Annotated in this window: 102 protein-coding genes (2 of these 102 only partly in view); 37 read left to right on the top strand and 65 right to left on the bottom strand. The window is 59.9% G+C overall.

From position 1 onward, the window contains the following. From rseP to rpsB, 8 genes are all read right to left on the bottom strand, one after another. Positions 1–202: the beginning of a sigma E protease regulator RseP gene (gene rseP, locus J7E41_RS17550; protein ID WP_214994661.1), read on the bottom strand. 1,151 nt of this gene lie to the left of the window's left edge; 202 of the gene's 1,353 nt are visible here — the first part of the coding sequence; its start codon is at positions 200–202; its stop codon lies beyond the left edge, outside the window. A gap of 54 nt (positions 203–256) precedes the next feature. Further along, complete coding sequence (ispC, locus tag J7E41_RS17545) at positions 257–1,447, bottom strand: 1-deoxy-D-xylulose-5-phosphate reductoisomerase (RefSeq protein ID WP_214994659.1); 1,191 nt, start codon at positions 1,445–1,447, stop codon at positions 257–259. Next, positions 1,444–2,250, bottom strand: coding sequence for a phosphatidate cytidylyltransferase (locus tag J7E41_RS17540; protein ID WP_214994657.1), 807 nt, complete (start codon positions 2,248–2,250; stop codon positions 1,444–1,446). The genes ispC and J7E41_RS17540 overlap by 4 nt, the downstream gene beginning before the upstream one ends. Beyond that, positions 2,250–3,005, bottom strand: coding sequence for a polyprenyl diphosphate synthase (uppS, locus tag J7E41_RS17535; RefSeq protein WP_214994655.1), 756 nt, complete (start codon positions 3,003–3,005; stop codon positions 2,250–2,252). Before uppS ends, J7E41_RS17540 begins: the two co-directional genes overlap by 1 nt. Before the next feature lie 17 nt (positions 3,006–3,022). Then, positions 3,023–3,580, bottom strand: coding sequence for a ribosome recycling factor (gene frr / locus J7E41_RS17530; protein WP_010176756.1), 558 nt, complete (start codon positions 3,578–3,580; stop codon positions 3,023–3,025). After that, positions 3,577–4,320: a UMP kinase gene (pyrH, locus tag J7E41_RS17525; RefSeq protein WP_214994654.1), complete on the bottom strand. Its 744-nt coding sequence runs from the start codon at positions 4,318–4,320 to the stop codon at positions 3,577–3,579. Before pyrH ends, frr begins: the two co-directional genes overlap by 4 nt. A gap of 210 nt (positions 4,321–4,530) precedes the next feature. Next, the gene (gene tsf, locus J7E41_RS17520) at positions 4,531–5,394 is read right to left on the bottom strand and encodes a translation elongation factor Ts (RefSeq protein WP_155581618.1); all 864 of its coding nucleotides are present in this window, start codon (positions 5,392–5,394) and stop codon (positions 4,531–4,533) included. Between the two features lie 203 nt (positions 5,395–5,597). After that, complete coding sequence (gene rpsB / locus J7E41_RS17515; RefSeq protein ID WP_201195514.1) at positions 5,598–6,335, bottom strand: 30S ribosomal protein S2; 738 nt, start codon at positions 6,333–6,335, stop codon at positions 5,598–5,600. A 386-nt stretch (positions 6,336–6,721) separates the two neighbouring features. On the opposite strand from rpsB, the gene map reads away from it, so the two are divergent. The 3 genes from map (at position 6,722) to dapC (ending at position 11,530) form a co-directional block, all read left to right on the top strand. Continuing rightward, complete coding sequence (map, locus tag J7E41_RS17510) at positions 6,722–7,504, top strand: type I methionyl aminopeptidase (protein ID WP_214994652.1); 783 nt, start codon at positions 6,722–6,724, stop codon at positions 7,502–7,504. Positions 7,505–7,563: 59 nt separating this feature from the next. Continuing rightward, the gene (locus J7E41_RS17505; RefSeq protein WP_214994650.1) at positions 7,564–10,266 is read left to right on the top strand and encodes a [protein-PII] uridylyltransferase; all 2,703 of its coding nucleotides are present in this window, start codon (positions 7,564–7,566) and stop codon (positions 10,264–10,266) included. 64 nt (positions 10,267–10,330) lie between these two features. Beyond that, positions 10,331–11,530, top strand: a complete 1,200-nt coding sequence (gene dapC / locus J7E41_RS17500; protein WP_214994649.1) for a succinyldiaminopimelate transaminase — start codon at positions 10,331–10,333, stop codon at positions 11,528–11,530. A gap of 12 nt (positions 11,531–11,542) precedes the next feature. Here the strand turns inward: dapC and J7E41_RS17495 are convergent, their stop codons facing one another. Further along, on the bottom strand, positions 11,543–13,186 hold the full coding sequence (locus J7E41_RS17495) for a Na+/H+ antiporter (protein WP_214994648.1): 1,644 nt from the start codon (positions 13,184–13,186) through the stop codon (positions 11,543–11,545). 265 nt (positions 13,187–13,451) lie between these two features. On the opposite strand from J7E41_RS17495, the gene J7E41_RS17490 reads away from it, so the two are divergent. The 4 genes from J7E41_RS17490 to J7E41_RS17475 all read left to right on the top strand — a co-directional run bounded on the left by J7E41_RS17490 (position 13,452) and on the right by J7E41_RS17475 (position 16,513). After that, positions 13,452–13,760, top strand: a complete 309-nt coding sequence (locus J7E41_RS17490; RefSeq protein ID WP_251029555.1) for an arsenate reductase — start codon at positions 13,452–13,454, stop codon at positions 13,758–13,760. 33 nt (positions 13,761–13,793) lie between these two features. Further along, positions 13,794–14,828, top strand: coding sequence for a 2,3,4,5-tetrahydropyridine-2,6-dicarboxylate N-succinyltransferase (gene dapD, locus J7E41_RS17485; protein ID WP_214994646.1), 1,035 nt, complete (start codon positions 13,794–13,796; stop codon positions 14,826–14,828). Positions 14,829–14,897: 69 nt separating this feature from the next. Further along, positions 14,898–16,103 (top strand): aminotransferase class V-fold PLP-dependent enzyme, encoded by a 1,206-nt coding sequence (locus J7E41_RS17480; protein ID WP_214994645.1) that lies wholly within the window; start codon positions 14,898–14,900, stop codon positions 16,101–16,103. Next, the gene (locus tag J7E41_RS17475) at positions 16,100–16,513 is read left to right on the top strand and encodes a SufE family protein (protein WP_214994644.1); all 414 of its coding nucleotides are present in this window, start codon (positions 16,100–16,102) and stop codon (positions 16,511–16,513) included. The genes J7E41_RS17480 and J7E41_RS17475 overlap by 4 nt, the downstream gene beginning before the upstream one ends. A 132-nt stretch (positions 16,514–16,645) precedes the next feature. On the opposite strand, the gene tcdA is transcribed toward J7E41_RS17475, so the two are convergent. Beyond that, on the bottom strand, positions 16,646–17,455 hold the full coding sequence (tcdA, locus tag J7E41_RS17470) for a tRNA cyclic N6-threonylcarbamoyladenosine(37) synthase TcdA (RefSeq protein ID WP_435304128.1): 810 nt from the start codon (positions 17,453–17,455) through the stop codon (positions 16,646–16,648). A 219-nt stretch (positions 17,456–17,674) separates the two neighbouring features. Between tcdA and J7E41_RS17465 the strand changes: the two genes are divergently transcribed. The 4 genes from J7E41_RS17465 (at position 17,675) to J7E41_RS17450 (ending at position 22,942) form a co-directional block, all read left to right on the top strand. Continuing rightward, positions 17,675–20,269 carry a glycosyltransferase gene (locus J7E41_RS17465; RefSeq protein WP_214994640.1) on the top strand — a complete coding sequence of 865 codons (2,595 nt, stop codon included), beginning with the start codon at positions 17,675–17,677 and terminating at the stop codon, positions 20,267–20,269. A gap of 258 nt (positions 20,270–20,527) precedes the next feature. After that, a complete protein-coding gene (gene dapE / locus J7E41_RS17460) occupies positions 20,528–21,679 on the top strand; it encodes a succinyl-diaminopimelate desuccinylase (protein ID WP_214994639.1) in 1,152 nt (383 codons plus the stop codon). Continuing rightward, positions 21,679–22,488, top strand: coding sequence for a putative RNA methyltransferase (locus J7E41_RS17455; RefSeq protein WP_214994638.1), 810 nt, complete (start codon positions 21,679–21,681; stop codon positions 22,486–22,488). The genes dapE and J7E41_RS17455 overlap by 1 nt, the downstream gene beginning before the upstream one ends. Before the next feature lie 76 nt (positions 22,489–22,564). Next, the gene (locus tag J7E41_RS17450; protein WP_214994637.1) at positions 22,565–22,942 is read left to right on the top strand and encodes a hypothetical protein; all 378 of its coding nucleotides are present in this window, start codon (positions 22,565–22,567) and stop codon (positions 22,940–22,942) included. A gap of 158 nt (positions 22,943–23,100) precedes the next feature. Here J7E41_RS17450 and J7E41_RS17445 read toward each other — a convergent pair whose 3' ends face one another. Beyond that, the gene (locus J7E41_RS17445; protein WP_017844724.1) at positions 23,101–23,310 is read right to left on the bottom strand and encodes a cold-shock protein; all 210 of its coding nucleotides are present in this window, start codon (positions 23,308–23,310) and stop codon (positions 23,101–23,103) included. A 180-nt stretch (positions 23,311–23,490) separates the two neighbouring features. Between J7E41_RS17445 and plsB the strand changes: the two genes are divergently transcribed. The 3 genes from plsB to J7E41_RS17430 are packed head-to-tail and all read left to right on the top strand — an operon-like array spanning position 23,491 to position 27,160. After that, entirely contained in the window at positions 23,491–25,995 is a 2,505-nt protein-coding gene (gene plsB / locus J7E41_RS17440) for a glycerol-3-phosphate 1-O-acyltransferase PlsB (RefSeq protein WP_214994636.1), read from the top strand. Positions 25,996–26,046: 51 nt separating this feature from the next. Then, positions 26,047–26,448: a YbaY family lipoprotein gene (locus J7E41_RS17435; RefSeq protein WP_214994635.1), complete on the top strand. Its 402-nt coding sequence runs from the start codon at positions 26,047–26,049 to the stop codon at positions 26,446–26,448. Positions 26,449–26,473: 25 nt separating this feature from the next. Continuing rightward, positions 26,474–27,160 (top strand): DUF4197 domain-containing protein, encoded by a 687-nt coding sequence (locus tag J7E41_RS17430; RefSeq protein WP_214994633.1) that lies wholly within the window; start codon positions 26,474–26,476, stop codon positions 27,158–27,160. Positions 27,161–27,354: 194 nt separating this feature from the next. Here the strand turns inward: J7E41_RS17430 and J7E41_RS28345 are convergent, their stop codons facing one another. The 3 genes from J7E41_RS28345 to J7E41_RS17420 form a co-directional block, all read right to left on the bottom strand. Beyond that, positions 27,355–27,477, bottom strand: coding sequence for a hypothetical protein (locus J7E41_RS28345; protein WP_285229508.1), 123 nt, complete (start codon positions 27,475–27,477; stop codon positions 27,355–27,357). Positions 27,478–27,868: 391 nt separating this feature from the next. Then, positions 27,869–28,462: a LysE family translocator gene (locus J7E41_RS17425; RefSeq protein ID WP_214994631.1), complete on the bottom strand. Its 594-nt coding sequence runs from the start codon at positions 28,460–28,462 to the stop codon at positions 27,869–27,871. A 49-nt stretch (positions 28,463–28,511) separates the two neighbouring features. Further along, complete coding sequence (locus J7E41_RS17420) at positions 28,512–29,129, bottom strand: LysE family translocator (RefSeq protein WP_353049409.1); 618 nt, start codon at positions 29,127–29,129, stop codon at positions 28,512–28,514. Positions 29,130–29,311: 182 nt separating this feature from the next. Here J7E41_RS17420 and J7E41_RS17415 point away from each other — a divergent pair, with 182 nt between their 5' ends. Next, entirely contained in the window at positions 29,312–29,767 is a 456-nt protein-coding gene (locus J7E41_RS17415) for an Lrp/AsnC family transcriptional regulator (RefSeq protein WP_214994630.1), read from the top strand. A 135-nt stretch (positions 29,768–29,902) separates the two neighbouring features. Here the strand turns inward: J7E41_RS17415 and J7E41_RS17410 are convergent, their stop codons facing one another. Further along, positions 29,903–32,968, bottom strand: a complete 3,066-nt coding sequence (locus J7E41_RS17410) for an efflux RND transporter permease subunit (RefSeq protein ID WP_214994626.1) — start codon at positions 32,966–32,968, stop codon at positions 29,903–29,905. A 6-nt stretch (positions 32,969–32,974) separates the two neighbouring features. Beyond that, positions 32,975–34,075, bottom strand: a complete 1,101-nt coding sequence (locus tag J7E41_RS17405; protein WP_214994624.1) for an efflux RND transporter periplasmic adaptor subunit — start codon at positions 34,073–34,075, stop codon at positions 32,975–32,977. 92 nt (positions 34,076–34,167) lie between these two features. Here J7E41_RS17405 and J7E41_RS17400 point away from each other — a divergent pair, with 92 nt between their 5' ends. Further along, positions 34,168–34,803 (top strand): TetR/AcrR family transcriptional regulator, encoded by a 636-nt coding sequence (locus J7E41_RS17400; RefSeq protein ID WP_214994623.1) that lies wholly within the window; start codon positions 34,168–34,170, stop codon positions 34,801–34,803. A gap of 220 nt (positions 34,804–35,023) precedes the next feature. Here J7E41_RS17400 and J7E41_RS17395 read toward each other — a convergent pair whose 3' ends face one another. Further along, the gene (locus J7E41_RS17395; protein WP_214994622.1) at positions 35,024–35,806 is read right to left on the bottom strand and encodes a class I SAM-dependent methyltransferase; all 783 of its coding nucleotides are present in this window, start codon (positions 35,804–35,806) and stop codon (positions 35,024–35,026) included. A 94-nt stretch (positions 35,807–35,900) separates the two neighbouring features. Between J7E41_RS17395 and J7E41_RS17390 the strand changes: the two genes are divergently transcribed. Further along, positions 35,901–36,521 (top strand): energy transducer TonB, encoded by a 621-nt coding sequence (locus tag J7E41_RS17390; protein WP_214994621.1) that lies wholly within the window; start codon positions 35,901–35,903, stop codon positions 36,519–36,521. 6 nt (positions 36,522–36,527) lie between these two features. On the opposite strand, the gene J7E41_RS17385 is transcribed toward J7E41_RS17390, so the two are convergent. From J7E41_RS17385 to ppc, 6 genes are all read right to left on the bottom strand, one after another. After that, positions 36,528–37,352: an isocitrate lyase/PEP mutase family protein gene (locus J7E41_RS17385; RefSeq protein ID WP_214994620.1), complete on the bottom strand. Its 825-nt coding sequence runs from the start codon at positions 37,350–37,352 to the stop codon at positions 36,528–36,530. Positions 37,353–37,377: 25 nt separating this feature from the next. Further along, complete coding sequence (locus tag J7E41_RS17380; RefSeq protein WP_214994619.1) at positions 37,378–38,238, bottom strand: DUF72 domain-containing protein; 861 nt, start codon at positions 38,236–38,238, stop codon at positions 37,378–37,380. Further along, complete coding sequence (locus tag J7E41_RS17375; RefSeq protein ID WP_214994617.1) at positions 38,238–38,558, bottom strand: hypothetical protein; 321 nt, start codon at positions 38,556–38,558, stop codon at positions 38,238–38,240. Before J7E41_RS17375 ends, J7E41_RS17380 begins: the two co-directional genes overlap by 1 nt. A gap of 168 nt (positions 38,559–38,726) precedes the next feature. After that, positions 38,727–39,410, bottom strand: coding sequence for a tRNA (adenosine(37)-N6)-threonylcarbamoyltransferase complex dimerization subunit type 1 TsaB (tsaB, locus tag J7E41_RS17370; protein ID WP_214994615.1), 684 nt, complete (start codon positions 39,408–39,410; stop codon positions 38,727–38,729). A 99-nt stretch (positions 39,411–39,509) separates the two neighbouring features. After that, complete coding sequence (adk, locus tag J7E41_RS17365; protein ID WP_214994614.1) at positions 39,510–40,157, bottom strand: adenylate kinase; 648 nt, start codon at positions 40,155–40,157, stop codon at positions 39,510–39,512. Positions 40,158–40,435: 278 nt separating this feature from the next. Further along, positions 40,436–43,081 carry a phosphoenolpyruvate carboxylase gene (gene ppc / locus J7E41_RS17360; protein ID WP_214994613.1) on the bottom strand — a complete coding sequence of 882 codons (2,646 nt, stop codon included), beginning with the start codon at positions 43,079–43,081 and terminating at the stop codon, positions 40,436–40,438. A gap of 196 nt (positions 43,082–43,277) precedes the next feature. On the opposite strand from ppc, the gene J7E41_RS17355 reads away from it, so the two are divergent. From J7E41_RS17355 to J7E41_RS17345, 3 genes are all read left to right on the top strand, one after another. Then, complete coding sequence (locus tag J7E41_RS17355; RefSeq protein ID WP_214994612.1) at positions 43,278–43,622, top strand: pilin assembly protein; 345 nt, start codon at positions 43,278–43,280, stop codon at positions 43,620–43,622. Between the two features lie 284 nt (positions 43,623–43,906). Then, a complete protein-coding gene (locus J7E41_RS17350) occupies positions 43,907–44,329 on the top strand; it encodes a DUF4398 domain-containing protein (protein ID WP_214994611.1) in 423 nt (140 codons plus the stop codon). A gap of 56 nt (positions 44,330–44,385) precedes the next feature. Then, on the top strand, positions 44,386–45,171 hold the full coding sequence (locus tag J7E41_RS17345) for an OmpA family protein (RefSeq protein WP_214994610.1): 786 nt from the start codon (positions 44,386–44,388) through the stop codon (positions 45,169–45,171). Positions 45,172–45,269: 98 nt separating this feature from the next. Here J7E41_RS17345 and J7E41_RS17340 read toward each other — a convergent pair whose 3' ends face one another. The 15 genes from J7E41_RS17340 to J7E41_RS17270 all read right to left on the bottom strand — a co-directional run bounded on the left by J7E41_RS17340 (position 45,270) and on the right by J7E41_RS17270 (position 62,286). Then, a complete protein-coding gene (locus J7E41_RS17340) occupies positions 45,270–45,611 on the bottom strand; it encodes a hypothetical protein (protein WP_214994609.1) in 342 nt (113 codons plus the stop codon). Between the two features lie 186 nt (positions 45,612–45,797). Further along, positions 45,798–46,124, bottom strand: coding sequence for a hypothetical protein (locus tag J7E41_RS17335; protein WP_214994607.1), 327 nt, complete (start codon positions 46,122–46,124; stop codon positions 45,798–45,800). Further along, positions 46,121–47,035: an alpha/beta hydrolase gene (locus J7E41_RS17330; protein WP_214994605.1), complete on the bottom strand. Its 915-nt coding sequence runs from the start codon at positions 47,033–47,035 to the stop codon at positions 46,121–46,123. Before J7E41_RS17330 ends, J7E41_RS17335 begins: the two co-directional genes overlap by 4 nt. 136 nt (positions 47,036–47,171) lie before the next feature. Beyond that, a complete protein-coding gene (locus J7E41_RS17325) occupies positions 47,172–48,449 on the bottom strand; it encodes a flavohemoglobin expression-modulating QEGLA motif protein (RefSeq protein WP_169353161.1) in 1,278 nt (425 codons plus the stop codon). Positions 48,450–48,527: 78 nt separating this feature from the next. Continuing rightward, a complete protein-coding gene (locus J7E41_RS17320) occupies positions 48,528–49,244 on the bottom strand; it encodes a TetR/AcrR family transcriptional regulator (protein WP_214994603.1) in 717 nt (238 codons plus the stop codon). A gap of 107 nt (positions 49,245–49,351) precedes the next feature. Further along, a complete protein-coding gene (gene lysS, locus J7E41_RS17315; RefSeq protein ID WP_214994602.1) occupies positions 49,352–50,854 on the bottom strand; it encodes a lysine--tRNA ligase in 1,503 nt (500 codons plus the stop codon). Between the two features lie 70 nt (positions 50,855–50,924). Further along, positions 50,925–52,020 (bottom strand): peptide chain release factor 2 gene (gene prfB / locus J7E41_RS17310; RefSeq protein WP_155581655.1). Its coding sequence is split into 2 segments (ribosomal slippage): positions 50,925–51,947 and positions 51,949–52,020, totalling 1,095 coding nucleotides; the frame shifts between segments, so codons are not numbered across the junction. Between the two features lie 275 nt (positions 52,021–52,295). Continuing rightward, positions 52,296–53,297 carry a response regulator gene (locus tag J7E41_RS17305; RefSeq protein WP_214994601.1) on the bottom strand — a complete coding sequence of 334 codons (1,002 nt, stop codon included), beginning with the start codon at positions 53,295–53,297 and terminating at the stop codon, positions 52,296–52,298. A 51-nt stretch (positions 53,298–53,348) separates the two neighbouring features. Further along, the gene (locus J7E41_RS17300) at positions 53,349–54,359 is read right to left on the bottom strand and encodes a chemotaxis response regulator protein-glutamate methylesterase (RefSeq protein WP_214994600.1); all 1,011 of its coding nucleotides are present in this window, start codon (positions 54,357–54,359) and stop codon (positions 53,349–53,351) included. Then, positions 54,356–56,638: a hybrid sensor histidine kinase/response regulator gene (locus J7E41_RS17295; RefSeq protein WP_214994599.1), complete on the bottom strand. Its 2,283-nt coding sequence runs from the start codon at positions 56,636–56,638 to the stop codon at positions 54,356–54,358. The genes J7E41_RS17300 and J7E41_RS17295 overlap by 4 nt, the downstream gene beginning before the upstream one ends. Further along, on the bottom strand, positions 56,635–57,333 hold the full coding sequence (locus J7E41_RS17290) for a chemotaxis protein CheW (RefSeq protein WP_214994598.1): 699 nt from the start codon (positions 57,331–57,333) through the stop codon (positions 56,635–56,637). The genes J7E41_RS17295 and J7E41_RS17290 overlap by 4 nt, the downstream gene beginning before the upstream one ends. Continuing rightward, the gene (locus J7E41_RS17285; protein ID WP_214994597.1) at positions 57,330–58,592 is read right to left on the bottom strand and encodes a CheR family methyltransferase; all 1,263 of its coding nucleotides are present in this window, start codon (positions 58,590–58,592) and stop codon (positions 57,330–57,332) included. Before J7E41_RS17285 ends, J7E41_RS17290 begins: the two co-directional genes overlap by 4 nt. Next, positions 58,592–59,113 (bottom strand): chemotaxis protein CheW, encoded by a 522-nt coding sequence (locus J7E41_RS17280; protein WP_214994595.1) that lies wholly within the window; start codon positions 59,111–59,113, stop codon positions 58,592–58,594. The genes J7E41_RS17285 and J7E41_RS17280 overlap by 1 nt, the downstream gene beginning before the upstream one ends. Then, entirely contained in the window at positions 59,113–60,735 is a 1,623-nt protein-coding gene (locus J7E41_RS17275; RefSeq protein WP_214994593.1) for a methyl-accepting chemotaxis protein, read from the bottom strand. Before J7E41_RS17275 ends, J7E41_RS17280 begins: the two co-directional genes overlap by 1 nt. A gap of 840 nt (positions 60,736–61,575) precedes the next feature. Next, positions 61,576–62,286, bottom strand: a complete 711-nt coding sequence (locus J7E41_RS17270; RefSeq protein WP_214994591.1) for a tellurite resistance TerB family protein — start codon at positions 62,284–62,286, stop codon at positions 61,576–61,578. Positions 62,287–62,600: 314 nt separating this feature from the next. Between J7E41_RS17270 and J7E41_RS17265 the strand changes: the two genes are divergently transcribed. Beyond that, positions 62,601–64,226, top strand: a complete 1,626-nt coding sequence (locus tag J7E41_RS17265) for a glucan biosynthesis protein D (protein ID WP_214994589.1) — start codon at positions 62,601–62,603, stop codon at positions 64,224–64,226. Positions 64,227–64,272: 46 nt separating this feature from the next. Here J7E41_RS17265 and J7E41_RS17260 read toward each other — a convergent pair whose 3' ends face one another. The 4 genes from J7E41_RS17260 to J7E41_RS17245 all read right to left on the bottom strand — a co-directional run bounded on the left by J7E41_RS17260 (position 64,273) and on the right by J7E41_RS17245 (position 68,569). After that, positions 64,273–64,458: a hypothetical protein gene (locus J7E41_RS17260; protein ID WP_214994587.1), complete on the bottom strand. Its 186-nt coding sequence runs from the start codon at positions 64,456–64,458 to the stop codon at positions 64,273–64,275. Between the two features lie 392 nt (positions 64,459–64,850). Further along, on the bottom strand, positions 64,851–65,957 hold the full coding sequence (locus J7E41_RS17255; RefSeq protein WP_214994585.1) for an NADH:flavin oxidoreductase/NADH oxidase: 1,107 nt from the start codon (positions 65,955–65,957) through the stop codon (positions 64,851–64,853). Between the two features lie 155 nt (positions 65,958–66,112). Then, positions 66,113–67,822 carry a single-stranded-DNA-specific exonuclease RecJ gene (gene recJ / locus J7E41_RS17250; RefSeq protein ID WP_214994583.1) on the bottom strand — a complete coding sequence of 570 codons (1,710 nt, stop codon included), beginning with the start codon at positions 67,820–67,822 and terminating at the stop codon, positions 66,113–66,115. Positions 67,823–68,026: 204 nt separating this feature from the next. Then, positions 68,027–68,569, bottom strand: coding sequence for a YaeQ family protein (locus J7E41_RS17245; protein WP_214994581.1), 543 nt, complete (start codon positions 68,567–68,569; stop codon positions 68,027–68,029). A 148-nt stretch (positions 68,570–68,717) separates the two neighbouring features. On the opposite strand from J7E41_RS17245, the gene J7E41_RS17240 reads away from it, so the two are divergent. Together J7E41_RS17240 and J7E41_RS17235 are read left to right on the top strand one after the other, a co-directional pair. After that, positions 68,718–69,917, top strand: a complete 1,200-nt coding sequence (locus J7E41_RS17240; RefSeq protein WP_214994579.1) for a CaiB/BaiF CoA transferase family protein — start codon at positions 68,718–68,720, stop codon at positions 69,915–69,917. A gap of 71 nt (positions 69,918–69,988) precedes the next feature. After that, positions 69,989–70,831, top strand: a complete 843-nt coding sequence (locus tag J7E41_RS17235; RefSeq protein ID WP_251029539.1) for a TIGR02285 family protein — start codon at positions 69,989–69,991, stop codon at positions 70,829–70,831. Positions 70,832–71,002: 171 nt separating this feature from the next. Here the strand turns inward: J7E41_RS17235 and J7E41_RS17230 are convergent, their stop codons facing one another. Next, positions 71,003–71,287 carry a DUF3509 domain-containing protein gene (locus J7E41_RS17230; protein WP_214994575.1) on the bottom strand — a complete coding sequence of 95 codons (285 nt, stop codon included), beginning with the start codon at positions 71,285–71,287 and terminating at the stop codon, positions 71,003–71,005. 310 nt (positions 71,288–71,597) lie between these two features. Between J7E41_RS17230 and J7E41_RS17225 the strand changes: the two genes are divergently transcribed. Continuing rightward, entirely contained in the window at positions 71,598–71,798 is a 201-nt protein-coding gene (locus J7E41_RS17225) for a hypothetical protein (RefSeq protein WP_169353141.1), read from the top strand. A 167-nt stretch (positions 71,799–71,965) separates the two neighbouring features. Next, positions 71,966–72,628 carry a response regulator transcription factor gene (locus J7E41_RS17220; protein WP_214994573.1) on the top strand — a complete coding sequence of 221 codons (663 nt, stop codon included), beginning with the start codon at positions 71,966–71,968 and terminating at the stop codon, positions 72,626–72,628. On the opposite strand, the gene J7E41_RS17215 is transcribed toward J7E41_RS17220, so the two are convergent. The 6 genes from J7E41_RS17215 to xerD form a co-directional block, all read right to left on the bottom strand. Next, positions 72,625–73,854 (bottom strand): EAL domain-containing response regulator, encoded by a 1,230-nt coding sequence (locus J7E41_RS17215; RefSeq protein WP_214994572.1) that lies wholly within the window; start codon positions 73,852–73,854, stop codon positions 72,625–72,627. The genes J7E41_RS17220 and J7E41_RS17215 overlap by 4 nt on opposite strands. A gap of 171 nt (positions 73,855–74,025) precedes the next feature. After that, positions 74,026–77,589: a transporter substrate-binding domain-containing protein gene (locus J7E41_RS17210; RefSeq protein WP_214994571.1), complete on the bottom strand. Its 3,564-nt coding sequence runs from the start codon at positions 77,587–77,589 to the stop codon at positions 74,026–74,028. Between the two features lie 130 nt (positions 77,590–77,719). Further along, on the bottom strand, positions 77,720–79,129 hold the full coding sequence (thrC, locus tag J7E41_RS17205; RefSeq protein ID WP_169353137.1) for a threonine synthase: 1,410 nt from the start codon (positions 79,127–79,129) through the stop codon (positions 77,720–77,722). Between the two features lie 66 nt (positions 79,130–79,195). Continuing rightward, positions 79,196–80,500 carry a homoserine dehydrogenase gene (locus tag J7E41_RS17200; protein WP_214994570.1) on the bottom strand — a complete coding sequence of 435 codons (1,305 nt, stop codon included), beginning with the start codon at positions 80,498–80,500 and terminating at the stop codon, positions 79,196–79,198. Positions 80,501–80,630: 130 nt separating this feature from the next. After that, positions 80,631–81,362, bottom strand: coding sequence for a thioredoxin fold domain-containing protein (locus J7E41_RS17195; protein WP_214994569.1), 732 nt, complete (start codon positions 81,360–81,362; stop codon positions 80,631–80,633). Positions 81,363–81,503: 141 nt separating this feature from the next. Further along, on the bottom strand, positions 81,504–82,400 hold the full coding sequence (gene xerD / locus J7E41_RS17190) for a site-specific tyrosine recombinase XerD (protein WP_214994568.1): 897 nt from the start codon (positions 82,398–82,400) through the stop codon (positions 81,504–81,506). A gap of 107 nt (positions 82,401–82,507) precedes the next feature. On the opposite strand from xerD, the gene J7E41_RS17185 reads away from it, so the two are divergent. Then, positions 82,508–84,304 (top strand): cation:proton antiporter, encoded by a 1,797-nt coding sequence (locus tag J7E41_RS17185; RefSeq protein ID WP_214994566.1) that lies wholly within the window; start codon positions 82,508–82,510, stop codon positions 84,302–84,304. Positions 84,305–84,366: 62 nt separating this feature from the next. On the opposite strand, the gene rplS is transcribed toward J7E41_RS17185, so the two are convergent. From rplS to ffh, 5 genes are all read right to left on the bottom strand, one after another. Further along, positions 84,367–84,717 carry a 50S ribosomal protein L19 gene (gene rplS, locus J7E41_RS17180; protein ID WP_003175895.1) on the bottom strand — a complete coding sequence of 117 codons (351 nt, stop codon included), beginning with the start codon at positions 84,715–84,717 and terminating at the stop codon, positions 84,367–84,369. A 45-nt stretch (positions 84,718–84,762) separates the two neighbouring features. Next, on the bottom strand, positions 84,763–85,536 hold the full coding sequence (gene trmD, locus J7E41_RS17175) for a tRNA (guanosine(37)-N1)-methyltransferase TrmD (protein WP_178128826.1): 774 nt from the start codon (positions 85,534–85,536) through the stop codon (positions 84,763–84,765). Then, a complete protein-coding gene (gene rimM, locus J7E41_RS17170; protein WP_214994564.1) occupies positions 85,518–86,054 on the bottom strand; it encodes a ribosome maturation factor RimM in 537 nt (178 codons plus the stop codon). Before rimM ends, trmD begins: the two co-directional genes overlap by 19 nt. 5 nt (positions 86,055–86,059) lie before the next feature. Beyond that, positions 86,060–86,311, bottom strand: a complete 252-nt coding sequence (gene rpsP, locus J7E41_RS17165) for a 30S ribosomal protein S16 (protein WP_007944872.1) — start codon at positions 86,309–86,311, stop codon at positions 86,060–86,062. Between the two features lie 410 nt (positions 86,312–86,721). After that, positions 86,722–88,098 carry a signal recognition particle protein gene (gene ffh, locus J7E41_RS17160; RefSeq protein ID WP_214994562.1) on the bottom strand — a complete coding sequence of 459 codons (1,377 nt, stop codon included), beginning with the start codon at positions 88,096–88,098 and terminating at the stop codon, positions 86,722–86,724. Positions 88,099–88,332: 234 nt separating this feature from the next. On the opposite strand from ffh, the gene J7E41_RS17155 reads away from it, so the two are divergent. The 3 genes from J7E41_RS17155 to J7E41_RS17145 all read left to right on the top strand — a co-directional run bounded on the left by J7E41_RS17155 (position 88,333) and on the right by J7E41_RS17145 (position 92,001). Next, on the top strand, positions 88,333–89,145 hold the full coding sequence (locus J7E41_RS17155; RefSeq protein WP_169353130.1) for a cytochrome C assembly family protein: 813 nt from the start codon (positions 88,333–88,335) through the stop codon (positions 89,143–89,145). A 12-nt stretch (positions 89,146–89,157) separates the two neighbouring features. Beyond that, positions 89,158–90,396, top strand: coding sequence for a transporter associated domain-containing protein (locus tag J7E41_RS17150; protein WP_214994560.1), 1,239 nt, complete (start codon positions 89,158–89,160; stop codon positions 90,394–90,396). Positions 90,397–90,693: 297 nt separating this feature from the next. After that, positions 90,694–92,001, top strand: coding sequence for an MFS transporter (locus J7E41_RS17145; protein ID WP_214994558.1), 1,308 nt, complete (start codon positions 90,694–90,696; stop codon positions 91,999–92,001). A 106-nt stretch (positions 92,002–92,107) separates the two neighbouring features. On the opposite strand, the gene purT is transcribed toward J7E41_RS17145, so the two are convergent. From purT to J7E41_RS17120, 5 genes are all read right to left on the bottom strand, one after another. Further along, positions 92,108–93,289, bottom strand: coding sequence for a formate-dependent phosphoribosylglycinamide formyltransferase (gene purT / locus J7E41_RS17140; protein ID WP_214994557.1), 1,182 nt, complete (start codon positions 93,287–93,289; stop codon positions 92,108–92,110). A 69-nt stretch (positions 93,290–93,358) separates the two neighbouring features. Next, entirely contained in the window at positions 93,359–93,826 is a 468-nt protein-coding gene (locus J7E41_RS17135; RefSeq protein ID WP_214994556.1) for a preQ0 transporter, read from the bottom strand. Between the two features lie 154 nt (positions 93,827–93,980). Then, a complete protein-coding gene (locus J7E41_RS17130; RefSeq protein ID WP_169353125.1) occupies positions 93,981–94,196 on the bottom strand; it encodes a DUF1289 domain-containing protein in 216 nt (71 codons plus the stop codon). Further along, the gene (locus tag J7E41_RS17125) at positions 94,193–94,717 is read right to left on the bottom strand and encodes a gamma carbonic anhydrase family protein (RefSeq protein ID WP_214994555.1); all 525 of its coding nucleotides are present in this window, start codon (positions 94,715–94,717) and stop codon (positions 94,193–94,195) included. The genes J7E41_RS17130 and J7E41_RS17125 overlap by 4 nt, the downstream gene beginning before the upstream one ends. A 40-nt stretch (positions 94,718–94,757) precedes the next feature. Then, a complete protein-coding gene (locus J7E41_RS17120) occupies positions 94,758–95,360 on the bottom strand; it encodes a CoA pyrophosphatase (RefSeq protein WP_214994554.1) in 603 nt (200 codons plus the stop codon). A 146-nt stretch (positions 95,361–95,506) separates the two neighbouring features. Between J7E41_RS17120 and J7E41_RS17115 the strand changes: the two genes are divergently transcribed. The 7 genes from J7E41_RS17115 (at position 95,507) to nagE (ending at position 104,063) form a co-directional block, all read left to right on the top strand. Further along, complete coding sequence (locus tag J7E41_RS17115) at positions 95,507–96,055, top strand: NUDIX hydrolase (protein WP_214994553.1); 549 nt, start codon at positions 95,507–95,509, stop codon at positions 96,053–96,055. 40 nt (positions 96,056–96,095) lie between these two features. Then, the gene (locus J7E41_RS17110; protein WP_214994552.1) at positions 96,096–96,599 is read left to right on the top strand and encodes a L,D-transpeptidase family protein; all 504 of its coding nucleotides are present in this window, start codon (positions 96,096–96,098) and stop codon (positions 96,597–96,599) included. A 286-nt stretch (positions 96,600–96,885) separates the two neighbouring features. After that, positions 96,886–97,617, top strand: coding sequence for a GntR family transcriptional regulator (locus J7E41_RS17105; RefSeq protein WP_214994550.1), 732 nt, complete (start codon positions 96,886–96,888; stop codon positions 97,615–97,617). A gap of 52 nt (positions 97,618–97,669) precedes the next feature. Beyond that, on the top strand, positions 97,670–98,776 hold the full coding sequence (gene nagA, locus J7E41_RS17100; RefSeq protein WP_214994549.1) for an N-acetylglucosamine-6-phosphate deacetylase: 1,107 nt from the start codon (positions 97,670–97,672) through the stop codon (positions 98,774–98,776). After that, a complete protein-coding gene (locus J7E41_RS17095) occupies positions 98,757–99,779 on the top strand; it encodes an SIS domain-containing protein (RefSeq protein ID WP_214994547.1) in 1,023 nt (340 codons plus the stop codon). Before nagA ends, J7E41_RS17095 begins: the two co-directional genes overlap by 20 nt. A gap of 36 nt (positions 99,780–99,815) precedes the next feature. After that, complete coding sequence (gene ptsP, locus J7E41_RS17090) at positions 99,816–102,329, top strand: phosphoenolpyruvate--protein phosphotransferase (RefSeq protein ID WP_214994545.1); 2,514 nt, start codon at positions 99,816–99,818, stop codon at positions 102,327–102,329. A 27-nt stretch (positions 102,330–102,356) separates the two neighbouring features. Then, positions 102,357–104,063, top strand: coding sequence for an N-acetylglucosamine-specific PTS transporter subunit IIBC (nagE, locus tag J7E41_RS17085; RefSeq protein ID WP_214994543.1), 1,707 nt, complete (start codon positions 102,357–102,359; stop codon positions 104,061–104,063). 115 nt (positions 104,064–104,178) lie between these two features. On the opposite strand, the gene J7E41_RS17080 is transcribed toward nagE, so the two are convergent. Both J7E41_RS17080 and purL read right to left on the bottom strand, forming a co-directional pair. Then, positions 104,179–104,490, bottom strand: coding sequence for an NGG1p interacting factor NIF3 (locus J7E41_RS17080; RefSeq protein ID WP_214994542.1), 312 nt, complete (start codon positions 104,488–104,490; stop codon positions 104,179–104,181). Between the two features lie 4 nt (positions 104,491–104,494). Next, positions 104,495–108,391 (bottom strand): phosphoribosylformylglycinamidine synthase, encoded by a 3,897-nt coding sequence (gene purL / locus J7E41_RS17075; RefSeq protein WP_214994541.1) that lies wholly within the window; start codon positions 108,389–108,391, stop codon positions 104,495–104,497. A 286-nt stretch (positions 108,392–108,677) separates the two neighbouring features. Here purL and mltF point away from each other — a divergent pair, with 286 nt between their 5' ends. Continuing rightward, positions 108,678–110,138 (top strand): membrane-bound lytic murein transglycosylase MltF, encoded by a 1,461-nt coding sequence (gene mltF / locus J7E41_RS17070; RefSeq protein WP_214994540.1) that lies wholly within the window; start codon positions 108,678–108,680, stop codon positions 110,136–110,138. Between the two features lie 221 nt (positions 110,139–110,359). On the opposite strand, the gene J7E41_RS17065 is transcribed toward mltF, so the two are convergent. The 4 genes from J7E41_RS17065 to treC all read right to left on the bottom strand — a co-directional run. Then, positions 110,360–110,641 (bottom strand): PTS transporter subunit EIIB, encoded by a 282-nt coding sequence (locus J7E41_RS17065; protein WP_214994539.1) that lies wholly within the window; start codon positions 110,639–110,641, stop codon positions 110,360–110,362. A 2-nt stretch (positions 110,642–110,643) separates the two neighbouring features. Next, positions 110,644–113,178 (bottom strand): phosphoenolpyruvate--protein phosphotransferase, encoded by a 2,535-nt coding sequence (gene ptsP / locus J7E41_RS17060; RefSeq protein ID WP_214994537.1) that lies wholly within the window; start codon positions 113,176–113,178, stop codon positions 110,644–110,646. Positions 113,179–113,322: 144 nt separating this feature from the next. Then, positions 113,323–114,543 carry a maltoporin gene (locus J7E41_RS17055; RefSeq protein WP_214994535.1) on the bottom strand — a complete coding sequence of 407 codons (1,221 nt, stop codon included), beginning with the start codon at positions 114,541–114,543 and terminating at the stop codon, positions 113,323–113,325. 216 nt (positions 114,544–114,759) lie between these two features. Further along, positions 114,760–115,343, bottom strand: the 3' end of a protein-coding gene (treC, locus tag J7E41_RS17050) for an alpha,alpha-phosphotrehalase (protein WP_214994533.1). The gene runs 1,063 nt beyond the window's last position; only the last 584 of its 1,647 coding nucleotides appear in the window; its start codon lies beyond the right edge, outside the window; the stop codon is at positions 114,760–114,762.

Raw genomic sequence — 115,343 nt, 5'->3', positions numbered from 1 at the left:
AGCCGCCCAAGGGAATGGCCGCGATCACAAACTCGGTGCCACGACGGTCGTGCCAGCGCAGCAACGGCATGCCGAAGCCGACGGAAAAGCGCAATACCTTGACGCCGCAACGACGCGCCACCCAGAAGTGACCGAATTCGTGGAAAGTGACCAGCACACCCAGAGCAACCAGGGTGCCGACAATCATGTAGAGCGCACTCATCTAATTTCTCCGCATTCCAATCCAGTGCCTTGCAGGCCCAAACACATTCCAGGGCTAGCGCGCGTTGCGGTTCAACCATTGCTCGGTCAGGGCCCGGGCCTTTGTATCAGCCTCGAACACCGCACCCAGCTCATTCACGGCAACCACCGGCTCGCGACTCAGGACGTCTTCGATGATACTCGCGATCTCCGGAAAGCGGATGCGCCGTTCGAGAAACGCAGCTACCGCCACTTCATTGGCCGCATTCAGCATCGCCGGCGCGCTGTTACCCGCCTCGGCCGCCTCACGCGCCAAACGCAAACAGGGAAAGCGCTGCTCATCAGGCGCTTCGAAGTCCAGACGGGCAATGGCGAACAAATCCAGGGGCGCCACGCCAGAATCAATGCGCTCCGGCCAAGCCAAGGCATTGGCAATCGGCGTACGCATGTCGGGGTTACCCAACTGGGCCAATACCGAACCATCCACATAGTCGACCAGAGAATGAATCACACTTTGCGGGTGGATCACCACTTCGACCTGATCAGGTCGAGCATCGAACAACCAACACGCCTCGATCAGCTCCAGGCCTTTGTTCATCATGCTTGCCGAATCCACTGAAATCTTGCGCCCCATGGACCAATTGGGATGGGCACACGCCTGATCAGGAGATACGTGCTCCAGTTCAGCCAATGGCGTCTGCCGGAATGGACCACCGGAAGCGGTCAGCAGGATCCGGCGCACACCCACCTGGCTCAGGCCACGGGCAAAATCCCCGGGCATGCACTGAAAAATCGCGTTGTGCTCACTGTCCAGCGGCAACAACACCGCGCCACTCTTGCGTACAGCCTGCATAAAGAGCGCGCCAGACATGACCAGCGCCTCCTTGTTGGCCAGCAGGATCTTCTTGCCCGCATCGACCGCAGCGAGGGTGGGACGCAAGCCGGCAGCGCCGACAATCGCCGCCACGACCGTGTCGACCCCAGGATCGGCAGAGACCTGACACAGCCCCTCCTCCCCCACCAACACCTGAGTCGACAGGCCCGCCGCCCGCAGATCATCCTGCAAGCCTCGCGCGACCGTGGCCTCCGGCACTACGGCATAACGCGGCACATGACGGACACACAGCGCGAGCAACTCGCTCAAACGGCTGAAGCCGGTCAAGGCGAATACTTGATATCGCTCGGGATGACGCGCAATCACATCCAGGGTGCTCAACCCCACCGAGCCGGTCGCGCCCAGTACGGTCACTTGTTGCAGACGGCTCACGAGGCCGCCATCCACAACAGCACAGCAAAGATCGGGATAGCAGCGGTCAGGCTGTCAATGCGGTCCAGAACACCACCGTGACCCGGCAACAGGTTACTGCTGTCCTTGATCCCGGCCTGGCGCTTGAACATGCTTTCGGTCAAGTCACCGACCACGGAGATCAGCACGACCACCGCCGCACCAATCAAGGCCAGGAGCATTTCCTTGACGGCCCAACCACGCACAATCCCCACAACGATGGTAATCACCAGGGTCAGCGCCAAGCCGCCATACACGCCTTCCCAACTCTTGCCCGGACTGACCGCCGGCGCCAGCTTGCGCTTGCCGAAGGCACGACCGGAAAAGTAGGCGCCGATATCAGCCCCCCAGACCAGCACCATCACCGCCATGATCAACCAGTTACCCATAGGGGAGTTCTTGATCTGCACCAAGCCTTGCCACGCTGGCAGCAGGATCAACAGGCCGATCACCAACTTGCAGGCAACACTGGACCAATGACCGCTGGTCTGCGGATACGTCAGCACCAGAAATGTCGCCAACCCCCACCACAGAACCGCTGCGCCCAGCACCCAAGGTGCCACGTCCGGCAGGATGTACATGAGGAACAGCAACAAGGCCACGACAGCGGCATACACCACACGTGGCAGTTGTTCGGCAAAACCCGCCAGGCGTGCCCATTCCCAGGCGCCCAAGGTGACGACCAGGCCGATGAACAGCGCAAAACCGGAACCTTCCAGCAGGAAAAACCCGCACAAGGCGATCGGTAGCAGGATCAGTGCGGTGATGATTCGTTGTTTAAGCATTAAACCCGGGCTCCAGCTTCAATCTGCTCGCTCGTTTTTCCGAAGCGACGCTGACGGGAAGCGAAATCGGCCAGCGCATTGCGCATGGCATCGTGTTTGAAGTCCGGCCAGAACAGGTCGGAGAAGTACAGCTCGGTATAGGCCAACTGCCACAACAGGAAGTTGCTGATGCGGTGTTCGCCACCGGTACGGATGCACAAGTCAGGCAACGGCAGATCACCCGTTACCAGGCAGGTTTGCAGCAGTTCGGGCGTGATGTCTTCCGGCCGCAGGTGACCGGCCTGTACTTCGCGAGCCAGACGCTGGGCAGCCTGGGCGATATCCCATTGGCCACCGTAGTTGGCCGCGACCTGCAGCACAAAACGGTTACTGCCGGCGGTGATCGTCTCGGCTTCACGCATCGCCGTTTGCAGCTCCGGATGAAACCGCGAACGGTCACCGATGATGCGCAGGCTGATGTTGTTCTCGTTCAGGCGCTTGGCCTCACGACGCAAGGCCTTGAAGAACAAGTCCATCAAGGCACTGACTTCTTCCGCCGGGCGTTGCCAGTTTTCACTGGAGAACGCGAACAGCGTCAGTACCTCAACCTTGGCCTCGGCGCACACCTCGATCACGGCACGTACCGCATCGACACCCGCTTTATGCCCGGCGACACCCGGCATAAAGCGTTTTTTCGCCCAGCGATTATTCCCATCCATGATGATCGCGACATGGCGCGGCACCACGGAGGGCACAGTCTGCTTGGTCTTTTCCATGAAAACGTCCTGACCCCTTATACGGCCATCAGGTCCTTTTCTTTGTCTTCCGTGGCCTTGGTGATCTGGGCCTCGGCGTCCTTGGTCAACTTATCGATATCAGCGACAGCACGACGCTCTTCGTCTTCGCTGATTTCCTTGTCCTTGACCAGCTTCTTCAGGTCGCCCAAGGCATCGCGACGAATGTTGCGCACGGCAACACGAGCATCTTCGGCTGCGCTGCGCGCCTGCTTGGTGAAGCCCTTACGGGTCTCTTCGGTCAGGGCAGGCATGGAAATCAGCAGCAACTCGCCCAGGTTGGTCGGGTTGAGGTTCAGGCCGGCACTCTGGATCGCCTTGTCGACGGCGCCGAGCATGTTGCGCTCAAAAGCTACGACCTGAAGGGTGCGGGAGTCTTTTACAGTGATGTTGGCCACTTGGGTAATAGAGGTATCCGCACCGTAGTACGGCACCATCACGCTGCCCAGAATGCTTGGGTGAGCCTTGCCGGTACGAATCTGGCCAAATGCATGGTTCAGAGAGTCCAGGGATTTCTGCATGCGCTCTTGAGCGTCTTTCTTGATTTCGTTGATCATTGTTCGACTTCCTCGATCAGAGTCCCTTCCGCGCCGCCGTGTACGATATTCAGCAGAGCGCCGGGCTTGTTCATGTTAAATACGCGCAGCGGCATCTTGTGGTCGCGGCACAGGCAAATTGCCGTCAGGTCCATCACACCCAGCTTGCGATCCAGCACTTCATCGTAGGTCAGATGATCGAACTTCTCGGCATTCGGGTCTTTGAACGGGTCAGCAGTGTAAACGCCATCAACCTTGGTTGCTTTAAGCACCACGTCCGCATTGATTTCAATGCCACGCAGGCAGGCTGCCGAATCAGTGGTGAAGAACGGGTTGCCGGTACCGGCAGCAAAAATCACCACTTCCTTGGCGTCCAGGTGACGCATGGCTTTGCGGCGATCATAGTGATCGGTTACACCCACCATGGAAATAGCCGACATCACGATCGCCGTGATATTGGCCCGCTCCAGAGCGTCGCGCATGGCCAGAGCATTCATCACAGTGGCCAGCATGCCCATGTGGTCGCCAGTGACCCGATCCATGCCCGCCGCACTGAGCGCCGCACCGCGGAACAGGTTGCCGCCGCCGATCACCAGACCGACCTGAACACCGATGCCAACCAGTTGGCCGACTTCCAGCGCCATGCGGTCGAGCACCTTGGGATCGATCCCGAACTCTTCCGAGCCCATCAGGGCCTCGCCGCTAAGTTTGAGTAGAATGCGTTTATAGCGAGCCTGATAACCACTGCCCTGCTGAGCCATTGCGAATCTCTCCTGCGGCGTATTTTTTAAAAATTCTTGGCAAACCGTTTACGGCCTGCGTTCACTCTAGCTCGACGCTACCACAGCGCCATCGGAACACGGCTTTGTAAGCCAGTTCCGAAGGGAGACCAAATAAATTGATCACCCCATTTGAAAAGAGGCTGCGCGCGTGAGCGGGCAGCCTCTTTTGGGCGACAGTTGAAAACTGTCTTATTGCTTGGCGGCAGCCAGCTGGGCAGCAACTTCTTCAGCGAAGTTGTCGACCGGCTTCTCGATACCGTCGCCTACTTTGAAGTAGGTGAAGGAAACGATTTCAGCACCGGCTTTCTTGGCCAGTTCGCCAACCTTGATTTCAGGGTTCTTGACGAACGCCTGCTCAACCAGGCTCGCTTCAGCCAGGAACTTGCTGATACGGCCTTTGATCATGTTTTCAACGATGTTTTCCGGCTTGCCGGCGATCTTGTCAGCGTTGAGGCTCAGGAACACAGCCTTCTCGCGCTCGACCGCTTCAGCGGACACTTCCGATGGCAGCAGGAATTCAGGGTTGCTGGCCGCTACGTGCATAGCGATGTCTTTGGCCAGCTCAACGTTGCCGCCTTTAAGGGCAACCACAACGCCGATCTTGTTACCGTGCAGGTAACCACCAACAACATCACCTTCAACGCGAGCCAGGCGACGGATGTTGACGTTTTCGCCAACCTTGCCGACCAATACCAGGCGAGCAGCTTCTTGAGCTTCGATCAGCGGAGCGACGTCAGTCAGCTTGTCGGCGAACGCTTTTTCAACGCTTGCAGCAACAAATGCCTTGAAGTCGTCCTGCAGAGCCAGGAAGTCGGTCTGCGAGTTCACTTCCAGCAGAACGGCGGTTTTACCGTCTTCCTTCAGGGCGATGGCGCCTTCAGCAGCTACGTTGCCTGCTTTCTTGGCAGCCTTGATGGCGCCCGAAGCACGCATGTCATCAATGGCTTTTTCGATGTCGCCGCCGGCCTTGGTCAAGGCCTTTTTGCAATCCATCATGCCTTCGCCAGTACGCTCACGCAGTTCTTTGACCAACGCTGCAGTAATCTCTGCCATTTCAAAATCCTCTTGGATAGGTTTTCAACCATTCCACCCGATCAAACGGGCGATCAATTCTTCCCGAGTCACCCTTGTAAGCCGCCGCACGTTACAGTCGCAATGTTGCGCTGCCACAACTGGGCGCCGACAAATGGTTTTCGAGGTGGCAAAAAGGGGGCCAAGCCCCCTTTTTGCTTACTGAGTCAACGCCAAGGCGTCAATTACTCAGCTGCTGCTACCGGAGCTTCTTCAACGAACTGCTCGGTGCCGCCAGCAACGTGGTTGCGGCCACGGATTACAGCGTCAGCCATCGAACCCATGTACAGCTGGATAGCGCGGATTGCGTCATCGTTGCCTGGGATGATGTAGTCAACGCCTTCCGGGCTGCTGTTGGTATCGACTACGCCGATAACCGGGATGCCCAGCTTGTTGGCTTCGGTGATCGCGATGCGCTCGTGATCAACGTCGATAACGAACAGTGCGTCAGGCAGACCGCCCATGTCCTTGATACCACCCAGGGAACGATCCAGCTTTTCCAGGTCGCGAGTGCGCATCAGCGCCTCTTTCTTGGTCAGCTTGGTGAAAGTACCGTCTTCGGCTTGCACTTCAAGGTCACGCAGACGCTTGATGGAAGCACGGATGGTTTTGAAGTTGGTCAGCATGCCGCCCAACCAGCGGTGATCGACGTACGGCGAACCGCAACGTGCTGCTTCTTCAGCAACGATCTTGCCAGCGGAACGCTTGGTGCCGACGAACAGAATCTTGTTTTTGCCCTGGGCCAGACGCTCTACGAAAGTCAGAGCTTCGTTGAACATTGGCAGGGTTTTTTCAAGGTTGATGATGTGGATCTTGTTACGCGCGCCGAAAATGTATTTACCCATTTTCGGGTTCCAGTAACGGGTTTGGTGACCGAAGTGCACACCGGCCTTCAGCATATCGCGCATGTTGACTTGGGACATGATAGTTCCTTAATAAGTCGGGTTTGGCCTCCACGTATCCCAATGACCAACCAGCGGCATCAAGCCTCCGGCACCCAGGTCATCGTGTCGACACGTGTGTGGATTTAAGCTTTGCGGGGTATCCCCGGAAAGCGGCGCATTTTATACCATACGAAGGGCAAAAACGAAACCCGCAATCGCATTTGCCGGCAACCGCTTTTGCGCAGGCCTTTGAATAGAGCCAGAACGCCCTCATCTTAATAGATAGAAGCGATAGCCAGACGCTCATGGTTTACCCCCTGCGTCTGTTAGAATCGCGTTTTTTGGGTTTGTGCGAATTCAGCAACCTTTTGTCGCACCCCCGTAAACCGTATTGATTTCAGCGCGTCGCGCTAGAGAGAGCCTGTATGACCGTCACCCTCAAAACCGCCGAAGACATCGCTGGCATGCGCGTTGCCGGCAAACTGGCTGCCGACGTGCTGGAAATGATTGCCGAACACGTCAAGCCCGGCATCACCACCGAAGAACTGGACCGCATCTGCCACGACTACATAGTTGATGTGCAAAAGGCTATCCCCGCGCCACTGAACTACAAGGGCTTCCCCAAGTCGATCTGCACCTCGATCAACCATGTGGTCTGCCACGGGATTCCCGGCGACAAACCACTGAAAGACGGCGACACCCTGAACATCGACGTCACCGTGATCAAGGACGGCTACCACGGCGACACCAGCCGCATGTTCCACGTCGGCACCGTGCCCGTATGGGCCGAGCGTCTGTCGCAGATCACCCAGGAATGCATGTACAAAGCCATCGAGATCGTCAAACCCGGCTGCCGCCTGGGTGACATCGGTGAAGTGATCCAGAAGCACGCCGAAAAGAACGGTTTCTCGGTGGTTCGCGAATTCTGCGGCCACGGCATCGGCAAGGTGTTCCACGAAGAGCCGCAGATCCTGCACTACGGCCGCGCCGGCACCGGTATGGAGCTCAAGGCGGGCATGACCTTCACCATCGAACCGATGATCAACCAGGGCAAGGCCGACACCAAGGTGCTGGGCGACGGCTGGACCGCCATCACCAAGGACCGCAAGCTCTCGGCCCAGTGGGAACATACCCTGCTGGTGACCGATACCGGCTACGAGATCTTCACCTTGCGCGCTGACGACACGATCCCTCGCGTTTCGGCCTGATTGTTGCGTCGGTTTTCACCCAAAGCGTGTGACCTATAGATAGAAAGGAAAGCCGATCGATGCCCCAGGTGGATCCCGAACTCTTCGACCGTGGCCAGTTCCAGGCGGAGCTGGCGCTGAAGGCAAGCCCTATCGCCGCCTTCAAGAAGGCCATCCGCCAGGCCCGGGAAGTGCTTGATGAGCGCTTTCGCAGTGGCCGGGACATCCGTCGGCTGATTGAGGATCGCGCCTGGTTCGTCGACAACATTCTGCAAAAGGCCTGGGAACAGTTCAGCTGGAGTGAAGACGCCGACATCGCCCTGGTGGCGGTCGGCGGCTACGGTCGCGGCGAACTGCATCCCTACTCCGACATCGACCTGCTGATCCTGCTGGACAGCGCCGATCATGAGATTTTTCGCGATTCCATTGAGCGGTTTCTGACGTTGTTGTGGGACATCGGCCTGGAAGTCGGCCAAAGCGTACGTTCAGTGGATGAATGCGCCGAAGAGGCTCGCGCCGACCTGACCGTGGTCACCAACCTGATGGAAAGCCGTACCATCTGCGGCCCCGAGCGTCTGCGCCAGCGCATGCTGGACGTCACCAGCACCGCCCACATGTGGCCGAGCAAGGATTTCTTCCTGGCCAAGCGCGCCGAACAGAAGGCCCGGCACCATAAGTACAACGACACCGAGTACAACCTGGAACCCAATGTCAAAGGCTCCCCTGGCGGACTGCGGGACATTCAGACGATTTTGTGGGTCGCGCGGCGTCAATACGGCACCCTGAACCTGCGAGCCCTGGCCGGCGAAGGCTTCCTGGTGGAGAGTGAAAACACCCTGCTGGCTTCATCCCAGGAATTCCTCTGGAAGGTGCGCTACGCCCTGCACATGCTCGCCGGACGCTCCGAAGACCGTCTGCTGTTCGACCATCAGCGCTCTATCGCAACGCTTCTTGGGTTCGAAGGTGAAGACGCCAAGACCAGTATCGAAAGCTTCATGCAGCAGTACTACCGGGTGGTCATGAGCATTGCCCAGCTCAGCGACCTGATTATCCAACACTTCGAAGAAGTGATCCTGGCCCCGGAAGACGAAACACCGCCACTGCCGATCAACTCGCGCTTCCAGCTACATGACGGCTACATCGAAGCACGCAACGACAACGTTTTCAGCCGCACGCCGTTTGCCATGCTGGAAATCTTCGTGCTGATGGCCCAGCAGCCGGAGATCAAGGGCGTACGTGCCGACACCATTCGTCTGTTGCGGGAAAACCGGCACCTGATCGATGACGATTTTCGCAACGATATCCGCAACACCAGCCTGTTTATCGAGCTGTTCAAGTGCAAGATCGGCATCCATCGCAACCTGCGACGGATGAACCGTTACGGCATTCTCGGGCGTTATTTGCCGGAATTCGGCTTTATCGTCGGGCAAATGCAGCACGACCTGTTTCACATCTACACCGTGGACGCCCACACCCTGAACCTGATCAAACATCTGCGTAAGTTGCAGTACACCCAGGTGTCAGAGAAATTCCCGCTGGCCAGCAAGCTCATGGCGCGTCTGCCCAAGCCCGAACTGATCTACCTCGCCGGCCTGTACCACGACATCGGCAAGGGCCGTCACGGCGATCACTCGGAAATTGGTGCCGTAGACGCCGAAGCGTTCTGCCAACGTCATCAGTTGCCCGTGTGGGACAGCCGCCTGATTGTCTGGCTGGTGCAAAACCATCTGGTCATGTCCACCACCGCCCAGCGCAAGGACTTGTCCGACCCGCAGGTGATCCACGATTTCGCGCAGATCGTCGGCGACGAGACCCGTCTCGATTACCTGTACGTGCTGACCGTCTCCGACATCAACGCCACCAACCCGACGCTGTGGAACTCCTGGCGCGCCAGCCTGTTACGCCAGCTCTACACCGAGACCAAGCGTGCCTTGCGTCGCGGCCTGGAGAATCCAGTGGACCGCGAAGAACAGATCCGTCGCACCCAAAGCGCGGCCCTGGACATCCTGGTACGCGGCGGCAACGACCCGGACGACGTCGAGCAGCTCTGGTCGCAACTGGGAGATGACTACTTCCTGCGCCACACCGCCGGCGACGTGGCCTGGCACAGCGACGCGATTCTGCAGCAGCCCGCCGACGGCGGACCACTGGTGCTGATCAAGGAAACCACCCAGCGTGAGTTCGAGGGCGGCACGCAGATCTTCATCTATGCGCCGGACCAACACGACTTCTTCGCCGTGACTGTGGCGGCCATGGACCAGCTCAACCTGAACATTCACGACGCCAGGGTTATCACGTCCAGCAGTCAGTTCACCCTCGACACCTATATCGTGCTCGACACGGAAGGCGAGTCCATTGGCGACAACCCGGCCCGAGTGAAGAAGATCCGCGAAGGCCTGGCCGAGGCCCTGCGTAACCCCGACGACTACCCGACCATTATCCAGCGCCGCGTACCTCGCCAGCTCAAGCACTTTGCCTTTGCGCCCCAAGTGACCATTCACAACGACGCACAGCGCCCAGTGACCGTGCTGGAGCTCAGCGCGCCGGACCGACCTGGCCTGCTGGCGCGGATCGGCGGGATCTTCCTGGAGTTCGACCTGTCGCTGCAGAACGCCAAGATTGCGACCTTGGGCGAACGAGTAGAAGACGTGTTCTTTATCACCGACGCTGACAACCAGCCGCTTTCCGACCCTGAACTGTGCCGCCGCTTGCAGGATGCAATCGTCCAGCAGTTGAGCGTCAGCCATGAGCCCGGGGTTGAATTGTCGCGACTGAGTATTTGACGGACGGGCGGGCGGTCCTCCCGCCCTCCTCCCAAGTTTTTAATGCCTTGCACGAGATCCACCGATGAACAACGCCCTGAACCAGCTGCAGCCTTACCCGTTCGAGAAATTGCGCGCCCTGCTGGGCAGTGTCACGCCGACCCCGGATAAACGCCCGATCGCGCTGTCCATCGGCGAGCCCAAGCACAAATCCCCGGATTTCGTCGCCCAGGCCCTGGCCAACAATCTTGATCAGATGGCGGTATACCCGACTACCCTGGGCATTCCCGCTTTGCGCGAAGCGATCGGCACCTGGTGCGAGCGGCGTTTCGACGTGCCCAAGGGCTGGCTGGATCCGGCGCGCAATATCTTGCCGGTCAATGGCACCCGTGAAGCGCTGTTTGCCTTCACCCAGACCGTGGTCAATCGTGGCGAAGATGCACTGGTGGTCAGCCCGAACCCGTTCTATCAAATCTACGAAGGCGCTGCGTTTCTCGCCGGGGCCAAGCCGCATTACCTGCCATGCCTGGATGAAAACGGCTTCAACCCGGATTTCGAGGCGGTCTCGGCAGACATCTGGAAACGTTGCCAGATCCTGTTCCTGTGCTCCCCGGGCAACCCGACCGGCGCACTGATCCCCGTCGACACCCTGAAAAAACTGATCGTCCTGGCCGACCAGTACGACTTCGTGATAGCCGCCGACGAGTGCTACAGCGAGTTGTACTTTGACGAGCAGACTCCACCACCAGGCTTGCTCAGCGCCTGCGTTGAACTGGGTCGCCAGGACTTCAAGCGCTGCGTGGTGTTCCACAGCCTGTCCAAGCGCTCCAACCTGCCGGGACTGCGCTCCGGCTTTGTGGCCGGTGACGCCGAGATCCTCAAGGCCTTCCTGCTGTACCGCACCTACCATGGCTGCGCAATGCCGGTTCAAACCCAGCTCGCGAGCATTGCCGCGTGGCAGGACGAGGCCCATGTACAGGCCAACCGTGACCTGTACCGGGAGAAATTCGACGCGGTGCTGGCGATTCTCAAGCCGGTGCTGGACGTGCAAAACCCGGACGGTGGCTTTTACCTGTGGCCGAATGTACAAGGCGATGACGCCGCATTCTGCCGGGATCTGTTCGTGGAAGAGCATGTGACCGTGGTGCCAGGCTCCTACCTGTCGCGGGAAGTGGACGGTTTCAATCCCGGCGCCGGGCGTGTACGCATGGCACTGGTTGCGCCGCTGGCCGAGTGCGTAGAAGCCGCTGAGCGGATTCGCGACTTTATCCTGCGCCGCCGCTAAGCTGATCGCGGGTCACTTCATGTGACCCAGGTTTGCCTCACTCATATCCAGATCCGCCAACACCTCCCGCAGCACGTCATCGCCAATCTGGTGATGGCGGCTCAGGCTATACAGTTCCAGGCGCTGCGCCCGCAGGGCCTTAAGCCGTAACTTGCGCTCCAGTTGATCCATCTGGAACGCCAATGCCTGGGCCTCGGCCGAGTCGTTGAACACCTCCAACTGATGACGATACTCCGACATGATCCGCGCCTTGAGCTCTGTCGACAAAGCAGCCTGGGCGGCATCCTGGGGCGCGGCATCGGCAGGCTCTTCAACCTCTAGCGCATGAATCGCCGCTTCGGCAGTTTTCTTCCAGGCGTCTCGCACCTCTCCACGACGCTTGTTGTCCGGGCTCTTTTCAATACCCCGCAGCAACAGCGGCAAGGCGATACAGGCGACAACCAGCGACAGCAGGATCACCCCGGCGGCAATGAAGATCAGCAAGTCACGCTCCGGAAAGTCCACGCCAGGGCTCAACAGCAGCGGCACCGACATCACGCCCGCCAGGGTCACCGCCCCGCGCACGCCGCCCACGGTCAACAACCAGCAGGAACGGGCCGTCGGCACTAGCGTCAATGCGCCTTTGCCTCGCAGGCGCCGCAGCAAGCCTGAGAGGCGCCAGATGCTTTGCACCCAGATAAACCGCAGCACCACCAGCACCAGGAAGATCGCAACCACCTCCAGGCAGCGATACATCAACGTCGGCCACAGCGTAGCCTCGTGACTGGTCACCGCCTTGATGATGTCCGGCAACTGCAAACCCAGTAGCAGGAAGATCAGGCCGTTGAAAGCAAACTCCAGCAGCGACCAGACGCTTCGGTTGAGCAGGCGAGTGCTGGTCTGGCGCGGCAGCAGATCCAGCCAGCTTTGCATCATCCCCGCCGCAACCGCCGACAGGATGCCCGAGGCACCAAGACGCTCAGCCAGCACGTAAGCAGCAAATGGCAGCAATAACATGAACACTACGTGTGTGGCCGGATCGTCCCAGCCTCGGGCGATCATCCAGGCCCGCAGGCGGCCCACCAGCCAACTCAAGGCCACACCAATGGCCAGGCCGCCGACCGCCACCAACACGAAGGTCAGGCTGGCATTCGCCAGGGAGAACACCCCCGTCACTGCCGCCACCAGGGCAAACTTGAACGTCACCAGACCCGACGCATCGTTCATCAGGGCCTCGCCCTGAAGCATGTGCATCAAGGGCGTCGGCAGGCGGTTCTGGGAAATGGCTGACACCGCCACGGCATCCGTCGGCGACAACACCGCCGCCAGGGCGAAGGCCACGGGCAGTGGAATAGACGGCAACAACCAATGAATGAAGTAACCGGCGCCCACTACGGTGAACAACACCAGCCCCACGGCGAGCGTCAGAATCGGTCCGCGCAGGCGCCACAATTCACGCTTTGGCATACGCCAACCATCGGAGAACAGCAGCGGGGGCAGAAACAGGAAAAGAAACAATTCCGGGTCCAACGCCACATGCAGCCCCAGGGTCGGCCAGGCCAGCAAGGCCCCGGCGGCGATCTGCACCAGTGGCAGCGGCAAAGGAATGACACGCCCCACAAGGCGCGAAACGCTGACCAACATCAGCAGGATTAGAACGGTGTAGGCGGTTTGCATAACACGGGATTCCCAGACAATCGACTTGCAATAACACACATCAGGCAACAACTCGCCGTTGAAGTGCCATATTAGCCGCCTATGCTGCCCGCTGACCGTTGCACAAAAGTCGCACCTGTTAACGCCAATGGGTGACGAGCGGCACCGAACCCTTCCGGTCGTGGCATAATCCGTGGTCTTTCATTTTCAGCTACCCAAAGGGGGCAATTCCTTGACCGCTTCAAGCAAAACGTTGCACCTTTTCGGCATCAAAGCCTGCGACACCATGAAAAAGGCGCGCACCTGGCTCGATGAACACGCTGTCAGCTATGAGTTTCATGACTACAAAACGGTCGGCATCGACCGCGAACACTTGACCCAATGGTGCAATGAGCACGGTTGGCAGGTGGTTTTGAACCGTGCGGGCACCACCTTTCGCAAACTCGAAGACGAACGCAAAGCCGATCTCGACCAGGCGAAAGCCATTGAATTGATGCTCGCACAACCCTCGATGATCAAGCGCCCGGCGCTTGATCTCGGTGACAGAACCCTGATTGGCTTCAAGCCAGATAGTTATTCGGCGGCCCTCAAGTAGGCCAGCCCACTCCATTTTTGTAGAGGTAACAGCATGTCCAACTCCCTGTTCAGCCTGGGCTTCGGCGTCGGCACTCAGAACCGCCAAGGTGCTTGGCTGGAAGTGTTTTACGCACAACCCCTGCTCAATCCATCGGCTGAAGTCGTCGCGGCCATCGCGCCAATCCTCGGCTACAGCGAAGGCAACCAGGCGATCACCTTCACCGTCGCCCAGGCTTCGCAACTGGCTGACGCCCTCAAAGGCGTCGATGCAACTCAAGCCGCCCTGCTCACCCGCCTGGCTGAAAGCCACAAGCCGCTGGTTGCCACGCTGCTGGCCGAAGACGCCGCGCTGACGTCCACCCCAGAGGCCTACCTCAAGCTGCATTTGCTGTCCCATCGCCTGGTCAAGCCGCATGGCCTGAGCCTGGCCGGTGTGTTCCCGCAATTGCCGAACGTGGCCTGGACCAGCCAGGGCGCCATCGACATCGCCGAACTGGCCGAACGCCAACTGGAAGCCCGCCTGCGTGGCGAGTTGCTGGAAGTGTTCTCGGTGGACAAGTTCCCGAAAATGACCGACTACGTCGTGCCAAGCGGCGTGCGTATCGCTGACGCTGCACGTATCCGCCTTGGCGCCTACGTCGGCGAAGGCACTACCGTGATGCACGAAGGTTTCGTCAACTTCAACGCCGGCACCGAAGGCCCGGGCATGATCGAAGGCCGTGTATCGGCTGGCGTGTTCGTCGGCAAGGGCTCGGACCTGGGCGGCGGTTGCTCCACCATGGGCACCCTGTCGGGCGGCGGCAACATCGTGATCAAGGTCGGCGAAGGCTGCCTGATCGGCGCCAACGCCGGTATCGGTATCCCATTGGGCGACCGCAACACCGTGGAATCGGGCCTGTACGTGACCGCCGGGACCAAGGTAAAGCTGCTCGACGAGCAGAACCAACTGGTCAAGGTGGTCAAGGCTCGCGAACTGGCCGGTCAACCTGACCTGTTGTTCCGTCGCAATTCCGAGACCGGTGCCGTGGAGTGCAAAACCCACAAATCGGCCATCGAACTGAACGCAGCGCTGCACGCTCACAACTAAGCAGCGACTCGATGCCACTGGCGGGCTGCACCTTTGCGGTGTAGCTCGCTTATACGAGTCTTGATCACCATGCTTGTGCCCTCTCCCTGGCGCGCCGATTTTCCGGCCATCGCCACCCTGCAACGGCAAGACCAGACCTATCTGGACAACGCCGCCACCACGCAAAAACCTCAAGCCTTGCTGGACGCGATCAGTCATTACTACGCCAATGGCGCAGCCAATGTGCACCGTGCTCAACATCTGCCGGGCGCCCATGCGACCCAGGCCTTCGAGGACAGCCGCAACAAAGTGGCGCAGTGGCTGAATGTCGGCGACGACGGGCAGATCATCTTCACCCACGGCGCGACGTCTGCGCTGAACCTCCTGGCTTACGGCCTGGAGCACCTTTTCAACCCGGGTGATGAGATTGTCATCAGCGCCCTGGAACACCACGCCAACCTGCTGCCCTGGCAGCAACTGGCCAAACGTCGGGAGCTTGAGCTGGTGGTGTTGCCGCTCGACGCCGACGGCCTGATCGACCTGGAAGCCGCTGCCCGCTTGATTGGCCCGCGTACTCGACTGCTGGCAGTGAGCCAACTGTCCAATGTGCTCGGCGCCTGGCAACCGTTGCCGCGGTTATTGGCGCTGGCCAAGGCGCACGACGCCATGACAGTGATCGACGGCGCCCAAGGCATTGTCCACGGACGCCATGACGTACAGGCCCTGGGCTGCGACTTCTATGTGTTTTCCAGCCACAAACTCTACGGCCCGGACGGCGTCGGCGTGCTTTACGGGCGCACCGAAGCGTTGCATCACCTGCGTCATTGGCAGTTTGGCGGCGAGATGGTGCAACAGGCCGACTACCACAGCGCCAGCTTCCGTCCGGCGCCTCTGGGTTTCGAAGCGGGAACACCGCCGATTGCCGCAGTGATCGGCCTGGGAGCAACCCTGGACTACCTGACCTCACTGGATCAGCACGCGGTGATGGCTCACGAAGCCGCGCTGCATGACTATCTGCTGCGTGGCTTGAAAGCGCGCAATGGCGTGCAACTGCTGGGCTCACCACAAGTAGCCTTGGCCAGTTTTGTGGTGGAAGGCGTGCACAACGCTGACCTCGCCCACCTGTTGACCGAACAAGGGATTGCCGTACGCGCAGGCCATCATTGCGCGATGCCGCTGCTCAAGCACATGGGGTTGTCGGGTGCGATTCGGGTATCCCTGGCGCTGTACAACGACTCCGACGACCTGGAGCGCTTCTTTGAAGCGCTGGATCAGGCCTTGGACATGCTGCGATGAGCTTGCCCACGGAGGCGGTGGCTGCGCTGGAAGCCTTTCAGGCAGTCACCAGTTGGGAGCAACGTGCACGCATGCTGATGCAATGGGGCGAGCGGCTACCGGCCTTGGCGGACGAAGATAAGGTCGACGCCAACCTGGTGCAGGGCTGTGAGAGCCTGGTGTGGCTGGTGGGGCGTTTGCAGCAAGGGCATTGGCAGTTTGCCGCCAGCAGCGATGCACGCCTGATTCGCGGGCTGGTGGCGTTGCTGCTGTTACGGGTTAACGGTTTGTCTGCCGACGAGTTGCAGGCCGTTGATTTGCCTGATTGGTTCAATCAACTGGGGCTTGCCCGCCAATTGTCACCGTCACGCAGCAATGGCCTCAATGCGGTGCTTCAGCGGATGCGGGACCTGAGTCGTACACAACACTAAATGTGGGTGCGGGCTTGTGTGGGAGCGGGCTTGCTCGCGAAGGCGGTGGGTCAGCCAAACATCTGGTGACTGACACTACGTATTCGCGAGCAAGCCCGCTCCCACATTTTGATCTTCGCTCAGAGCTGAGCGTTATGTTGCCTTGACCCGCTCCGAAGGCCGCCGCACCCCCGCCACAATCTTGTCCACCGCCTTGGTGGCCGCCACCATGCCAAACGTCGCCGTCACCATCATCACCGCGCCAAACCCACCGGCGCAGTCCAGCTTCACGCCATCACCGACAAAACTTTTCTGCAAACAGATGCTGCCATCCGGCTTCGGGTAACGCAGTTGCTCGGTGGAAAACACGCAAGGCACGCTGTAATGGCGGGTCACGGTGCGGGAGAACCCGTAATCACGACGCAGGGTCGAACGCACTTTCGACGCCAGCGGATCATTAAACGTACGGTTCAAGTCACACACCTGAATCAACGTCGGATCAATCTGCCCGCCCGCACCGCCAGTGGTGATGATCTGGATCTTGCGCCGCTTGCACCAGGCAATCAGCGCCGCCTTGGCGTTGACGCTGTCGATGCAGTCGATCACGCAATCAATGTTGGGGGTGATGTATTCGGCCATGGTGTCGCGGGTAACGAAGTCCGCCACGGCATGCACGGTGCCGTCCGGGTTGATGCCTTTCAGGCGCTCAGCCATGACGTCGACCTTGGCCTTACCCACAGTGCTGTCCAGCGCGTGCAACTGCCGATTGCTGTTGCTGACGCAGACATCGTCCAGGTCAAACAGCGAAATCTCGCCCACGCCACAGCGGGCAATGGCTTCCGCCGCCCAGGAGCCGACACCGCCGACGCCGACGATCGCCACATGGGCCGCCTTCAAGCGTTCCAGGCCTTCAATGCCATACAAGCGGGCGACGCCTGCAAACCGCGGATCTTCTGTACTCATGACCATTACCCCAAAAACCGGCGCGCATTATAGGGCTACGCAGCGACAAGTTTTAAACTACAAGCTACAAGTAAGAGAACTTACGACGAGTTGCACTGCCCAATGTCCGGTTTTTCTCGGCTTGCTGTACGGTCAGTGAAAGGCCGGTGTAGGATGCGCGCCGTTCGGCGCAGGCCGACACCTCTTTTCGTTCCACACCCTTTGGAACCCGAAATAGCCATGTCATCGCGTAAATTTGGACTCAACCTGGTGGTAGTGCTGGCGATTGCCGCGCTGTTCACCGGCTTCTGGGCGCTGATCAACCGCCCGGTCACTGCCCCTAACTGGCCCGAGCAGATCTCCGGCTTTTCCTACTCGCCATTCCAGCAAGGCCAGTACCCACAGAAAGACCAGTACCCCACCGACGATCAGATGCGTCAGGACCTTGCGATCATGAGCAAGCTGACGGACAACATCCGTACCTACTCGGTCGACGGCACCCTGGGGGATATCCCCAAGCTGGCGGAAGAGTTCGGCCTGCGGGTAACCCTGGGGATCTGGATCAGCCCGGACCTTGAGCGCAACGAGCGCGAGATCCAGCGTGCCATCGAGATTGCCAACAGTTCCCGCAGCGTCGTGCGGGTGGTGGTGGGTAACGAAGCCCTGTTCCGCGAAGAAATCACCCCTGAAGCGCTGATCGTGCTGCTGGATCGCGTGCGCGCCGCCGTCAAGGTGCCGGTGACCACCTCCGAGCAATGGCACATCTGGGAACACAACCCGCAACTGGCCAAACACGTCGACCTGATTGCCGCGCACATCCTGCCGTACTGGGAACACATCCCGGTGGACAAGGCCGGGCAGTTCGTTCTCGACCGTGCCCGGGATCTGAAGAAGACCTTCCCGAAAAAACCGCTGCTGCTGTCGGAGGTTGGCTGGCCGAGCAATGGCCGGATGCGTGGCGGTGCTGACGCATCCCCTGCCGACCAGGCGATTTACCTGCGCACGCTGGTGAACAAGCTGAACCGTCAGGGCTACAACTACTTCGTGATCGAAGCGTTCGATCAGCCGTGGAAAGCCAGTGATGAAGGTTCTGTGGGCGCTTACTGGGGCGTGTTCAACGCCGCGCGCCAGCAGAAGTTCAACTTCGATGGGCCAGTCGTCGCCATTCCACAATGGCGAGTGTTGGCGATCGGCTCGGTGGTATTGGCGCTGCTGTCCCTGACTCTGCTGATGATCGACGGCTCGGCCTTGCGCCAGCGTGGCCGGACTTTCCTGACCTTTATCGCGTTCCTCTGCGGATCGGTACTGGTGTGGATCGGCTACGACTACAGCCAGCAATACAGCACCTGGTTCAGCCTGACGGTAGGTTTCCTGCTGGCACTCGGTGCCCTCGGGGTGTTTATCGTGCTGCTGACCGAGGCCCACGAACTGGCGGAAGCGGTCTGGACTCACAAGCGCCGGCGTGAATTCCTGCCGGTTGAAGGTGATTCGAACTACCGCCCGAAAGTCTCGATCCATGTGCCCTGCTACAACGAGCCGCCGGAGATGGTCAAACAGACCCTCGACGCCCTGGCCGCCCTCGATTACCCGGACTATGAAGTCCTGATCATCGACAACAACACCAAGGACCCGGCCGTCTGGGAACCCGTGCGCGACTACTGCGAAACCCTGGGCCCGCGCTTCAAGTTCTTCCACGTCTCGCCCCTGGCTGGTTTCAAGGGCGGCGCATTGAACTACTTGATCCCGCATACCGCCAAGGATGCCGAAGTGATCGCGGTGATCGACTCCGATTACTGTGTTTCACCGAACTGGCTCAAGCACATGGTGCCGCACTTCGCCGACCCGAAAATCGCCGTGGTGCAATCGCCACAGGATTATCGCGACCAGAACGAAAGCACCTTCAAGAAGCTCTGCTACGCCGAATACAAAGGCTTCTTCCATATCGGCATGGTCACCCGTAACGACCGCGACGCGATCATCCAGCACGGCACCATGACCATGACCCGTCGCTCGGTGCTCGAAGAGCTGGGCTGGGCCGACTGGTGTATCTGCGAAGATGCCGAGCTGGGCCTGCGGGTCTTCGAGAAAGGCCTGTCGGCAGCGTATTACCACGACAGCTACGGCAAGGGCCTGATGCCCGATACCTTTATCGACTTCAAGAAACAGCGTTTCCGCTGGGCCTACGGGGCGATTCAGATCATCAAGCGGCACACTGCCAGCCTGCTGCGCGGCAAGGGCACCGAGCTGACCCGTGGCCAGCGCTACCACTTCCTAGCGGGCTGGTTGCCGTGGGTGGCGGACGGCATGAACATCTTCTTCACCGTCGGCGCCCTGTTGTGGTCGGCGGCGATGATTATCGTGCCGACGCGGGTTGATCCGCCGCTGCTGATTTTCGCGATCCCGCCATTGGCACTGTTCGTGTTCAAGGTCGGCAAGATCATCTTCCTCTACCGTCGTGCGGTGGGTGTGAACCTCAAAGATGCGTTCTGCGCGGCGCTGGCCGGGCTGGCGTTGTCCCACACCATTGCCAAAGCGGTGCTGTATGGTTTCTTCACCACCAGTATTCCGTTCTTTCGTACCCCGAAAAACGCGGATAACCACGGTTTCTGGGTAGCCATTTCCGAAGCCCGGGAAGAAATGTTCATCATGCTGCTGTTGTGGGGCGCGGCGCTGGGGATTTACCTGGTGCAAGGCCTGCCGAGCAATGACATGCGCTTCTGGGTGGTGATGTTGCTGGTTCAATCACTGCCGTACGTCGCGGCATTGATCATGGCGTTCCTGTCGTCGCTGCCGAAACCTTCGGCACCGGAGCCGGAACCCGCGCCAGTGGGCTAAAAAACCTGCGCAATGCACTAAACGGCGGCCTCTGGTCGCCGTTTTGCTATAAGATAACGGCCTTTTGTGAGATCAGGCAGGCACTGATTGCCCTTTGTGGGAGCGGGCTTGCTCGCGAATGCAGTATGCCAGTCAACACATCCGGCGACTGATGCGCCGCTTTCGCGAGCAAGCCCGCTCCCACATTGGAAGTTCGCTGCTTCCCACTCTGCGTTCCTATTCAAAACTTGCGCCCTGACACGCTTCCGGAGTTTTCCCATGACGGCCCACGCCGACCTTTCGCCGACCCTCCAACTCGCTATCGATCTGATCCGTCGCCCATCGGTGACGCCGATCGACGCCGATTGCCAGAAGCTGATGATGCAGCGCCTGGGCGACGCCGGTTTTGCGCTTGAGCCGATGCGCATCGAGGATGTGGATAACTTCTGGGCCACCCACGGCAAACACGAAGGCCCGGTGCTGTGCTTCGCCGGCCACACCGACGTGGTGCCGACCGGCCCGCTGCAAGCCTGGCAGAACGATCCGTTCGACGCATTGATTGACGAAAACGGCATGCTCTGTGGCCGTGGCGCCGCGGACATGAAAGGCAGCCTGGCCGCGATGCTGGTCGCTTCGGAGCGCTTCGTGACCGACTACCCGGACCACAAGGGTTCGGTGGCTTTCCTGATCACCAGCGACGAAGAAGGCCCGGCGCATCACGGTACCAAGGCCGTGATCGAACGCCTGGCGGCCCGTAAGGAGCGCCTGGACTGGTGCATCGTCGGCGAGCCGTCGAGCACCACCCTGGTGGGTGATGTGGTCAAGAACGGCCGTCGTGGCTCCCTCGGTGCCACGTTGACCGTACGCGGTGTGCAAGGCCACGTCGCCTACCCGCACCTGGCGAAGAACCCGATCCACCTCGCGGCCCCAGCCCTGGCAGAACTTGCCGCCGAGCATTGGGACAACGGCAACACCTTCTTCCCGCCGACCAGCTTCCAGATCTCCAATCTCAATTCCGGCACCGGCGCCACCAACGTGATCCCGGGTGACCTGACGGCGGTGTTCAACTTCCGCTTCTCCACCGAGTCCACCGTCGAAGGCCTGCAACAGCGGGTCGCGGCGATTCTCGACAAGCATGGCCTGGACTGGCATGTGGAGTGGGCACTGTCGGGCCTGCCGTTCCTCACCGAGCCAGGCGCACTGCTGGATGCGGTGTCCGCGAGCATCAAGGCCATCACCGGTCGCGAGACCAAGGCCTCCACCAGCGGCGGCACGTCCGACGGACGCTTCATTGCGACCCTCGGTACTCAGGTGGTGGAACTGGGTCCGGTCAACGCGACCATTCATCAGGTCAACGAGCGCATCCTCGCCAGCGACCTCGATGTGTTGACCGAAATTTATTACCAGACCCTGATCAAGTTGCTCGCCTGATGCTTGCTTGCCCCATTTGCAGTGCGCCGCTGAACGAAGTGGACAGTGGTGTGGCCTGCCCCGCCGGACACCGTTTCGACCGGGCCCGCCAGGGTTACCTGAACCTGTTGCCGGTGCAACACAAGAACAGCCGCGACCCGGGCGACAACCTGGCCATGGTTGAAGCCCGCCGCGACTTTCTCAACGCCGGGCATTACGCCCCGGTGGCCAAGCGGCTGGCGCAACTGGCCGCTGAGCGCAAGCCCCAGCGCTGGCTGGACATCGGCTGTGGCGAGGGTTACTACACTGCGCAAATCGCCGATGCCCTGCTGCGCGCCGACGGTTACGCCCTGGATATTTCCAAGGAAGCGGTCAAGCGCGCCTGCAAGCGCAACCCGACGCTGACCTGGTTGATCGCCAGCATGGCCCGGGTGCCGCTGGCCGATGCCAGCTGCCAGTTCCTCGCCAGCGTGTTCAGCCCGTTGGACTGGCAAGAGGCCAAGCGCCTGCTCAGCCCCGGCGGCGGTCTGATGAAGGTCGGCCCGACCAGCGGCCATCTGATGGAGTTGCGCGAGCGGCTCTATGACGAAGTGCGCGAATACACCGACGATAAGCACCTGGCCCTGGTGCCGGAAGGCATGAGCCTGCAACACAGCGAAACCCTGGAGTTCCAGCTCAACCTGGCCGACCCCAAGGACCGCGCCAACCTGCTGGCCATGACACCCCACGGCTGGCGCGCCAGTGCCGAGCGCCGGGCGCAGGTAATTGAGGACCCGGAGCCGCTGTTGGTTACCGTTTCAATGCGCTACGACTATTTCGTGCTTCAATAACCCCCTATTTTTTGGCCTCTCGGGCCTACCCTGAATCCGCGAATGGATTTTCGAAATCCCGCAACGAGGAACATCCATGCGCCAACCTGATATCGAGATTTACCTCAAGGACGCTGACGTCGACTACAAGGGCATTGCCGCCTGGCTGGGTGCCGCGTTGGGGCCTTGCACCGACTGGGTGCAGAAAGGCCAGACCTACAAGTGCAAAGCCGGTAGCGTCCCCGTGACCTGGCTACCCAAAGCTGTCGGTAAATGGAACAGCTTGTTCCTGGACAGCGACCAGACCCCATGGGAAGACGACATCGCCTGCGCCCGCGCCGCTTTTGCCGCGCTGAACGTCGAAGTGCGCTGCGCGCCGGGTAGCTGGGTCGAGGAAGAAGGTGAAGAAAGCGCCGATACCTGGATTCGTATCAGCGAAGACGGCGAAGAACAGATCACCTGGAAAACGACCTGATCCAAAGCTGCGAACCCGTTTAGAAATGTGGGAGCGGGCTTGCTCGCGAAAGCGGTGTATCAGTCAGCAAATAGACTGAATGGCACACCGCTTTTACGAGCAAGTCGAATCGTCGCACCGCCGCTCCCACATGGGTTCAGCGGTGTAGTTGAGAGTGTTTACAACCCCACCACATCCTCAGCCTGCAAGCCCTTCTCACCGCTCACCACGGCGTATTCAACTTGCTGGCCCTCGGCCAGGGAACGGTGCCCTTCACCGCGAATGGCGCGGTAGTGCACAAACACATCCTTGCCATCTTCACGCTGGATGAAGCCATAACCCTTGGCGTCGTTGAACCACTTCACATTGCCGGTCTCGCGCGTTGTCATCTGTTTACCCCCACTTGATTTTATTGTTGAGTCAGTAAGCATTGAACTGCCGAGTATAAGACAGGCTCAAAAACTCTCAACTCAAGATTACTTCGCTGCTTTTTTGCCGATTTTCGGTGAATACGGCACACTAGTCGCCCGAGCAACTGCTCGGTTTTCCTCACTCAAAGCAGAAGCCGTATGACCCGCTCTCCATTTCGCCGTCTGGTATTTGGCACCTTGCGCCGACTGTTGTACCTCTGGGTTCGCTCGGAGACGATCAACCAGTCGTCCCTTACCCTGAATCTCGACCGCAGCCGACCGGTGTTTTACGTCCTGCAATCCCCCTCTCTGACCGAATTGGCCGTGGTTGATACCGAGTGCACCAAGGCCGGCCTGCCGCGCCCGGTGCTGCCGGTGTCGGTCGGTGCACTGCTGGAGCCCGCCGCGTTCTTCTACCTGACGCCAGATCCGGATTGGCTCGGCCGCCAGGACAAGCGCGGCGTACCGCCGACCCTGACCCGGCTGGTCAACGCCCTGACCGAGCATCCCGAAGAGAATGCACAAATCATTCCGGTCAGCGTGTTCTGGGGCCAGTCGCCGGACAGCGAATCCAGCCCGTGGAAACTGCTGTTCGCCGACAGCTGGGCCGTCACTGGTCGCCTGCGCCGATTGCTGAGCATCCTGATCCTCGGCCGTAAGACCCGGGTGCAATTCTCCGCCCCCATCAACTTGCGCGAATTGATCGAGCACAATAAAGGCCACGAACGCACCGTGCGGATGGCCCAGCGGATCCTGCGGGTGCATTTCCGTAACCTGAAGACCGCCGTGATCGGCCCCGACCTTTCCCACCGCCGCAACCTGGTGAAGGGCCTGGTGAATATGCCGCTGGTGCGCCAGGCAATCCTCGATGAAGCCGAACGGGAGAAGATCACTCCGGAAAAAGCCAAGGCCCAGGCCCTGCGCTATGGCAACGAGATCGCCTCGGACTACACCTACACCGCGATCCGCTTCCTGGAAGTGGTACTGAGCTGGTTCTGGAACAAGATCTACGACGGCATCAAGGTCAACAATATCGAAGGTGTGCAAAACGTCGCCCAAGGTTATGAAGTCATCTATGTGCCGTGCCATCGCAGCCATATCGACTACCTGCTGCTCTCCTATTTGCTGTTCAAGAACGGCCTGACCCCGCCGCACATCGCCGCCGGGATCAACCTGAACATGCCAGTGATCGGCAGCCTGCTGCGTCGTGGCGGGGCGTTCTTCATGCGCCGCACCTTCAAGGGCAACCCGCTGTATACCTCGGTGTTCAACGAATACCTGCACACCTTGTTCACCAAGGGCTTCCCGGTGGAGTACTTCGTCGAAGGCGGGCGCTCCCGTACCGGGCGCATGCTGCAACCGAAAACCGGGATGCTGGCGATTACCCTGCGCAGCTTCTTGCGCTCCTCACGCATGCCCATCGTGTTTGTGCCGGTGTATATCGGCTACGAACGGGTACTGGAAGGCCGCACCTACCTGGGTGAACTACGCGGTGCCAGCAAGAAGAAAGAGTCGATTTTCGATATCTTCAAGGTCATCGGTGCGTTGAAACAGCGCTTTGGCCAAGTCGCAGTGAACTTTGGCGAACCGATCAAGCTCGCCGAATTCCTCGATCAGGAACAACCCGACTGGCGTGCCCAGGAACTGGGACCGAACTACAAGCCGGCGTGGCTCAACGAAACCACCAACCGCCTCGGCGAACAGGTGGCGCGACACTTGAATGAAGCGGCGGCGATCAACCCGGTCAATCTGGTGGCGCTGGCGCTGCTGTCCACCAGCCGCCTGGCCCTGGATGACCAGGCCATGGCGCGCGTGCTGGACTTGTACCTGGCGCTACTGCGCAAGGTGCCCTACTCGCCGCACACCACGTTGCCCGAAGGTGATGGCCAGGCGCTGATCAAGCACGTCAAGGACATGCAACTGCTGTCGGAACAGAGCGATGCCCTGGGCAAGATTCTGTACCTGGACGAGCAAAACGCCGTCCTGATGACCTATTACCGCAACAACGTGCTGCACATCTTCGCCCTGCCGGCATTGCTGGCCAGTTTCTTCCAGAGCAGCTCGCGCATGAGCCGCGAACAGATCCTGCGCTACACGCGTGCGCTCTACCCGTACCTGCAATCGGAGCTGTTTATCCGCTGGACCCTGGACGAACTGGATGCGGTGGTCGACCAGTGGCTCGAAGCCTTTGTCGAACAGGGCTTGCTGCGCTTTGAAAATGCGGTCTATCTGCGTCCGGCACCCAGCTCGCGGCACTTCGTGCTGTTGACGCTGTTGTCCAGGACCATCGCCCAGACCCTCCAGCGCTTCTATATGGCCATCTCGCTGCTGCTCAACAGTGGCCAGAACAGTATCAGCGCCGAAGAACTGGAAGACCTGTGTACGGTCATGGCCCAGCGCCTGTCGATCCTGCATGGCTTGAACGCACCCGAGTTCTTCGACAAGAGCCTTTTCCGACACTTCATCCAGACCCTATTGGAGCAAGATGTGCTACGCCGTGATGAAGCCGGCAAGCTGAGTTATCACCCATTGCTGGGCGAGCTGGCCGAAGGCGCAGCCAAGCGCGTATTGCCGGCTGAGATTCGCCTGTCGATTCGCCAGGTGGCGTTGCATCGCAGTGAAGAGCTGGCCGACAAACCGGCCGTACCTGAAGAAACCCGCTAGATTTACCGAGGCGCCAGGCGGTTTCTGGCGCCGTTGACAAGGAGCTGTACCATGAAAAAAATCATCCTTCTGGGCCTGACCGCATTGCTGGGAGCCTGCCACACCATGACCCCCACTCCCAAGGCCAGCCTCGACGGCGAAGTGTTCTATCTGCAACGTATCGCCCTGCCACCGGCCGCGACCTTAAGTGTCAGCCTGCAGGATGTATCGCTGATGGACGCACCCGCCGTGACCCTGGCCGAGCAGAAAGGCCCAGTCAAAGGCCAAGTGCCGCTGCCGTTTCACTTGAGCTATGACCCGGCCCAGGTCAAACCCGGCCACAGTTATTCGGTCAGCGCTCGCATCGAACTGGATGGCAAGCTACTGTTTATCACCACCGAGCGACATTCGGTGCAGTTGAATGGCCAGGATGCCCAACCGTTGCGCCTGCGCGTCGATGCGGTCACCCACTGATTCCCTCAGACAAAAGGAAGCGCCCATGCTCCGCAACTCTCTTCGCTTGACCGCCCTGTGTGCCGGCCTGCTGCTCGGTGCCAATGCCATGGCCCTGTCACTGGGCGACCTGTCCCAGGGCGACGCCACTGGCGGTCTCAAGGATGCATTGACCCAAGGCGCGCAGATTGCCGTCAAACAACTGGGTGTGCCCGGTGGTTTCAGCAATAACCCCGAGGTAAAAATCGGCTTGCCTGGCAAGTTGGACAAAGCCGCCGGCGCGCTGAAAATGCTCGGTATGGGCGACCAACTCACGCAACTTGAAACCAGCATGAACACGGCGGCCGAGTCTGCCGTGACCCAGGCCCAGCCAATTCTGGTAAATGCCGTGAAAAACATGAGTGTGAGCGATGCCAAAGGCATCCTCAGCGGCGGCCAGGACTCAGCAACCCAGTACCTGGACAAGAGCAGCCGCGAGCAGATCCGCGCCAAGTTCCTGCCGATCGTCAAGCAGTCCACTGACAAGGTCGGCGTGGCCCAGCAGTACAACGCCCTGGCTAAAAAAGCTCCCGCGAACCTGCTCGGAGACAAGAACGCCAGTATCGAAAACTACGTGACCGAACAAGCGCTGGACGGGCTGTTCAAGATGATTGCCCAGCAGGAAGAGACCATTCGCAAGAACCCGGCAGCGGCAGCTACCAGTCTGGCGAAGAAGGTGTTTGGGACGCTGTAAAGGCCCTTAAAATCCCCGATTTGTGGGCGATATTGCAAACACTTCCAGCGCCTCTCAACTCCTGGAAGCATGAACCCTGCCCCTTTAAGAACACAAGCCCCCGAATACTCGGGAGCTTGTGTTCTAGCTTGGACAGGTATTACCCAGCGCTCAGGAGCTACGCTGATATCACGTCAGTTAGTGCTGGCTTATGTTTAGTGTTCCCGAGATCTCAATCGATCTTGGCCCAGTATGAGAATGACAATCGCCACCAGGCTTGCCGCCTCCGTGATCATGTTTTTTGCAATCATTGCCAGGCTTTTGATGATATTTGTCATGGGCATCCTCCACCATTTTCTCAATACCCTTCTGGGACAGAGGGCCAAGGAACATTTGTGGAGAAATAAGGCCCATTATTGGGGCCATAAGAGCCTGTATCATATGAACACTCCTTAAGTCTTCTTTAAGTTTTCTCTGCCAGGACGCACAAGAAAAACACCTGCATATCAGGTAGACCTTGTGTGGCAAGATTTGAAGGAAAGGTTCCGATGCACTGTCATAGCTTTCCACTGCCATAAATTTTCCCATCCATAAGGAAGGCGTCCTTTCCCCCCTTACCCTGGCCACTGCATCTGTACCTTCCTACGCTGAGTGACATCAAATGCAGGGCGTCGGGCTCGACGAACCTGCGTCATCAAATGCAACCCTGCAGCCACATAGGAAAAACCTTCAGTTGATAACTGAATCAGCCAACCGTCCAATCATGATGCAGGCAAAACAACAGATGGCGATGGACGCTGCGCGGTTGATCTTCAGGGGTGCCAACCACGTTTGCTGCAGGCTTTTGAATCGCGCACCCAGCAGTATCCAGGTAAAGCCAACGGGAATGATCACCACAGCGAGAGTGGCCATAAAGGCCAAGTAGCCTTCAAGCTCGGTGAACGCATTGACCGGCGCTATAAACGAAACAATCAACAAACCCTTGGGATTCATGACGGTAAGCAAAAAGAAATACATCCCACCGAAACGGTCCCCCGTCGAGTCGGCGACGCTGTTTTTGCGCTGCCACAACTGATAGGAAAGAGAGAGCAGGTAACAAGCAGCGCCCAACTGCACGGCCCTCATGGCCCACGGTGAATAGGCCGAAATATAGAGCAACGCTGCCCCCCACAGCGATACCTGAATCAGATAAGCCAGGCATTCGATAAAGGTAAGCCGCCACGAAGCCCCTCCACCAAATAACACACCTGCGCGAAACAGCAGGGTATTGGTAGGCCCAGGCACTACCAGTAAGAATAAAAGAGCAGAAACGGTCCCAAACATGAAGACGATCCTTGGTAGGAAATGGTCTGTTTTCTTTCCATCGATAGCGCTATTGCGTGAGCGTGAATGACCAGGCTACCGTCGCTATCATCAAAACCGCGAAGCTTACGTTAAGTATTCGGCTCCAGGTCGGGTGAATGAATAACTTGCGCAACTTGCTACCTGCAAAAAGCCACAGAAAGTCGAACACCACGCAAACCCAAAGACAGATCAACGCCTTGGCTCCCTGCTCCCATGCCGGTGTTATTCCCAGCGTGAAACTGCCCAGTAGCGCAGCAAAGGCGGCATACGCCTTGATGTTTGCGACACCCAACACAAAACCTGCCCACCACCCCGGTGTGACAACCGCCTGCTCATCTTTGATAGGTAGCGCCGTGGCGATGCTGTAGGCCAGGGAAAGAATATAAAGAACGCAAACAACCGTAAGCACCGTCCCCACCAAGGGAAAGCTATGTATGACCACATACAAGCCCGTGGCAACCAATGCCATGGCGATCACCAGTCCCACCGTAATCCCGGCAAAAAACCGAATCGAGCGCTTCATGCCATAAGCCGCCCCACTCGCCGCCAGAGCCAAGGTGGCTGGGCCGGGGCTGGCGAGTAACGCAATGGCTGCAATGGCGAATGTCAGTGTTGCTTGATAAACGGGCAGTAACGTTTCGGACACTTTCACCTCCTGAGCGGAATGGGAAGACCGGTTACCCATTATTTTATTGTCTGTGCAACCGCTAACAATCCAACACTTAGTTAGTTTCAGCTTTATCTGACCAAGAACTCCATTCCTTTTTTCAGGATCCATGGTATGTAAGAACATCAGGATATTTAACGACCCTTCGTAAGGTCTAACCCATGAAAAAGCTTACAAAGAGCGATCAAAAATTAGACCCGGTTGACCGCGCCCTGATCATGGCCCTGCACCAAAACGCACGGGCCTCCATCCGGGCGCTGAGCCGCCAGGTGGGGTTGTCTGCCCCCAGTTGCAGCGAGCGCTTGAAGCGGTTGGAGGTCGCGGGTGTCATTTGCGGTTTCCGTGTGGAGCTGGACGCTCAGGCCCTGGGCTTTGCGCTACAGGCATTGGTCCGGGTGAAACCGTTTACGGGGAAGTTCCAAGAAGTTGAACAGTTAATCAAGGCGCTGACGGAGTGTGTCACCTGCTACAAGATTACTGGAGAAGACAGTTTTGTCTGTCACCTTTATACCGACTCAGTCAGTCACCTGGATCAGGTCCTACAGAGGATCACACCACTGGCCGACACCAACACCTCGATAATAAAAACGGTCGAAAAGAAACTACCTGCGCTCTAAGTAAATCAGTGGGTGATATTCAGGCTTTAACGGCTGCTATCGGATTTCAGGCATTTCCCACTTCATGGGTCCCACGCAGAAAAGTCCCCTCTTTTTAAAAAGAAAGCAGCAAAAGGGGCCTCTTCATCAATAGGTCTATAGAGCGTCCTTCTTGACCCTGAACCACGCCGCATACAACGCTGGCAGGAACAACAGCGTCAACGCCGTCGCCACAATCAACCCGCCCATGATCGCCACCGCCATCGGCCCGAAGAACACGCTGCGGGACAGGGGAATCATTGCCAATACGGCCGCCAGCGCGGTTAGCACGATGGGACGGAAGCGCCGCACTGTCGCTTCGATAATCGCCTGCCACGGCGCCAACCCAGCCTTGATGTCCTGCTCGATCTGGTCCACCAGGATGACCGAGTTGCGCATGATCATCCCCGACAGCGCGATGGTCCCCAACATCGCCACGAAGCCAAAGGGCTGACGGAATACCAGCAGGAACAAGGTCACCCCGATCAAGCCCAACGGCGCGGTAAGAAAGACCATGGCCATGCGTGAGAAGCTACGCAGTTGCAGCATCAGCAAGGTCAGTACCACCACGATAAACAGCGGCACACCGGCCTTGACCGAGTTCTGCCCACGGGCGGAGTCTTCCACCGTACCGCCGACCTCCAACAAGTAGCCATCTGGCAATTCAGCACGTACACCTTCCAGCGTTGGCAAGATTTGCTGGACCAGAGTCGCCGGTTGCTCCTTACCGTAGATATCAGCGCGAATGGTCACCGTCGGCAACCGGTTACGGTGCCAGATGATGCCTTCTTCAAAACCGTATTCCAGGGTCGCAATCTGCGACAGCGCCACACTTTTACCGTTGTCGGTCGGAACCGCCAGGCTCGGCAGCAATGACAGCTCGGTGCGCTCATGCACGGTGCCGCGCAGGAGGATTTCGATCAACTCGTTGTCCTCCCGGTATTGGCTGACGCTGGAGCCGGTGAGGGAACTCTGGAGAAATTTCGACAGATTCGCGGTGCTGACGCCCAAGGCGCGCGCGCGATCCTGATCGACATTGAGATAAACGATCTTGCTCGGCTCCTCCCAGTCCAGGTGTACGTTGACCACACGAGTATTTTCGCGAACCTTGGCCGCTACTTTGCGCGCCAATGCGCGTACTTCCTCGATGTGTTCGCCTGTGACGCGGAACTGCACTGGGTAACCAACGGGTGGACCGTTCTCAAGACGCGTGACACGTGAACGCAGGTCCGGGAATTGTTCATTCAGGGTTTCGATCAGCCAGGTGCGCAGGCTTTCACGCTCCTCGATGGTCCTGGCCAGAACCACAAACTGAGCAAAACTCGCGGCCGGCAATTGCTGGTCCAGAGGCAGGTAGAAACGAGGCGAGCCGGTGCCAACGTAAGCCACATAGTTTTCGACCCCGGCGTGTTCTTTAAGCAGGCCTTCCAGGCGTTTGACCTGGTCAGCGGTGTTGCTCAAGGAGGCGCCTTCCGCCAGTTTCAGGTCGACCATCAGCTCCAGTCGCCCGGAGGCCGGGAAGAACTGCTGGGGCACAAAACGAAACAGTGCCACCGAGCCGATAAACAGCAACAAGGTCAGCACGATCACCGTTTTGCGGCGCCGCACACACCACTCCACCAAGCGTCTTACACGCTGATAGAACGGTGTGCCGTAGGGATCCGGGCCATCGGCCCCATGTTTGGCCGCATGAATCTTCGCCAGATCCGGCAGGAGTTTTTCCCCCAGGTAAGGCACGAACACCACGGCGGCGACCCAGGAGGCCAACAGCGCGATGGTCACCACCTGGAAGATCGAACGGGTGTATTCGCCGGTGCTCGACTGCGCAGTGGCAATCGGCAGGAAGCCGGCGGCGGTAATCAAGGTACCCGTGAGCATCGGAAAGGCGGTACTGGTCCAGGCGAAACTGGCGGCCTTGAGCCGGTCGTAACCTTGCTCCATTTTGATCGCCATCATTTCCACGGCGATGATCGCGTCATCCACCAGCAAACCAAGGGCCAGTACCAGCGCACCGAGAGAAATCTTGTGCAGGCCGATCCCCAAGTAATACATCGTGGCAAAGGTCATCGCCAACACCAACGGAATCGCCAGTGCGACCACCATGCCGGTACGCACACCCAGCGAGAAGAAACTCACCAGCAGCACAATGGCCAGGGCCTCGGCCAGAACCTGGACGAATTCACCGACGCTGGTTTTCACCGCCGCTGGTTGGTCGGACACCTTGCGCAGTTCCATGCCGCCCGGAAGGTTCTTCTGCAGGCGTGCGAATTCGCTTTCCAGGGCCTTGCCCAGCACCAGGATGTCACCGCCCTCGCGCATGGCCACTGCCAGGCCGATCGCATCGTCACCCATGTAACGCATACGCGGCGCCGGTGGATCGTTGAAACCACGGTGGATCTCGGCCACATCGCCGATACGGAAAGTGCGGTCTGCGACACGAATCGGGAAGTTGCGGATTTCTTCCACCGTCTTGAAATTACCGGACACCCGCAGTTGCACACGCTCGCTCGGGGTTTCGAAGAAGCCCGCAGTGGACACCGCGTTCTGCTCTTGCAGCGCCTGTTGCACCGCTGCCAATGGCAAGCCGAGGGTCGCCAGCTTGAGGTTCGACAACTCGATCCAGATCTTCTCGTCTTGCAGCCCCAGCAATTCAACCTTGCCCACATCCGGCACTCGTTGCAGCTGAATCTGGATGCGATCGGCGTAGTCCTTGAGCACCGCGTAGTCGAAACCGTCACCGGTCAGCGCGTAGATATTGCCGAAGGTGGTGCCAAATTCATCGTTGAAGAACGGGCCCTGGATGTCCGGCGGCAAGGTCTGGCGAATGTCGCTGATCTTCTTGCGCACCTGGTACCACAGGTCAGGAATTTGCGCCGAATGCATGGAGTCCCGGGCGATGAAGGTGACCTGAGATTCACCCGGTCGCGAGAAGGAAACGATGCGCTCGTACTCGCCCGTCTCCATCAGTTTCTTTTCAATGCGCTCGGTGACCTGGCGCGAGACTTCCTGGGCTGTAGCGCCCGGCCAATTGGTCTTGATGACCATGGCCTTGAAGGTAAACGGCGGGTCTTCGCTTTGCCCCAACTTGGTGTAGGACAAAGCGCCTACTACGGCCAGCAGGATCATCAGGAACAATACGATCTGGCGATTACGCAACGCCCACTCGGAAAGATTGAAACCCATCGGGGACTACTCCTTGACCGCCAGATTCACTACCCGATTGGAGCGGTCCACCGGGCGCACTTGCTGGCCCTCATGGAGCACATGGACACCGGCAGCAATCACCCAGTCGGTGGGGTCCAGGCCTTCCAGCACCGGTACGTTTTTCTCACCGAAGGCGCCGATCCGCACCGGTACCCGCTTGAGGGTGTTGTCGGGCTGTACCCGCCAGACGTAGGACGCACCGTTCTCAGCAGTCAAGGCAGACAGCGGTACCGACAGCGCAATAACGCCGTCGGCTTGTATGAATACTCGAGCACTCTGCCCCAGTTCCGCGGGGACTTTTCCACCGGTAAAGGCCACGCGGGCGGCGAAAGTCCGCGACTTGGGATCTGCCGCTGGTGACAGCTCGCGAATCCGTCCGTTGAAACGTTGGTCCGACTGGCTCCACAACTCCACGGACACTGGCTGGCCAATCTTGAAGCGGCCAAAATTTTGTTCAGGCAGGCTGATCAGCACTTCCCGCTCACCGTCGGTGGCCAGGGTGAACACCGTCTGGCCGGCCGACACCACCTGACCCACTTCCACCGCACGCTTGGCGACGACCCCGTCCTGGGGCGCCCGCAGCACGGCGTAACCGGCTTGATTGTTGGCCACGTCGAATTCAGCCTTGATCTGCTTGAGACGTGCAACGCCTGCGCGGTACATATTCTCAGAGTTGTCGTACTGGGAGCGGCTGACCATCTGACGGTCCACCAGGGTCTTGTAGCGATCACGTTCGGCGCGCACCAGGTTCAGGTTGGCCTCGGCGGCGGCGACCTGGGCGCGGGTGGCTTCCAATTGCAGGCGCACATCCTGGGGGTCGAGTTCTGCCAGGGGCTGGTTGGCCTTGACCCGCTCGCCCTCCTCCACCAGTCGTCGGCTGACTTTGCCGCCAATGCGAAAGGCCAGGTCCGGCTCATAACGGGCGCGAACTTCACCCGGGTAGCTGTCCATCGCCAGGGCTGAAGGCTGTGGCTGAACCACCATGGCCGGGCGGACGGTGGCTTGGGTCGCTTCTTCATGGCCGCAGCCAGCCAATAGAAATGCCAGGCTGACGGGCAACGCGAGGGGCAGGACAAAGCTGCGCATGCTGAAGGACCTTTCGCTAATGGTGCTAGGAATAATTATACTGGCCGGTATGTTATTAATACCAAACTCACCAGTCCAGTATTAAAGTGAAAATGTCCGACAATCTCGTAAACACCAATAGCCCCGGGCGTCCCAAGGACATGGCAAAGCGCCAGGCGATCCTTGAGGCAGCGAAAATCCTGTTCTTGAGCAATGGCTACGCCAGCACCAGCATGGATGCCGTAGCCGTGGAAGCCGGCGTGTCGAAACTGACCGTCTACAGCCACTTCACCGACAAGGAAACGCTGTTTTCTGCGGCCGTGATCGCGAAGTGCGAAGAACAACTGCCTGTGATGTATTTCGAGCTGCCGGACGGCGTGCCCGTGGAAAAGGTGCTGCTAAACATCGCTCGCGGCTTTCATGTACTGATCAACAGCGATGAGTCGGTGAACCTGCATCGCTTGATGATGGCCTCCGGCAGCCAGGACCCGAAGCTGTCACAGATCTTTTTCGAGGCGGGGCCCCTGCGGATGTTGCAGGGCATGGAGCGCTTGCTGGCCAGGATTGACCAGAGCGGCGCCCTGAGCATCGACAAACCGCTGACCGCCGCCGAGCATTTTTTCTGCCTGCTCAAGGGCACGGCGAACTTTCGGTTGCTGTATGGCTGCGGTGAACGGCTGAGCGAGTCAGCCGCTGAAGAGCACGTGCAGGACGTGGTGGGGCTGTTTATGCGGGCGTATCGAGCTTAGAGCCATGCCTTTCAAGGTCTTTAAAAAACAGCTTTGGGGCTAATACCGCTCAACTAGGGGCGAACACCGCCCCTGTGGCGAGGGGGCTTGTCCCCCGTTGGGCTGCGAAGCGGCCCCCAAAAGACTGCTGAGTTTTTTCAGATAGACCGAGATCTCAGGTTTTGGGGCTGCTGCGCAGCCCAACGCGGGCAAGCCCGCTCGCCACAATTAGCCAGGGGCCTCAGGGCTTCAGCGCTTTTTTAGGATAAATGTCATACCGACTGGACTTGCCATCCAGCGCATGGCTCGGCTTGGGGCCGTCGATGCACGGCGCCTTTCGCGGGCGCTTGACCACCACCCGGTGGCTGGCCAGGGCCAACGCGGCGGCCAGCAACGCCGGTGCGTCGGGATCGTCCCCCACCAACGGCCGGAACAGGCGCATTTCCTTCTTCACCAGAGCGGTTTTCTCACGATGGGGAAACATCGGGTCCAGATAAATCACCTGTGGCGGCTCACCTTCCCAGTTGCGCATGACATCAATGGAATTGCCCTTGAGCAAGGTCATCCGCGCGACAATCGGTGCCACTTCAAAATCGTCTGCGCCACGGGCCAGGCCATCTTCCAGCAAAGCGCCGATCAACGGCTGACGCTCGACCAGGCTCATCTCACAGCCCAGGCTGGCCAGCACGAACGCATCCTTGCCCAGGCCAGCCGTAGCGTCCAGAACACGTGGGCGCACGCCCTGGGCGATTCCTACGGCCTTGGCAATCATCTGCCCACTGCCACCGCCGTATAAACGCCGGTGGGCCGCGCCACCTTCGACAAAATCCACCCGCACTGGTCCTGGCGCGTCAGGCCCAAGCTGTTGCAGTTGCAAGCCGTGCTCACCGACTTGCAGGGCAAAATCCGCCTCCTCCCGTTGCAAAGGCAGGCCAAGCTGCTCGGCCCACTGCTGGGCCCGGGCTTGAAAGCCTTCGGCCAGGGCCTCGACCCGAATGCGGCTGGCCGCTGGTTGTTCGCTCATCAGTCGCTACGCTCAAAAATATTAAGGATCGGCAAAAAGCGGCCGATAAAAAATGATCAGGCATTTTGCCAGAGCTGAGCGTCGACCGAGAGAAATGTCAGACATTCATTCCCTACCCATCGGTGTACTGCCGACCCACAACCACTACGGCCTGCGCAATACCCAAGCGCTGGCCGGGGTCAGTCATGTGTGGCAGGACTTCTTCGCCCGGGCGCTGGCCGAGCAGCTGGGTGGAGATTCGGGGGCGCTCGCCAACAAAACACCGGTACCGGTAGATGCCTCGGTAGAGCCTCGGGAAGGCAGCGACCTGCTGAGCCAGATCGTCACCCAGCGCCAATGCGAGGTGCAGGACACCGAGATCGCCCCACCTGAACCGCTGTTCCTGCCGATTGCCGAATTCGAACTGGAACTGCTGCCACCCGCCGCCGTTCCATTCCCGCCGGATGAAATCGTGGTCCAACAGCGCCAACAGAACTTCGAAAGTGGCTGGGTTCGCCCTCTCGTGCTGACCGCAGGCCAACCGCTGCCAGAACCCGGCCCGGCACCGCAGCCACGGCCGCTGCACTTGCCGATTGCCGAGTTCGAACTGGACCTGCTGCCACCGGCCGCCGAGCCGTTCCCGCCACACGAGTTGGTCGAGCAGCAGAAGCAACTGGACTATGACTGCCAATGGGCGCGTCCATTGATCCTCAATAACCTGCGCCTGGCCGCCTGATCCGCGTTACTTGACCAACTGGCTGGCCTGTTTATACGACATCGAACGCTCGGTGAAGGTAAACGTGCCGAGGTCGTGAATCTCCCGGGCAGCCCTGAAAAACTCACCGTAGGCCGCCAGCGCCATGGCCGAGCCGACGCTGATACGCTTGACACCCATCTCACTCAACTGCGCCACCGTGAGCTTGAGCCCGCCCGACATCAACACGTTCACAGGTTTAGGCGCCACCGCCCGCACCACCGCCAAGACTTCCTCGGCACTGCGTAACCCTGGCGCATACAACACATCGGCACCGGCCTCGGCGTACGCTTGCAGGCGGCGAATGGTGTCAGGCAGATCCAGCTTTCCATGCAGGAGATTTTCCGCACGGGCCGTCAGCATGAACGGGAATGGCAGACTGCGAGCGGCGGAAACGGCGGCTTCAATACGCTCGACGGACAAATCAAAGGGATAGATCGGATCGGCGGCAATACCGGTGGCATCTTCGATGGAACCACCGACGATGCCCGTAGCGGCTGCCCGAAGAATGGTGTGGGCGCAGCCGTCGGGGGTATCACTGAAACCATTTTCCAGGTCGGCGGCCACCGGCAGCACCGTGGCCTGGGTGATCATTGCGGTGTTGTGCAGCGTGTCCTCCAGGGACAACGCGCCTTCAGCATCCGGGCGCCCGAGACTGAAGGCATAACCGGCACTGGTGGTGGCCAAGGCTTCGAAGCCGAGGCTGGTGAGCATTTTCGCGGAACCGGCATCCCAGGGGTTGGGCATGACGAACGCACGGTCGCGCTCATGCAGGGCCTTGAAGGTTTCGGCACGCAGAGTTTGTGGGTCCATTGCTCGCTCCTTGTAAGAAAGGCACTCAGAGCAACCCCAGTTGCTCCACAGCAGGTTCCCTGTATAGCTCAGGCAAGGCTGGCAAGCCAGGCAAACGTGCCATCAGCTTTTCGTGGAAACGCAGGGCCAATTGCGCCGCCAGGCGATTGTCCGAGGTGTGCAGGAACACATAAGGCGTGCGGCCTTCTTCGATCCAGACAGCGACCTTTTCGATCCATGGCACCAGGAATGGGTCGTTGGCTTCCAGCTCGGGATGACCGATAAATCGCACCTGGGGAAACTGGGTCAACGCGGCCGGACGAGGCGGCACCTTGGGCTTTTTCGATTGGGCATGAAGCACCGCCGCCGAGGTGGACGTGCAACTGAACAAGGCGCGGGGGTCCAGGCAAATGCGCTCGACGCCACGGTCGCGCAGCAGACGGTTGAGCATCCGCTCGGCATCGCCCCTGGCAAAGAACTCCGGGTGACGTACCTCTACCGCCAACGGTTGCTCCAGCCCATCAATAAACCCGGCCAGTTCCGCCAGCCGTTGTGGCGCAAAACTGGCAGGTAATTGCAGCCATAACGGTGAAACTCGCTGCCCCAAAGGGCTCATCAGCCCGAGAAAGCTCTCCGCTGCCGGCAGTTGCTCGCGCAAATCACCGCCATGGCTGATATCGCCGGGGAACTTGGCGGTAAAACGAAAGTGCTCCGGCATGATCTCGGCCCAGCGCTGCACGGTGACCACCGAAGGACGGGCGTAAAACGTGGTGTTGCCTTCAACTGCGTTGAAGACCTGGGAATAGAGGGCGAGGTAATCGTTGGGGCGGGCGTCCTGGGGGTACAGGTATTCGCGCCAGGCGTTTTCACTCCAGGACGGGCAACCCAGGTAGTAAGGCAGCAGCATCAGATGTGGATATCGAGACCCAGCACTTCCATATCCCATTCGACAAAGCCGGCGGTGGTCAGGTAGCTGGCCAGGGCGTTGGCAACGTTTTTGCTCATCGAGCGCGGGAAAATCATGTCTTGCTGGCGGGCAGGAACAGCACCGATGCGGGTACCGGAAGAGCTTTGGGAGCGCGTGGAAACAGTTGAACCGGAGGGCATTTCGGACTGGACGTCAACGAAATCCGGCGAGTCCTCGACGGACTCGTCGACCGTCACGTTAGCCTTGCGTGGCTTACGCTTGAGGGGGTAGGACTGAGAGGAGAAGCCGTCTATACGCATGCATGCAAATCCGGTATCAATGATGGCAATTTAGCGGCGCTTTCCTTGGCGCGCAAATGCTCTGGTGATAACTAGAACACATAAATAGACAAAGGTTTAAAAGCGCGGGGGAGTTTCTGACGATTGGCGGCATTGGGAGCAGGTTTGCTCCCCAATTCGTGGGCTCTATCAGAGCTGGCGTTCGGCCTTGGTCTGCGCCACTTTATCGCGCAGATACACCGGTTGTGCCTGATCCGCCGGAATCGCTTCGCCTCGCTCCCAGGCAAATCGCGCCAGGGTCAGCAAGTCTTTAGCGTGAGGCAACATGCCCGCATCCTGGCCACCGAGCTTCACGCCGATGCGCTCGGCATAACCCCAGCCAGTCCCGGCGCCGAACCATTCTCCGCTGGCATCCTCTGGCAAGGCCGCGACTTCAGGCGGTTGCACGGCTTCAACACCCACCAGGCGCATCTCGCCAGCAGTTTCCCGGTAGCAGCCCCAGTACACCTCATCCATGCGCGCATCGATGGCCGCCGCGACCTGATGCACACCGTGCTCACGAAACGCTCGTTGCGCCAGTACCGCCAGGTTGGACACCGGCAACACCGGGCGCTCCAAGGCAAACGCCAGCCCCTGGACCACGCCGATGGCAATCCGCACGCCGGTGAACGCACCCGGGCCGCGACCGAAGGCAATGGCATCGACCGCCGACAAGGTGGTACCGGCCTCCTCCAGCAATTGCTTGATCATCGGCAACAGCTTTTGCGCATGCAGGCGCGGGATCACCTCGTAGTGGCTCGTTACCTTGCCATCGTGCAGCAAGGCAACGGAGCAAGCTTCAGTCGCGGTGTCCAGGGCCAGCAAGGTGCTCATTGGTGTTTGTGTCCAAGTTGAAAAAAGTGCGCCAGTATAAACAACAACAGCCCGCAAGCGGGCCGTTGTGTAGGTGCGAGCTTGCTCGCGAAAAGTCTATCAGCTCAACGCGTTCAGTACTTTGCCCGTAATGGCTTCAACCGAACCCACACCTTCGATGTGGCTGTACTTCGGCTTGCCCTGGGCAGCCGAGAGTTTCTGGTAGAAATCCACCAGTGGCTTGGTCTGGGAGTGGTAGACGGACAGGCGATGACGCACGGTTTCTTCAGTGTCGTCCTTGCGCTGCACCAGCTCTTCACCGGTGGCGTCGTCCTTGCCTGCCACTTTTGGCGGGTTGTAGACGATATGGTAGACGCGGCCCGACGCTTCGTGAACACGACGACCGGCGATACGCTGGACGATCTCTTCGTCTTCAACGGCGATTTCTACCACGTGGTCCAGCTCAACGCCGGCCTTCACCAGGGCTTCAGCCTGAGGAATGGTGCGTGGGAAACCGTCGAACAGGAAACCGTTCTTGCAGTCGTCCTGGCTGATGCGTTCCTTGACCAGGTTGATGATCAGGTCATCGGATACCAGGCCACCGCTGTCCATCACGCTCTTGGCGATCAGGCCCAGCTCGGTGCCGGCCTTGACCGCCGCACGCAGCATGTCGCCGGTGGAGATTTGTGGAATGCCGAATTTTTCAGTGATGAACTTTGCCTGAGTACCTTTACCGGCCCCGGGAGCTCCCAGCAGAATGACGCGCATCGATGTGCTCCTCAATTTTTTTATAGAGATAACGCTCGGATTCGCCGCATGGGGCCAATCTCGGAAAAAAGGGTCATGGCCGCCCAAACGGCCAAAGGCTGATCAAGATACACAGCAGGCCTTAACCACACAAGCCGCCAAAAGTAGGAGGAACCCGCGCCGCGCAGGCCTCATAGCGCGGGTATCGCTAGGCGCAACCCGGTGATAAAACCCCGCGCCGCCCCTTTCGAGGCAACGCTCGGCTTTATCTGCAAGCCCTTGAGAACCCTTCGGAATTGTCAGCCCGTGTTACGCAAACCGGCGGCAATCCCCGCCACGGACACCAGCAACGCCTGTTCCAGAGGGCTATCCTGCGCCGCGTCCTGCTGTCGGGAACGTGCCAACAGTTCCGCCTGCAAAAGGTGCAGTGGGTCGAGGTAAGTGTTGCGCAGGCGTATGAACTCCAGAGTGTCCGGACTATGCGCCAGCAGTTGCGACTGGCCGGTCAGGCCGAGCACCACACTGCATGCCTGCGACAATAGGTCGCGTAAGTGCACACCCAGTGGCAGCAGATCAGGTTGCACCAGCCGTTCGTCATAGAGCCGGGCAATATCGGCGTCGGCCTTGGCCAGGACCATTTCCAGCATATCGATGCGGGTACGGAAGAACGGCCACTGCTCACGCATCTGCTCCAGCAACTCGCCTTCACCACGCTCCAGAGCTTTGCTCAAGGCCGCTTCCCAGCCGAGCCAGGCTGGCAGCATCAGGCGGGTCTGGGTCCAACCGAAAATCCACGGGATCGCCCGCAAGCTTTCGATCCCGCCGGCGCGGCGCTTGGCTGGCCGGCTGCCCAAAGGCAAGCGGCCCAGTTCCTGTTCGGGGGTGGACTGGCGGAAATACTCGACGAACTGCGGATTTTCCCGCACCACCGCGCGATAGGCACTGACACCATCGGCCGCCAATTCATCCATCAAGTCACGCCATGCGGGTTCAGGCGGCGGCGGTGGCAACAAGGTCGCCTCCAGAACCGCCGCCAGGTACAGGTTGAGGTTCTGCTCGGCGATGTCCGGCAGGCCAAATTTGAAACGGATCATTTCACCTTGTTCAGTGGTGCGGAAACGCCCGGCAACCGAACCCGGCGGCTGCGACAGAATCGCCGCGTGGGCTGGGCCGCCGCCGCGTCCAACGGTGCCGCCGCGGCCATGGAACAACAACAGTTCCACCTGCTGTTCACGGCAGATGTCCACCAGCCGCTCCTGGGCTCGGTATTGTGCCCAGGCCGCCGCCGTAGTGCCTGCGTCCTTGGCCGAGTCGGAGTAGCCGATCATCACTTCCTGTGGCCCTTGCAACCGCGAGCGATAGCCCGGCAGCAGCAACAGACGCTCGATCACCGGGCCAGCGTTGTCCAGGTCAGCGAGGGTTTCGAACAATGGCACCACACGCATCGGCCGCTGCACACCGGACTCCTTGAGCAGCAATTGCACCGCCAATACATCGGAGGCGGCACCGGCCATGGAGATCACATAAGACCCCAGCGACGCTGCCGGCGCGGCGGCTATTTCCTTGCAGGTGTTGAGTACTTCAGCGGTGTCGGCGGACGGTTTGAAATAGGCCGGCAACAGCGGCCGTCGATTGGCCAGTTCGCGCATCAGAAAGCTGATGCGTGCCTCCTCATCCCAATCCTCGTAGCGGCCCAGGCCCAGGTAGTCAGTGATTTCAGTCATGGCCGCACAATGGCGGCTGGAGTCCTGACGCACATCCAGGCGCACCAGAAACAGGCCAAAGGTCACCGCACGCCGTAAGCAATCAAGCAGTGGGCCGTCAGCAATCACCCCCATGCCGCAGGCATGCAGGGACTGGTAACACAGCTCCAGCGGCTCCAGCAGGTCGCGGTTGTTTTGCAGGACCTCGGCGGGCGGAGGGGTGCTGCCGGCCAACGAAGTGTGAGCCCATTGACGGGTGGCACGCAGGCGCTCGCGCAGTTGTTTGAGCAGCGCCCGGTAAGGTTCAACGCTGTCGCCGACCCTGGCCTGCAACTCAGGGCTGGCCTGTTGCATCGACAGTTCAGAGGCTAGGTGATCGATATCGCGCAAGTACAGGTCGGCGGCCATCCAGCGGGCCAGCAGCAGCACTTCACGGGTAACCGGCGCAGTCACATTCGGATTGCCATCACGGTCGCCGCCCATCCATGAAGCGAAGCGAATTGGCGCTGCTTCCAGGGGCAAATGCAGGCCTGTGGCAGCGTGCAAGGCGAGGTCAGCCTTGCGCAGATAATTGGGGATGGCGTGCCACAGGGAATGCTCGATCACCGCAAAGCCCCATTTGGCTTCATCTACGGGTGTCGGCCGCGTGCGGCGGATTTCTTCGGTGTGCCAGGCTTCGGCGATCAAGCGTTGCAGGCGTTGGCGGATCTGTTCGCGCTCGGCGGTAGTCAGGTCGCGGTGATCCTGCAAGGCCAATTGCGCGGCAATGGCATCGTATTTCTGGATCAGGGTGCGGCGGGCGACTTCAGTCGGGTGGGCAGTCAGGACCAGCTCGATTTCCAGACGGCCCAACTGGCGAGCCAGGGATTCGCTGCTGTGACCCTCACTCTGCAAACGCGCCAGCAGTTCGGGCAATACCCGTGACTCGAAGGGTGCAGGCGTCGACTCGTCGCGACGGTGGATCAACTGGTATTGCTCGGCGATGTTGGCCAGGTTGAGGAACTGGTTGAAAGCCCGCGCCACTGGCAGCAGTTCGTCTTCCTTGAGCTGATTGAGGCTGGCACTCAGCTCTTCGCCGGCGGCCTGTTCCGATGCTGCACCCCGTCGATCGGCCTTGGCACCTTTACGAATCTGCTCGATCTTGTCGAGAAACTCATCGCCATACTGTTCTCGAATCGTGTTGCCCAGCAGTTCACCCAGCAGGTGAACATCTTCACGCAAACGTGCATCGATATCGCTCATCAGCCAATCTCCAGCCAGAAATCCGGGACGCTTTGATCCTCAAGAGTGCCGCCCGCGCCGGCTTCTTACAAGGACCAGGAGAATTGACTTTAAACCTTGTGGCTTGCAGCTAGTCTCAACTGTAGCCGCTGCCGAGGCACGAGGCTGCGATGCGGTCCGCAGGACTGCCCGCTTACCTGAGCTTATCGAGGTTGCCATGAAAATCCGAGAACTGGCCCAGCATTGGGAAGAAAACGCCAAGGGTCGCCTGACCAAAACCGAATACGCCATCCATCTGAATGTGGAAGCCGCCGCCAGGCTCGCAGCGCTCTGCGAGATGTACCCCAAACGCCACACCGAAGCGCTGCTCGGAGAACTGATTGGCGCCGCCCTCGAAGAGTTGGAAACCAGCTTCCCTTACATCAAGGGCCAGCATGTGATTGCCACGGATGAAGAAGGCGATCCGCTGTACGAAGACGTCGGTCCTACACCGCGCTTTCTCACTTTGTCACGACGTTACTTACACGATTTGTCAGCTCAACCTGATAATCAGAAACACTGATAAACAACCGCTAAAAACCCACCACCCTATGTATTACGGGCCTCTCAGAGGTCCGCAATACCTCTGTGCCTGACGAAAGTTCAAACTTTTAAACACTGACTATTCAGTCAAAAAAATATTTAGGCAAAGCGCCATCTTCTCTGAACTATTCAAAAAAGCCTCGGGTCACAGCCAGTAAGCCATCACTTGGAACAGCCGTTTGAAAGGCGTCCCGGAACTTACCGCCAGACCCTGTACACACAGCAAACCAGCGATGGATTTTGATGTTTTTGAGGAGTTACCCAATGGAGTTGATGACCATGAAGACCAGCACTGCCAAATCCTCGTTTAACCACCTGCGCGGGCTCAAATTGGCCGCGTTGGCAATCGGTACCAGCTTCATTTTGGCCGGTTGCGCCGGTAACCCGCCGACCGAGCAATACGCCGTGACCCAGTCAGCGGTGAACAGCGCGGTCAGCGCCGGCGGTACCGAGTTTGCAGCCGTGGAAATGAAATCGGCCCAGGACAAGCTCAAGCAAGCCGAAATCGCCATGCACGACAAGAAGTATGACGACGCCCGTCGCCTGGCCGAACAAGCCGAGTGGGATGCTCGCGTCGCCGAGCGTAAAGCTCAGGCTGCCAAGGCTGAGCACGCCGTGAAGGATTCCCAGAAAGCTGTTCAGGAGCTGCGTCACGAAGGTATGCGTCCGGCTGCTATCTCGCAGTAAGTCACTGACCTCTGATTGCATTGCACCCGAAATCGAATTGAAAGGACGACACCATTATGCGCAAACAATTGATGATCCCTGCCCTGCTGGCGATGAGCGTTGCCCTGGCGGCCTGCTCCACCCCGCCGAACGCGAACCTGGAAAACGCACGGACCAACTTCTCGGCCCTGCAAGCCAACCCGCAAGCCACCAAAGTCGCAGCCCTGGAAACCAAGGACGCCAGCGAATGGCTGGACAAGGCTGACAAAGCCTACCGCGACAACGATGACGAGAAGAAAGTCGACCAACTGGCCTACCTGACCAACCAGCGTGTTGAAGTCGCCAAGGACACCATCGCCCTGCGTACCTCCGAAGCCCAGCTGAAAAACGCCGGCGACGAACGTGCTCGTGCCTTGCTCGAAGCCCGTGACGCGCAGATCAAGCAACTGCAAAACAGCTTGAACGCCAAGCAGACTGATCGCGGTACGCTGGTGACGTTCGGTGACGTGCTGTTTGCCACCAACAAGTCCGACCTGAAATCCAGTGGCCTGGTGAACATCACCAAACTGGGGCAGTTTCTGCGTGACAACCCGGACCGTAAAGTGATTGTCGAAGGCTACACCGACAGCACCGGTTCCGACTCCTACAACCAGAGCCTGTCGGAACGCCGTGCGGCCTCCGTACAGCGCGCACTGGCCCAACAAGGTGTGGATATTTCGCGCATCGTGACCCAGGGCTATGGCAAGGAATATCCGGTTGCCGATAACGGCAGCGTTTCCGGCCGAGCCATGAACCGTCGCGTTGAAGTGACCATTTCCAACGACAACCAGCCGGTCAAGCCACGTTCGTCAGTGGCTAACTGATTGATGTGAAATAAAAGAACCCCGCCAATTGGCGGGGTTCTTTGCTTAAAGCCGGCACCAGATCAAGGAAGATCCGCCTGAATTCGAGGGTGACTCAATTAAAAGTTCACCGGCGCACTATTGTTCTCCTGCACCGCCTGAATTTGGCCACCGCTGCCTTGGTCGCCCTCTCCTCCTTGTTGGCCCCCCTGAGACCCTTGTGCCTCTTGCTGAGCGAGTAACTCCTTGAGTTTCTTGAGCAACTCGTCAAGGCCTTCGCCTCCGCCAGCCCCCTGAGCGCCACCGCCGCCCTCGGATCCGCCAGACTCTTGACCGCCTTGTTTTTGTTGAATTTGCTTCTGAAGCTGATCAATTTCCTGCTGAAGTCCCTGAGAACCACCAGACTGTTGATTTCCAGCGTTGCCAACGAAAGGCGAAGAATTAACAGGACCTATGCTCATATGACTGACTCCAAATTAAGTAACAGATTGAACCGAACCAGCGCTGCTGATCAGTCCGAAATCTGTGGTAATCAACTCAAAATGGTTCCGCTGATTCTACGCTCCGACATACCTTGAACTATAAGCCGACCTGATGCTGCGTCAGCATCCTCATGGCGCCCGTGATCTTTCGTACGCACCAAGTGGCTATTGCTCAAGCTGCGGCGTTTCCTGCCCCATGCACCGCACAGCCTGCCTCTTGTTATTCACCAGCACACCGGTCAGGCCTTTCTGTTCGGTATCAAACAGCACCAGAACACCATCGACGCATTGCGCCACCTGGGCCGCCGGCGCCAGGGAGATTTTGTAATCCTCCCCTGGCACGGTCTTGAGCATGGTGAAGTCACTGAGCAATAACGCATCCTCGGGCTTGGCAAAGTGCAGGTAGCCGTAGTACCACAGGCAGCCCACGGTGCCGATGATGGTGCCAATACCTGTGAGGATGAGGGGGATCATGTTGCGTTCTTCACTCATTGCGGGCTCTCTGATGATTCAACTTTGGAATTCGGGGCGACCGGGTAATTGGGGATTTCCCCCAGACGGCGCAGGCCATTGAAATGCTGCGGGTCGTCGAGGTAGCGCAGCATCACGGTTTGCCAGGTCTTGTCGGCAAATGTTTGCACGTGCTCACCCCTCGTCAATTGCAACACTCTCGGCGGCGGCGCCGCCTGATACAGCCGGATGCCGTTGGAAAGCGGCACGATCGGGTCATCCAGACTGTGGAACAGCAGTTTCGGCACGCCTGTCAGCTGCGGCATGGCGTTGATCGCGCTGTCGGCGTCCGGCACCAGCCATGACAACGGCACCTGGAACGGCCAGGTTAACCAGGAAGTACTCAGGGCGAATTGTCCTACATCACGATAACTGGCCGGCACGCCATCCAGGACGATGGCCTTGAGTTGTCGTTGGCGTTCGGGATGTTCTACCAGGTAATGCACCGCTAGCGCACCACCCAGGCTTTGGCCGAGGACGATCAGCGGTTGGCCCTGGGTTTCAGGGGCCTTGTCGATCCAGTTGAAAGCAGCGTCCAGGTCCTGATAGATCGCGGGCAACGAAGGTTTGCCTTCGGACAGGCCGTAGCCACGATAGTCCAGCAGCAACACTTGATAGCCCTGCTCCGGCAACCACCAGCTACCGCCCAGGTGCCAGGCCAGGTTACCGCCGTTGCCATGCAGGTGCAGCACCGTGCCTTTGATCGGCACACCGGCCTTGGCTGGCAGCCACCACGCATGAAGTTTGAGGCCGTCGGCGGTGGTCAGGGTGACGTCGCGGTATTGCAGCCGGGCTTGTTCCGGCGTGAACGGCAGGCCCGGTTCGGGGTAGAACAACAAGGAGCTGCAGCCGCTCAAGATCAGTAGCAGGCAAAGAATGCCGAGGATTCTCATCCGTTGAAGCCTCGTGAATGGTTTGCAAATCAACCTGTAGCCTGCGAACGCCTCGAAGAGGCGCAAGTTATCGACATCGCTGAAGGCCTTCGGCCTTATCGCAGGCTGCGCCAGCGGCTACAGGAACAGGGTGCAGCTAAAGGATATTGGAGTAATCCGCCTCGATCCGATCCAGGCTCAGATGATTGAGGAAGTTCGAGAAACACATCCACGCCGCCAGGGCATTCATATCGCGAAACTGTTCCGGCAAGTATTTGGGCGGCACCACCAGACCTTCGTCCACCAACTGGCGCAACGTACGCATGTCCTCCAGGGTGGTCTTGCCACAGAACAGCAATGGCACCTGCTCCAGTTTGCCTTTGCGCACGGCCAACTGAATGTAGTTGTAAACCATGATAAAGCCCTTGAGGTAGGACAAATCCTTGGTAAACGGCAGGCCATTGGGCACTGAGCCACGAAACACCCGGCTGGCGTTGCCGTAGCTTTCAGCCATTTCAAAGCCCTGCTCGCGGAAGAATTCGTAGACCTGCAGGAAGTCAGCACCCTCCTCCACCATGTGAATAGCACGGGTACGGTTGGTTAATTTACGCAGCCGGCTGGGGTAGGAGGCGAAGGTGATGATCTCCATCAGGATCGCCAGGCCTTCCTGGGTGACGGTGGACGACGGCGGCCCTTTCGACAAAAAGGTGCAGATTGGCTGGTTCTGGCCATTGAGGGTAGTGCCCACATGCACCAGACCTTCGTGAACTTCCAGGGCCCGCACGTCGCGGTCGTTGAACATCGCGTCGGCGCGAATCTTGATGTAGTCGGCCCCCGCCGCCGCGTCGGCAACAATGCCGTCGGACTCGAACACCCGGATGGTTTCTTCCGCTTCGCCAAACACCTTGTTCAGTCGGCTTTGCAGCAGGTTGACGGCATCCTTGGCGGTCAAGGTCTTGGCTTCGTCCTTGAGATCACCACGGCCATCAATGTTGTTCAGGTAATCGGAGAGCATCAGGCCCAAGTCGGCCAGGGTTGGATCACCGGCGTGGAACGCGTCGGAGGCGGCGCCATACAGTTCCTGGGAAATCAGGCCGAAATCCGCCGTGCCGCGGGCTTCGAGCATGCGCACCACCATGCGGTATTCCCTGCACATGCGCCGCATGATCTGCCCCACGGGGCTGAACTGGCCGAGGGTACGGGTGATGTCCCGCTCGATGTTCTGAAACTCCAGTTTCACCGCACTGGAATCGAACGACAGGGGGCGATTGAGGTAATAGTCGCGGTCCACCGCCGGCATTTCCTTGCCCTTGGCCTTGAGGAAGCCTTTGCGAATATTTTCGTCCCACTTCACCGCATCAAGGACACGAATCGGTGTTTGCGCCAGCACAATGCGATCAGACAAGGTGCGTATCGTCTGCTGGTAATCGTCCACCCGTGCTCCCTCTTTAAACGTTATGTAGCCACGCGCCGGTGGCGCATGGTCTCAACGGTAGTACCTTTTGCGCGATCATTACACCGAAGCCAGCACCAGATGCATGTGACGCTTGAGAATCTCAAGCATCTCTTCGCCCGTCAGAGGCTCTGGCCCGCCAAGTAGGCCCTGATATTCCATCCGACCGATAATCGCCGTCAACACCCTGGCATCCTGTTGCGGCTCGCAAGACCCCAACACCTGGAAAAACTGGCAAGTGCCCTGCAACAGGATTTGCTCATGGGAACGTACCAGATCCGCCAGCCGCGGGTTCAACAGGGCTTCCTGGCGAAAGGCCTGCTCGGCCATCAGATACTCACGACGATTGAGCAATTGCCGCTGCACGTAATCAGCGGTCAGCCGCGCAATGTCATCGGCCAACTGCGAACGTGACTGCGCACTGCCATCACCATAGGCCACCATTTCCCGCAACAGGCCTTCGTTGCGCACCCACAGCTTGCCCATGAAGGCCGCGCTACGCTCCACATACTGGGCAAAGGTGTCGGTGAGCAGGTCATCGATGTCCTTGAAGTAATAGGTGGTGGCCGATAACGGCACTCCCGCCTCTGCCGCCACCGCCCGATGCCGAACGGCGCGCACCCCCTCACGTACGACAATCCGCATAGCGGCATCGAGGATGTCTTGTCGGCGCTGCTCACTGCCCTGCCGACTGGCCTTGCGGCCCTGATATTGAACACTTTCAACCACGGCAGCGGCGATGCCGGCGGCGCCTTCTTTAGCCAATACGCGGTTCACAACACACATCCTTGGGAAGAGGTTAAAGCCCTGCGCTGCAAGCTTGACGCTTGTTCAGGCCACACAAAAAAGCCGCCTTATAAAAGGCGGCTTTTGATTCGCTACGGTTACGCTTGTGGCCGCATGTGCGGGAACAAGATTACGTCACGGATCGACGGTGAGTTGGTCAACAGCATCACCAGACGGTCGATGCCGATACCTTCACCGGCGGTTGGCGGCATGCCGTATTCCAGGGCGCGGACGAAGTCGGCATCGTAGTGCATGGCTTCGTCGTCGCCGGCGTCCTTGTCGGCCACCTGGGCCATGAAGCGCTCGGCCTGGTCTTCCGCGTCGTTAAGCTCGGAGTAAGCGTTGGCGATTTCACGGCCACCGATGAACAGCTCGAAGCGGTCGGTGACGTTCGGGTTGTCATCGTTGCGACGGGCCAGCGGCGAGACTTCGAACGGGTACTGGGTAATGAAGTGCGGCTGTTCCAGCTTGTGCTCCACCAGCTCTTCGAAAATCATCACCTGCAATTTGCCCAGGCCTTCGAAGCCCAGCACCTTGGCGCCGGCTTTCTTGGCAATGGCGCGGGCCTTGTCGATGTCGTTCAGATCATCGGCAGTCAGCTCAGGGTTGTACTTGAGGATCGAATCGAACACCGACAGGCGCACGAACGGCTCGCCGAAGTGGAACACCTTGTCGCCGTACGGCACGTCGGTAGTCCCCAGAACCAGCTCTGCCAGTTCGCGGAACAGCTCCTCGGTCAGGTCCATGTTGTCTTCGTAGTCGGCGTAGGCCTGGTAGAACTCCAACATGGTGAATTCTGGGTTGTGACGAGTCGAAACGCCTTCGTTACGGAAGTTGCGGTTGATCTCGAACACTTTCTCGAAGCCGCCCACCACGAGGCGCTTGAGGTACAACTCAGGCGCGATACGCAGGAACATTTCCATGTCCAGCGCATTGTGGTGAGTCTCGAACGGTTTGGCTGCGGCACCACCCGGGATGGTTTGCAGCATCGGCGTTTCCACTTCCAGGAAGTCACGCTTCATCAGGAAGGCGCGGGTGTGGGCAATCACTTGCGAACGCACGCGAAAGGTGTGGCGCACGTCTTCGTTGACGATCAGGTCAACGTAACGCTGGCGATAGCGCTGCTCGGTGTCGGACAGACCGTGGTGCTTGTCCGGCAGCGGGCGCAGGGATTTGGTCAGCAGGCGCACGCTGGTCATTTCAACGTACAGGTCACCCTTGCCGGAGCGGGCCAGGGTGCCTTCGGCTGCGATGATGTCGCCCAGGTCCCAGGTTTTAACCGCGGCCAGGGTTTCTTCGGACAAGGTCTTACGGTTGACGTAGACCTGGATGCGGCCGGACATGTCCTGGATCACCAGGAACGAGCCACGGTTGAGCATGATGCGACCTGCCACCTTGACCGGGATCGCCGCTTCTGCCAGCTCTTCCTTGGTCTTGTCGGCGTACTGTTTCTGCAAGTCTTCGCAGTAGGCGTCGCGACGGAAGTCGTTGGGGAAGGCATTACCCTTGGCGCGCTCGGCAGCAAGCTTTTCCTTGCGCAGGGCGATCAGGGAGTTTTCTTCCTGTTGCAGGGCTTGCGGGTCGAGTTGTTGGTCGCTCATGTCTTTTGAAATTCCATCACAGGTTCGTTGCCCCCACCGGAGGCAGGGGACTTCAGGTCTTGGCTGACGGTTACAGGCCTTGTTTCAGGCTGGCCACCAGGTACTCGTCGATATCGCCGTCGAGGACTTTATCGCAATCGCTGCGTTCGATGTTGGTGCGCAGGTCTTTGATTCGCGACGCGTCGAGCACGTAGGAGCGAATCTGATGACCCCAGCCGATATCGGACTTGGTGTCTTCCAGGGCCTGGGACGCAGCATTGCGCTTCTGCACTTCCTGCTCATACAAACGGGCCCGCAACATTTTCATCGCGGTGTCTTTGTTCGCATGCTGGGAACGTTCGTTCTGGCAGCTGACCACCGTGTTGGACGGCACGTGAGTAATACGTACGGCCGAGTCGGTGGTGTTTACGTGCTGGCCACCGGCGCCCGAGGAGCGGTAGGTATCGATGCGCAGGTCCGACGGGTTGATGTCGATTTCGATGTTGTCATCGATTTCCGGCGACACGAACACAGCCGAGAACGAGGTGTGGCGACGGTTGCCGGAGTCGAACGGACTCTTGCGCACCAGGCGGTGTACACCGATCTCGGTACGCAGCCAACCAAAAGCGTATTCACCCTTGATGTGCACGGTCGCGCCTTTGATCCCGGCGACTTCACCGGCGGACAGTTCCATGATGGTCGCGTCGAAACCGCGCTTGTCAGCCCAGCGCAGGTACATGCGCAGCAGGATGTTGGCCCAGTCCTGGGCCTCGGTGCCACCGGAACCGGCCTGGATATCCAGGTAGGCGTTGTTGGCATCCATCTCTCCGCTGAACATACGGCGGAATTCGAGTTTTTCCAGGGCCTCGCGCAGGCGCTCGACTTCAGCGGCCACGTCATCGACGGCGCCCTGGTCTTCTTCCTCGGCAGACATCAGTAGCAGGTCCTTGGCATCGGCCAGGCCTGAGTGCATCTCATCGAGGGTTTCTACGATCTGCGCCAGCAGGGAGCGCTCGCGCCCCAGTTCCTGGGCGTAGGCAGGGTTGTTCCAGACACTCGGATCTTCAAGCTCGCGATTGACTTCGGTCAGACGCTCATGCTTTTGATCGTAGTCAAAGATACCCCCGAATAGTTTCGGAGCGCTCGGACAGGTCCTTGATACTGTTAAGGATCGGGTTGATTTCCATGGCGGGCAGCACTCGTTGGCGAACTTTTGAAAGCCGGCGAGTATAACGGCAAACGGCTGGAAACGGCAGTCCGCTTGGCTGAAAAGGCAGGTTTGAGTGCGATCCGTGCGGTTGTAGCCGCTGCCGAGGTACGAGGCTGCGATGCGTGTCCGCAGGACCGCCCCCGGGGGCCGCTTCGTCGGAGTGCCGCACCAAACCCATCGCAGCCTCGTACCTCGGCAGCGGCTACTACAACTATCGCGAGCACGCCTTACAAAGGTTTTGTAGTGTTTCGGCTATTCGATACCCACCTGATTACGCCCATTATGCTTGGCCAGGTACAACCCCTTGTCCGCCGCCGAAATCAGCTGCCGGCAATCGGTCCCCAATTGCGGCGTCATGGTCGACAGGCCAATGCTGATGGTCAGGCTCGCACCTTCGGCCGGGGTGATATGGGGGATTTTCAGGGCCGCTACAGCCTGACGCAGCTTCTCGGCCACCAACCGCGCACCACCCGGTGAGGTGTTGGGCAGTACCAGGGCAAATTCTTCGCCACCGTAACGGGCCGGCAAGTCCGATGGACGACTGCTGGCATCGCGAATGGTCGCGGCCACTTTGCGCAAGGCCTCGTCGCCTTCCAGGTGGCCGAAACTGTCGTTGTAGGCCTTGAAGAAGTCCACGTCGATCATCAGCAACGACAACTGGGTCTGGTCACGCATGGCGCGGCGCCATTCCAGTTCCAGATACTCGTCAAAGTGCCGACGGTTGGACAGCCCGGTCAGGCCGTCGGAATTCATCAGCCGCTGCAATACCAGGTTGGTATCGAGCAACTGCTGCTGACTGACCCGCAATGCGCGATACGCCGCATCCCGCTGCAACAGCGTCATGTAGGAACGGGAGTGGTAGCGAATCCGCGCCACCAACTCGATGTTATCCGGCAGTTTGACCAGGTAATCGTTGGCCCCGGCAGCAAACGCCGCGCTCTTGATCAGCGGGTCTTCCTTGGTCGAGAGCACGATGATCGGAATATTCTGCGTGGCCGGGTGGTTACGGTATTCGCGTACCAGGGTCAGCCCGTCCAGGCCCGGCATCACCAGGTCCTGCAGGATCACCGTCGGCTTGATGCGGATCGCCTGGGCAATGGCCTGATGCGGGTCGGCACAAAAGTGGAAGTCGATATTGTCTTCTTGGGCCAGGCCTCGCCGCACGGCTTCGCCGATCATCGCCTGATCGTCGACCAGCAACACCATGGCGGCGTTCTCGTCGGTCTTGAAGTCATCGAGTTGTAAATCATTCATTTGCGGTCACCTGAATTACTGCTTTGCCGGCCAGGACGCGAGTTATATCGGTCATTTTGCGAATATCTCCAGCAATCGTGGTGCAATTCTGTCCAATGGGCGAACTTCAACAGCGGCGTCGATCGAGGCTGCCGCTTTGGGCATGCCATACACCGCGCTGCTTTGCTGGTCCTGGGCGATGGTCAGGTAGCCTTGCTGACGCATCAGTTTGAGCCCCTGAGCCCCGTCGCGCCCCATGCCGGTCAGCAATACGCCGACGGCATCGCCGCTCCAGTAACTGGCGACACTCTCGAAAAACACGTCGATGGACGGCCGGTAGATCTCGTTTACCGGCTCGGCGGTGTAAGCCAGCGTGCCGTTCTTCAACAGACGAATATGATGATTGGTGCCCGCCAGCAACACCACGCCACTTTGCGGTGGCTCTCCTTCCCGAGCCAGGCGTACCGGCAGGCCCGAAGCACTACTCAGCCACTCTGCCATGCCTGCGGCGAAAACCTGATCCACATGCTGCACCAGCACAATGGCCGCCGAAAAATCTCGCGGCAAGCCCTTGAGCAGCACTTCCAGGGCGGCCGGACCACCGGCTGAAGAGCCAATGGCTACCAGCCTCTGGCGCTTACCCATGACCCGCTGCGGCGCGGGTTCAGCTCGTACACGAGCGCCCCGCTGGCCAATCAGCCAACCGATATTGAGGATTTTGCGCAACAACGGCGCCGCCGCTTCCTTGGCATCACCCACACCCAGGGCCGGGGTATCCACCACGTCCAGAGCGCCGTGGCCCATGGCTTCGAAGACACGGCTGACATTGGCTTGACGGTCCACGGTGACAATAACAATCGCACACGGTGTCTCAGCCATGATTTGCCGGGTAGCCTCCACGCCATCCATCACCGGCATGATCAGGTCCATCAGGATCAGGTCCGGCGTCAACTCGGCACAACGCTGCACCGCTTCCAGGCCGTTGCTGGCCACCCACACCACTTCATGGGCCGGCTCCAGGCTCAAGGCCCGGCGCAATGCCTCAACGGCCAGGGGCAGGTCATTGACAATAGCGATCCTCATGCCCTGGCACCTCCAATCAGCTCCACCACCGCATCCAGCAGTGCATCGTCATGGAAACTAGCCTTGGCTAGATAATAGTCGGCTCCCGCGTCCAGTCCACGACGCCGGTCTTCTTCTCGATCTTTGTAGGAGACCACCATCACCGGCAACGACTGCAGACGGGTATCACGGCGCAAGAGTGTGACCAATTCGATACCGTCCATACGAGGCATATCAATGTCAGTGATGAGCAAGTCAAAGTCTTCGGAACGCAAAGCATTCCAGCCATCCATGCCATCCACTGCAACCGCCACGTCATAACCACGATTGAGCAACAGCTTGCGCTGCAACTCGCGCACGGTAAGCGAATCATCCACCACCAGAATACGCTTGCGCACTACTTCGACGACATGCTGATTGCGCCGGGCAATGCGCTCCAGACGACCGGTATTCAGCAATTTGTCCACCGAACGCAGCATGTCCTCGACATCGACGATCAACACCACCGAGCCATCATCGAGCAAGGCGCCGGCGGAGATGTCCTGGACCTTGCCCAAGCGATCATCCAGCGGCAACACCACCAACGTGCGCTCACCGACAAAGCGCTCCACGGCGATGCCATAGACCGCCTCGCGCTCGCGGATCACCACGACCTTGAGGGTCTCTTCATTGCTTTGCCCTGGTGGCCGATGCAGTAACTGACTGGCAGCCACCAGGCCAACATGCCGGCCTTCGTGCCAGAAATGCTGGCGGCCTTCCACTTGCACGATGTCATCGGGCTCCAGGTCGCACATGCGCTCGATATGGGCCAGGGGGAACGCGTAGGCCTCCTCCCCGACTTCCACCACCAGGCTGCGCACCACCGACAGGGTCAGTGGCACTTCCAGATGGAAACGACTGCCCTGCCCCGCCGTCTGTTCCAACACCACCGCACCGCGCAACTGGCGGACCATATGCTGGACCGCATCCAGGCCGACGCCACGCCCGGAGACTTCGGTGACCTTGTCCCGCAGGCTGAAGCCCGGCAAGAACAGGAACGTCAGCAGTTCTTCTTCACTCAGGCGCAGGGCGGTTTCCAGCGGCGACAGATTGCGCTCGACAATGGTAGCCCGCAGACGCTCAAGGTCGACACCGTTGCCGTCATCACTCAGCTCCAGTACCAGCAGACCCGCCTGATGGGAGGCCCGCAGGCGAATCAGGCCTTCTGCCGGCTTGCCGGCCAGCAGACGCTGCTCGGGCGTTTCGATGCCGTGGTCAACGGCATTGCGTAATAGATGGGTCAGTGGCGCTTCGAGTTTTTCCAGCACATCGCGGTCGACCTGAGTCTTTTCGCCTTCAATCTCCAGACGCACTTGCTTACCCAGGCTACGGCCCAGGTCGCGGACCATGCGCACCTGCCCCGCCAGCACATCAGCAAAGGGCCGCATGCGGCAGGCCAACGCGGTGTCGTAGAGCACTTGGGCACGCTGCCCCGCCTGCCAGCCAAACTCATCCAGCTCGGCGGTTTTTTCCGCCAGCAGCGCCTGCGCTTCACTTAACAGGCGGCGAGTATCGGCCAGGGCTTCCTGGGCTTCCAGGCTCAGCTCCACGAGCTTGAGCTGCCCATCGAGGTTGTCCAGCGCACGAGCACTGTTGCTCTGGATGCGTTTGAGGCGTTGCAGGCTGGCAAGATAAGGTTTGAGCCGCTGGGTTTCCACCAAGGATTTGCTGGACAGGTCCAGCAGGCTGTTCAAGCGTTCAGCGGTGACCCGCAATACTCGTTCGCCGCCTTCGGTCATCCGCTTGCTCTGCCGCGGTACATCGCTGCTGACCGGCGGTGCGGGCTCCGGCTCCGGCGGCAGGTCTTCGACGAGCGGCGGGGGTGCTGGTTCTGGTTGCGCTGCAGGTGGTGCGACTTTGGCATTCAATTGCGACGGATCGAGCAAACGCTCCATCAACGCCACATACGCCTCGATATCCGCCGGACCCACCGTGTTGTCGGGGGTGGCAATGCGCATCAGCAAGTCAGTGCCCTGCAGCAACGCATCAATATGTTCGGGTTGCAAATAAAGCCGGCCTTCCTGGGCGCTGACCAGGCAATCCTCCATGACATGGGACACGCTGACCCCAGCATCCACGCCAACTATCCGGGCTGCGCCCTTGAGGGAATGGGCGGCACGCATGCAGGCTTCAAGCTGATCGGCCTGAGTCGGGTTGCGTTCAAGGGCCAACAGACCGGCGCTGAGGACCTGAGTCTGGGCGTCGGCTTCCAGGCTGAACAGTTCCAGCAGCGACGCATCGCGCATCTGGTCGGGGGTCATGTGAGACTCCGGGTCACGGCGGACAACAATTGCTCTTCGTCCAGCCAACGCAGGCTGCGGCCTTTGAACTGCAATACACCCTGGGTAAAGCGGGCGCTGGCTTGCGTACCGGACGCAGACGCAGCCTTCAGGATGCGTTCATCAATGGCATGGATGCCGTCCACCTCATCCACCGGCACCACCACTGGGCCGTCTTGCGCCGCGATGATCAACATGCGCGGCATGATCCGACCACCGTTCGGGCCGCCGCCGGAGCCGTCCAGGCCCAGCAACTCCACCAGCGACAGGCAAGCCACCAAGGCTCCACGCACATTGGCTACCCCCAGCAGCGCCCGCGAGCGCTGGTGAGGCAAGGAATGAATCGGCTGCAACGGCGCCACTTCCACCAGGCAGCGGGTGGCGATGCCCAACCATTCTTCGCCGAGACGAAACATCAGCAACGAGCGCGTGACGATATCGCCATCAGCCTCTACCGTAGCCAACGGACGACGGTCGTCCTGCTGCAAGGCATAACGGTCGAGCAGACGGGTAGCGGCAGCGGAATACACCGAGCAATTACGGCAATGAATGTGTTCAGCCAGCAAAGGGCAGGACTTGTCACCGTGGATACCGATGCGGTTCCAACAGTCGTCGATGGCCTGAGTGTCGGCCAGGGTCAGGTCCATACCGAGGTCCAGGGATGCAGGATCAATCATCGTTTACGCTCACTGTCTGCTCGCTCGCTACGGGCGGCACGGGCCTGCAAGCGGCGTGCTCCCGCCACATCACCCTGAGACTCAAGCAACGCGGCCAAATGCATCAAGGCCTGCGGGTGCTGGGGTTCCAGATACAAGGCTTTTCGATAATAACCCTGGGCTTCCAGGGCGCTGCCGGCCACATCACTGAGCAGGCCCAGCCAATAAAACACCTGGGCCGCCGGCGGATGGCTCTGTAGGTAACTCTCGCAGGCGGCACGGGCTTCGAGGCTTTTGCCTTCATTGGCCAGGATTGCGATCTGACTGAGTAAATCGGCAGCGTCCGAATGCGCAGGCGCAGCCTTGATCGGCACCACCTGTGCACTGAATGAACTGAAAGGCCGAGGCTTCACCGGAATCGGTGCCGCACTGCGCTGAGGTATCGGCGCCGGCATTGGTACAAAAACCGGCTCAGGTACCGGCTCGACATGCCGACTGAACGCAAAAGACTGCGGCACACCAATCGAGCGCATACCCAGACGCCCCAGCAAGCTGCCCTCGGCAGGGCCGATAAACAGCACACCGTCGACATGGGTCAGGGTTTTGAGTACTTCAAATACTTGCTTCTGCGTCGGCTGATCAAAGTAGATCAACAGGTTGCGGCAAAACACGAAGTCATAGGTCGGCTCATTGGCCAGCAATGCCGGGTCCAGCAAGTTGCCCACTTGCAAGCGCACTTGTTCACGAACCCGGTCTGAAATGCGGTGGCCATCGCTTTGCTCGACGAAGTGACGCTCGCGAAAGTCGATGTCCTGGCCACGAAAGGAATTCTTGCCATACACCCCACGCCGGGCACGCTCCACCGACAAAGGGCTGACGTCCATGCCCTGGACCTTGAACTGATGGGGGGCAAGCCCCGCATCGAGCAAGGCCATGGCAATCGAATAAGGTTCCTCGCCGGTAGAACACGGCAAGCTGAGAATGCGCAACGCGCGCATCTGCTTGATCTCGGCCAGCCGTGACAGCGCCAGCCGGCCCAGGGTGGCGAAAGATTCGGGGTATCGGAAAAACCAAGTTTCAGGGACGATTACCGCTTCGATCAGCGCTTGCTGTTCGTTATGGGAGCCCTGCAAATGCAGCCAGTACTGATCCGCGGTCAGCGCCTGCAAGGCCTGACTACGCTGGCGCACGGCGCGCTCAATGATGGCTTCGCCCACCGAGGCAACATCCAGGCCGATGCGTTCTTTAAGGAAGTCGAAGAAGCGTTGGTCACTGCTCATCACCCCTCCTCAGGCGTCAGGTCGGCAGAAAACAGCACGGCCCGCACCTCGGCCGTCAGCAGGTCGGCCACCCCAATCCACTGCATCAAACCCCGCTCGTCTTCACGTACCGGACCCAGGTACGGCGCCTGGCGATTATCCAGGCCATAGGGCTGAAAGTCCGCCGGATCACAACGCAGGGTATCGGTGGCCTGCTCAAGGATCAGTCCCAGCCAACGCGCATCAACCCAAGGCTCGGGTCGATAGTTGACCAGCACCAACCGTGTACTGGTTCGGGCCTGGGCCGGTGAACCAAAGGTCAGGGCATTGAGGTCGATGACCGGCACCATCACCCCACGATGGGCAAATATCCCGGCCACCCAGACGGGCGCATGGGCAATGGGCTTCAATGGCAAACGCGGCAGCACCTCGGCCACTTCGGTGGCCTTGAGGGCATAACGGTCGCTGGCAATGTGAAACACCAGGAACAACGCTTTTTTCGCTGCCGTAACGGCTCCGCGTTTAGCCGCGAGGTCGCTCATCAGACTTTGAAACGCGACACGCCACTGCGCAGACCAACCGCGACCTGGCTCAGTTCATCAATGGCAAAACTGGCTTGGCGCAGAGACTCCACCGTCTGGCTGCTGGCATCGCCCAATTGCACGAGAGCGTGGTTGATCTGTTCGGCGCCGGTGGCCTGGGCCTGCATGCCTTCGTTGACCATCAATACACGAGGCGCCAGGGCCTGGACTTGATGAATGATCTGCGACAGTTGCTCGCCCACTTGCTGCACTTCAGACATGCCGCGGCGCACTTCTTCAGAGAATTTATCCATGCCCATCACGCCGGCGGACACCGCCGACTGGATCTCACGAACCATCTGCTCGATGTCGTAGGTGGCCACGGCTGTCTGGTCCGCCAGGCGCCGTACTTCAGTCGCGACCACGGCAAAACCACGACCGTATTCACCGGCCTTCTCGGCCTCGATCGCGGCGTTGAGGGACAGCAGGTTGGTCTGGTCGGCGACCTTGACGATGGTCACCACCACTTGGTTGATGTTGCCGGCCTTCTCATTGAGGATCGCCAGCTTGGCATTCACCAGGTCGGCGGCCCCCATCACCGAGTTCATGGTTTCTTCCATGCGGGCCAGGCCTTGCTGGCCGGAACCGGCGGCGACCGATGCCTGATCAGCAGCAGTGGACACTTCGGTCATGGTGCGCACCAGGTCCTTGGACGTCGCAGCAATTTCCCGGGACGTGGCACCGATCTCGGTGGTGGTGGCGGCGGTTTCGGTGGCGGTGGCCTGTTGCTGCTTGGAAGTCGCGGCAATCTCGGTGACCGAGGTGGTGACCTGCACTGATGAACGCTGCGCCTGAGACACCAGGGAGGTCAGCTCGGTCATCATGTCGTTGAAGCCGGTTTCCACGGCACCGAATTCGTCCTTGCGTTCCAGGTTCAAGCGCTTGCTCAGATCGCCGGTGCGCATGGTGTCGAGGATATCGACGATGCGTTTCATCGGCGCCATGATTGCGCGCATCAGCAGCAGGCCACACAGGCCGGCGGCAAGTATCGCCAGGATCAACGAGACGCCCATGCTGATTTTCGCGGCGTTCACGGCATCGTCAATGGCTGCGGTGGCGTTGTCCGCCACTTGTTTGTTCTCCTGGATGATGTCGTTGAGCTTCATGCGGCCTGCGGTCCAGGCCGGTGTCAGTTGTTCGTCGAACAGCTTCATCGCATCGACGTTGTTGTTGGCCAGATGCAAGTCCAGGACCCGGGTGAGGATCTGATTGTAGTTCTCGTGCAGCTTTTCGAAGGCGTCGAACTCGCTCCGGTCCTGCGCCATATTGATCGTCGCCGTGTAACTGGCCATGTGCCGTTCAAGATCGGCTTCAAACGTCTTGTAGTCCTGTTTGTCCGCGTCTGAAATGCCCTGATTTTTATGCAGGCCGATCAGTTCCTGGGTTTGCAGGTAACTGTCGACCCAGGCGCTGCGGATCATCGAGCTGAAAAACACCCCCGGTACGGCGTCGTCGCGCACGGATGTTTCGCCGGCTTCGATCTTCAGCAGGCGTGAATACGAGACCACTACCATCAGCAGCATGATGGCGATGATTACCGCAAAGCTCGCCAAAATCCTTTGGCGCAAGGTCCAGTTCTTCACAGTAATTCCTCGGAGGGCCGATCAAATGGAGGGGAGTATAGCTGAGCAAATGCCATCATCTATCAATGGGTTGTGGGGTGGGACTCAGGGAACGCAAAAAGATTGTGGTGCAGGGGGATTGACTTGTGGCGGGGCGGTTTGGGAGGCGGGTTGTTGGGTGTGTATATCCGTTGCTGCGGTAACGGCTGCTTAGGGTTTCGCCCTTACGGCGACTCACTTTGCAAAAGCGGCAAAGTAAGCAAAACGCTCTTGCCCCACCACTCGGCACCTCGCCCAGGCTCGGTGTTCCCGTAATCCAACATTGATTTGAGGGGCCGCCGCCATCGGCCATCCATGGCCGAGGGCGGCTAAACCGGCGTCCTGCCGGTTTACCCCCCAAATCAATGTAGGATTACGGCCAGCGTGGTTTAACGGGGCGCCTCAGATCAAGATCAAAAACAGATCAACAGCAAGATCAAGAGCACGCAGCCTCGCTGGGGGCTCGACAGCTGCTACGCGAGGGTGTGAGGAGGAAACGCATACGCTTCAGATACTAGGTCGGCTACTAGGCCGCCTCGCTTTGTTTTTGATCTTAGGCGCCCCGTTAAACCACGCTGGCTGAGCGTAGGCATTGGTCCGTGGGTAAACCGGCAGGACGCCGGTTTAGCCGCACTGGGCCAGGGACGGCCCATTGCGGCGACCCACGGAGCAATGCCTACGCTCAGGCACACCGAGCACTAGCGAGGTGCCAAGTGGTGGGGCAAGAGCCCTTTGGTTACTTTGGGGCTGTTCCAAAGTGACCCGCCGTCAGGGCGGAACCATAAGTGGCCGTTACCAAAAAATGGATATGTACACCAAACCTCAAACCACCACCGCCCTCACCTGTCGCTCCAACTCAACCTTCAACCCCGGCTCCAACTTAAGCTGACGAGCCAGTTCATCCAGATAGGCCTTCTCCATGAAGTTCTCCTCATCCACCAGCATCACACTGGCGATATACATCTCAGCCGCCATCTCCGGCGTGCTCGCCGCCCGCGCCACATCAGTCGGATCCAAGGGCTTGTTGAGTTCAGCATGCAGCCACTGCTGCAACTCCTGATCGCTATCCAGTTTGGTAAACTCGCCTTCGATCAACGCCCGCTCCCGCTCATCTACATGCCCATCAGCCTTGGCCGCCGCCACCAACGCTTTGAGAATCGCCTGGCTATGCTGCTCAACCTGAGCCGCCGGCAAACGATCAATGGTTTGCGGCTCCCCTTGTGGCGCACTGGCCTGCTGCGCCTGCCAGTTGCCATAGGCCTTGTAGGCAATCACCCCCAACGCCGCCAGTCCTCCGTAAGTCAGCGCCTTGCCGCCAAACTTGCGGGCCTTTTTGTTGCCCAGCAACAGGCCCATGGCCCCGGCTGCCAAGGCGCCACCGCCAGCACCACCGAGCAAGCTTCCCAGTCCGCCGCCGCCAAGCAAACCGCCCAGGGCGCCTTTGTCCTCGCCTTTACGCTGACCACCAGCCTTGTTTTGCAACATGTCCTGGCCGGACTTGAGCAACTGATCAAGCAATCCACGGGTATTCATCACAGCCTCCAGAAACTTGGGTGTACAGGACTAATAAGGCCACCAGCGTAAAACCAAGTGCCAAAAACTCGTGGCCTAGAGTACTTCCAGATGTAACACCACTCTTGTAGCGTCAGGTTTGAGCCGACACGTCTTGTTTCACATACGAGGCCATCACCCCGCCATCAATCATTTTTCCTTCAGCACCGAACGGCTTAAGCTATTTGGTATCTGTTTAATGTCCGTTGCGTTTGGCCGAAGGCATGTCCGAACCGTTATCTCTGATCCAGCACGTGCCAGGAACGGCGCGGGATTGCTCACGATAGGTTGTATCTATGCACCGCAGGAATTTGCTCAAAGCGTCCATGGCCATCGCGGCTTATACCGGTCTGTCGGCCAGTGGCCTGCTGGCCGCCCAGGCTTGGGCGGGGAATCGTGCCGCGGATGGCGACGCCCTGGCCTTCGATTTCGAAGCGCTGAAGGCCCAGGCCAAGCAACTGGCCAACAAGCAATATCAGGACACCAAACAGGTGCTGCCTCCCACCCTGGCCAACATGACCCCGCAGAATTTCAATGCTATCGGCTACGACGGCAACCATTCGCTGTGGAAGGAATTGAACGGCCAGTTGGACGTGCAGTTCTTCCACGTCGGCATGGGTTTCAAGACACCGGTGCGCATGCACAGTGTCGACCCGAAGACCCGCATCTCCCGCGAGGTGCATTTCCGGCCGTCACTGTTCAACTACGCAAAAACCACGGTCGACACCCAACAGCTCAAGGGTGACCTGGGCTTTTCCGGATTCAAGCTGTTCAAGGCACCGGAACTGGATCGTCATGACGTGCTGTCCTTCCTCGGCGCCAGCTATTTCCGTGCGGTGGACTCCACCGGCCAGTACGGGCTTTCCGCCCGCGGCCTGGCGATCGACACCTATGCGAAAAAGCGTGAGGAGTTCCCCGACTTCACCCAGTTCTGGTTTGAGACCCCGGACAAGGACAGCACCCGTTTCGTGGTCTACGCCCTGCTGGACTCGCCAAGTGCCACCGGTGCCTACCGTTTCGATATCGACTGCCAAGCCAACCAAGTGGTCATGGGGATCGACGCTTACATCAATGCCCGCACCGCGATCGAACAACTGGGCATCGCGCCGATGACCAGCATGTTCAGTTGTGGCACCCATGAGCGGCGGATGTGCGACACCCTCCACCCGCAGATCCACGATTCGGATCGCCTGGCGATGTGGCGTGGCAATGGCGAGTGGATCTGCCGCCCGCTGAACAACCCGGCCACCCTGCAGTTCAACGCCTTCGCCGACAAAGACCCGAAAGGTTTCGGCCTGGTGCAAACCGACCATGAGTTCGCCAGCTACCAGGACACCGTTGACTGGTACAGCAAACGCCCAAGCCTGTGGGTAGAGCCGACAACTGCGTGGGGCGAAGGCTCTATCGACCTGCTGGAAATTCCTACCACCGGCGAAACCCTGGACAACATCGTGGCCTTCTGGACCCCGAAAACACCCGTGGCCGCCGGCGACTCCCTGAACTATGGCTATAAGCTTTACTGGAGTGCCCTGCCTCCGGTCAGCACACCGCTTGCACAGGTCAACGCCACCCGTTCAGGCATGGGCGGCTTCACTGAGGGTTGGGCGCCGGGGGAGCATTACCCCAAGGTCTGGGCGCGGCGTTTTGCTGTGGACTTCAACGGTGGCGGCCTGGACCGCTTGCCCGAAGGCACAGGAATCGAGCCGGTAGTCACCTGCTCCCATGGCGAAGTGAAGGATTTCAGCGTGCTGGTACTTGATGCCATCAAAGGTTATCGAATCCTCTTCGACTGGTACCCGACCAGTGACAGCGTGGAGCCCGTGGAACTGCGACTCTTCATCCGTACCCAGGACAGGACCCTGAGTGAAACCTGGCTGTACCAGTACTTCCCACCAGCACCGGACAAGCGTACATACACCTGACAGGCACGTTGATCGTTCCCACCGTGTGGGAACGATCAACGCCTTTTCAGAACCGCGAAATACTCTTCATCGCCCCAATCAGATACCGCATCGCCACCTGATCGTTTTCGGTAAGAGCACGGTACTGCTCCAGTAATTGCGCCTCATCCGAACTTAACCAACGACCGTGCAACGACAGCTTGCGGGTCAGAAAAAGCGTCAGAACACCCACTACACCATAGGTTTTGGCCATGGACTCTTTCTCCGTGTAATAAACATCGACTCCTTGCGCCCATAACTTCCTCCCCGTGAAGCGCAATGCTTCCGTGGATAAACAGACGGACTCTCTGGGCCAGAAATCCGTCTTACTTCAAGCGTAGAAACTTTCCTAAGCACGTGTGAGATTTTTTTAGAGTATTCACTTAAAAAAACACTTAAGCAGCAGCGACCTACAACCTTTTCCCGCAAACATCATGAGAGCACCTGGCACAGATGAACATCCTCGGGTTCCTGGCGATACAGCTCCGGATCGGCCCGCTTGAACAAGCGGCAGCCGCAGGATGGCCAAGGATCATGATTTCGCTGACAACGAGTAAGAAAAACCCACCGTTGTCAGCGGTGGGTTCTGATGGAGCAAACAGCCTTTCAGTCCCGCAAATCCGACTCATGAATCGGCTGATCCCGGTGTGTCGCCCGTTGATACTGCGCCGGCCAGATCGCCTTGCGTCCACCGAGGTCGTCGTCGGCGTGTAGCGGCCAGTAGGGATCGCGCAACAGCTCACGGGCGAGGAAAATGATGTCTGCCTGGCAGGTGCGCAGGATGTGCTCGGCTTGAGCCGGCTCGGTAATCATTCCCACAGTACCGGTGGCTATCCCGGACTCTTTGCGCACACGCTCGGCGAAGCGCGTTTGATAGCCGGGGCCTATGGGGATTTCTGCATTGGCGGCGGTGCCTCCGGACGATACGTCGATCAGGTCAACACCCAACCCTTTCAACCGGCGCGCCAGCTCGACGGTTTCATCCGGGTTCCAGCCGTCTTCCACCCAGTCGGTGGCCGAGAGTCGCACAAACAACGGCAGTTCTTGCGGCCAAACCGCGCGTACCGCTTCGGTCACTTGCAGCACCAGGCGGATGCGGTTTTCGAACGAGCCACCATATTGGTCCTGGCGCTGATTGCTCAGGGGCGAGAGAAATTGATGCAACAGGTAGCCATGGGCTGCGTGAATTTCCACGACTTTGAAACCAGCGACCAACGCACGCTTGGCCGACGCGACAAAAGCCTCGACCACAGCCTGGATTTGGCCTTCGTCCAATTGTTTCGGTGACGTGTGCTGCGGGTCGAAGGCAATCGGAGACGGGCCGACCGGCACCCAGCCACCGTCGCCTGGCTTGACGCTGCCGTGCTCGCCGATCCACGGCCGGTGGGTGCTGGCCTTGCGCCCGGCATGGGCCAATTGAATCCCCGCTACGGCGCCCTGAGCGCTGATAAAACGGGTGATGCGTTGCAAGGGTTCGATCTGTTCATCGTTCCACAATCCCAGGTCTTGGGCGGTGATACGACCATCGGCGGTGACCGCGGTGGCTTCGGTAAAAATCAGCCCGGCGCCGCCTACGGCACGACTGCCGAGGTGCACCAGGTGCCAGTCATTGGCCAGGCCGTCTGCGCTGGAGTACTGGCACATCGGCGACACGGCAATGCGGTTGAGCAGGGTCAATTGGCGCAGGGTATAGGGTTCAAGCAGCAGACTCATGGGGCACCTCTTCTCGTATCCGGTGGGCTGGCTCCAGGGTTCTGTTTGAAAGGTCGACGTAAATACCACCCCCCGGTGGGCTGAAACAGGACAAGGTCACAAGACCAATCACACAGTGCTTAGAGACTAGTCGACAACGGGGGATCTTGGAGGGTTCAGCGCGGTTCGATATGCGCGATCATCAACTGCACGGTTTCCTGCCCACGGAACTCATTCACATCAAGTTTGTAGGCCAGTTCCACCCAGCGGATAGTCGGGTTTGGCCAGATATCTCGATCAATGCCAAAAGCAATGCCGTCGAGTTTCACCGAACCACACTCGCTCTTGAGCACGACTTTGAGATGCCGCTCGCCCACCACCCGTTGCTCCACCAACTGGAACACCCCGTGAAACAACGGCTCGGGGAAGTGTTGACCCCAAGGACCGGCGTTGCGCAGGGCGCGCGCCAGTTCCAGGTGAAACTCCTCGACCGCCAGAGTGCCATCGGACAGCAACCGCCCGGTGAGGTCTTCTTCACGCAGTTGCCGACGCACTTCGGCATCAAAGGCTTCGGCGAACAGCGGGAAATTCGCCTCAGGCAGGGTCAGCCCCGCCGCCATGGCATGGCCACCGTACTTGGCAATCAAGGTCGGGTGCTGACTGGCCACTACCGCCAGCGCATCGCGAATATGAAAGCCCGGCACCGAACGTCCCGACCCCTTGAGCAAACCGTCGCCGGCATCGGCAAAGGCGATAGTCGGACGGAAATACCGCTCCTTCATGCGCGAGGCCAGAATTCCGATGACGCCTTGGTGCCATTCTGGATCAAACAGGCACAAGCCATAAGGCATCGACTCCACCGGCAAGTCCTTGAGCTGGGCCAGGGCCTCGCGCTGCATACCTTGCTCGATGGATTTGCGGTCCTGGTTCATGCCATCCAGTTGCGCAGCCATTTCCCGGGCGGCGGCAACATCACTGGTAAGCAAGCATTCGATACCCAGGCTCATATCGTCCAGGCGACCAGCGGCGTTCAGCCGTGGCCCGATGATAAAGCCCAGGTCGGTGGACGTGATGCGGGCGTGGTCGCGCTTGGCCACTTCAAGGATCGCCTTGATCCCCGGTCGGGCGCGACCGGCACGAATGCGTTCCAGGCCCTGGTGGACCAGGATGCGGTTGTTGGCGTCCAGGGGTACCACGTCGGCGACGCTGCCCAGGGCGACCAAATCCAGCAGTTCGCCGATGTTCGGCTGCGGTTTGCTGTCGTACCAGCCGAGGCTACGCAAACGGGCACGCAAGGCCATTAGCACGTAAAAAATCACACCGACGCCGGCCAGCGCCTTGCTGGGAAATTCACAGCCCGGCTGGTTCGGGTTGACGATCGCATCGGCCGCCGGCAGTTCGTCGCCCGGCAAGTGGTGATCGGTCACCAGCACCTTGAGCCCCGCCGCTTTTGCCGCCGCGACGCCTTCGACGCTGGAGATGCCGTTGTCCACGGTAATCAGCAACTGCGGCTGGCGTTGCAGGGCCACGGCGACGATTTCCGGGGTCAGGCCGTAGCCGTATTCGAAGCGGTTAGGCACCAAGTAATCAACATGGGCCGCCCCGAGCAAGCGCAAACCGAGGGTGCCCACCGTGCTGGCGGTGGCGCCGTCCGCATCGAAATCGCCGACGATAAGGATCCGCTGGCGTTGCTCCAGCGCCGTCACCAGCAGGTCCACAGCGGCATCGATGCCCTTGAGCTGTTGATACGGAATCAACCGCGCCAGGCTTTTATCCAGCTCGGCTTCCGATTGCACCCCGCGCGCAGCGTAGAGACGGGTCAACAACGGTGGCAGTTCACCGAGAAACGGCAGGACGGCGGGCAACGGACGGGGATCGATACGCATGGGATGACGGGGGCTTCTCTTTGATACAACGTTGAAAATGAAGGCTGAAAACAGCGACGATCCCGTGTGGGAACTGTCGAACTTTAGCGAGGCTGCGATGCAGGCGCTGCGGTCTGGCAGATACACCCGGGTGATCCCATCGCAGCCTCGCTGACGCTCGACAGCGCCTACATCGACCTCCTTGCCTGACCAGGTATCGAAATGTCAGTCGCGCTCGCCAACCAACCATTCCAGCTGGACTTCATGCTGGCCACGGTCATCGGTCACGAAGACTGTACCTTCGCTGATCATCACGTCCCACTTGATCACCCGTGGCATATCCTTGGCCAGGGTTTCCAGGATTTCCTGGGGCACGGCAGCGATGTGCACGTTTTTCAGGTTCTTCGCCACCGGAACCACTTTGCCTTCCCAGACACGCAGGCTGCCATACGCCAACAAAGTGGTGCGTTCGGTACGGCGCGAACACCAAGTCAGGCGATCGGCATCGGGCTGGCCGACTTCAATCCAGTGCAGAACACGATCATCCAGACTTTTTTCCCACAGGGCTGGCTCGTCTACATCTGACAAACCACGACCAAAAGCCAACTGCTCGTTGTAGAAAAGGGCATAGGCCAGCAAACGCACGGTCATGCGCTCTTCGGTTTCCGAAGGGTGGCGGGCGATGGTCTGTTTGACGCTCTCGTACACCGAACGATCAAGGTCGGTGAGGTTGAGTTCAAATTTGTAGGTCGTGGACGGCTGGGCCATGAACGGGCTTCTAAAGACAGGGAAAGGCGGCAAGTCTAACCGATGGTGGGGTCATTCAACGAATCCTGCGCTGCATCATCCTTATCCCTGTGCCATTGGCCTATGTTAAAAGGCATCACACACCTGCCCTGCTCCTGAAAGGATCCCCATGTCGTTTACCGCCAAACCGCTTGCCGGCCTGAAAGTCATCGAACTCGGCACCCTGATCGCCGGCCCGTTCGCTTCGCGCATCTGTGCCGAGTTCGGCGCCGAGGTGATCAAGGTCGAGTCCCCGGACGGCGGCGACCCGCTGCGCAAGTGGCGCAAGCTCTATGAAGGCACGTCGCTGTGGTGGTTCGTCCAGGCGCGCAACAAGAAGTCCCTGACCCTGAACCTCAAACACCCGGACGGTTTGGCGATCCTCAAACAATTGCTGGCCGACGCGGACATCCTGATCGAGAACTTCCGCCCCGGCGTGTTGGAAAAGCTCGGCCTGAGCTGGGAAACCCTGCATGCCCTGAACCCGAAACTGGTGATGGTGCGGCTCTCGGGCTTTGGCCAGACCGGACCGATGAAGGATCAACCGGGCTTTGGCGCGGTGGGCGAATCCATGGGCGGCCTGCGCTATATCACCGGGTTCGAGGACCGTCCGCCGGTGCGCACCGGGATTTCCATCGGCGACTCCATTGCCGCGTTGTGGGCGGTGATTGGGGCGCTGATGGCCTTGCGTCATCGCGAAGTCAATGGCGGCCTGGGCCAAGTGGTGGATGTGGCGCTGTATGAAGCCATCTTCGCCATGATGGAAAGCATGATCCCGGAGTTCGATGTGTTCGGTTTTATCCGTGAGCGCACCGGCAACATCATGCCGGGGATTACCCCGTCATCGATCCATACCAGCCTGGATGGCAAGCATGTGCAGATTGGCGCCAATGGCGATGCGATCTTCAAGCGCTTCATGTCAGCCATTGGCCGTGAGGACTTGGCCAGCGACCCTGAACTGGCGAGCAACGACGGTCGGGACAACCGCCGTGACGAGCTGTATGGGGTGATCGACCGCTGGGTCAATTCCCTGCCACTGGAACAGGTGGTCGAGCAGTTGAACAAGGCAGAAGTGCCCGCCAGCCGGATCTACAGCGCGGAAGACATGCTGGGCGACCCGCAGTTTCTTGCCCGGGAGATGTTCCTCAAGGCACAACTGCCCGGCGGCAAAGACTTCAAGATGCCGGGCATTGTGCCCAAGCTCTCGGACACTCCTGGCAGCTGCGAGTGGGTGGGGCCGCAATTGGGGGAACATAACAACGTGGTGCTCAACGAGTTGGGCTACGACACCGCCGCTATCACCCGACTGCGCACAGATGGCGCGATCTGAAGAAAGGTTTCAGGAGAACACTCAAGACAATGACCTGTTGCTTCAATCGCCGACTCATTCGGCTGTGTTTCATGACCTCGCTGCTCGGCGCCCTGCCGCTCTCAGGCCAGGCCGAAGAAACCTTGACCTGGCTGGTCCGTGACCTGCCGCCGATGACGATTCTCGAAGGCCCGCAAAAGGGCCGGGGTGCCGTGGATCAACTGTTGCCGATACTCATCGAGCGCCTGCCGGAATACCGGCACCAGATCCTTCACGTCAATCGCGCCCGCGGCCTGCAAATGCTCCAGGCGCCCTCCTTCACCTGCGACCCGTCCCTGCTATGGACGCCGACACGGGCGAAGTCGATTGTGTTTTCCACGCCCGCATTCGCAGTGGTGGCCAATGGGGTGACGATCCGCCAAAGCCAACAGGCGGCGCTGGCACCGTTCATCGTCGATGGCCAGTTTGATCTGGAAGCATTTCTGGAGACTCCGCAGGCGCGGCTCGGGATCATCGCCGAACGCAGCTACGGTCCCGTCGTTGATGAGCGGCTGCGACAGGCCAACCCTCACAAGGTGACAGCACACTACGGCAGTGACGCCATCGGCAGCCTGTTGCAAATGCAGCAACGGGGACGACTGGAGGTGGTCCTGGGGTATTGGCCGGAAGTCCGCTACCTGGCCCAGCAGCAGAATATCGATCCCCAGGACCTGATCTTCTATCCGATCACCGGGAGCCTGCCTTACCAGCGCATCCATATCGGCTGCTCTGACACGCCCCATGGTCGCAATGCCATGGCCCGTATCAACCAGGTGCTGCGCCGTATCCCTCAGGACAACCTGTTGCAGTCCTACGCGTCATGGCTCGACCCGGTACTGCGGGCGCACTACTTGAATGACAACCCGCAGTTTTTTCAGGACGCCCCGGATCAATGACAAATCGCGGACAAAAAGAAACCCCGAGCAGTGGGGAAACAACTCGGGGTTAAACATGGCCTACAAAGACCAGTAACAACAGGCCACAAGCACCGGAGCACAATGCTTGATCCCGTTGTTACAAAATCTGACTCGCCTTGGTGCAGGAAGGTTCCAAACAAAAATAAATCTTCATGTACAGGCCAGGGAACGGGTCAGGGCCGCATTGCGTAGCGCCGCAATCACCGAAGGTTCCAGTCGACCTTCGGCAATCATCAGGTCGCGGTGCAGACAATCCACCACATCCACCAAGGTGCGTTTATCGGTCAGTTGAGCCTGATCGACTTCACGCTCGACAACGATGGCACCACTTGGGCTCTTCACCGTCACCAGGCATTCGCCCTGCGCGTCCGAGGAGGTCAGCGTAACCTGATAAGGGCTCAGTGCTTCACCGAGCATTAGGCTGATACTTTCCATCTCGATCACCTTCAATAGTTCGAAAACAGTCGTGTAAACGGCAGATGTATCTAACTCAAGTGACTACTTTTTGCGTAGGAAAGTTCGCCTTTTCGTCTTTTGGGTCTGTCGGGGAGTGACTTCGACCAGCATGCACTTGCAACATGACAACGAAAAAACGACTGCACATAACTGCTTACTCATTGGCCTGGAATCTGGTGATGCAGCAGCCAATGACGTTACTGGCCAGACCTATACTCGGTAAGCGCGCTTCACCCCACCAGACAGGTAGAAGCGCATGTCACAAGGCCCAACCCGAAGGATGAACCCCATGCTGGAACACACTAAAGAGCAGGCTGAACTGGAGAAGGTTCACGTAGAAATAAAAAAGCTGGTAGCGGAGCAACGTAAATACAACGCAGAAGTAAGCAAGATAACCTGTGAAACTTTCTGGTACCCCATGGGCATCGCATTAGCCGTAGTGGCCACGATTTCCACCGCCACCGCGCTGCTGATCAAATTGCTTACATAATCGAAGACCCGGGTGCCCCCCAAACACCGGTCAAGGCCTTCAGAAAGAAAAAACGCCGCAGCCCCAGGAAGGGAATGCGGCGTTTTTTTGAGCTTCGTGGGGGCATACCTTCAGGCCATCTTCTCCATTAACAGGCTAGAATCCCGGAATTGTCCTGGGAGCCCGCTTTGAAAACCGCGCCTGAAAAGCCATTGCGCATCGTCCTCGCCGACGACCACCCGATTTTCCTGATCGGCTTGCGGGCGGTGCTGGAGCGCGACAAACGGCTGAGCGTCGTCGGCGAAGCCAGTTCGCCACAGGCCCTCACCGAGCTGTTGCAACACTGTGCCTGCGACGTACTGGTCACCGATTTCATGATGCCCGCCGAGCCCCAGGCCGATGGCCTGCGCCTGATTGAACAACTGCGTAGGCATTACCCGGCCTTGCCCATCGTGGTGGTGACGATGCTCAATAATGCCGGGTTGTTTCATTCCATTCTGGAGTTGGGGGTCATGGGCCTGCTGAGCAAGGCCAGCCTGGCCGACGAACTGCCCGAAGCCATCCGTCAGGTGCGGCTACAGCGCTGTTACGTGGCCTACACCATTCGTCAGGCGCTAAGCCTGGCGGGCGAAGTAGGTCCCGATCGCTTGCACTCCCAAGAGCAACTGTCACCTCGCGAACTGGAAGTGATCCGCCTGCTGGCCAACGGGCTGACGGTGGGGGAAATCGCGGCGAACCTCAATCGCAGCAAACAGACGGTCAGCACGCAGAAAGTCAGCGCCATGCGCAAGCTCGGTCTTTCCAGTGATGCCGCGCTGTTCATCTATGGACAGGAACACGGCTTGTCCTAAGCCGCAAACTCCGGGCATTGAGCCAGCCATTGTCGCAGCGCCTGGGCACTCATGGGGCGGGCGATGAAACAACCTTGCAGCCAGGCAGGGCCCAGCGCGCAAACCGCTTCACGGTCAGCCGCGTTTTCAATGCCGGTCACCACGATGCCCACGCCCAAGTGCCCCGCCATGCTCATGGCTCCGGCAACGACCGCCGCCTTGCGCTCGTCGCCGGCCATCCCGCAGGCAAAGGCCGGTGGGATTTTCAACTCGGTGAACGGCAACTCCAGCAAACGCTGCAAGCTGGTACCCCCGAGACCAAAGTCGCCGATAGACAATTTGCAGCCGATCATCCGCAGGCGCAGCAACCCGGTGACATGGGTGCTGTCGGTCTTCAAGCGGGAGGTTTCGACCAGTTCCAGAGTGAGGCTATGGGCCGGGATGGCGAAGCGTTGCAACAAGTCTTGCAGCGTCTGGGGAAAGTGCCCGTGCTCAAGCATCCGCCCGGGAATGTTGACTGCCACCGGCAGCACCTTGCCTGAATCCTGCAACACTTGGGCGGCGATGCGCAGAGCGTCTTCCAGCACGTGCCAGGTGAAGGCCTCTTCCAAACCGCCAAACTCCAGCACGGGTAAAAACTCACCGGGCAACAGCAAGCCTCGTTCTGGATGCTGCCAGCGGGCGAGCGTCTCAACGCCCTGCAGTTCTCCCGATTGGCTGACAATGGGCTGGAACCAGGCACTGGCACAGCGTGCAATGATGGCCTGGCTGGCCTCCAACGATATGGGCTGCGCCTGGACCTCGCTCGTTCCCAGCAATTGACGCACCTGCTCCCAGGACATCACCGGCGGGCCTGGACGCAAGCGTTGCTGGCAGGCCGTCAGCAGTTGCCCGATCAGTGTCGCCGAGGCCGGTTTGGGCAGGCACCCCAACACATTGAGCCCGGCCTGACGTGCCATGTTCGCCACGCCCTCCAGTACGTCGGGCTCGGCATTGCTCAACAGAATCAGCACTTGGGCCTGGCGGTGTTCGGCCAGTTCCCGGATCAACTCCAGGCCGTCACCCTGCTCCAGGTACAGATCGCAGATAGCGATATCCACCGGCCCCTTGCTGGCCAGTGATTGGCGGGCCGCTTCGACACTTTCCGCCGTGAGCACATTGAACACGCCGTTGGCATTGAGCATCTGGTGCAAGGCCATCAGCTGGAACGGGTTATCTTCGAGGATCAGGACTTTGAGTGAACGCATGGGAAACTCTATGGGCACGAGCAAGGTCGCCCACACTAGTCAAACACAGCTCAATACCCCATAGGACGCGTCCTATTCTGCCCGCAGCCACTGCGATGGGGTGCGCAGCGATTCCGAGGGCGGTCCTGCGGACACGCATCGCAGCCTCCTACCTCGGCAGCGGCTACAGGATTACAGGTAGGGCACGATATCCTTTTGCAAGGCCACCAACGCCTGCGACAGGGTCAACCACTGCGCCGGCAACTCATCGCTGCGCCGCTCACGCACACTGACATCAAGCGCCACGCAGGCCTTGGCCAGCGGCAGCGCATCCACCAGGCAACAAATGCCCTTGAGACGATGCAAGGAGGCGGTGAGCCGCGCCAGGTCTTGATCGGCCATGGCGCCGGACAGTGCGTTGTGTTCATGCTCAAGGCTCTTCGCCAACTCCTGCAACATCCGCTGCAGGACCGGCCCGTCGGCCTGGGTCATGGTACGCAGGGTATGGATATCAAAGGAGCGCGGGGGCACCACCCGGGCCAGCACCTGGGCCCATTGCTCCAGGGTCACGGGCTTGACCAGCAGTTCGTCCATTCCGGCCTCCCGGCAGCGCAGGCGTTCGTCAGCAAAAGCATTGGCCGTGCAACCCACTAGCGCACAGCGCGGGCGTTGTTCCTGGGCCTCGATCTCGCGAATGGCCTGGCTCAGGGCATAACCCGACATCCCCGGCATCTGGCAGTCGGTCACCAGCAGGTCGAATGCCTCGACACGCCAACGCTGCAGGGCTGCCTCGGCAGTATTGAGAGATACCACCTGATGACCGAGGAATTGTAATTGCTGCGCCAACACCAAGCGGTTGGCTGGCAGATCATCGACAATCAACACTGACAGCGCTCGGCCGACAGGTTGCGGCGCGACGGCGCTGGGCACGTCGTCACTGCTGACCCGGTCCAGGTGCAGATCAATGCACACCGTCGTGCCTTCGCCCAGAAGGCTGTGCAAGGTAATTTGCCCGCCCATCAGTTCCACCAATTGCTGGCAGATGCTCAAGCCCAGGCCCGTCCCACCGTGTTCGGCAGCCGTCAGCGGGCTGACCTGGATAAACGGCTTGAACACTCGGGCCTGTTGTTCGACACCGATCCCCGGGCCGCTGTCCTCAACGCACAGGTGCAAGTATTCGGAACCTGCCTCATCCATCTTGGACGCGACGCTGATACGAACCTCTCCTTGCTCCGTGAACTTGAGTGCATTGCCCAAAAGGTTATGCATGACCTGGCGCAAGCGCAGCGGATCGAACCAATAATGCCCTTGCGCCTGCGGATCAAAAGCCAGGGTCAGGTGCAGGCCTTTTTTCTGTGCCGTCGCTTCAAACAGGCGCTGAATGCCTTCGAAAAAACCTTTCAGGTCGGTGGTCTGCGGCGCCAGTTGCAAATGGCCCGCTTCGATCTTGGCCAGGTCCAGGCTGTCGCCCATCAACGCGATCAGCTCCCGCGCCGAGCGATGAGCCACTCGCAGCGCTTCGGACACCGGCTTGCCTGAGGCCGTCGCGCGCTCCTGTTCCAACTCCAGCAAGCCAATGATGGCGGTCATGGGCGTGCGAATTTCATGACTGAGGGTCGAAAGAAAGGCGCTTTTGGCAAAGTTCGCCTCATCGGCGGCTTGGCGTGCGTCCATCAACTGAGTTTCAAGGACCTTACGCTCGTTGATATCGATCCAGCCGCCGAGTAAACCTTGCAGTTGGCCTTGGGCGTCGAAAAACGGCACCGTCCACTGATAGACATGGAAGGTCCCGCTGTTGAACTCCAGCTCACGGTCAACAAACAGCGAGTGTTGCGTGACCAGTTGCTCCATGTGGCCCGTGTGCAGGCGTACCGCGGTAGCTTCGGGTAACAGGCCGCTTTCCATCAGGGTCAGGCCCTGGATCAGCTCAAGTCGGGTGACCAATTGTTGCTCATAGCTTTTGTTGCACGTCACCAGCCGGCCGGCCAAGTCGCGAACAAACACCGGATTGGGCATGCCATCGAGTAAGGCGCGCTTGAACGCCAACTGATCGTTGAGCCGCTGCTCGGCCGCCAGGCGCTGGCGGATCTGGCGCTTGAGCCGGCTGTTCCAGGCCAGGGACACCACGACGAACAGGATGGCCGTGGCGACCATCCAGTAGGCCCAAGACGGCACTTGCTGCCAGACCGGCATCGGAATGGCCACCGCCCCCAACCACCGCAACCGCAAGGCGCTCAACTCGGCCACCGGCAAGGTTTCCAGGGCCTTGTTCAGAATACTCAGCAGCTCGGGCTGGCCCTTGCGCACCGACAGACTGTTGGCCGACCACTTGCCGTCGACGCTACGACCGATGCGCAACTCATCGGTCGGGTAGCTCTGCACTTCTACTTCACTTTGTATGGTCGCGGCCGCATCACCGCGCATCACCAGCTCACGCGCCTGGGCGTAATTGTCCACCAGCCGCAGCTTGATGGTGGGATGCTCACGGCGGATATAACTTTCCAGGACATGCCGTGCCGGCAACGCCAGCACCTTATCGGAGAGCTCGCTCAAGCTCGTCACCGGCGGCGCATCCACACGCTCGACAAACAACCAACTGGACCCGCCAAAACCATGGCTGAAATTGAGGAATCCCTTGCGCTCCTGATTCTCGACCAATGTGGTGTTCATATCCGCCCTGCCCGTCTCCAACAGCTCCAGAGTCTGTGCAGTGGAAAACACCTCCTCAAAGACAAACTGCAAGCCGGTCATCCGCGAAATGCGATTGAGCACGTCGACATTCAAGCCGACCCATACACCGTCCTTGTCCTTGAATATGTAAGGCGACAGTTGCTGGGTCGACACCACCACATGGGGATGGCGCAGGAGCCAGGCTTGCTCCGAAGCCGATAACTCAATGTGCTCACCGGCAAGACCGACGCCCAGGCCGGTGGTCCAGCGGGCGAGGATTTCCCGCTGCACCGACTCATCGATAGTCGACAGCGCGCGATCCATCATCGTGCCCAATAGCGGATCGGCCTGACGCGTGGCAAAGGCAAAACCAATCGGCGCCAACCTGCTCTCCACCCGGATCTGTAACCCCAGGTAAGGGCGCAGGGATTTGTAGGCCCGCACAATCACTTCATTGCCGATAAAGGCATCGGCATCGCCCTGCTTCAGGGCTTCCAGGCCGCTGTAGAGGTTGGGGGCCAGCATGATGTGGCTGTCGGGGTAGGCCGCGTGCACGTTGTTGACGTTGGCATACCCCTCCAGCAACACCACTTTCTTATCCCTGAGGTCCTCGTTTTGCGTGTCGTCATCTCGACGCACGACCACCACCGAACGGTCCGGCATGTAGTCCCGGGTAAACGCCAGCCCAGGCACATCGCGCTCGTAGCCATTGGCACTGGTGAGAATATCGATGGCCCCGACACGCAGGGCTTCCACCGCTTGCGCCCGCTCGGCGAAGCCCAGTACCTGCATCGGCACGCCCAGGCGCGCACCCACCAGGCTCAGGTAGTCGGCGCTGATGCCTTGGTAGCGATTACGGTCGCGGGTGATATCAATCGGCTGATAGTCATCAATGGAGATCCCCACTTTCAGCGGTTGGTGGCCCGCCAACCACTGCTGTTCGGCGGGCGCCAGGGGCATGGATGCCAGCGGGATAAACGCCGGTACCAACTTGAAGGGCAGGCTGACGGCAGCCAGGCTTGAGGGCACGTAGCAGAGCCAGAGCACGTACATCAGCCACAAGCGCCATCGGGTTGATAACCACACCGTGTCGGTTTCCTTGGTCGTTATTTTTGCCAACTGCGCCCTCGCAAAAAGGGCCTTAGCGAGTATGGCTCGCTAAAAAGAAAAAGCCCGTCACGAAGACGGGCTTGTACAACGCTGTAAAGCCTTGAGGTCAGAGCGGCTTGCCGCGATTGCCGTGCTGACTGACGAAGGCCTGTACGGCTTTCAGGTCATTGGCCAGGACCGTGCAACGCTCTTCGCGCTCGAACAGGTCCGCCAGGTGCGGCGGCAGCTCCAGGGCTTTGCCGACACCGGCCTTTTCCACCGCTTCGGGGAATTTGACCGGGTGGGCGGTGCCGAGGATCACCATCGGGATGTCCAGGCTGCGGCGGCATTCACGTGCGGCCTTGACGCCAATGGCGGTGTGCGGGTCCAGCAACTCGCCGGTCTGGGCGTAGACTTCGGCGATGGTTTCGCAGGTTTGCGCGTCATCCACGGCCAGGGAGTCGAACAGCTTGCGGGTTTCGGTCCAGCGCTCTTGCTCGACGCTGAAACCGCCACCTTGCTTGAAGCTCTCCATCAGGTCGGCGAGTGCCGCGCCGTTGCGACCGTGCATGTCGAACAACAGGCGTTCGAAGTTCGAGGAGACCATGATGTCCATGGACGGCGACAGCGTCGCGTGCAGGGTTTCCTTGACGTACTGGTTGCCGCTCATGAAGCGGTGCAGGATGTCGTTGCGGTTGGTGGCGACGATCAACTGGTTGATCGGCAGGCCCATGTTGCGCGCCAGGTAACCGGCGAAGATGTCGCCGAAGTTGCCGGTCGGCACCGAGAACGACACCGAACGCGCCGGGCCGCCCAACTGCAGGGAGGCGTGGAAGTAGTAGACGATCTGGGCCATGATCCGCGCCCAGTTGATCGAGTTCACCGCTACCAGGCGGGTGCCTTTGAGGAAGCTTTGGTCAGCGAAGCTGGCCTTGACCATTTCCTGGCAGTCATCGAAGTTGCCTTCGACGGCGATGTTATGGATGTTTTCACCGAAGAGGGTGGTCATCTGCCGACGCTGCACTTCCGACACGCGGTTGTGCGGGTGCAGGATGAAGATGTCGACGTTTTCGCAATGCTTGCAGCCTTCGATGGCCGCCGAGCCGGTATCACCGGAGGTGGCGCCGATGATCACCACACGCTCGCCGCGCTTCTCCAGCACGTAGTCCAGCAAGCGACCCAGCAGTTGCAGGGCGAAATCCTTGAACGCCAGGGTCGGGCCGTGGAACAGTTCCAGGACCCATTCGTTACCGTTCAACTGACGCAACGGTGCGATGGCGTTGTGGGAAAACACGCCGTAGGTCTCTTCGAGGATTTTCTTGAAATCCGCGTCCGGAATGCTGCCGGTGACAAACGGGCGCATGACCCGGAACGCTAACTCGTGATACGGCAGGCCAGCCCAGGAGGCGATTTCTTCCTGGGTGAAACGTGGCAGGTTTTCCGGCACGTACAGGCCGCCGTCAGTGGCGAGGCCTGCCAACAGGACGTCTTCGAAATTCAGGGCCGGTGCCTGGCCGCGGGTGCTGATGTAACGCATGACTGGCTCCTCTAAAACATTCTCGAACAGAGGCCGCCGAACACACGGGGCCCCTGGAAAAATCGGTTAGTTCAGGTGTTCGACGCGAATCCGTACCACCGGCCCAACCACGCCCTGCAGAGCTTCCAGCGCGGTAATGGCATCGTTCATGTGCTGCTCCAGCACACGGTGGGTCAGCAGGATCATGGGCACCAGGCCGTCGTGTTCTTCGACTTCCTTCTGCATGATCGATTCAATATTGATGCCGCGCTCCGACAGGATGCTGGCCACCTGGGCCAACACGCCCGGATGATCCTTGGCCTGGATCCGCAGATAGTAGGAGCTTTCGCAGGCTTCGATCGGCAGGATCGGGTGGGCCGACAGCGAATCCGGCTGGAACGCCAGGTGCGGTACGCGGTTTTCCGGGGCGCTGGTCATGGCGCGAACCACGTCCACCAGGTCGGCGATCACGGACGAAGCGGTCGGCTCCATGCCGGCGCCAGCGCCGTAGAACAGGGTCGAACCGGCGGCGTCGCCGTTGACCATCACCGCGTTCATCACGCCATTCACATTGGCGATCAGGCGGTCGGCCGGGATCAGTGTCGGGTGTACACGCAACTCGATACCCGCTGGGGTGCTGCGTGCCACGCCCAGGTGCTTGATGCGATAGCCCAGCGCTTCGGCGTAGTTCACATCAGCGGTGGTCAGCTTGGTGATGCCTTCGGTGTAGGCCTTGTCGAACTGCAGCGGAATACCAAAGGCGATGGATGCCAGGATGGTCAGTTTGTGGGCCGCGTCGATGCCTTCGACGTCGAAGGTCGGATCGGCTTCGGCGTAACCCAGGGCCTGGGCTTCGGCCAGCACGTCTTCGAAGGTGCGGCCCTTCTCGCGCATTTCGGTGAGGATGAAGTTACCGGTACCGTTGATGATGCCGGCCACCCAGTTGATACGGTTGGCGGACAAGCCTTCACGAATCGCCTTGATCACCGGAATACCACCGGCCACAGCCGCTTCGAAAGCGACGATCACGCCCTTCTCGCGGGCCTTGGCAAAGATTTCGTTGCCGTGTACGGCAATCAGCGCCTTGTTGGCGGTGACTACGTGCTTGCCGTTTTCGATGGCCTTGAGCACCAGTTCGCGGGCCACGGTGTAGCCGCCCACCAACTCGATGACGATATCGATTTCAGGGTTGGTGGCAACGTCGAAGACATCGTTGGTAATCGCAATACCGGTCGTTTGGAACTGAGGCTTTGGCGTACGCGTGGCAATTTGAGCCACTTCAATCCCACGCCCTGCACGGCGGGAAATTTCCTCGGCGTTACGCTGAAGTACGTTGAAGGTGCCGCCACCGACGGTCCCTAACCCACAGATGCCTACTTTGACCGGTTTCACTGAAGAACTCCCCATGAAACGGCCGACTCAAGGTCGGCCGTGGAAAACAGCCGCACAACTGCGGCTCTCTATTAATGACGCATCGACCCTTGTCGTCGCGACATGATCGTCAAAGGCTCGACGATACTGCTTATTTGGCACCCAACGCCAGTTTGGCAACTTGGGGCGCAGGCTGATAGCCCGGGATGACCTGACCATCGGCCAAGACGATGGCTGGTGTGCCATTCACACCGATGGACTGGCCCAGGGCGAACTGCTTGGAAACCGGGTTGGCACACTTGGCAGCCTTGATTTCCTTACCGTCGACCATCTTGTCCATGGCTGCTTTCTTGTCAGTCGAGCACCAGACCGCTTGCAACTGCTCGTCACCCGGCGAACCCAGGCCTTGGCGCGGGAATGCCACATAGCGCACTTCAACGCCCATCTTGTTCAGCTCAGGCACTTCGGCGTGCAGCTTGTGGCAGTACGGGCAGGTGGTGTCGGTGAACACGGTGATGTGGGTCTTGGTTTCACCAATCGCCGGGTACACCACGGTTTCGGCCACCGGGATACCGTTGATCAGTTTGGACACGCCCAAGCGTTCGGCTTTCTCGGTCAGGTTGACCGGCTTGCCGTCTTTGAGTTGGAACAGGTAGCCCTGAACGATGTACTGACCATCGGCACTGGCGTACAGCACGCGGCTGCCCTTGAGCTTGACTTCGTACAGGCCGGCCATCGGGCTGGCGCTGATGCTTTCCACCGGGGTATCAAGCTTGAGGTTTTGCAGGCTCTGGCGAATAGCCTTCTCGGCGGCATCATCGGCAACGGCAAAGGTTGAGACCAACGCAATAGCTGCGGCGGTAAAAATCCGGGTCAAACGCATGGGAACTCCTGAAGGCAGATGCAGGGACGGGGGCAAGAACACCGGTCTGAAAACACGGGTTGGGGCCGTCCCCTTTGCGAACCGGCAAAGCCTACCACAGTTGGGCGGGAGGGCCGACTGTGGCGGGTAAATTGGCGCTTTTCAACCGCGCGGATGGTGCTTGGCATGCATGTCCTGCAAGCGTGCCCGTGCCACATGGGTGTAGATCTGGGTGGTGGACAGATCGCTGTGGCCCAACAGCATTTGCACCACCCGTAAATCCGCACCGTGGTTGAGCAGATGGGTGGCAAAGGCATGACGCAGCGTATGGGGCGACAGCGACTTGCCAATCCCGGCGACCTTGGCCTGGTGCTTGATGCGATGCCAGAAGGTCTGGCGGGTCATTTGCTCACCCCGCAGGCTGGGGAACAGCACGTCGCTGGGACGCCCGCCCAGCAGTTCGCTGCGGGCATCGCGCATGTAGCGCTCGACCCAGACAATCGCCTCCTCGCCCATCGGTACCAGCCGCTCCTTGCTGCCCTTGCCCATCACCCGCAACACGCCCTGGCGCAGGTTGACCTGCTCCAGGGTCAGGCTGATCAGCTCCGTGACTCGCAGGCCGCAGGCATACAGGACTTCGAGCATGGCGCGGTCACGCTGGCCGATGGCTTCACTCAGGTCGGGCGCCGCCAGCAAGGCTTCAACGTCGGCTTCTGACAGGGATTTGGGCAATGGCCTACCTAGTTGCGGCATGTCGACTTGCAGGGTCGGGTCGACGGTGATCAATTTTTCCCGCAGCAAGTAGCGATAGAAACCACGGACACCGGAGAGAAAACGTGCCGTGGAACGCGGCTTGTAGTTTTGCTCCAGACGCCAGGACAGATGGTCGAGGATCAGCTCACGACCGGCGTTGATCAGCTCCAGGTTTTTCTCCTGCAACCAGCCATTGAACAGGGCCAAATCACTGCGGTAGGCCTGGCGGGTGTTGTCCGACAGGCCCTTTTCCAGCCAGAGGGCGTCGAGGAAGCGGTCTATCAGTGGGTGGTCGATGGCGGGCATGGGCACTCGGGCAGCGCTGGCACGGGGCTTTGCGCAAATTAATAGTGAACTGTGACGAAGGTCACTAGTCTTTCATAGCCAGCTATTTCAAGGAACAGGGAGCTTCAATGAACGAACAACAGATTCTGTTGGCTTTTGGCGGCATCGGCGTGGCCGCCCTGGGGTGCCAATGGTTGGCCTGGCGCCTGAAACTGCCGGCAATCCTGTTTCTACTGCTGACCGGGATTCTGGTGGGGCCGGTGCTGGGCTGGCTCAACCCGCAAGAGATGTTCGGCCCGTTACTGATGCCCTTGGTGTCCCTCGCGGTGGCGCTGATTCTGTTTGAGGGCAGCCTGACCCTGCACCTGTCGGAGTGGCGGGAAATCGGCAGCGTGGTACACCGGTTGGTGACGATCGGCGCCCTGTCGACCTGGGCTGTGATCACCCTCGCGACCCATTGGCTGCTGGGCTTCGACTGGATGCTGGCCTTGCTGTTCGGCACCCTGACCCTAGTGACAGGGCCGACGGTGATTGTGCCCATGCTGCGCGTCGTACGCCCCAAAGCCTCTATCGCCAACATCCTGCGCTGGGAAGGCATTGTCATCGACCCGATCGGCGCGTTGCTGGCGGTGGTGGTCTACAGCTTTATCATCGCCCGCGCCTCCGGCGACGGCTTGAGCCACAGCCTGCTGACCTTTGGCGGGGTGATTGTGTGCGGCAGCCTGTTCGGTATCGCCGGTGGCTGGGTACTGGGCCAGATCATGCGCCGGCAATGGCTGCCGGAGTACTTGCACAACCTGGCGACCCTGGCGGGCGTGCTGGGGGTCTTTATCGCTTCCAACCAGGTGATGCACGAATCCGGCCTGCTGGCGGTGACGCTGATGGGCATGTGGATGGCCAATATGAAGGGCGTCGATGTGCGGCACATCCTGCACTTCAAGGAGAACCTCAGTGTCCTGCTGATCTCCGGGCTGTTCATTCTGCTGGCGGCGCGGCTGGACCTGAACGCACTGATCGCCCTGGGGCCGTTTGTGCTGATCCTGTTGTTGATCATTCAGTTTATTGCGCGGCCATTGAATGTCGCCCTGTCGACCTTTGGCTCGAACCTGAATTGGCGGGAACGGGCGCTGCTGGCGTGGATTGCGCCACGAGGGATTGTGGCGGCGGCGGTGTCAGCGATTTTCGCCATTCGCCTGGATGAAGCGGGTCATGAAGGTGCGTTGCTGCTGGTGCCCCTGACCTTCGCGGTGATTATCGGCACGGTGGTGTTGCAAAGTGCCACGGCACGTCCACTGGCTCGCCTGTTGAAAGTGGCAGAGCCGGCGCCCAGCGGTTTTCTGATCGTCGGTGCCAACGGCCCGGCACGTATATTGGGTAAAGCCTTGCAACAGTTGGGCTGCCGGGTGCTGCTGACCGATTCAAGCTGGGAGAATATCCGTGCCAGCCGGATGGAGGGTTTGCCGACCTATTTTGGTAACCCGGCATCGCAGCATGCCGAATCGCATCTGGACCTGGTGGGCTTGGGGCACTTGCTGGCCCTGTCGCCATCAGGCGAATTGAACACCTTGGCCGCCATGCGTTTTCGCCATGAGTTTGGCCAACGGCTGTTTGCCCTCGCCAGCAGTCAGGAAAGCCGACGAACCGACAAGCACCGGGCAAGCCATGAGCATCGCGGGCATTTGCTGGGGAGCCAGCCGCTGAGCTACACCAAACTGGCCAGCCTGTTGGGGCAAGGCGCTGAGCTCTACAGCACCAACCTGACGGATGGGTTTAGCTGGGACGACTATCAAGTGCTGCACGGCGAGCGCGCTATCTTGCTGTTTGCCCGAGACACCAGCGGCTGGGTGCATGTAGTGACACCGGAAAGCGGCTTGAAGCCGGTGGCGGGATGGACGTTGCTGGCGGTGATCCAGCCGGAGCAATAGACAAATCCCGGGCACAAAAAAGCAGCCCGAAGGCTGCTTTTTTCTGCATCGGGAAGCTGGACTTAAGCCAGTTTTTCCTTGATGCGAGCTGCTTTACCGGACAGGTCACGCAGGTAGTACAGCTTGGCTTTACGTACGTCACCGCGACGTTTAACTGCCATGCTGTCGATTTGCGGGCTGTAGGTCTGGAAAGTACGCTCTACGCCGACACCGTTGGAGATTTTACGAACAGTGAAAGCACTGTTCACACCACGGTTACGCTTGGCAATTACCACGCCTTCGAACGCTTGCAGACGCGAACGGTCGCCTTCCTTCACTTTCACCTGAACGACAATGGTGTCGCCCGGGGCAAAGGTAGGGATCTCTTTGGTCATCTGCTCTGCTTCGAGTGCAAGGATGATTTTGTTAGTCATGCTGTGCTCCTAAGGTAAGTCGTCGGACCTACCATCGATACGTTGTTAACTATCGTCCCGCGCGAGGATGTATTCCTCGAGCAGCTTCTTCTCTTCTCCAGAAAGCGAGCGGCTTTCCAGAAGATCGGCGCGTCGTTCATAGGTCCGCCCGAGGGACTGCTGTAAACGCCAACGCCGGATGTGTGCGTGATTGCCACTTAGCAATACGTCGGGAACACGCTGATCCGCATACACCTCCGGTCGGGTGTAGTGCGGGCAATCCAGCAAACCATCCGTGAAGGAATCTTCCTCCGCGGAGTCCGCATGCCCTAAAGCTCCAGGCAGCAGTCGTGTAACCGCATCTATCAGGACCATCGCCGGCAGCTCGCCGCCAGACAGGACATAGTCCCCAATCGACCACTCTTCATCGACATGAGCTTCAATAAAACGCTCGTCAATGCCTTCGTAGCGACCGGCAATCAGGATTAATGCTTCCAGATTCGCCAACTCGCGTACCGCCGACTGATTCAGCTGACGGCCTTGAGGGGACAGGTAAATTACCTTCGCCTTCTCCCCGGCTGCTGCCTTGGCCTGAACCAGAGCATCTTCCAGGGGCTTGATCTTCATCACCATGCCCGGGCCACCGCCAAATGGGCGATCGTCCACAGTGTGATGTCGATCCGTCGTGTAGTCTCGCGGATTCCAACAGGTGAGCTGCAAGAGCCCCTGTTTCACCGCACGACTGGTGATGCCGTACTCGCTGATGGCGGAAAACATCTCGGGAAACAAACTGATCACTTCTACGCGCAGATTAGCCACGTTTAGAAGTCCGCGTCCCATTCCACCTTCATCTCGCCCGCTGCCAGGTCGACGGCCAACACACATTGCTCGGTATACGGCAACAGGCGTTCGCGATCATCCAGGCTGCCAGCGCAAGGCTTGACCACCATTACATCATTGGCGCCGGTTTCCAGAAGATGATCGATTTTCCCGAACAATTGCCCGAGTTGATCAATGACCTTCAGACCTTCGAGCTGGTACCAGTAGTACTCGCCGTCGGTCAATTCAGGGAACAGATTGCGTGGCACGCAGATCTCGTAACCGGCCAGAAGACGGGCTTCTTCACGATCATCAAGACCCTTGAGCTTTGCGACCAGGAACTTGTCGTTCCCACGTCCGCTGACCAGCTCAACCTGTTTAACGCTGCCTTCACGCTTGAGCGTCCAGGTTTTGTATTGCAACAGGTTTTCAGTAGGATCAGTAAAGGAGTACACCTTCACTTCGCCGCGAACGCCGTGAACAGAATAAATCTTGCCGATAACGATCAAATCATCAGCAACAGCAGGCGTCGCGTTCATATTGCTCAGGCCGCAGCCTTAGCAGCGTCCTTCAGCAACTGAGCAACACGCTCAGAAGGTTGTGCACCAACGCTCAGCCAGTAGGCTACGCGCTCTTGGTTCACGGACAGACGAACTTCTTGACCACGAGCAACAGGGTTGAAGAAACCAACCTGTTCCTTGTGCGAACCGTCGCGCGGGTTGCGGCTGTCGGTTACGGTCAAGTGGTAAAACGGGCGCTTTTTGGAGCCGCCAAGGGCAAGACGGATTGTTAGCATGTGAACATCGTTCCTGTAGTCGGTGCTGCAAATCTAAATGCACAGCGGGCATGGGTGCCCGAAAGGCCGCATATTCTAAGGAATATCCGGACTTTTGCAAATGTCTTTTTCCGGCACCTACCTGTGTGCCATTCAGATCTGCTATAGAGCCGTCGGTTAAAACGGCCAGTCAGCTCCCGCCAAGTGCGGGTTTGCTGGAGATCCCACATCCCTGTGGGTCGGAGCAGGAGCGAGCCCCTGCTCGAATTCTTTGTGGCCTGTTTCGTGGATAGCGCTCGATTTTGGCGAGTGGCTGTTGTTCTCAGGCAAGGCGCCGCGACGATCCATAGCTGACTATGGGGAGGAGCGGCAACGCAGCATAAGAACAACAGACGCCGCCATAATTGAGCAGCTACCCTCGAAACAGGTCACTACATCTTGGGCATGCCGCCGCCGGGCAACATACCGCCCATGCCGCGCATCATTTTGGCCATTCCGCCTTTGGCGGAGAACTTCTTCATCATCTTCTGCATCTGCTTGTGCTGCTTGATCAAGCGACCGATGTCCTGCACCTGAGTGCCGGAACCCATGGCGATCCGGCGTTTGCGCGAACCGCTGATCATCTCAGGGTCGCGGCGCTCGGCCGGGGTCATGGAGTTGATGATGGCTTCCATCTGCTTGAATTGCTTCTCTGCCGCACCCTGGGCGTTGCCCATTTGCGCCAGGTTCACACCGCCCATGTTAGGCAGTTTGTCCATGAGGCCGCCGAGGCCGCCCATGTTTTTCATCTGTTGCAACTGATCACGGAAGTCTTCGAGGTCGAAGCCCTTGCCCTTCTTCAGCTTCTTGGCCAGTTTATCGGCCTTGTCCTTGTCGAGCGTCGCTTCGGCCTGTTCGATCAGGCTGAGCACGTCGCCCATGCCGAGAATCCGCGAGGCGATCCGCTCAGGGTGGAACGGTTCGAGCGCTTCGCTCTTCTCGCCCATACCGATGAACTTGATCGGCTTGCCGGTGATGGCACGCACCGATAGCGCGGCACCACCACGGGCATCGCCGTCGACCTTGGTCAAGATCACGCCGGTCAGCGGCAGCGCATCACCAAAGGCCTTGGCGGTGTTGGCCGCATCCTGGCCGGTCATGGCGTCGACCACGAACAGCGTCTCGACCGGGTTGATCGCGGCATGCAGCGCCTTGATCTCCCCCATCATCTCTTCGTCGATGTGCAGGCGACCGGCGGTATCGACGATGACCACGTCGATGAATTTCAGCCTGGCTTCTTTAATAGCCGCCTGGGCGATATCGACGGGCTTCTGGCTCAGGTCGGACGGGAAGAAGGTCACGCCCACTTCACCCGCCAGCATTTCCAGTTGCTTGATGGCCGCCGGACGGTAAACGTCGGCAGAAACCACCATCACGGACTTTTTCTTGCGCTCTTTAAGGAAACGCGCGAGCTTGCCGGCGGTGGTGGTTTTACCCGCACCTTGCAAGCCAGCCATCAGCACTACGGCCGGAGGCACGGCACTGAGGTTCAAATCTTCGTTGGCCGCGCCCATCAGGCTTTCGAGTTCGGCCTGGACAATCTTCACAAAGGCCTGGCCCGGGGTCAGGCTGCGGGACACTTCGGTGCCGACCGCACGTTCCTTGACCGAGTTGACGAAGTCCTTGACCACAGGCAAGGCAACGTCGGCTTCCAGCAACGCCATGCGTACTTCACGCAGGGTGTCTTTAATATTGTCCTCGGTCAGCTTGGCCTTGCCGGTGACATGGCGCAGCGTCTGCGAGAGACGGTCAGTCAGGTTTTCAAACATGCGCGATCCTTTCAGGCCCTATTCATCGAAGTGCATTGGTAGACCGAGGTAATGGCGGCCCAGGCTGTGGTAAATCGCTATTAAAAACAGCGCTCGGCGAGCCTGCGCCGTGGGCAGGTCGCGGATTATAGCGAAGACTGTCGACATGCACACCCGCTGTCTGGCTCGGTGGTCTTTCGTGGAACGCAGGTGTATGCCAAACTCATCGGCTTTCGGGCTTGCTTAACAGGATTTATGCTCCCTTTGTCACCCAGTTTGCTCACCAGTCTCGCCGCCGCCATCTTGTATGCCGCTGCGACTATCTACCAAGGCACACGTCTGGCCCAATGCGCCAAGGCGGATAAGCGCCTGCTGGTCAGTCTCGGCGTACTCGCCCTGCTGGCCCATGCTGCCAGCCTGTTTACTCATCTGATGACGCCGGTCGGCCTGGGCCTGGATTTTTTCAGCGCTGCCAGCCTGATTGCCGCCGCAGTAATCGCCCTGACCCTGCTGGCCTGTTCGCGGATTCCGGTGGAAAACCTGCTGGTGCTGCTGTTCCCGCTGGGGATGCTGACCGTGCTGCTGGCGCAATTCGCGCCGTCGGGCACGGTGCAGGTGATCGATGAAGAACCGGGCATCCTGGCCCACATCCTGCTGTCGATCCTCGCCTATGGCATGTTCACCATTGCGGTGTTCCAGGCCTTATTGCTGCTCCTGCAGGACCACCAGCTCAAACACAAGCACCCCTCCGGGCTGATCAAGAACTTCCCGCCGCTGCAAACCATGGAAAGCCTGCTGTTCGGTTTCCTCTGGGCCGGCTGGACTTTGCTGTCGCTGTCGCTGATCTCCGGCTGGCTGTTCGTCGAGAACCTGTTCGCCCAGCACCTGGTGCACAAAACCCTGCTGGCGTGCCTGGCCTGGGTGGTGTTCAGCGTGCTGCTGTGGGGCCGCAACCGCCTGGGCTGGCGCGGGCACAAGGCGATCCGCTGGACCCTGGCCGGTTTCTGCCTGCTGATGTTGGCGTATTTCGGCAGCAAGCTGGTTCGCGAATTCATCCTGCATATCTGACGGGCAGTAATAATGGACAACTTGCCCCTGGGGCCGATGCTCGCGGTAATCGCCTTGCTGGTTTTGTGGTCGGCGCTGTTTACCGCCATCGAAGCCGCCCAGCACCATTTGCTGGCCCTGCGCCCCGGCACTCGTCAAAGCGATAAGGCCGCCGCCCGCCTGAGTTTCCCGCGCAACAGCCTGATCCTCTGCAACACCTTGTGTCGCGCCGTGGTGGTGATCCTTTGCACCTTGCTGGCGATCTATGCCTGGGCGGAAAACGGCCCATGGCTTGGCTGGGTGATTTCCTGCACCGCGCTGCTGGTGCTGGCCGACTACCTGCCCCGAACGCTGGCCACCCGCCACCCCCATGCAGTGCTGGGGTTTGGTAATACGCTGCTGGGCGTGCCGCTGAAAATTCTTTATCCGCTGGCCTGGTTACTTAACGGTATCAGCCTGTTACTGCTGCGTCCGTTTGCCCGCAAGGCCGGCATCGTCAAGAAAAGCGACGAACCACAACCGGACCACGACGATGAACCGGAAGCCGAAGCCCCCAATGGCCGGGAAGCGGGCATGCCGGGCATCCACGCCCTGGACAACATCACCGTCAATGACATCCTGGTACCCCGCAGCGAAGTGGACGGCATCAACCTGGATGACCCCATCGAAGAGATCATCGAGCAGTTGCGCACGTCCCAGCGCACCCGGCTGCCGGTGTTCCACAGCGACATCAACCAGGTCGAGGCGGTGCTCAACACCCGCCAGGTCCAGCACCTGTTGCCAGACGCCAGCCTGACCAAAGACGCGTTGCTGGCGGCCTGCCATGAACCCTACTTCGTCCCGGAAAGCACCCCCCTGCAACTGCAACTGTTGAACTTCCATAAACAGCAACGACGCCTGGGCATGGTGGTGGACGAATACGGAGAAGTGCTGGGCATCGTGACGCTGGAAGACATTCTCGAGGAAATCGTCGGTGAATTCGAAAGCGAGCAAAGCGTGGATAACCCGCACATTGAGCCGCAGTTGGACGGCCGATACGTGATCGACGGCGCAGCCTCCATCCGCGAACTGAACAAGAGCCTGGGCTGGCACCTGCCCAGCGACGGGCCGAAAACCCTTAACGGCCTGGTGACCGAAGCACTGGAGACCATTCCCGATTGTGCGGTATGCCTGAAGATTGGCCGCTATCGCCTGGAAATCGTCGAGACCGAAGACAACCGCGTGAGCAAGGTGCTGATCTGGCACACCAGCACGGTGCCGGTGGCCGCCTGACCTTCTGACGAAACACGGTCAATGTGGGGGCCTGCTCCCACACAAGCCCCCTTCCCACATTAGCTTCTGCGCTTGTACCTCTTGTTGTATCCACACCCCCCTTCCTATAATCCCCACGGCTTACCCAAGCCCCGCCCGACCGCGTGCTACCCGCACTCAGTGCGTCCAGGCATCGCGTTACCATGTCTGACCGGCGCTCGCTCCCATCCCGAGCCGCTCCGCGCAAAACCCTGATCCATGGGTGCAAGACCAATAATAATCCGCGCTCAAGCGCGCAATGACTTCAGGGATACGTCAATGAGCACCACCTATAACGAGGCCGCGGCCGCCCCGACCAACTCGACCGCCCGGGTCGCCACGGCGAGCATCGTCGGTACCGCCATCGAGTTCTACGACTTCTATATCTACGCCACCGCCGCCGCATTGGTGATCGGCCCTGTGTTCTTCCCACAGACATCCGGCACGGCGCAGATGCTCGCGTCATTCCTGACCTTCGGCATCGCTTTTATCGCCCGCCCTCTGGGTTCAGCGTTATTCGGCCATTTCGGTGACCGCATTGGCCGAAAATCGACACTGGTGGCGTCCCTGCTGCTGATGGGGGTCTGTACCACGCTGATCGGCTTGCTGCCCGGTTATGACAGCATCGGCGCCTGGGCACCGATCCTGCTCTGCGTGCTGCGCTTCGGGCAGGGCTTGGGCCTTGGTGGGGAATGGGGCGGCGCAGCATTGCTGGCCACGGAGAACGCACCGAAGGGTAAGCGCGCCTGGTTCGGCATGTTCCCGCAGTTGGGACCCTCCATTGGTTTCCTGGCCGCCAACGGACTGTTCCTGATCCTGGCCATGAACCTGAGCGATGAACAGTTCCGTAGCTGGGGCTGGCGTATCCCATTCATCCTCAGCGCAGCGCTGGTGATGGTTGGCCTGTATGCACGACTGAAGCTGCATGAAACCCCGGTCTTCGCCAATGCCGTCGCCAAGGAAGCACCGGTGAAAGTGCCATTGGTAGAGCTGTTCAGCCAGCATTGGCTGCCAGTGCTGCTGGGCGCGGCCTCGATGGTGGTGTGTTATGCACTGTTCTATATCACCACGGCGTTTTCCCTGAGTTACGGCGTATCCACATTGGGCTACAGCCGCGAAACCTTCCTCGGGCTGCTGTGCTTTGCGGTGCTGTTCATGGGATTGGCCACGCCACTGGCGGCCTTGGCCAGTGATCGATACGGGCGCAAGCCGGTGCTGATCGTCGGCGCGATCCTGGCCATCCTGTCGGGCTTTACCATGGAACCGTTACTGACCCATGGCTCGACCTGGGCCGTGGCGTTGTTTCTGGCCCTGGAGCTGTTCCTGATGGGCATCACGTTCGCTCCAATGGGCGCGATGTTGCCGGAACTGTTCCCGACCCGCGTGCGTTATACCGGCGCTTCGGCGGCGTATAACCTGGGTGGAATCGTAGGTGCGTCAGCCGCGCCCTTCTTCGCAACCAAGCTGGTGGCGATGGGTGGTCTGAGTTATGTCGGTGGATATGTGTCGGCGGCAGCGTTGCTCAGCTTGATTGCTGTGCTGTGCCTGAAAGAGACGCGGGATAACGATTTGAACAAGGTCGACTGATAGACCGCTATCGCGGGCAAGCCCGCTCCCACATTTTGATCACTACCAGCCTTGGCAATGCGGTCGAATGTGGGAGCCGGGCTTGCCCGCGATAGGCGCGCCGCGGTTACAGCTCGATTACAACAGCCTGGGAAGCACGGGTCGCTTTGGCCCGAGCAGCCTCGATCGACTCATCCCGCGCCAATGCCACGCCCATGCGGCGCTGGCCATTCACTTCCGGTTTGCCAAACAGACGCAATGCCGTATCCGGCTCGCTCAGCGCAGCACCAAGGTTGGCGAATGCCGTCTGAGTCGACTGCCCTTCCACCAGAATCACCGCCGAAGCCGATGGCCCGAACTGACGGATCAATGGAATCGGCAAGCCCAGAATCGCCCGCGCGTGCAGGGCAAACTGCGACAAGTCCTGTGAAATCAGGGTCACCAGGCCGGTGTCGTGTGGGCGCGGCGACACTTCGCTGAACCACACCTGATCGCCCTTGATGAACAGCTCGACGCCAAACAGGCCGCGACCGCCCAAGGCTTCAGTGACTGCTTTGGCGACGCGCTCGGACTCCGCCAAGGCAATCGGGCTCATCGCCTGAGGCTGCCAGGACTCCTGATAATCGCCCTTCTCCTGACGGTGTCCCACTGGCGCGCAGAACGTTGTACCACCCACGTGGCGCACGGTCAGCAGGGTGATTTCGTAGTCGAAATCGATAAAACCTTCGATGATCACCCGACCCTTGCCAGCACGGCCGCCCTCTTGAGCGTAGTCCCAGGCTTTCTGCACGTCATCGGCACTGCGCAGCAGGCTCTGGCCCTTGCCCGACGAGCTCATCACCGGTTTCACAACACATGGGAAACCGAGGTCTTCGACGGCCTTGCGGTAGTCTTCCACAGTGTCAGCGAAGTGATATGGCGAGGTCGGCAGGTCCAGCTCTTCAGCGGCCAGGCGACGAATGCCTTCGCGGTTCATGGTCAGCAGCGCGGCGCGAGCGGTAGGAATCACGGTGAAGCCTTCGGATTCCAGCTCCACCAGAGTGGAGGTGGCGATGGCTTCGATTTCCGGGACGATGTAGTGCGGCTTCTCCGCCTCGATCACCGCACGCAGGGCGGCGCCATCGAGCATGTTGATCACATGGCTGCGATGGGCAACCTGCATGGCCGGTGCGTTGGCGTAGCGATCCACGGCGATCACTTCAACGCCCAGGCGTTGCAGCTCGATTACCACTTCCTTGCCCAGCTCACCGCAGCCACACAGCAAAACGCGGGTCGCGGTTGGCGACAATGGAGTTCCAATTCGGGTCATCTCAGGTCCTCAGGGGAGCGGATCATGGGGAGAAAGGCCGGCATTTTACATGAACTGTAAAGATTGGCTTCAGTTGGCGACACGCTGTCGGCGTATACGCCAGGCCATCGCCAGCCAGACCACGGTCACCCCGGCGAATTTCGAGACCAGGGCAGTCCCTGCCACGGCGGGCGTCAGGGCGCCGATCAGGCCAAAAAAGATAAAGGTATCGAGGGGAATGCTCAGTGCCGAGCTTATCCACAGTCGATCGTGCAATGGGCGCTTGGTGATACTGAATACCAGCCAGTCAATGCACTCGGAGACCGCGAAGGCCGTGGCGCTGGCCAGCGCAATGGCGGGGTCGGACGTGACATAGGACAGCACCAGCGCCGCCAGCATGGCAATGATCGCGCCATGACCGAAGCGCGTTTGCACCATGTCCCGCAGGATAAATACCAGGCCGCCCCAGGCGGACCAGATGACGTCCAGGTGTGGAGCGGTGGAAAAGGCGAAGTTGATCAGCACGACGCTGCTGATATAGGCGATCAGGAAAAACATGGGACGAGGGACCTGTGGGCAAGGGGCACAGGGTACTCTGTGGCAAGGGGGCTTGTCCCCCCGTTGGGCTGCGAAGCGGCCCTAAAACCTACAACACAGATTTACCTGCCTGGCTGCGGTGACTTAACTGGGGACAAGCCCCCTCGCCACAGGGTTAGGCGCCAGATTTCCCGGGGATCATCCACATCATTCCGCTCGCCTTGGCCCGTTCATGGCACAACCCCAACACCACCCGCCGCTCTGCATTGTCCATGCGACTCCAGCGGGTGATTTCATCTACGTTGCGCTGGCAGCCAGTGCAGATGTCATCGTCATCCAGCGCACAAATACTCACGCAAGGCGAAGCCACTGGGCGTTCTGGCGTGTTCATTCTTCCTGCTCAACCAGATCACGGGCATAACGCTGTGAGTTATGCACATAGTGCGCGGCGCTGGCCTCCAGCATCTTCTTCTGCGCTTCGGTCAACTCCCGCACCACTTTACCCGGCGATCCCATCACCAGCGAGCCATCGGGAATCTCCTTGCCCTCGCCGATCAGCGAGTTGGCGCCAATGATGCAGTGCTTGCCGATCTTCGCGCCGTTGAGGATCACCGCGTTGATACCGATCAGGCTGTAATCGTCGACGGTACAGCCATGCAACATGGCGTTATGGCCAATGGTCACGCCGGTACCCAGGGTCAATGGGTAGCCCATGTCGGTGTGCATCACGCTGCCGTCTTGCACGTTGCTGTTCTTGCCGATCAGGATCAGTTCGTTATCGCCGCGCAATACCGCGTTGAACCAGACGTTGGCGCCCTCTTCCAGCTTGACCTTGCCCACCAGCGTGGCATTGGGCGCTACCCAACTGTCGGGATGGGTCTCGACTCGGGCGTCGCCCAGGCGGTATTTCATAGTGTGACCCTCATGGCGTGCCATACGAAACGATGGCTTATCAGGTGTTGATAAAACTTTTTGGCGGACGGTGCAGGCTGATATCAGCGTCGTCATAGAGCAGATTGATCAGCTCGACAATCATGATCGCCGTCAGCCCCCAAATCTTGTACTCGCCAAACCGATAGCTGGGCACGTACCAACTGCGGCCCTGGTAATCGATACGGTGAGTGTGTTCGCGTGGGTCCTGGCGGAAAAACTCCAGGGGCACGCTGAAGACGGCGGCGATTTCGGCGTCGTTCGCCAGGTATTCCACGTAATCGGGGATGATACCGACATAGGGTGTGACGCGAATGCCATGCAGGGAAATCAAGGGACTGAGCGGGCCGACTACTTCCACCAGGCCCGGTGGCAGGCCGATTTCTTCTTCAGCCTCGCGCAAGGCGGTGAATATCAGGTCCGGGTCTTCGGGATCGCGCCGCCCGCCGGGAAACGCTACTTCGCCACCATGGGTCGACAAACCGCTGGCCCGCAGCGTCAGGATCAGCTCCGGCTCGTCGCTACGGGTGATCGGTACGAGCACGGCAGCCTCCGGGAAACGGCCGTCAGCCTCCAGTGTGTGTGGCGTATGATTGCTTACCCGGCGAAGTAGCTCGTCCAGCATGAGTCATCTCGATCTGTTGGCTACTTTGTATCATGCACCAAAGCGTGCAGGCGCCCAACCCCAAAACCCGAGCGGTGTCGCTAAACGACAACTTGCAGGCCAAACCCTGCCACGCCAAGATAGGCGCACTCGTCAGGAACCCCAGCATGAACTTCTGTAGCCAGTGCGGTAAACCGGTCATCCAACGCATTCCCGAAGGCGACGCACGCCTGCGTTTTGTCTGCGATCACTGTCAGACCATTCACTACCAAAACCCCAATATCGTCGCCGGTACCGTGCCGGTCTGGGGCGACCAGGTGCTGCTGTGCCGCCGGGCCATCGAGCCGCGCCTGGGCTTCTGGACACTGCCCGCAGGCTTCATGGAAAACGGCGAGACCGTGGAACAGGCCGCCATGCGTGAAACCATGGAAGAAGCCTGCGCCCGAGTGCGCAACCTGAGCATCTATACCCTGATCGACGTACCGCACATCAGCCAGGTGCATATTTTCTATCGCGCCGAGCTGATCGACCTGGACTTTTGCGCCGGGCCCGAGAGCCTGGAAGTACGGCTATTTGATGAAGCCGACATCCCTTGGTCCGAGCTGGCTTTCCGCACGGTCGGGCGTACCTTAGAATGCTTTTTCGCTGACCGTCGGCAACAGTCCTATCCCGTGCACAGCGAGTCAGTACCGCCATTGACTGCGTTCGCCAAATAACAATCCAGACAGTACGTAGTCTTCTAAGGAATATCGCTTGATGCGTTGGTTGCTTGCTCTGATTTGTCTGTCGTTCGCCACGCTGTCGCCAGCCTCCACCCTGGAGACGCTGAACGGTAAACCTGTCGAAAAGATCCTGGTTCTCAAATCCGCCCGTCAGTTGCAACTGATCAATGACGGCAAGCCTCTCAAGACCTACCGCATTTCCCTGGGCAGAAACCCCAAGGGCACCAAGCTGATGGAAGGCGACCGCAGAACCCCGGAAGGCCTCTATTGGATCGACTGGCGCAAGACCAGCGACCGCTTCAATCTGTCCATGCACATCTCCTATCCCAACATTACCGACGCCGCCCGTGCGCGCCGCGAAGGCGTACTCCCGGGCGGCATGATCATGGTCCACGGCACCCCCGACGCCGAAGATTATCCAGAAGAATGGTTCCACACCCTGGACTGGACCGACGGCTGTATCGGTATGCGCAATGTCGACATGCGTGAGGTCTGGAACCTGGTCAAGGACGGCACGCTGATCGAAATTCGGCCGTAACTTTCTACCACTGGTAAAAATCAGCTAAAAAAAACTCAAAAAAAATCCCAACCTCAAGCGATGCCTGCCGGTGAATACCAGTTCACCTGCCAGGCACGGCCGGAGGCTGCGCGCCTCTGCTGCCAAGAAAGACCTCTCTAATACCACTCGATTCGACGCACTATAAAGGCGCCCGCAAATGCTCGCCTGCACCATTTTCATGGCATTGACATGGTATTTAAGTGGTATTAGTTTCTGACCACTACCGGGCGACAACACTCCAATAACCGCATCGGAAACCCTACAGATGAACCCGATCCTGGCCTTGCGCCCTGACGACAAACAATCCACGCCGCTGTACCTGCAACTGGCCCGTAACCTGGAAGCCGCGATTCATGCTGGCCAGTGGAAATCCGAGCAGGCATTGCCGTCGGAACGCGCCCTCAGCGAGCAGTTGAGTATTTCCCGGGTGACCGCCCGCAAGGCGTTGGAAGTGCTGTTCACTCAAGGCCTGATTCGTCGCAGCCAGGGTTCCGGGACATTCATCACGCCGCGCCTGGAGCAGCCGCTGTCACGCCTCTCGGGTTTCAGCGAAATGCTGCGGCTCAAGGGCTTTGTCCCCACCTCCCAATGGCTGGAGCGGGACATCACCCCACCGACCCACGAAGAACTGATCCGCTTGTGCCTCTCGCCCACCGACAAAGTGGCGCGGCTCAAACGCCTGCGTAAGGCCGACGACACGGTCATGGCGATCGAAATGACCGCCATGCCGGCCTCGGTACTCCCGCAACCGCAAGCCATCGGCAACTCGCTCTACGAATACCTGGAAAGCATCGGCAAACCCATCGTGCGCGCCCTGCAGCACATCCAGGCGATCAACGCCTCGGACGAGTTCGCCGCCCTGGTGGGCATCGCCCCCGGCGCCGCCATGTTGCTGATGACTCGCGTGGGCTACACCGCCGACAACACGCCCATCGAAATCACCGACACCTACTGCCGCAACGATTACTACGACTTTGTCGCAGAGCTCCGACGTTAGAAAGCCGCGTCGATATGACTTTGCCGCCAATTGCGAGACTTAGAGAACTGCCATGTCCGAAGACAACATCCTCACGCCTCAAGGCTGGATTCGCGGCCGTCTGGTGCACCACAACGGTAAAGTCATTGCCGTTGAAGGCGTGCCCTGCGACCCGACCAAAAATGACCTGCCCTACCTGCTGCCGGGCTTTATCGACCTGCACGTTCATGGCGGCGGCGGCAAAGACATCATGGAAGGCACCGAAGCCTTCGAGACCATCACCCGTACGCATGTGCGGTTTGGCACCACTTCGCTGCTCGCCACCACCATGACCGCGCCGGTGGACGAAATCTCCAGCGTGCTGGGCGCCCTCGGCCATTTCTGTGAAAACCGCCCGGCCGGCAGCGCCCGCGTCCTTGGCGTGCACCTGGAAGGCCCTTACATCAACCCCGGCAAACTCGGCGCACAACCGAACTTCGCCCACACCGCGTTGATGGCCGAAGTGGAAGCATATTTGCGCTTGGCGCCGATCCGGGTGATCACCATTGCCCCGGAAATCGCCGGCCACGATGCGCTGATCCGTACCCTCAGCGCTCGGGGCGTGCGTATGCAAATCGGTCACACCCTGGGCAGCTATGAAGAAGGCGTCGCCGCCCTCGCCGCCGGCGCCACCAGCTTCACCCACTTGTACAACGCCATGAGCCCGCTGCATCACCGCGAGCCAGGCATCGTCGGCGCGGCCCTGGCCCATGCCCAATATGCCGAACTGATCCCCGACCTGCTGCACGTCCACCCGGGCGCCATGCGCGTGGCCCTGCGCTCGATTCCGTGCCTGTACTGCGTCACCGATTCCACCGCCGCCGCCGGTATGCCCGACGGCGAATACAAGCTGGGCAGCCACACCGTGACCAAATGCCTGGGCGGCGTACGCCTGGCCGACGGCACCCTGGCCGGCAGCACCCTGACCATGGATCAGGCGCTGCGCAATCTGGTGAAGATCGGCCTGCCCATCAGCGAAGCCTCACAACGCCTGTCGCAATTTCCTGCGGACTACCTGGGCCTGGAAGATCGCGGCCGCTTGCAACCCGGCAGCTTTGCCGACTGCGTGCGCCTGGACCGCTCCCTGAACCTCACCGACGTAATGGTCGAAGGAGAAACCATTGACTTCAAAAATGCTTGAAGAGGCCCTGTCCTCCTGTGAGGCCGTCGAGGCCCAACTGCAATGCCTGGATCCGTTGCTGGAGGAAGTCGCCGGCCGCCTGCGCCGTCAGCCGCCGCAAGTGGCGATGACCATCGCTCGGGGCAGTTCGGACCACGCCGCCAGTTACTTCGCCTACCTGACCATGCAGCACCTGGGGATTCCGGTGGCGTCGCTGCCAATGTCGGTGGTGACCATGTTGCAATCGCCGCTCAAAGTCAGCGGCCAGGTGGCCTTCGGTTTCTCTCAGTCGGGGCAAAGCCCGGACCTGGTCAACAGCCTGCGCCTGTTGCGCAAGCGTGGCGCCCTGAGCATTTCCATGGTCAACGCTGAAGACTCACCCCTGGAAGCCGCGTGTGAGTTCCACGTACCGCTGTGCGCCGGGCCGGAAAACAGCGTCGCGGCCACCAAAAGTTTTATCGCCACCCTGAGCGCCAGCGCCCAATTGATCGGCCACTGGAACCAGGAAGACGGTCTGCTGGAAGCCTGCCATGCCTTGCCGGATGGCTTGCGCGAGGCCGCCAAGCAGGATTGGCGCCTGGCCATCGACGCCCTGCGCGACTGTCAGCGTCTGATGGTGATCGGCCGTGGCGCCGGGTTTGCCATCGCCCAGGAAGCCGCGCTCAAACTCAAGGAAACCTCGGCGATCCAGGCCGAAGCCTTCAGCAGCGCCGAAGTGCGCCACGGGCCGATGGCCCTGATCGACGAGAACTATCCACTGCTGGTCTTCGCCCCACGCGGTGCCGAACAAGCGGGATTGCTGACACTGGCCGCCGACATGCGCCAGCGCGGCGCCCGTGTGCTGCTGGCAGCGCCCGACGATATCGCCGAGCGAGACCTGACCCTGACCCGCGCCGAACACCCGGCCCTGGACCCGATCCTGGCGATCCAGAGCTTCTACGTGATGGCCGCAGGCCTGGCTGAAGCCCGGGGCATGGACCCGGACCAGCCGCGTCACCTGAGCAAAGTGACCCGTACCCACTGAGTTGATTTCCGCCGTTTCCTGATGAGTACCGTGCCCATGTCCCACAATAATAATGACCTCACCCTCAGCGCCCCCCTCAGTGGGCCGGTGCTGACCCTGGGCAACGTTCCTGATGAGGTGTTCGCCAGCGGTGCCATGGGCGACGGCATTGCCATCGACCCGCTCAACGACTGCCTGTATGCGCCGTGCGACGGCGTGGTGATCCACGTCGCCCGTACTGGCCACGCCCTGACGATTCGTGCCGACAACGGCGCCGAAGTGCTGCTGCACATAGGCATCGACACCGTCGAATTGAAAGGCGAAGGTTTTGCCCTACTGGTCAAGGAAGGCGCACGGGTCAGTAGTGGACAGGCGCTGGTGCGCTTTGATGTGGACCGTGTCGCCCGTCAGTGCAAAAGCCTGATCAGCCTGATCATCGTCACCAATGGCGATCAGTTTGAGCTACAACCGATTGCCTCACAGACGATCAAGGTTGGCGAGCCGATGCTGCGAGTGGTTTCCCGCCAGGCAGCAACTGCACGATCCTCGGCCACCGACGACGCCCACACCGAAGCCAGCGCCAGCATTCGCATCACTCACCGCGGTGGTCTGCATGCGCGCCCTGCCGCCTTGATCCGCAAGACGGCCCAGGGTTTCAGCAGCCAGTCACAACTGCATTTCGCCGGCAAATCGGCGTCGTGCGACAGCCTGATTGGCCTGATGGGACTGGGCATCGGTGAGCAGGATGAGGTGCAGGTCACTTGCCGTGGCAAAGATTGCGACGCGGCGTTACAGGCGCTGATCGCCGCGCTGTCTATCGCGGTCAGCGAAGAGTCTCATGCACCGGTGGCCGTCGCCCCACGCCTGGCCAACACCGAAGCCGGTGTACTGCAAGGCGTATGCGCCGCACCCGGCCTGGTCTGCGGGCCGCTGTTCCGGCTGAACGGGATTGAGTTGCCGCAAGACTTGGGCAACCACTCGGCCGACGAGCAATTGCAGCACCTGGACGGCGCCCTGGAACAGGTGCGCGGCGAAATCCGCAATACCCTGGACCACGCCCGTCAGCGCAAGGCCGTCGAGGAAGAAGAAATCTTCGCCGCCCACCTCGCGCTGCTGGAAGACCCGACCCTGCTGGAAGCCGCCACTGGCGCCATCGAACAAGGCAGCGCTGCCACTCACGCCTGGCGTGATGCGATCCAGGCCCAATGCGCGGTGTTGCTGGCCTTGGGCAAACCCTTGTTCGCCGAACGCGCCAACGACCTGCGGGACCTGCAACAACGCGTACTGCGCGCGCTACTGGGTGAAGCCTGGCATTTCGAACTGCCCGCCGGCGCCATTGTCGCCGCCCATGAATTGACGCCGTCGGATTTGCTGCAACTGAGCGCACAAAACGCCGCAGGTATCTGCATGGCCGAAGGCGGGGCGACCTCTCATGTGGCGATTCTCGCCCGGGGCAAAGGTTTGCCGTGTGTGGTCGCATTGGGCTCGGAGGTACTCGACGTACCGCCCGGCCAACGTGTGGTGCTGGACGCCGTCAATGGTCGCCTGGAACTCACGCCGGACGATGCACGTCATGCCCAGGTCCACCAGATTCGTGATGTGCAAAAACTGCGGCATCAGCAGCAGCAGGCCTTGGCTCAAGCACCGGCCAGTACCCTGGATGGTGTGGGCATTGAAGTGGCAGCCAACGTCGCCTCCAGCGCCGAAGCACAGATTGCCCATGAAAACGGCGCCGATGGTGTCGGCCTGCTGCGTACTGAATTTCTGTTCGTCGACCGCCGCACAGCACCCGATGAACAGGAGCAGCGCCAGGCTTATCAAGCGGTACTGGATGCCATGGGCGACAAATCCGTGATCATCCGCACCATCGACGTCGGCGGCGACAAGCAACTCGATTACCTGCCGCTGCCCGCCGAAGCCAACCCGGTGCTCGGTCTGCGTGGTATTCGCATGGCCCAGGTACGCCCGGAACTGCTGGATCAGCAACTGCGCGCCCTGCTTCAGGTCAGCCCGTTGCAACGCTGCCGGATCCTGCTGCCGATGGTCAGCGAAGTCGACGAGTTGCTGCACATCCGCCAGCGCCTGGATGAACTGTGCACCGAACTGGAGCTGAGCCAACGCCCGGAACTGGGGGTGATGATCGAAGTGCCGGCCGCCGCGCTGATGGCCGAGCAACTGGCCGAGCACGCTGACTTCTTGTCCATCGGCACCAACGACCTGTCCCAGTACACCCTCGCCATGGACCGCGACCACGCCGGCCTCGCCGCCCGTGTCGATGCAATGCACCCGGCGCTGCTGCGGCTGATCGCCCAGACCTGCATCGGCGCCGCCAAGCATGGCCGCTGGGTCGGTGTATGCGGCGCTCTGGCATCTGACCCGCTGGCCACGCCTGTGCTGATCGGCCTGGGCGTCAGCGAGCTGTCCGTCAGCCCGCCGCAAATCGCAGAAATCAAGGACCGCGTCCGCCACATGGACGCGGCTCAATGCCGGCAACTGAGCCTTGGCCTGCTTAACCTGAGCAGCGCCAAGGCCGTTCGCCAAGCCTGTCAACACCACTGGCCGCTGAGCTGACAACAACAAGAAAAAAGGAGACACGCCATGTACCAACTATTCATCAAAGGGCTGCAACGCCTGGGCCGCGCGCTGATGCTACCCATCGCCATCTTGCCGATTGCCGGCCTGCTGCTGCGACTGGGTGACACCGACCTTTTGAACATCGCGGTGATGCACGACGCAGGGCAAGCGATCTTCGCCAACCTGGCGCTGATCTTCGCGATCGGCATCGCCGTGGGCTTTGCCCGGGACAACAACGGTACGGCAGGGCTGGCCGGTGCCATTGGCTACCTGGTGATGATCTCCACACTCAAGGTGATGGATGCCAGCATCAACATGGGCATGCTCGCCGGGATCGCCAGCGGCCTGATGGCCGGGGCGCTGTATAACCGCTTCAAGGACATCAAGCTGCCGGAGTACCTGGCGTTTTTTGGCGGGCGACGGTTTGTACCGATTGTCACCGGGTTTTCGGCAGTGGGATTGGGGGTGATCTTCGGGCTGATATGGCCGCCGATCCAACACGGCATCAACAGCTTCGGCGTGTTGCTGATGGAAAGCGGTAGCCTCGGCGCCTTTGTCTTCGGCGTGTTCAACCGACTGCTGATCGTCACCGGTCTGCACCACATCCTCAACAACATGGCCTGGTTTGTGTTCGGCAGCTTCACCGATCCTGCGACCGGCGCGGTAGTGACCGGCGACCTGACCCGCTACTTTGCCGGCGACCCGAAAGGCGGCCAGTTCATGACCGGCATGTTCCCGGTAATGCTGTTCGGCCTGCCTGCCGCCTGCTTGGCGATGTACCGCAATGCCCTGCCGGAACGACGCAAGATCATGGGCGGGATTTTCCTGTCGATGGCGCTGACCTCGTTCCTGACCGGGGTGACCGAACCGATTGAGTTCGCGTTCATGTTCCTCGCGCCATTCCTGTATCTGCTACATGCGTTGCTGACCGGCTTGTCGATGGCGGTCACCAACATGCTCAACATTCACCTGGGCTTTACCTTCTCCGGCGGGTTTATCGACATGGTGCTGGGTTGGGGTAAATCCACCAACGGCTGGCTGGTGTTCCCGGTTGGGCTGGCGTATGCGGTGATCTACTACAGCGTGTTCAACTACTGCATCCGTCGCTTCAATTTGAAGACTCCGGGGCGTGAGGATATTCAGGTCGTACAAGCTGAGGCCATGACCGATAACCAACGGGCCGGGGCTTACATTCGGGCGCTGGGTGGTGCGGAGAATCTGCTGAGTGTGGGTGCTTGCACGACGCGCCTACGCCTGGACATGGTGGATCGCAACAAGGCAGTAGATGCAGAGCTGAAAGCGCTGGGCGCGATGGCTGTGGTTCGGCCGGGGAACGGTGGGAGTTTGCAGATAGTGGTCGGGCCGATGGCGGACAGCATTGCCGATGAGATTCGGTTGGCGATGCCTTCGTATGTTGCGCCGCCGGCGGCGGTGGTAGCGCCTGCTGAGAAGAGCACATCGGTGAATGTGCATGAGGCCGAGAAATGGCTGAGCGCCCTGGGCGGTCGGGCCAATGTGCTGCAACTGGATGCGGTGGCGATGACGCGGCTGCGGGTGGAGTTGGGGGATGGTTCGGTGTTGTCGGAATCCCAACTGACTGCGCTGGGTTGCCAGGGTGTTAGCCAGCTTGAGAGTGGTGTTTGGCACTTGCTGATTGGTGACAAGGCTTCGGGGTTGGGTGAGGCGTTGGAGCGGTTGGTCAGCGGCCGTGAGGTTGGGGTTAAAGCCTGAATCTTTACTGACCATTAGGGCCTCTTCGACTTGCCCGCGATGAGGCCCTAACAGGCAACAAAAAACCCGCTAGCCATCCAGGCCCAGCGGGTTTCTCGCTTTCACAACCAGCGAATCAAAAATCCGCCAACTGCCACACCTCATACGCCGGTGTCTCATACGGATGGCTAAGCTTCAACGCAGCCACGACAGCCACGATCAACTCATCCGCCACCACCAGCTCAACCTTCCATTCCTCGACCACTTCAACCTGTCCGACCTGACCAATAAACGGCTGGCTGCCGTCCATTGGCCGGAACTGACCGCGGCCCAGCACTTGCCAGGCGCAGCTGTCGTAGGTGCCGATGCGCCCGCCGCCGGCTGCGAAGACGGCGGTTTTCACCGTCTCCACATGGCTGTCGGGCACAAAGAAGCTGAGCTTGTACACCGCCTTAGTTCACCCACACGCGAGCGTTACGGAACATGCGCATCCACGCGCCATCTTCGTTCCACTCTTCCGGGCGCCACGAGTTCTGCACGGCACGGAACACGCGCTCCGGGTGCGGCATCATGATGGTCACGCGACCGTCGCGGCTGGTCAGCCCGGTGATCCCGCGCGGCGAACCGTTCGGGTTGGCCGGGTAGCTCTCGGTGACCTTGCCGTGGTTGTCGACGAAACGCATGGCCACGCAGCCGGACAGGTCGGCTTCGAGCAAGGCTTCTTCGCTGGAGAATTCCGCATGGCCTTCACCGTGGGCGATGGCGATCGGCATGCGCGAACCGGCCATGCCTTGCAGGAAGATCGAGTTGGATTCCTGTACCTGAACCATGGCCACACGGGCTTCGAACTGCTCGGAACGGTTACGCACAAAGTGCGGCCAGAACTCGCTGCCCGGGATAAGTTCGCTGAGGTTGGACATCATCTGGCAACCGTTGCACACGCCCAGGGTGAAGCTGTCGTTACGCTCGAAGAAACCCTGGAACGCATCGCGGGCACGGCTATTGAACAGGGCCGACTTGGCCCAGCCTTCACCGGCACCCAGCACGTCGCCGTAGGAGAAACCGCCGCAGGCCACCAGGCCTTTGAACTCATTGAGGTCAACACGACCGGCGAGGATGTCGCTCATGTGCACATCGATCGCATTGAAGCCGGCACGGTCGAACGCAGCCGCCATTTCCACCTGACCGTTGACGCCCTGCTCACGCAGTACGGCCACTTGTGGACGGATGCCTTTCTTGATGTACGGCGCGGCGATGTCCTGGTTGACGTCGAAGCTGAGCTTGGTGCTCAGGCCCGGGTTGTCTTCTTCCAGGATCACGTCGAATTCCTGCTCGGCGCAGTCAACGTTGTCCCGCAGACGCTGGATCTGGTAGCTGGTTTCGGCCCACTGGCGTTGCAGCAGACGACGCTGACCTTCAAACACGGTTTCGCCGTTGAAGACGATGTTGATTTCACCGTTGTTGATCGGCTGGCCGACCACTGCCACGCAGTCGCCCAGGCCTGCGGCGCTGAACTGTGCAAGTACGTCTGGAGTGGCATCCTGGCGAACCTGGATCACCGCACCCAATTCTTCGTTGAACAGGATTGCAGCGATGTCGGCGGAGGTTTCCGCCAGACCGTCGAGGTTCAAACTCAGGCCGCAGTGACCGGCGAAGGCCATCTCGACAACGCTGGTCAGCAAACCACCGTCGGAACGGTCGTGGTAAGCCAGCAGATGACCGTCGGCATTCAGGCCCTGAATCACGGCGAAGAAGGCTTTCAGGTCTTCGGCGTCGTCGACGTCCGGAGCGTGCTGGCCGAGCTTGCCATGCACCTGGGCGAGGATAGAGGCACCCATGCGGTTCTGCCCGCGACCGAGGTCGATCAGGATCAGGTCGGTGGTGCCCTTGTCCATGCGCAGTTGCGGGGTCAGGGTCTGGCGGATGTCGGTGACCGGCGCAAAGCCGGTGACGATCAGCGACAGCGGCGAGGTGACGCTCTTGTCCACGCCTTCATCGTTCCAGCGCGTGGCCATGGACATGGAGTCCTTGCCCACTGGAATGGTAATGCCCAGCTCCGGGCACAGCTCCATCCCGACCGCTTTGACGGTGTCGTACAGACGCGCATCTTCACCTGGGTGACCGGCAGCGGACATCCAGTTGGCCGACAGCTTAATGTCGGAGATCTTGCCAATGCGCGAAGCGGCAATGTTGGTCAGCACTTCGCCGATGGCCATGCGGCCCGACGCCGGAGCGTCCAGCAGCGCCAGCGGAGTCCGCTCGCCCATGGCCATGGCTTCACCGGTGTAGACGTCGAAGCTGGTAGCGGTGACGGCAACGTCGGCCACCGGAACCTGCCACGGGCCGACCATTTGATCGCGGGCAACCAGACCGGTAATGGTGCGGTCGCCGATGGTGATCAGAAAGCTTTTGCTGGCAACGGCCGGGTGGTGCAGGACGCGCTCCACGCAATCGGCGATGGCCAGGGTGGACGGATCAAAATCGTCGCCCAGTTCGTTTTCACGCACGGCCGAACGGTGCATGCGCGGGGCTTTGCCCAGCAGCACTTCCAGCGGCATGTCCACCGGGCTGTTGCCGAAGTGGCTGTCGGTGACCGTCAGTTGCGGCTCGGCAGTGGCTTCACCGACGACGGCAAACGGGCAGCGCTCGCGTTCGCAGATCGCCTGGAAGCGTTCGAAGTCGGCAGGGCCGACCGCCAACACGTAGCGTTCCTGGGATTCATTACTCCAGATTTCGTGCGGGGCCATGCCCGGCTCGTCGTTTGGAATGTTGCGCAGTTCGAAGCGGCCGCCACGGTCGCCATCGTTGACCAGTTCCGGGAAGGCGTTGGACAAACCACCCGCGCCGACGTCGTGGATGAAGCTGATCGGGTTCTTGTCACCCAACTGCCAGCAACGGTCGATGACTTCCTGGCAACGGCGTTCCATTTCAGGGTTTTCACGCTGTACGGAAGCGAAGTCCAGGTCTGCCGAGCTGGTGCCGGTGGCCATGGAGGAAGCCGCGCCGCCGCCCAGGCCGATCAGCATTGCCGGGCCGCCAAGGACGATCAGCTTGGAACCGACGAGGATTTCGCCTTTCTGGACGTGATCTTCACGGATGTTGCCCATACCGCCGGCCAACATGATCGGCTTGTGGTAACCGCGCACTTCATCGCCACGCGGGGTGGTGATGGACTGCTCGAAAGTACGGAAGTAGCCGGTCAGGGCCGGACGGCCGAATTCGTTGTTGAACGCGGCGCCGCCCAGCGGGCCTTCGATCATGATGTCCAGCGCGGTGACGATGCGCTCAGGCTTGCCGTACGGCACTTCCCACGGCTGTTCGAAGCCCGGGATCTGCAAGTTGGAGACGGTGAAACCGGTGAGGCCGGCCTTTGGCTTGGCGCCACGGCCGGTTGCACCTTCGTCGCGGATCTCGCCGCCGGAACCGGTGGCTGCGCCCGGGAACGGGGCAATCGCGGTCGGGTGGTTGTGGGTCTCGACTTTCATCAGGATGTGCACCGGCTCCTGCACCGCGCCGTACTGGCGGGTTTCAGGGTCCGGGAAGAAACGGCCGGCAACGCTGCCGACAATCACCGAGGCGTTGTCTTTATAAGCCGACAGAACGCCTTCGCTGTGCATCACGTAGGTGTTCTTGATCATGCCGAACAGGCTTTTTTCCTGGCTCTGGCCGTCGATGTCCCAACTGGCGTTGAAGATCTTGTGACGGCAGTGCTCGGAGTTGGCCTGAGCGAACATCATCAGTTCGATGTCGTGCGGGTTGCGCTTGAGACCGATGAAGGCGTTGACCAGGTAGTCAATCTCGTCTTCGGCCAAGGCCAGGCCCAGTTCAGTATTGGCTTTTTCCAGGGCCGCGCGGCCGCCGCCGAGCACGTCAATCGCGGTCAGCTGTTTGGGCTCGGCGTGGCTGAACAGACCGGCGGCCTGTTCCAGCTGGCCAACGATGATCTGGGTCATGCGATCGTGCAGGCTGCTGGCAATCAGCTCGGCCTCGGCATCGCTGAACTGGCCCGCGACGTAGAAGGCAATCCCGCGCTCCAGGCGCTGGATTTTTTCCAGGCCGCAGTTGCGGGCGATGTCGCTGGCCTTGCTCGACCAGGGCGAGATGGTGCCAAACCGTGGCAGAACCAGGAACAAGCGGCCGCTAGGCTCTTGGACTGGGACGCTGGGACCGTACTTCAGAAGGCGCGCCAGCACTTGCTGTTCGTCGGAAGTCAAAACGCCGGTAACGTCGGCGAAGTGAGCAAATTCGGCATATAAGCCACTGACAGCCGGGACTTTCTGGCTCAGTTGCTCAAGGAGTTTGCTGTGGCGAAAGGCAGAAAGGGCAGGAGCGCCGCGCAGGATCAACATCTTCGGGACAGCCTCGGGAAGGGGTGTGCTTTGAGGCCGTGCATTCTAGCGTAAACCGCCGCCAACGGCACCCGAAACGGCACCGGTGGCCGCTGCCGGACGTCAGTTGGCATAAATCGCACCGTATCAGGGCGTTATCCGGGTCATTCCGAGCAGTTATTTTAGCCCTCATAATCGCTCGCCAGGCCCCGTTTCTGCGGCCTTCAGCCCGGCTTGCGGGGTGCTATCAGACAAGTCTCATGCTGTCGAGATATGGCGCCGAGGGTCCTTTGCGTATACTGCGCAGATGTTTTCCCCAACTGCTTTGCGCCCGCGATGCGCCAAATGGCTCATCGCCACCGGACTCTTCCTGATGCTCAGCGCCTGTGTTGATAAACCCAGCACGCTCGAGCGAATCAAGGAGGATGGCGTATTGCGGGTGGTCACCCGAAACAGCCCGGCCACCTATTTCCAGGACCGCAACGGCGAAACCGGTTTCGAATACGAACTGGTCAAGCGCTTTGCCGATGACCTGGGGGTGAAGCTGGAGATCGAGACCGCCGACAACCTTGACGACCTGTTCGGCCAGTTGGGTAAACCCAACGGTCCGGTACTGGCCGCCGCCGGTCTGGTCAGCAGCGAGCAGCGCCGCCAGCAAGTGCGCTTCTCCCATCCTTATCTGGAAGTCACCCCACAGATCATCTACCGCAACGGCCAGTCCCGCCCCACCACGGCGGCAAATCTGGCAGGCAAGAAGATCATGGTGCTCAAGGGCAGCACCCACGCCGAACAATTGGCCGCACTGAAAAAGCAATTTCCCGCGATTGAATACGAAGAGTCCGACGCCGTTGAGGTGGTCGACCTGTTGCGCATGGTCGACGAAGGGCAAATCGACCTGACGTTGGTGGACTCCAACGAAGTGGCAATGAACCAGGTGTACTTCCCCAACGTGCGAGTTGCCTTTGACCTTGGAGACGCCAGCCACCAGAGCTGGGCTGTGGCGCTGGGTGAAGACAACAGCCTGCTCAATGAGGTCAACAGTTACCTCGACAAGGTTGAGAAGAACGGCACCTTGCAGCGTCTGAAAGATCGCTATTACGGGCATGTCGATGTACTCGGCTATGTCGGTGCCTATACCTTCGCCCAGCACTTGCAGCAACGCCTGCCCAAGTACGAGAAACACTTCAAGGCTTACGCCAAGGAAGAAAAGGTCGATTGGCGGCTGTTGGCGGCCATTGGATATCAGGAGTCCCTGTGGCAGCCGACGGTCACCTCCAAGACCGGCGTGCGTGGCCTGATGATGCTGACCCAGAACACCGCGCAAGCCATGGGTGTGTCCAACCGCCTGGATGCCAAGCAGAGCATCATGGGCGGCGCCAAGTACCTGGCCAGGATCAAAGATGAACTGGACGACAAGATTGCCGAGCCGGATCGCACCTGGTTCGCCCTCGCCGCCTACAACGTCGGCACCGGTCACCTGGACGACGCCCGCAAGCTGGCTGTAAAAGAAGGCCTGAACCCGAACAAGTGGCTGGACGTAAAGAAAATGCTGCCGCGCCTGTCGCAGAAGCAGTGGTACAGCAAGACTCGTTACGGCTATGCCCGAGGCGGTGAACCGGTGCATTTTGTGGCGAACATCCGACGCTACTACGACATCCTGACCTGGGTAACGCAGCCGCAGCTCGAAGGCAACCAGGTGGTGGAAGGTAACCTGCATGTACCGGGCGTGGACAAGACCAAGCCCGCCGAAGAAAGCCCGCAGTTGTAACTCACGCCCTGCCCACGATAGCGGTTGTAGCCGCTGGCGCAGCCTGCGATCGGCTGCGCAGCAGTCGCCAGGATCTTGAATTGTCGAAGGTCCTGCGACCCTTATCGCAGCCTCGTACCTCGGCAGCGGCTACAGGGGATTCAGGGGATTCAAGAAATGTGTAGTGCCTATGGCCATCGCGGCGGTGCGACAAGCCCGGCCCACATTTGATCTCCTTTGTTTTATAGACCGGTGATCAGGTGCACCACCCCACCCGTCAGCACCATCACTCCCGGCACACCCGCCGCCCGTAGTGCTACCGCATCCAATCGCCCCGGCTCGTGCAATTGCACCCGCACCCGAGTCAGTGCCACCCGTTGTTGCGACTTGAGGTTGCCCGCACCTCCCAGCGCACTCAACACCCCCGGCGCCAGTGGTGTTTCACCCGTCGGCACAGTCACCGTCTCGGCAATCAAGTCCGGCGTCAGGGCCTTCCAGAACGCCCGTTGCAATTTCTCGAACATGCTCAGTTCTCCACAACCAAAGAGGTTTCGACGGTAGCCACGCGGTACAGCCGCAAGGCCTCGCGCACCTGAGAGGCTTCTTCCAAGTCCAGCACCTGGCGGGCGATCAACTGGCAGTCCGCCAGGTCCAGCTCACGCACCGTGGCCTTGATGGTTGGGATCAGCGGCACGCTGACCGACAACTCATCCACCCCCAGCCCGAGCAACATCGGTACAGCCAGCGCCTCCGAAGCCAGTGCACCGCAGACACCGACCCACTTACCATGGGCATGGGCCGCCTTGACCGTGCTGGCGATCAGGCGCAGCACTGCCGGGTGAAAGCTGTCGGCCTGGCTGGCCAGACGCGGGTGATCACGGTCCATGGCCAAGGTGTATTGGGTCAGGTCGTTGGTGCCGATGGAGAAGAAATCCACTTCCGGCGCAAACAGGTCAGCCATTAAGGCCGCCGAGGGCACCTCGATCATGATTCCCAGTTTCGGCAGTTCCGTAAGCCCCAGGGCCTGCGCTTCCTCTTGCAGAATCTTGCGTGCCAGGCGCAGCTCCGACAGCAGGCTGACCATCGGCAGCATGATATGCAGGCGGGTCAGGCCCGCGCTGGCGAGAATCGCCCTGAACTGCTCGCGCAACAGTTCCGGACGCTCCAGACACAGGCGAATCCCGCGCAGCCCCAGGAATGGGTTGGTTTCACTGTCCATCGGCACATAAGCCAACGGCTTGTCGCCACCGACGTCCAGGGTGCGTACAACCAAATTACGATCCGGCCCCAACGCCCGGGCGATGGCGTTGTACGTGCCCGCCTGTTCCTCGGGGCTCGGCGCGCGGTTGCGATCCAGGTAGAGAAACTCCGAACGCAGCAGACCGACGCCTTCACCGCCCAGGACCAGCGATTGCTCGACCTCTTGCAGCGAGGCAACGTTAGCCGTCACTTCCACGTGATGACCGTCACGCGTGGTGGCGGCCAGCGAGGCCTGCTCCACTTCCTGCTGGCGGCGCAGTACTTGCTGTTGGCGAGCAGCCTGCAATTGCTCGATTTCGGCCAAGTCCGGGTCCAGGTGCAATTCACCCTTGTCGGCATCCAGTAGCACCTGGCTGCCATTGGCCAACGCCAGCACTTGCATCGGTACGCCGCAGATAGCGGGCAGGCCAAGAGCGCGGGCGAGAATCGCCACATGGCTGGTGGCGCCACCGCCAACCGTGACAAAACCCAACACCTTGCGGGTATCGAGACTGGCGGTTTGCGAAGGGGTCAGTTGTTCGGCGATAAGGATCGCTTGCTCCGGCAAATCCCAGGCACTGTCCTTGACCCCAAGAATCAGCTTCAGCACCCGCTGGCCGACGTCTGCCAAGTCAGCGGCGCGCTCGGCAAGCAGTGCACTGCCCAAGCCCTGGAACAGTATGACAGTGGCCGCCGTGGCACTGTTCCAGGCGAACGCGGCGCTCTTGCCCTGGGTCAACAGAGCATGGGCCTGCTCCAGCAATGTCGGGTCTTCCAGCAATTCTTGATGAGCACGGAAAATCTCCGCCTGGGCGCTGCCGACAGCCCTGGACTGCAAGGCTTGCAGGGCCTCGCTGGCCTGCTGCAGACCGCTCGCCAGTGCCGCACGTTCGACGGCTTCGCCGCTGCCCGCTTCAGTGATGTTCAATTCCGGTTCGGCCACCTGCACCACCTGGCCAAACGCCGAACCCGGCGACGCACACACGCCCCGCAGCAGGCTCGGGGATGAAGCCGGCGCGACCGGTTCGACGGGCTCGGCATGTGCAGCCAGCACCGTCTCGCCGCAGCCTTCAGCCAGCAACGCCACCAACGCCTTGATTGCCGCTTCAGCCTCATCCCCCACCGCGCTCACTTGCAAGGAATCACCCTGCACCGTCTGCAACGCCATGATCGCCACCAACGACTTGGCGTTGGCGCTCCGGGTTTGTTTGTGCAGATAAATACTCGCCTTGAAGCCTTTCGCCGCCTGGGCAAATACCGCCGCCGGCCGGGCATGCAAGCCATTGGCATTGGGCAGCGTCAGGGGTTTGGAAAACAGCGCATCGCCCTCCTCTTCCGCCACATCGTCAGCACTGGCCTCAGGCGTCACCCGAAGCAGCGCTTGCCTCACCTCCACCACCCCGGTGCGCGGCGTCAGCAGCACAAACGGTTCGCCGCTGACGACCAGCATCAGCGTCAGCAAACTGCGAGCGTTGAGCGCGATAAAGTCGGCATCGAATTCGATCAGCGGCTGACCGGCCTCCACCCGCTGGCCTTCCTCGACCAACCGGGTAAAGCCCTTGCCAGCCAGGTTCACGGTGTCCAGGCCGACGTGCATCAATACCTGGACGCCGTTGTCACCGGTGACACTCACCGCATGGCCACTGTCCTGGATATTACTGATCACACCCGCCAGAGGCGCGCAGAGGGTTTGTGATGTCGGGTCGATGCACAGGCCATCGCCAATCAGCCGACTGGAGAACACCGGATCGGGCACCTGGTCCAGGGGCAGCAGCACACCGGACAAGGGCGCCAGCAGTTCCAGGGGTTGGGTTGTGGTCATGACTTCACCTGCTGTTCTGTTCTGTAAAAATTCCCTGCAGGAGCGAGCTTGCTCGCGAAGGTCGTCAACAATAACGCGTGCATTCTGGATAAACGCGTTGCCCTTGAGTTCTTCGCGAGCAAGCTCGCTCCTACAGATAAGTGATTACTTCCACCAGTATTCGACCTGCACACCAAAATTCGATCCATGCCGCGCCGTGCCGTAGGCGCCGGTGTCGGACAACGCCGAACCCGCCGCCAGTTCATTGGCCGCACGTTTGGCTGCTTCATTCCAGGTAGCGTAGGTGTAATACAAACGCACTTCCGGCCTCGCCCAGAAATCCGGACCTTTAGGCGACCAGGTCGGGGCGAAGGTAAATTTGCTCAGCTTGCGGGTACCGCCGGTGGCCTCGACCTGATCGTGGCCCAGCTCGGTCACCAGCTTGAACTGCTCGCTGATCGCATAGGCCGGGCGCACCCCGATGGACATCCAGGTCTGATCCTGGCTGCCCGGGCGAATGTCTTTCTGGTACACCGCCTCGACCTGGCCGCCAAAACGCGGCGTCACCTGCCAGTCGAAAAACTCCACCGCGCGGTAGCTTTTACTGCTGTTATCCAGGGCGGTATTGCCGGTGTAGCCAAGGCCTGTGCCCGGACCTTCGCCGTATTGCAGCGCGAACTTGTTCCGCCCGCCCAGGAAGGGTTTCTGCACATGCTGGGCGGTGATGGCCCAGCCGCTGTTGGCCTCGCGACCACCGGCCTTTTCGATGTAGCTCAAGCCCAGCTCCAGCTCACCGCTCGGGTTGGTCTTGAAGCCGGCCACGTTGAAGTCGTGACGGGTGGCGTATTCCTTCTGGTACAGGTTGTCCTTGCGCGAAATCGCGTAACTGTATTTCAGATCACCGATTTTCACGTCCTCAATACCGCCGCCCGTGGCGCTCTGGTTCCAGTAGTAGAAGTCGGAAATATGGATGTCGTTACGTTTGTAATAGCGCCGACCGGCCCACAGCGAACCGCCGTTGAGACTGGGCAGATTCGACCACTGCGCATACATCTGCGGCATGCGCGCCGAGCCGTTGTTTTCGCCCTGGAACTTCAGCTCACGATCGTACTGGTTGTACAGAGAGGCCATGGCATCGACGCTGAACACCGAAGCGTCGTCGAGGGTCAGCAGGTCCTGGCGCAACTCCAGCTCGGCGTACTGTTCGCATTCGTTACCCAGACGGTATTTCGATTGCGCACCGGGAAGTTGGAAACACTGCTGCTTACCGCTGCCCGTCGAGGTCCCCGCACCGCTGCGCAAGTAACCGGCAAACTCCAGGGCCTGGGCGGCAAACGGTAAAGACAGACAAGAGGCAACGAGGCCCAGTTTTATTGTTGTTTTCATGAAGCGCTCCGATGTTTTTATTATGTTTTGTGAAGCAAGCCCTGCGGTTTCACGTAGCAGCTGTCGAGCCTTGGCGAGGCTGCGAAGGCCACGCCGCTACCAATGAGCCGGGCGCTGAAACCGAGTGGCTCCCGTACGCAGCCTCGCCAAGGCTCGACAGCTACTACGGGATCTTGTCCCGTGAGGTTCAAGACGGTATCTACGTCGGGTTTTGGGTCAGTCCTTGAGGTGCAGCACAAAGGACTCATAAGGGCGCAACGACACCTGACCCGTACGCACCGGGCAGTCGGCGTAGTTGCTGATCAGCAGGCGTTGCTCGGTCGCCTGATTGAAAATCGCTTGGGGCAATTGGACCTGGCACGGCGTGCCGTAGAAGTTGTTCACCACCAGCAAGCGCTCGCCATGACCTTCGCGCAGATAGGCCCAAACCTGCCGGTGCTCTGGCAGCAATTGGCGGTAAACACCTTCCTGGATCAACGGCTCATGACGACGCAAGGCGATCAACGCGCGGTAGTGATGCAGCACCGACTCCGGGTCATCGAGCTGGCTCTCGACGTTGATTTGCGCGGCGTTGGCAGGAATACCGATCCACGGTTCACCACTGCCAAAACCGGCGTTGGCCCCTTCACTCCATTGCATCGGTGTGCGGCCGTTGTCCCGGGACTTCTGCATGATCGCGGCCATGCTTTCAGCTTCGGACTCTCCCGCATCGCGCTTGAGCCGATAGATGTTCAAGGTCTCGACATCGCGGTACTGCTCGATCTTGTCGAAGCCCGGATTGGTCATGCCCAGCTCTTCAC

The sequence above is a fragment of the Pseudomonas fluorescens genome, assembly GCF_018614655.1.
Taxonomy (GTDB): domain Bacteria; phylum Pseudomonadota; class Gammaproteobacteria; order Pseudomonadales; family Pseudomonadaceae; genus Aquipseudomonas; species Aquipseudomonas fluorescens_BX.
The sequence above is the reverse complement of the archived record's forward strand: the minus strand, read 5'-3'. Positions and strand labels throughout refer to the sequence as shown.

Excerpts from the sequence above, each read along its gene's own strand:
- mltF (WP_214994540.1), top strand. The coding sequence starts at position 108,678 with ATGTTTTCCCCAACTGCTTTGCGCCCGCGATGCGCCAAATGGCTCATC.
- J7E41_RS17430 (WP_214994633.1), top strand. The coding sequence starts at position 26,474 with ATGCTCCGCAACTCTCTTCGCTTGACCGCCCTGTGTGCCGGCCTGCTG.
- rpsB (WP_201195514.1), bottom strand. The coding sequence starts at position 6,335 with ATGTCCCAAGTCAACATGCGCGATATGCTGAAGGCCGGTGTGCACTTC.
- J7E41_RS17260 (WP_214994587.1), bottom strand. The coding sequence starts at position 64,458 with ATGGCCAAAACCTATGGTGTAGTGGGTGTTCTGACGCTTTTTCTGACC.
- tsf (WP_155581618.1), bottom strand. The coding sequence starts at position 5,394 with ATGGCAGAGATTACTGCAGCGTTGGTCAAAGAACTGCGTGAGCGTACT.
- J7E41_RS17135 (WP_214994556.1), bottom strand. The coding sequence starts at position 93,826 with ATGTTTTTCCTGATCGCCTATATCAGCAGCGTCGTGCTGATCAACTTC.
- adk (WP_214994614.1), bottom strand. The coding sequence starts at position 40,157 with ATGCGCGTCATTCTGCTGGGAGCTCCCGGGGCCGGTAAAGGTACTCAG.
- J7E41_RS17540 (WP_214994657.1), bottom strand. The coding sequence starts at position 2,250 with ATGCTTAAACAACGAATCATCACCGCACTGATCCTGCTACCGATCGCC.
- J7E41_RS17130 (WP_169353125.1), bottom strand. The coding sequence starts at position 94,196 with ATGAACACGCCAGAACGCCCAGTGGCTTCGCCTTGCGTGAGTATTTGT.
- J7E41_RS17345 (WP_214994610.1), top strand. The coding sequence starts at position 44,386 with ATGCGCAAACAATTGATGATCCCTGCCCTGCTGGCGATGAGCGTTGCC.
- J7E41_RS17245 (WP_214994581.1), bottom strand. The coding sequence starts at position 68,569 with ATGGCCCAGCCGTCCACGACCTACAAATTTGAACTCAACCTCACCGAC.
- J7E41_RS17380 (WP_214994619.1), bottom strand. The coding sequence starts at position 38,238 with ATGCTGCTGCCTTACTACCTGGGTTGCCCGTCCTGGAGTGAAAACGCC.
- J7E41_RS17415 (WP_214994630.1), top strand. The coding sequence starts at position 29,312 with ATGAAAAAGCTTACAAAGAGCGATCAAAAATTAGACCCGGTTGACCGC.
- J7E41_RS17445 (WP_017844724.1), bottom strand. The coding sequence starts at position 23,310 with ATGACAACGCGCGAGACCGGCAATGTGAAGTGGTTCAACGACGCCAAG.
- frr (WP_010176756.1), bottom strand. The coding sequence starts at position 3,580 with ATGATCAACGAAATCAAGAAAGACGCTCAAGAGCGCATGCAGAAATCC.
- J7E41_RS17480 (WP_214994645.1), top strand. The coding sequence starts at position 14,898 with ATGCTTGTGCCCTCTCCCTGGCGCGCCGATTTTCCGGCCATCGCCACC.
- dapD (WP_214994646.1), top strand. The coding sequence starts at position 13,794 with ATGTCCAACTCCCTGTTCAGCCTGGGCTTCGGCGTCGGCACTCAGAAC.
- J7E41_RS17105 (WP_214994550.1), top strand. The coding sequence starts at position 96,886 with ATGAACCCGATCCTGGCCTTGCGCCCTGACGACAAACAATCCACGCCG.
- J7E41_RS17055 (WP_214994535.1), bottom strand. The coding sequence starts at position 114,543 with ATGAAAACAACAATAAAACTGGGCCTCGTTGCCTCTTGTCTGTCTTTA.
- thrC (WP_169353137.1), bottom strand. The coding sequence starts at position 79,129 with ATGCGTTACATCAGCACCCGCGGCCAGGCACCGGCCCTGAATTTCGAA.
- rimM (WP_214994564.1), bottom strand. The coding sequence starts at position 86,054 with ATGAACGCGACGCCTGCTGTTGCTGATGATTTGATCGTTATCGGCAAG.
- plsB (WP_214994636.1), top strand. The coding sequence starts at position 23,491 with ATGACCCGCTCTCCATTTCGCCGTCTGGTATTTGGCACCTTGCGCCGA.
- J7E41_RS17475 (WP_214994644.1), top strand. The coding sequence starts at position 16,100 with ATGAGCTTGCCCACGGAGGCGGTGGCTGCGCTGGAAGCCTTTCAGGCA.
- J7E41_RS17240 (WP_214994579.1), top strand. The coding sequence starts at position 68,718 with ATGTCGTTTACCGCCAAACCGCTTGCCGGCCTGAAAGTCATCGAACTC.
- J7E41_RS17195 (WP_214994569.1), bottom strand. The coding sequence starts at position 81,362 with ATGCGTTTGACCCGGATTTTTACCGCCGCAGCTATTGCGTTGGTCTCA.
- J7E41_RS17115 (WP_214994553.1), top strand. The coding sequence starts at position 95,507 with ATGAACTTCTGTAGCCAGTGCGGTAAACCGGTCATCCAACGCATTCCC.
- tcdA (WP_435304128.1), bottom strand. The coding sequence starts at position 17,455 with ATGAGTACAGAAGATCCGCGGTTTGCAGGCGTCGCCCGCTTGTATGGC.
- ppc (WP_214994613.1), bottom strand. The coding sequence starts at position 43,081 with ATGAGCGATATCGATGCACGTTTGCGTGAAGATGTTCACCTGCTGGGT.
- J7E41_RS17455 (WP_214994638.1), top strand. The coding sequence starts at position 21,679 with ATGCTTGCTTGCCCCATTTGCAGTGCGCCGCTGAACGAAGTGGACAGT.
- J7E41_RS17305 (WP_214994601.1), bottom strand. The coding sequence starts at position 53,297 with ATGAATGATTTACAACTCGATGACTTCAAGACCGACGAGAACGCCGCC.
- J7E41_RS17405 (WP_214994624.1), bottom strand. The coding sequence starts at position 34,075 with ATGCGCAGCTTTGTCCTGCCCCTCGCGTTGCCCGTCAGCCTGGCATTT.
- J7E41_RS17215 (WP_214994572.1), bottom strand. The coding sequence starts at position 73,854 with ATGCGTTCACTCAAAGTCCTGATCCTCGAAGATAACCCGTTCCAGCTG.
- J7E41_RS17300 (WP_214994600.1), bottom strand. The coding sequence starts at position 54,359 with ATGAGGATCGCTATTGTCAATGACCTGCCCCTGGCCGTTGAGGCATTG.
- J7E41_RS17280 (WP_214994595.1), bottom strand. The coding sequence starts at position 59,113 with ATGAGCGACCTCGCGGCTAAACGCGGAGCCGTTACGGCAGCGAAAAAA.
- J7E41_RS17295 (WP_214994599.1), bottom strand. The coding sequence starts at position 56,638 with ATGACCCCCGACCAGATGCGCGATGCGTCGCTGCTGGAACTGTTCAGC.
- J7E41_RS17495 (WP_214994648.1), bottom strand. The coding sequence starts at position 13,186 with ATGCAAACCGCCTACACCGTTCTAATCCTGCTGATGTTGGTCAGCGTT.
- J7E41_RS17450 (WP_214994637.1), top strand. The coding sequence starts at position 22,565 with ATGCGCCAACCTGATATCGAGATTTACCTCAAGGACGCTGACGTCGAC.
- J7E41_RS17290 (WP_214994598.1), bottom strand. The coding sequence starts at position 57,333 with ATGATTGATCCTGCATCCCTGGACCTCGGTATGGACCTGACCCTGGCC.
- J7E41_RS17270 (WP_214994591.1), bottom strand. The coding sequence starts at position 62,286 with ATGAATACCCGTGGATTGCTTGATCAGTTGCTCAAGTCCGGCCAGGAC.
- trmD (WP_178128826.1), bottom strand. The coding sequence starts at position 85,536 with ATGGGACGCGGACTTCTAAACGTGGCTAATCTGCGCGTAGAAGTGATC.
- J7E41_RS17330 (WP_214994605.1), bottom strand. The coding sequence starts at position 47,035 with ATGAGAATCCTCGGCATTCTTTGCCTGCTACTGATCTTGAGCGGCTGC.
- J7E41_RS17505 (WP_214994650.1), top strand. The coding sequence starts at position 7,564 with ATGCCCCAGGTGGATCCCGAACTCTTCGACCGTGGCCAGTTCCAGGCG.
- nagA (WP_214994549.1), top strand. The coding sequence starts at position 97,670 with ATGTCCGAAGACAACATCCTCACGCCTCAAGGCTGGATTCGCGGCCGT.
- xerD (WP_214994568.1), bottom strand. The coding sequence starts at position 82,400 with ATGCCCGCCATCGACCACCCACTGATAGACCGCTTCCTCGACGCCCTC.
- J7E41_RS17150 (WP_214994560.1), top strand. The coding sequence starts at position 89,158 with ATGGACAACTTGCCCCTGGGGCCGATGCTCGCGGTAATCGCCTTGCTG.
- J7E41_RS17435 (WP_214994635.1), top strand. The coding sequence starts at position 26,047 with ATGAAAAAAATCATCCTTCTGGGCCTGACCGCATTGCTGGGAGCCTGC.
- dapE (WP_214994639.1), top strand. The coding sequence starts at position 20,528 with ATGACGGCCCACGCCGACCTTTCGCCGACCCTCCAACTCGCTATCGAT.
- J7E41_RS17230 (WP_214994575.1), bottom strand. The coding sequence starts at position 71,287 with ATGGAAAGTATCAGCCTAATGCTCGGTGAAGCACTGAGCCCTTATCAG.
- J7E41_RS17235 (WP_251029539.1), top strand. The coding sequence starts at position 69,989 with ATGACCTCGCTGCTCGGCGCCCTGCCGCTCTCAGGCCAGGCCGAAGAA.
- J7E41_RS17395 (WP_214994622.1), bottom strand. The coding sequence starts at position 35,806 with ATGAGCGAACAACCAGCGGCCAGCCGCATTCGGGTCGAGGCCCTGGCC.
- ptsP (WP_214994537.1), bottom strand. The coding sequence starts at position 113,178 with ATGACCACAACCCAACCCCTGGAACTGCTGGCGCCCTTGTCCGGTGTG.
- ffh (WP_214994562.1), bottom strand. The coding sequence starts at position 88,098 with ATGTTTGAAAACCTGACTGACCGTCTCTCGCAGACGCTGCGCCATGTC.
- J7E41_RS17285 (WP_214994597.1), bottom strand. The coding sequence starts at position 58,592 with ATGAGCAGTGACCAACGCTTCTTCGACTTCCTTAAAGAACGCATCGGC.
- J7E41_RS17155 (WP_169353130.1), top strand. The coding sequence starts at position 88,333 with ATGCTCCCTTTGTCACCCAGTTTGCTCACCAGTCTCGCCGCCGCCATC.
- ptsP (WP_214994545.1), top strand. The coding sequence starts at position 99,816 with ATGTCCCACAATAATAATGACCTCACCCTCAGCGCCCCCCTCAGTGGG.
- map (WP_214994652.1), top strand. The coding sequence starts at position 6,722 with ATGACCGTCACCCTCAAAACCGCCGAAGACATCGCTGGCATGCGCGTT.
- J7E41_RS17425 (WP_214994631.1), bottom strand. The coding sequence starts at position 28,462 with ATGTTTGGGACCGTTTCTGCTCTTTTATTCTTACTGGTAGTGCCTGGG.
- J7E41_RS17335 (WP_214994607.1), bottom strand. The coding sequence starts at position 46,124 with ATGAGTGAAGAACGCAACATGATCCCCCTCATCCTCACAGGTATTGGC.
- J7E41_RS17400 (WP_214994623.1), top strand. The coding sequence starts at position 34,168 with ATGTCCGACAATCTCGTAAACACCAATAGCCCCGGGCGTCCCAAGGAC.
- pyrH (WP_214994654.1), bottom strand. The coding sequence starts at position 4,320 with ATGGCTCAGCAGGGCAGTGGTTATCAGGCTCGCTATAAACGCATTCTA.
- J7E41_RS17490 (WP_251029555.1), top strand. The coding sequence starts at position 13,452 with ATGAAAAAGGCGCGCACCTGGCTCGATGAACACGCTGTCAGCTATGAG.
- purT (WP_214994557.1), bottom strand. The coding sequence starts at position 93,289 with ATGACCCGAATTGGAACTCCATTGTCGCCAACCGCGACCCGCGTTTTG.
- J7E41_RS17065 (WP_214994539.1), bottom strand. The coding sequence starts at position 110,641 with ATGTTCGAGAAATTGCAACGGGCGTTCTGGAAGGCCCTGACGCCGGAC.
- J7E41_RS17125 (WP_214994555.1), bottom strand. The coding sequence starts at position 94,717 with ATGAAATACCGCCTGGGCGACGCCCGAGTCGAGACCCATCCCGACAGT.
- J7E41_RS17390 (WP_214994621.1), top strand. The coding sequence starts at position 35,901 with ATGTCAGACATTCATTCCCTACCCATCGGTGTACTGCCGACCCACAAC.
- lysS (WP_214994602.1), bottom strand. The coding sequence starts at position 50,854 with ATGAGCGACCAACAACTCGACCCGCAAGCCCTGCAACAGGAAGAAAAC.
- J7E41_RS17145 (WP_214994558.1), top strand. The coding sequence starts at position 90,694 with ATGAGCACCACCTATAACGAGGCCGCGGCCGCCCCGACCAACTCGACC.
- J7E41_RS17255 (WP_214994585.1), bottom strand. The coding sequence starts at position 65,957 with ATGAGTCTGCTGCTTGAACCCTATACCCTGCGCCAATTGACCCTGCTC.
- J7E41_RS17265 (WP_214994589.1), top strand. The coding sequence starts at position 62,601 with ATGCACCGCAGGAATTTGCTCAAAGCGTCCATGGCCATCGCGGCTTAT.
- nagE (WP_214994543.1), top strand. The coding sequence starts at position 102,357 with ATGTACCAACTATTCATCAAAGGGCTGCAACGCCTGGGCCGCGCGCTG.
- J7E41_RS17410 (WP_214994626.1), bottom strand. The coding sequence starts at position 32,968 with ATGGGTTTCAATCTTTCCGAGTGGGCGTTGCGTAATCGCCAGATCGTA.
- rpsP (WP_007944872.1), bottom strand. The coding sequence starts at position 86,311 with ATGCTAACAATCCGTCTTGCCCTTGGCGGCTCCAAAAAGCGCCCGTTT.
- J7E41_RS17340 (WP_214994609.1), bottom strand. The coding sequence starts at position 45,611 with ATGAGCATAGGTCCTGTTAATTCTTCGCCTTTCGTTGGCAACGCTGGA.
- J7E41_RS17375 (WP_214994617.1), bottom strand. The coding sequence starts at position 38,558 with ATGCGTATAGACGGCTTCTCCTCTCAGTCCTACCCCCTCAAGCGTAAG.
- J7E41_RS17120 (WP_214994554.1), bottom strand. The coding sequence starts at position 95,360 with ATGCTGGACGAGCTACTTCGCCGGGTAAGCAATCATACGCCACACACA.
- J7E41_RS17385 (WP_214994620.1), bottom strand. The coding sequence starts at position 37,352 with ATGGACCCACAAACTCTGCGTGCCGAAACCTTCAAGGCCCTGCATGAG.
- recJ (WP_214994583.1), bottom strand. The coding sequence starts at position 67,822 with ATGCGTATCGATCCCCGTCCGTTGCCCGCCGTCCTGCCGTTTCTCGGT.
- J7E41_RS17110 (WP_214994552.1), top strand. The coding sequence starts at position 96,096 with ATGCGTTGGTTGCTTGCTCTGATTTGTCTGTCGTTCGCCACGCTGTCG.
- dapC (WP_214994649.1), top strand. The coding sequence starts at position 10,331 with ATGAACAACGCCCTGAACCAGCTGCAGCCTTACCCGTTCGAGAAATTG.
- J7E41_RS17185 (WP_214994566.1), top strand. The coding sequence starts at position 82,508 with ATGAACGAACAACAGATTCTGTTGGCTTTTGGCGGCATCGGCGTGGCC.
- purL (WP_214994541.1), bottom strand. The coding sequence starts at position 108,391 with ATGTTGATCCTGCGCGGCGCTCCTGCCCTTTCTGCCTTTCGCCACAGC.
- uppS (WP_214994655.1), bottom strand. The coding sequence starts at position 3,005 with ATGGAAAAGACCAAGCAGACTGTGCCCTCCGTGGTGCCGCGCCATGTC.
- J7E41_RS17355 (WP_214994612.1), top strand. The coding sequence starts at position 43,278 with ATGAAAATCCGAGAACTGGCCCAGCATTGGGAAGAAAACGCCAAGGGT.
- J7E41_RS28345 (WP_285229508.1), bottom strand. The coding sequence starts at position 27,477 with ATGACAAATATCATCAAAAGCCTGGCAATGATTGCAAAAAACATGATC.
- rplS (WP_003175895.1), bottom strand. The coding sequence starts at position 84,717 with ATGACTAACAAAATCATCCTTGCACTCGAAGCAGAGCAGATGACCAAA.
- J7E41_RS17465 (WP_214994640.1), top strand. The coding sequence starts at position 17,675 with ATGTCATCGCGTAAATTTGGACTCAACCTGGTGGTAGTGCTGGCGATT.
- tsaB (WP_214994615.1), bottom strand. The coding sequence starts at position 39,410 with ATGAGCACCTTGCTGGCCCTGGACACCGCGACTGAAGCTTGCTCCGTT.
- J7E41_RS17225 (WP_169353141.1), top strand. The coding sequence starts at position 71,598 with ATGCTGGAACACACTAAAGAGCAGGCTGAACTGGAGAAGGTTCACGTA.
- J7E41_RS17350 (WP_214994611.1), top strand. The coding sequence starts at position 43,907 with ATGGAGTTGATGACCATGAAGACCAGCACTGCCAAATCCTCGTTTAAC.